Below are 115343 nucleotides of genomic sequence, written 5' to 3' on the forward strand. Positions count from 1 at the left end.
TGGAAAAACGCGGAATCGAGCGGTATAATCTGGCCCTGGCGGCGGGTGCTGTAGCGCCACCCTTCCCACTGGTCGTGCTGGTAGCGGGCGGCATCGGCGTAGGTTTCGCGCAGCTTCACCGGCAGCCGCAAGCGGCCCTCGGCGCTTTCCCAGCTGCCCTTGAATGGCGTGGCCACCCGGGCGGGCAGCCCGAGCTGCCCGGTCAGGTCGCCGGTCGGGGTTTCGCACAGCAGCGCGGGCCCGGCCGGCCGGGTAGCCGCCAGCCGCACCTCCAGCCACCGCCCCTGCCGGTCGTAGTAGTAGCCGCCCACGTAGCCCTCGCCCACCGAGTCCAGCTCCAAGCTGATGCCCTGGGTGCCCACGGTACCCCGCAGCCGCCGCGGCCCCGCGAAGACTTCGTGGTACAGGCGGCTGGGCGGATCCTGGGTTACCACGGTATCGGCCGGAGCGGTGGCCGCCAGGGTATCGGTGGCCAGCGAATCAGCGGCGGGGACGGCCAGGGTCTGGGCCCGCGCGCCGCCGCCGGTCAGCACCAGCAGCAGGGCCAGACGCCGCCAGCTCATTTAGCGACCGGCGCCGCCGAGGCCGCGCCGTACTGCCCGGCCGTGGCCGTGGCCGCTCCGGTAGCCGGCAAACGCACTTCCAGCAGGTAGCTGAACTCGTTGTCGGCCACGGCGGGCACGGGGCGGGCGGCCCCCAGGGCCTCGGCCGTTTCCAGAATCGTGTTGGAATGACCCACGACCAGCACCTTTTTGCCCGCGTACCCGCTCTTGATCTGCTCGACCAGGGCACCTTGCTGGCGGGCGTCGTACACCTGGGGCGTCAGGTGTAGGGCGGCGGCCAGGGGTGCCGCGGTAGCCCGGGTGCGGGTGGTGTTGGTGGTGAAAATGGCCGCAATGGGCTCCTTGCCCAGCTTCTCGCGCAGGGCCAGGGCGCGCTGCTCCCCGGCAGCCGTCAGGGCCGGGTCGGCCAGGCCGGGCGTGGGGTCCTTCTCGGCGTGGCGCACGATGTAGATGGTGGTGGCATTCGAAGCCGCGGGCTTGCCGGCGGCGCAGCCCAGCAGCAGGCCCAGGGCCGCCACGTTCAGCACGGTTAGCAGCAGCAGGCGCCGGGTCAGGGGCAGCAGAAAGGTCGGGGTCATGGCAGCGGGTTATTTCAAGCTCAGAATCTGTTGCAGCTCGGCCGCCGACACGGTCAGCAGCCCGACTTTGGGCAGCCGCTCGGTGAGGGTGCGCCAGTTGGGGTCCTGCCGGAAAATGGGCTTCAGCAAGGCCAGCGCGGCCGGTACCTGCTGCTTGTTGGCCAGGGTAATGGCGTGCCAGTACTTCATTTCCAGGTTGTCGGGAAACATCTTCTCGGCCGCCTGGTACTCGGCAATGGCGGTGGGCATGTCGTTCTTTTCCACGGCCAGGTCGCCGGCATTCATGTGGTCGTAGGCGCGGGTGAGGCGCAGCAGGCGGGCCAGCTCGGGCAAGGGAGCGGCATGGTCTTCCACCCGCAGGTCGATGAGCCGGTCGTCCCAGGGCGCGGCGGTGGCTTTGCCGCGCACCACCAGCAGGGCCGCCGACTGCTTGCCGCGAATGTCGCCGCCGGCGGCCTGGGCCGCTTCCAGCGCCGACAGCACCCGCTCGGCGAAGGGCAGCCGGGCGTTCTGCTCGTAGGCTTTGGCCATAGCCGGCCATACCTTATCGGTCAGCATCATGTTGGCCTGCACCGAAAACTGGTTGCCCTGCTGGTGCCCGGCCATGTCCACGCACTTCTTGCCGGTGTGGGTGGCCACGTTGCCCCGGGCATCCACGATGGCCACCTGACGCACGTCGCGGCCTTCGTCGGTGGCCAATAGCTCGTCGAGGGCCTGCTGGGCAGTTTTGCCGCTTTTCAGCAAGGCCAGTCCGCGCGTGCCAAACGACTTGTTGGTAAACGACTGCGTCGCCACCACGCCCACCCCGGCCTCGCCCCAGCTCACGGCCGTGCCCACCGAAAACCAGTGGCTCTGCACGGCCACGGCCAGGTCGCCGGTGGCCGGGTCGCGGGCCACGATGGAAAACGTGTGCGCCAGCGGGTCGGAGGCCGAATACACCTGGGCGGCGGCCGGCCGGCTCAGGCCCAGCGCCAGCAGCGCCACCGCGAGAAATCGGGATTGTAACAGCATCGGAAAAGAATAGCAGGGTGAATCAGGCGGGGAAGATAAAGCACAAACGCGGTTAGCCGCCCCAAAGCGGCTTGGTACAAGCGAACCAACAGCACCCGTAGACTGGCTGTACCAAAACCGGCCGTACCAAAATGTTTTTGGTACGGCCGGTTTTGGTACAGCGAAAATGCTGGCGTTGGCCTAACGCGCATTTAACCAGCACGCGCCCCGAAACATGGTTCCGGGGCGCGTAGCAATAGGTTGCGGACAGGACTTACTTCTTCGCGGCTTTTTTCGCGGCCGGCGCGGCTTTGGCCTTCTGGGCGGGCTGGGGCGAGGCCGGCTTTTTCGGGGCCGATTTGGCGGCGGGCTGCTCGTCCAGCGTCAGCTGCCACTGCTCGTTCATCTGGGTCACGCCGTAGAGGGCCGTCAGATCGAACTGGCAGGGCACGATGGAAATGTAGTTGTGGGCCAGGGCAAACTCGTCGGTGTCTTCGCCGTGGTCCTCATTCTCAAACTTGCCGATCAGCCAGTAGTAGGGCCGGTTGTGCGGGTCGTAGCGCAGATCAAACTCCTCGTTCCACTTGGCCCGCGCCTGCCGGCAAAGCCGGGCCCCGGCCAGCGGCTGGTCCGACTTTTTGGGAATGTTCACATTCAGGGCCGTGCCCACCGGAATGCCGTTGGCCAGCGCCTGGCGGGCAATGTGCTCAATCCACGGCTCGACGTGGGAAAAATCGGCCTGGTGACCGTAGTCACACAGCGAAAAGCCGATGGCGGGCAGCCCTTCAATAGCCGCCTCAATGGCCGCCGACATCGTGCCCGAGTACAGCACGTTCACCGAGGAGTTGGAGCCGTGGTTGATGCCCGACACCACCAGGTCGGGCCGCCGCTCTTTCAGCACCACGTTTTTGGCCAGCTTCACGCAGTCGGCGGGCGTGCCGCTGCACTCGTAGGCCTCGATGCCCTCGAAAATGGTGCTCGGGTCGAGGCGCAGGGAGGTACCGATGGTAATGGCGTGCCCCATGCCCGACTGCGGCGAGTCGGGCGCGACGACCACCACTTCGCCGATGCGCCGCATCACCCGCACCAGCACGGCAATGCCGGGGGCCGTGATGCCGTCGTCGTTGGAAATCAGAATCAGCGGTTTGCGAACTTTAGCACTCACGGGCAGCTTGGGTTTAGTGGCAGAACAGGTGGCAAAGGTACGCAAGGCGGCGGGTTGGGCCGCTGCGAAGCAGGAAAGCGGCCCCTACGCCAACGCGCGGGCGGTTACGGCCGTATTTTCCTCTACCTATGACCAACTCCCCTCTTTTCGGCGCCGCCCTGCTGCTCGTCGCGCTCAGCGCCTGCGACTCGCCCTCGGGCCGCACCCCGGCTTCTTCTCCGGGCACGCAAGCGCCTTTCGCGGGCTCCACCGCCGCCGCCACCGACCCGGCCGCCCTGGAGCCGTCCTCCGCCGCCCGCCTCCCCGACTCGCTCCACCTGATCAGTCCCAGCCAGGTGGGCCGCCTGCGCCTGAACATGAAGGAGCGCGAGCTGCTGGCCGTGGTGCCCGCCGCCCAGCTCACCAAGACCACCTATCACTATAAAGGCGCGACCTACCCGGCCTACCGCCTGCGCGACGCCCAGCAGCCCACGGCCCCCGAAACCGTGCTGGAGTTTATCGGCGGCCCCGATTCGGTGTTCACCCTGCGCCGCATCCGCGTCTACGACCCGCAGTACCGCACGGCCGAAGGCATCGGGGTGGGCTCCCCGTTCGGGGCGGCCCGGCAGGTGTACGGCCTCACCCGCATCCGCCAGGATGAAGACGACTTCGTGGCCATCTCCGGGCAGATGCGCATCGGCTGGATCCTGGACGAGAAGTCTTTACCCACCAACCACGGCGCCGACATGAGCACGGCCGACATTCCGCCGGCCACCCGCATTATCGGGGTGCGCGTGCGGTAGCCCGACCGGGGCAGTATGGTATTCCATCATAATTCTTGTACTTTGGCAACGATGGTGGTACTCCTATATACCGGTTTGCACTCCCGCCCAGCCTTCCCGACTAGCCTCTTCTTTCCCTATGGTCTTGTTTGAAAACCGCTACCGCTACCACGATTTGGGCCTTTTGCTGCTCCGCGTCGGGATTGGGGTGATGTTCACCATTCACGGCTACCCCAAGCTGATGGGCGGGCCCGCAATGTGGACGCAAGTGGGAGGCGTGATGAAAATGGTGGGCCTCGACTTTGCCCCCGCCGCCTGGGGCCTGGTCGCGGCCCTGGCCGAAGCCGTGGGTGGGCAGCTGCTGGCCCTGGGCCTGTTTTTCCGGGTGGCCTGCGCCTTTCTGCTGGGCACCATGCTGATGGCCACGCTCATGCACGTGCTCAGCGGCGACGATTTCAACGCCTACTCCCACGCCCTGGAATCGACCTTCCTGTTTCTGGGCCTGCTGTTCGTGGGCCCCGGCAAGTACAGCCTCGACCAAACCCTGTTTCCGGCCCGGCGGCGCCTCTACTAAGGGTTGGCGCGCAATGGCCGGCCTCAGCTAAAGTTTAGCAGGAACACGGCGTCCCAGGCCAGGGCCTCCGGGGTGGTGGCCAGGCAGCTTTGCAACACCAGACTGGTGCCCATCAACCCTTCCAGCAGGAAACTGCCGGGGCTCGGCGCGCTGCCAGGCGGGGCCGGGCTGGGTTCGGCCGGCGGGGCCGGCCAGCTGGTGTGTTCCAGCGTCTGCTCCAGCCAGTAGTCGCGGGCCTTGCGGAAATCGTCGTGCCGGCTTTCCAGGTAGAGCCGGTTGAAGATGTGCGCGACGCCCGCCGTGCCGTGGCAAAAACCCGCGTCACTTATTGCCGTTCTTTCCGGCGTAGTGCGCTCCGCCGCCCCCCGGGCCAGGTGGTAGGCCTGCCGCACCCAGTCAGCATTCGCCAGCGCTTTGCCGGCAAACAGCAAGGCCGTGCACACGCACAAGTCGCCGTAGCACCAGGCCAGCCGGCTGGTGCGGCGCGCGCTGCCGGCGGCCGGGATAATGGAAGGATAGATATTGCCCGGCCCCCCGGCCCCGGCCTGCCGCAGCAGGTAGTGAATGCCGCCGGTGAGCAGCCGCGTGCAGTCCTCGACCCGCACGCCGGCCCCGATGCAGCGGGCCAGAAACACGAGCTTGCTGCTCAGGCCGTGCGCCAGCCCCAGATCGACGGCCCCGGCCGCGAAATTATTCAGCCCCGACGCCTGGTCGTGCCAGCGGATTCCGGCCGCATCCCGCACGGCGGTGTCGCGCAGGCAGGAAATCAGCCCGTACAGGCAGTGGTCGGTGGCCGGGGTTCCGAGGCGGCTGAGCAGATAAAACCCGTTGCCGATGGCTCCGTGCAGAAAGTCGAGGTTGCCGGCTTGCAGCTGGGCCACCGTATAGGCCACGATCAGCTCGTCGAGGGCCAGCAGCACGTCGTCCGCCTCAGCGTCGATCAGGCCTTCCGTTGCCAGCAGCTGAAACAGCACGCCAAAGCCGACTATGCCGTCGCAGTACGTCAGCGAATCGGCGGCCGTGTGCTCCATCGTATCCAGGGCCTGCTCCAGCAACGCGAAGGCGTGGTCGTAGAGCTCCCCCGAATCCTGCATTTTGGCCATGTAGAAATAGTAGAGGATGCTCCCCCCCGGGCCGGCCATCAACGACAGGGCCTGGCCCGGGGGCGGGGGCGTCGTCGTCAGGGCCGCCTGGATTTCCTGGATTTTAGCCCGTACGCGCCGGGCCAGGCCGGTTTGCTCTATCATTGCTCGTATGCTATGCTGCTCCCGGGCAGAAAACCCGCCCGACGGGCTTGAAGGTAGGAGTTTCGGGGAATATGCCGCCCAGGCAGGCGGCGGCCCAGATAACGCGGCCCGGGTTTGGCCGCTGGCTATCTTTTAGGCAGCTTTGTGCCTCTCAGCCCTGCGGGCCACGCCGGGCCATTCTCTCAATACTGCCCGCTTGCGGGCGTTGCTGTCCATCCTACCTATTCGTTAGCATCCATGAGCTATAGCATTTCCTTTCCGGAATTTATCGTCTTACGCACGCCCCTGCTACCCTTTACCGCTACCCACGACTTATCCGAAGAAACGCTGCGCGGTCTTTTCCAGAATCCCCTGCTGACGGAAGCGCTGTTTATCGCCTCGCCCGATTTTTCGGGGGCGGTGCAGCAGTGGCTGGCCCACGAGCCCCTGGCCCCCAAGGATCGGGACAAGCTGCTGCTGAGCCTGCGCAAATACCTGCTGCGCATGGCCTACCGCTGCACGCCGTACGGGCTGTTTGCCGGCATCTCGCGGGCGGCATGGGGGCCCGCTACCACGCTGCGGCTGGAGCCCCAGCGCAACTACGTGCGCCACACCCGCGTCGATATGGACTACTTATGCTCGCTGGCCACTACGCTGGGGCAGGACGAGGGAATCCGGGGCGCACTGCTGTACTATCCCAACAACACGCTCTACCGCGTGGGCAACCAGTACCGGTACGTTGAGTACCGCTTCCTGAAAAAAACGCGCCAGCACGAGCTGGTTACGGTCGACCATTCCGAGTTTCTCGACACGGTGCTGCAACTGGCCCGGCCCGGCCAGCCAGCGGCCGTGCTGGCCCAGGCGCTGGTCGGCCCGGATATCTCGCTGGAGGAAGCGGAGGAGTTTATAGCGGAAATCATTGCGGCCCAGGTGCTGGTGAGCGAGCTGGAGCCCGCCGTGACGGGCACCGGCTACCTGCAACAGCTGCTGCGGGTGCTGCACCAGGCCGACAAGACGCACCCGGCCCTGCTTCACCTCACCCAGCTCGACCAGCAGCTCGCGGCCCTCGACCACTCGTTTCTGGGCAACACCCTGGGCCAGTACCAGGCCATCGTGCGGGGCATCGAGCAGCAGGGGCCAGAGGTTGAGGCCAACCATCTGCTGCAGGTAGACATGCTCAAGCCGACCAGTAGCCACACGCTCGGGGAAGCCGTGCAGGCGGAGCTTCGCCGCACCGTGGAGCTGCTGCACGGCCTGGGTAAGCACCACGAAAACGAGGTACTGCACAAGTTCCGCCTGGCGTTTCTGGAGCAGTACGAGCAGCAGGAAGTGCCGCTGTTGCAGGTGCTGGACATGGAAATGGGCATTGGCTACCCCGCCGACCAGCAGGCTAACACCGACCCGGCTCCCCTGCTGCACGACCTGCCCCTGGGTTCGAGCGTGCCCAGTGAAACCCTGCTCAAGTGGAATGCCTGGCAGGAGTTCCTGTTTGAAAAATACCTGCGCGTAACCAGCGGCCAGGATACGCACATCGTGCTGGAAGCCGCCGACGTGCAGCCCTTTCTGACCCCGGCCACCACGCCCCTGCCTGCCTCGCTCTACTGCATGGGCGCGGTGCTGGCCGCGTCGACGCAGGCCCTGGACGCGGGCGAGTTTCAGGTGGTGTACCAGGCGGCCGCCGGCCCGTCGGCCGCCAACCTGCTGGGCCGGTTCTGCCACCTGGACCCGGCCCTGACGGCCGACGTGCAGGCGGCCCTCCGGGCCGAGGAAGCCCAGCAGCCGGAAGCCGTTTTCGCCGAGATTGTGCACCTGAACCAATCCCGCATCGGCAACATTTCGACGCGCCCGGTGCTGCGGGCGTACGAAATTCCGATTCTGGTGCAGGCCGGCGTCGACGAGGAGCATACCATTACGCTCGACGATTTGCGGCTGTCCGTTCGGGGCGAGCAGCTGGTGCTGCGCTCGGCCCGCCTGAACCGGCAGGTGATTCCCCGGCTTAGCTCCGCGCACAATTATTCCCTGCACGCGCTGCCGGCCTATCATTTTCTGTGCGCGCTGCAGGCCCAGCACGTAACCCCGGGGCTGAGCTGGAACTGGGGGGTGCTGCAGCAGGCCAAATTCCTGCCCCGGGTCAGCTACGGCAATACCATTCTGTCGGGGGCGAAATGGCGGCTGAGCAAGGCCGAAACCGAGCCGTTCTGCCAGGCACCGGAAGCCGGACTGCTGGCCGCCGCCCACCAGCTGCGCCACAGCCGGAACCTGCCCGCCTGGATCGTGCTGACGGAAGGCGACAACAAGCTACCGATTCAGCTCGACTCCGTGCCGCACTTGCAGGTGCTGCAGGCCGTCTTGAAACAGCGCGGCGGCCTGCTGGTCGAAGAGTGCCTGTTTCAGCCCGATAACCTGCTGGTGACCGGCCCCGAGGGCGCATTTACCAACGAGTTCATCTTTCCCCTCAGCACCCAGCCCGTTGTCCCGGCGCCCCCCCGGGCCGCGCCCGCGCCACCAGCCGCCGCAGAGCATGCGCCCCGGCCGGCCCGCACTTTTTTCCTGGGCTCCGAGTGGCTGTACGTGAAGCTGTACTGTGGGCTCCAAACGGCCGACACCCTGCTCACGGAGGTTGTTCTGCCCCTGGCCGAGCAGCTGAAGGAGCAGGGAATCATCGACAACTGGTTTTTTATTCGCTACCGCGACACCCAGCATCACCTGCGGGTCCGGTTCCACGGCGCCGGTGCCTTCTATGGTCCGGTTATCGAGGCCCTGCACGCGGCCCTGCGGCCGTACGCGGAAGCCAACCTGCTGTTCAGCCTCCGTACCGACACCTACCAGCGGGAAGCCGAGCGCTACGGCGCGCACAACGTCGTGCGGAGTGAAGTGCTGTTTGGCCACGACAGCGAGGCCACGCTCCGCATCCTGGACCTGCTGGGTGGCCAGGAAAGCGACCAGATCCGCTGGCTGCTGGCCCTGCGCAGCGTCGATTCCCTGCTCACCGACTTTGGCCGCAGCCTCGAGCAAAAGCGGCAGCTGCTGCACCGGCTGCAGCACAACTTCAAGGAAGAGCTGGCCAGCACCTCGGCGGCGGCAAAAAAGGCGTTTGGCAACAAATACCGGCAGGTCCGGCCCCAAATTGAGCACGTCCTGACGCCGGACCTCGCCCCGGATGACGAACTGGCTCCGGCGCTGGCGGTTTTTGCCGAGCGCAGCCGCCAGTGGGCCCCCACCATCGAGGCTATTCTGCGCCAGGAGGCGGCCGGCACGCTGGAGGTTAAGCTGGACAGCCTGCTGGCCAGCTACGTGCACATGACCCTCAACCGCTTTTTCCGGTCGAAGCAGCGGCTGCAGGAAGCCGTCATTTACGATTTTCTGCACCAGCACTACGCCTCGCTGGCCGCGCGTACGGCGCGGCAGCTTCAGTAAGCTGGCCTGCGGACCGACCGCCGGCCAACAAAAAGGCCGAGACATTCTGGGAATGTCTCGGCCTTTTTGTTGGCCGGGCAGCTGCCTGGCGCTTAGCGCTTGCTTAGCAGCAACCGCAGGAAAGCTCAACTTTGGAAGTAGGCTTGTCGGGCAGCGATACTTCCACCAGGCCGCCTTTTACGGCGCTCATAGCCCGGGGGTCCAGCAGGCTCAGGGTTTGCTTGTTCAGGGACAATTTGCGGGTAATCTGCTTCTTTTTCATACTAGTAGGAATTGAACTTAGTGGAATTGGTAAACGTGAAAAACGGTAATGATTAAACTAGCAGCAGGTGTAGGTCCGCTGGGTTTCCTGGGGTGGATCAGTACCCGAAATATCGACCATTCCGCCCTTGATGGCATTCATGCTCTTCGGATCCAGCAGACTCAGGGTCTGCTTGTTGAGGGAAAGTTTACGCGTAATCTGCTTCTTTTTCATAGGTAGGAATTAATGTGGGTAAGAAAATCTATTCACTATTTGAGCGCGGCAAAATACCTCCCCGGATAGCTTGACCAAATATAGATCTATATTATTTACTATACCTACTCCTATTGTACAGTTTTTTATTGCTTATTTTTTGTTTGCCCGCGGGGAAATCCAGTTTGCCCGGCTTCTTCCTGTGCCATCCACGTAATTTCCGGGATTGGCTCTATATTTTGACGCTAATGGCCTGGCGGCCGCTGCCGGCGTGACAGTATCTTTCCTCCTTATATGTATACGTTCCGTTTTGCGTCCTATCTGCTGGCCCTGGGGCTGAGTTGCGCCGTCCTACCCGCGCGCGGGCAGGCGAGTGGCGCGGCACCCGCTGGGGCGGCGGCGCTGGCCCGTGCCCAGCCCGACATACCCACCCTGACGCCCCGGCAGGCCGACAACCTGGCGGCTTTGGTGCAGGTATGGGGAATGCTCAAGTATTTTCATCCGGCCGTGGCCGCCGGGCAGCGCGACTGGGATGCGGAGCTGGTGCGCCAGCTGCCTCCCCTGCTGGCCTGCCGTTCGGTAGCCGAGCGCAGCCGCCTGCTCAGCGCCTGGATTACCAGTCTGGGACCGGTGCCGGCCTGCCTAACCTGTGCCGCGCCCCCCGATAAACCGGTGCGCCTGTCCACCGACCTGGGCTGGGCCCGTAATAAGAAGCGCTTCAGCGCCCCGCTGCGCCAGCAGCTGGCTTTTATTGAAGCCAACCGCTACCAGGGACCAGCCTACTACGTGACAGCGCGCGGGTCTACGACGGTCTTTCCCCACGAGGAAGCCTACGCCGACCAGGCCTGCCCCGCCCAGGCCCTGCGCCTGCTGGCGCTGGGCCGCTATTGGAACATGCTGCAGTATTATTACCCCTATTCCTACCTGCTGGAAGCGGACTGGGCCACGGTGCTGCCCGATTTACTGCCTCGCTTCGCGGCCGCCTCAACTCCGCTGGCCTACCGGCATGCCGCGCTGGCCCTGTTTGCCCGCGTGCACGATGGCCACGCCCGCTTTTACCCGCCTGACCCGCTGCTGGAGGCCGAGCGGGGAACGTACCAGGTGGCGGCCGACCTGCAGTTTCTCGACAACGAAGCGGTGGTGGTGCGCGTGCGCCAGGATGGCCTCGTGCCCGCGTCGCCCCTGGCCCCGGGCGACATTCTGACGTCCTTCGACGGCCGGCCCGTAGCCGATATAGTGCAGCAGCGCCTGCCCGAAACCGGCGGCTCCAACCGGGCGGCCCAGCTGCACACCATTGCCCAGAACCTGCTCTATTGCGCTACGCCGCAGGTGGAGGCGCAGGTGGTGCGGGCCGGCCAGCCGTTGCGCTTGGCCGTGCCAGCCGTAAAGGTGGGCTCGGTGCCGGCGGCCCAGCCGGCACCGGCCGACAGCATGTACCGGTTTCTGACGCCCGAGGTTGGCTACATCGATATGGCCCGTATTACCCGGGCGAAGGTGCCGGCCATCATGCGGGCCTTTGCCCGTACCAAAGGCATCGTGGTGGATCAGCGCAACTACCCCGGCGAGTTTGTGGCCACGCTGCTGCCGGCGTATCTGCTGGCGCGACCCGCGGCTTATGCCCGGGCCGTCGAGCGGGATCCTACCTACCCCGGCCGCTTCCTGTGGCAGGCCCCCGACACGGTGCGCCCCGCCGGCCCGGCCCCCTACCCCGGCCGCGTGGTGGTGCTGGTCAATGAAGTAAGCCGCAGTCAGGCTGAGTTTACGGCTATGGCCCTGCAAGCCACCCCGCACTGCACCCTGCTGGGAAGCCAGACGGCCGGCGCGGATGGTAACGCCACCTTTATTACGCTACCCGGCGACCTGAAAACGCTGATGACGGGCATTGGCATTTACTATCCCGACAACCGCGAAACCCAGCGCGTGGGCCTGGTGCCCGACGTGCCGGTGCGCCCCACGGTGACGGGCCTGCGCCAGGGACGCGACGAGCTGCGCGAGCGGGCCGTGGAGCTGATTACCCAGGCGCCGGGCAGGTAGCCGGCAGTGCCTGGGGCGGGGAAATTTACGCCCGAAAGCCCCCTTCCCGTAAGGAGCGGCGGGAGAGGATGCGGACGGCCTTCCACGGGGCCAAACGCCTGGCACGCACGCCAGGGCACCCTGATTGGTCTCCCGGCTGGGGCAAGAGGAATCTGCTGCCGCGGCCGGCCCTGGTTCGGGCGGGCGGACCGGGGGCCGGAAGAAACCCGCCGTTTAGCTCTAGCTTCGCGGCTCTTTGCTACTTTCGCCCGCATGCTTGCTTTCCTGCTGACCACGCTTTTAGCCGTTTCCGGCCCCGCTGCTCCGGCGGCCGACTGGCGCACGCCCTTTGAAAAAGGCAACGGCAACACCACCACGACCCACGCCGAGTGCATTGCCTACTACCAGCGCCTCGACGCGGCCTACCCCGAAATAACCCTGCGCGAGGCCGGCACCACCGATATTGGCCAGCCGTTGCATGAAGTAGTAGTGTCGCTCGACGGGGACGCCGACCCGGTTTCGGTGCGCCGGAAAAACCGGCGGGTGGTCTTTATTCAGAACGGCATTCACCCCGGCGAGCCGGAGGGCATCGACGCGGCCATGATGCTGGCCCGCGACTACGTGCAGAAGAAAGAGCTGCGCCGGCAGCTGGCCGACGTGACGCTGGTCATCATCCCGATTTATAACGTGGATGGCGCGCTGGTGCGCAACTCCACCACCCGGGCCAACCAGAACGGGCCCGAGAGCTACGGCTTCCGCGGCAACGCCCGCAACCTGGATCTGAACCGCGACTACATCAAGCAGGACTCGCGCAACGCCCGCGCCTTTGCCCAGCTGTTTCAGCGCTGGCAGCCCGACGTGTACGTGGACACCCACACCTCCGACGGGGCCGACTACCAGTACACGATGACGCTGATTGCCACCCAGAAGGACAAGCTGCATCCGGTGCTCGGCCAGTACCTGACGGGTCGCCTGCTGCCGGCGCTGTACGGCGGCATGGACAAGCGCAAGTCGCCGATGACGCCCTACGTCGACTTCGAGGGCCGCACGCCCGACGCCCGGGGGTTGCAGGGCTTTCTGGAAACGCCGCGCTACTCGACCGGCTACACCACCCTGTTCAACACCATCGGCTTCGTGACCGAAACCCACATGCTGAAGGCCTACACGCCCCGGGTGCGGGCCCAGTACGACTTCCTGGACCTGCTGATCCGGGCGGTGCACCAGGATGCGCCGGCCCTGGCCCAGGCCCGCACCCAGGCCGCCCAGCAGCTTGCGGTCCAGACGCAGTTTCCCTTGGCCTGGCGGCTGGATACCACGGCGGTGGAGAAAATCAGCTTCCGGGGCTACGAGGGCAAAACCAAGCCCAGCGCGGTGAGCGGGCAGCCCCGCCTGTGGTACGACCGGCAGGCGCCCTACACCCGCACGATTAACTACTACAACACCTTCCGGCCCACCGTGAGCGTAACGCGGCCCCAGGCTTATCTTATTCCGCAGGCCTGGGGCGAGGTAGTGGAGCGCCTGCGCCTGAATGGCGTGCAGCTGCGCCGCCTCACCCGCGACACGACTTTGACCACGGAGGTCTACTACATTGCCGACTACAAAACCGGGCCCCGGCCCTACGAGAGTCACTACCTGCACAGCCAGGTAGAGCTGCGCGCCGAGCAGCAGCCCCTCACCTTCCGCCGCGGCGACTACGTGGCCTCCCTCGACCAGCCCGCCGCCCGCTACCTCGTCGAAACCCTGGAGCCGCAGGCCACCGACTCGTTTTTCGCCTGGGGCTTCTTCGACGGGATTCTGCAGCAAAAGGAATATTTTTCCGACTACGTGTTCGAAGACGTGGCCGCCGAGCTGCTCCAGCGCGACCCGGCCCTGCGGCAGCGCCTGGACAAGCTGCGGGCCGCCAACCCGGCCTTTGCCGCCAGCGGTGCCGCCCAGCTCGGCTTCGTCTACCGCCAGTCGCCCAACTACGAAAAGTCGCACCTGCGCTACCCGGTGGTGCGCTGGCAGGGCGGCGCTTTGCCTCTGGAGTGAGTTGTCAGTTGCTCGTTGTTAGTGGTCAGGTCGTTCTTGAGACTTTTTAACCTACGCCGAGCAACTGCCATCAGCCTGACCTGACAACTGACAACCAACACCTAACAACTACAGAATGGCTGTTCTCAAGCTCGACAATCTTTCCAAGCGCTACGGCGGCACTACCGCCCTGAAGGGCCTGAGCCTGCAGGTGGAGGAAGGCAGCGTGTACGGTTTGCTGGGACCCAATGGCAGCGGCAAAACCACCACCCTGGGCCTGGCCCTGGGCGTGCTGCGGGCCGATGCCGGCTCGGTCAGCTGGTTTGGCCAGCCTTTGTCGGGCCAGACCAAGCGCCGCGTGGGCGCGTTGCTCGAAACGCCCAACTTCTTTCCCTACCTCTCGGCCCGCCAGAACCTGCTGCTGGCCGCCGACGTGAAGCACGCCGACCCCGGCACCGTGGCCACCGCCCTGGACCTGGCCGGCCTCACCGCCCGCCAGCACGACCCATTCCGCAGCTTTTCGCTGGGCATGAAGCAGCGCCTGGCCCTGGCCTCCACCCTGCTCGGCACCCCCGACGTGCTGGTGCTCGACGAGCCCACCAACGGCCTCGACCCCCAGGGCATTGCCGAAGTCCGGGAGCTGATTCAGCGCCTGGCCGGGCAGGGCAAAACCATCCTTATTGCCAGCCACCTGCTCGACGAAATCGAGAAGGTGTGCACCCACGTGGCCGTGCTGCAGCGCGGCGAGCTGCGCGCGGCCGGCCCGGTCAGCAGCATCCTGGCTTCTTCCGACCGGGTGGTGCTGCGCGTGGAGCCCGATCTGAGCCCGGCCTCCTTGCTGCACGCCCTGAGCCAGCTGCCCTGGGTGAGCGACGTGCGCCCCGAAACCGGGGGCGGCCACAGCGCCGCCCTGGCCCCCGGCCACTCGGCCGCCGAGCTAAACCGGGCCCTGTTCGCCAGCGGCGTGGTGCTGGCCGGCCTCGAAGTGCGCCACCGCAGCCTCGAAGCCCAATTCCTGGAACTCACGAAGTGAATTAGTGACTAAGCGACTTAGTGAGTTGTCGCTTAAGCAGCTCCTCCCGAATATAAAACTCACTAAATCACTAACTCACTAACTCACACATGTTATTTCGCGCTGAACTACGTAAGATTTTGCCCTACCGCACCGTGTGGGTTATTCTGGGGCTGTACGTGCTGCTGCTGGCGGGCTTCGTATCGGTGGGCGGCAGCGTGACGGTCAACGGGCAGCAGCTGGGCAACACGCTCTACGCCTTTCCCGCGCTCTGGCCCCGCCTGACCTACATGGCCAGCTACTTCAACCTGCTGCTGGGCATCACGCTCATTATTCTGATTACCGACGAGTTTCAGTTCCGCACTTTCCGCCAGCAGGTCATTGACGGCAGCTCGGTGGCGGGCCTGGTGCAGGGCAAGCTGGCCGTGTCGGGTTTGCTGGCCCTTTTCGGCATGCTGGGCGTGCTGGGCGTGGGGCTGTTTTTTGGCCTCACCCGCTCGCCCGAAACCGTGGGCCGCGCCGCCGAAACCCTGGGCACGGTGCTGCTCTACGGCCTGCAGGCCCTGGGCTACCTGTCGGTGGCGGCGCTGGTGGGCTTTCTGCTGCGCAAGGGCGGGCCGGCCTTCCTGGGCTTTCTGCTCTACTGCTGGATTGTGGAGCCCCTGCTGCGCCTGACCACCCCCGACGAGGTGGACCGCTACTTCCCGGTCAAGATTTTCGACAGCCTCACGCCTACCCCGGGTCAGGAGCTGCTCAGCACCCTCACCGGACCTTCCAGCGCCCTGCTGCCCACCCAGGCCGCCCCGCTGGCCGTGGTCTACATCGGGCTGTGCTGGCTGCTGACCTACCTGCTGCTGCGCAGCCGGGACCTGTAGCCGCCAGGCATTTTTCCGGCACAAAAAAGAGCCTTCATGCGGCATGAAGGCTCTTTTTTTATTGGGGTTCATTAGGTGTCGGGCCTGGCGGCCCGGGCTACGGCTTGGGCTCTTTCTGCAGGGAGTTGGCGTAGTTCACGATAAAGGCCAGGTCGCGGGCTTCGGTGAAGGTGAGGCGGTTGTCTTTGGCATACTGCTCGATCTGCTTGGCATGCTGGCGGAAGGCGGCCAGCAAATCCTTCTTCGGATTGCGCAACGACAGCACGTTGCCGCTGGGCAGCCCCAGGTAAAAGGCGTCCCTGATTTCGTTGTAGTACATGGTGCGGGGCATGCCGTAGCCATAGCCGCCGTACATGGGATTGTTGTACACCGGCCGCTCAATCAGCGACTCGCGGCGCAGCAGGAGGTTGGGGCCGCCGCTGAGCTGCTCAAAAAACGCGGGCGACTTGAAGTCGCTGTAGTCGTTGTCGTGGTTCCAGCGGAAAGTGCGGAACACGCGCACCAGGCTGGTGTCGCGCCGCTCGCGGCGGGGGCGCGGGGGCATGTTGTAGTACGGGTTGCCGTAGTAGTAGCCCGAGCGGCTGTCGAAAAAGTCGTCGTAGTAGTTGCGGCGGTCATCCTGCTGGCCTTTCACGGCAAAGCTCTGCACGGCGACGGCCGAGAAGGTATTCACGGTGTTGTCCGGCATCGTGAGCAGAATCACGTCCTCGTTGCGGTGCAGCAGCAAGGGGCCCTGGAGCGTGTCGCCGGAGGTCAGCAGCACGGTGCTGCCCGCAAACTGCTGCGTGAACGTCTGGCGCTGCTGGGCTGCCGCCGGGCCGCCCAAGCCGAGCGCCAGCGCCAGGGTCAGCAGGCCCGCCCGGCAAGAGTGAAGCAATGTTTTCATAGCGGAAGAAAGATACCCTAAAATTCACGTTTTCAACCGGCCGGGCGGCTGTTTCTGCGGTTCTTTCGCCTACGCAGTAAACCATGCGCACGGCCACTTTCCTGCACAAACCGCGCCCGTCCGCCCGGGGTTCAGCCGCGGTATTATTACGCCGTAGCGGCCGGGCTGCGGCTACTCTGGTCAGGGCTTTTCCCTGGCTCCGGCGCGCTACCGGCGGGGGCCGGCGGGGGCGGCAGCAGTAGCGCCAGCGCCGCCGCTTCAGCCTCCAGGGCTTCGGCCCGCACCCGCAGCAGGTGCCACTTGGCCGCCCGGCCCGGACCAAACTGCCGGCCCCGGCCCCTTAGCCAGTTCCGGAGCGGAGTCTGGTCGTCTTCTTCGCCGAAACTCGTGGATGCAGGCAGCTCGGCCAATATGGCCGCTATGGCCGCTTGCCAGCGGCTGGCATACACGGCCCGCGCCGTGAGGGGCCGCATCTGGTAGCGCAGCTGGCCGGCCTGAAGCAGGCAGATGCGGTGGCGCTGCCGCAACGGCTCGGGGTCGGGCGCGGCGGCGGCGGCGGGCAGCGGCTCGTCCTCGGCATACGGCCCAAAAGGCTGGGGCACGTGCCGCAGCAACGGCAAGAGCCGCTGCTGCAAGCTCATACTCAGTCCGCGGCGGCCCGATTCGATATGCCCGATAATCGCCTTGCCCACGTCTAAAATCAGGGCCAGCTCTTCCTGCTTCAGGTTGAAATAGTGCCGCACGGCCCCTATGGGCGTGGTCGGCAATACGCGGCGACGAGAAGCCATACGCTGAAAAAGTAAAACGTAGAGTTATTGCTAATACTAAGAAATAAGTCTACCTAACTGTTTGTGTAGTCTTACCTATGCCCTCCGAACTGGCTACTGGTACTCCCGGCACATAAAAGCCCATCGGGCAGCGCACGACAGGCTACCTCTTTCCTCGAAGTGCACGAAACTCATCTCCCATCTGGGTTTCGTGAACGTTGCAAGGTGAACCAGTTTCTTGAACTCAGTCTGGGCCGTAGAGCCCCTTTGCCACGCCGGTAGACAGGCATGGGCGGTAGTTCAGGAAAGGGAGGGTGGCTGTTGCAGTACTCGGCGTTAACTCGGCTGACAGGCAGTCTAGAGCTTAAAGTAAGCCCACAATGCGCTGAAACGCTCCTTTTACCTCTTCACATCGCCTGACGTAAGCCCCTTTTGAGTTGTTTGCCGACTTCTGCAACAGCCACGGGGGATTACTGACGATGGTGAGCCAACTCTTCTACCAGTAGGACATAGTCGTCCAACTCCCCAGCAGTGTAGCCGGTGTCAAGAAGGGCTTGGTTCGCGAAGCGCAACAAGGCAAGCCACTGCGCCATAAAGCCGACTTGGTCTGCTTCCACTACCGGGGAGGCATTCAACGCATCTACCGGTGCGTACACACTCTCCCATAAAGCGGTGACCTGTACGCGGCCAGCTGCTACTGCCACCTGCCAGTCTACCCGAAACGAATTAGAAGGCCAGCAAATGGTAAAGCTTCCCATTGAACAAGTTCGTAGTTGCTGAACGAGGAAGATGATGTCATGAATGATGATGCCCAGGTCGAACTTGTAGGAGAGTGGCACCGATACGCCATTCCAGAGTAGAACGGCGCCATCGTTCATCTGGGGGAAACACGATTCTAACGCTTCTGCTAGGCTCGTATCATTCATGTCTTTTACTCCCGGTTGGGTCGATGGAAATAACTTCAGGTCAACCATGGACTAAGTGAAAGCGAGGATAGCACCACTCAATGAAAGAAAAGTTTGCGTTCAGCAAAACGGTGGTTTACGTTAGAAAGAGTGGGGTGTGCCACTCTATGTGCCCCACCAGCCATTATTTGAGGAGCTGCCAACAATACAAAAAAAGCGTTCCAGCCATAAGCTGAAACGCTTTAAGAAGTTGAGTAAGCCCCCGTTCATCACCGAACGGGGGCTTTTTGCTGCAATGCAATAAGCTGGCAGATTCTCCTTCGCGGGGCTATCCTACCGGCACCACCGAGTCGGGGTCGGCGTGGGGGGTGCGGTCCTTGGTCAGGATGGTGTGGCCCAGCTTGTCGCGCTTGGTGGTCAGGTACCGTTCGTTGTGGGCGTTGGCGGCAATTTCAATCGGCACCGTATCCACGATTTCGAGGCCGTAGCCGACCAGGCCGGTGCGCTTGCGGGGGTTGTTGGTGAGCAGGCGCATCTTGCTGATGCCCAGGTCGCGCAGGATCTGGGCGCCCACGCCGTAGTCGCGCTCATCCATGCCGAAGCCCAGCTCCAGGTTGGCTTCCACCGTGTCGCGGCCCTGCTCCTGCAGCTTGTAGGCGCGCAGCTTGTTGAGCAGGCCGATGCCGCGGCCCTCCTGGTTCATGTACACAATCACGCCGCGGCCTTCCTGCTCGATGCGCTCCATGGCCCGGTGCAGCTGGGGGCCGCAGTCGCAGCGGCAGGAGCCGAAGATGTCGCCGGTCACGCAGCTGCTGTGCACGCGCACCAGCACGGGCTCGTCGCCGCTGATGTCGCCTTTCACCAGGGCCAAGTGCTGGGCGTTGGTGGAGCGCTGGGTGAAGGCAATCAGCTCGAAGTCGCCGTGCTCGGTGGGCAGCTGCACCTCGATGTCGCGGGTGATGAGGCTTTCCTTCTGCAGGCGGTATTTGATCAGGTCCTGCACCGAAATCAGCTTCAGGTCCCAGCGCTTGGCTACTTCCTGCAAGTCGGGCAGGCGGGCCATTTCGCCGTCTTCCTTCAGAATCTCGACCAGCACGCCGGCCGGCTCGAAGCCCGCCAGGCGCGAGAGGTCGATGGCGGCCTCGGTGTGGCCGGCGCGGCGCAGCACGCCTTCCTTGCGGGCCTTGAGCGGGAAGATGTGGCCGGGCTTGCCCAGCTCCTCGGGCTTGGTATCGGGGTCAATCAGGGCCAGGATGGTCTTCGAGCGGTCGGAAGCCGAAATGCCGGTCGTCACGCCGTTCTTGAGCAGGTCGATGCTCACCGTGAAGGGCGTGGCGTGCAGGGCCGTGTTGCGGCCCACCATCAGCTCCAGGCCCAGCTCCTCGCAGCGCTGCTCGATGAGCGGGGCGCACACCAGGCCGCGGCCGTGGGTGGCCATAAAGTTGATGACCTCGGGCGTGGCGCAGCGGGCCGCGCAGATAAAGTCGCCCTCGTTTTCGCGGTCTTCGTCGTCCACTACAATTACCACTTTGCCGGCGCGGATATCGGCAATGGCGTCTTCAATCGAGTCAAGCATGAGATTGGGGGAGCAGGAGAGTAATGCCCCGGCAGCATAACCACCGGCGGCGGCGCGAAGTTACGAGGCTTCGGCGGGCTTTTCGGCGGCGGGGCCGGAAATGGGCCGCGCGGATCCACGTGTAGAGACGCATAGTTGCGCCTCAATCATTGCTGACATTGCAACGAGTCCTGTTCAACAACGAGACGCAAGGGTGCGTCTCGACGTCGTTGCCTCGCCCTACTCCCCAAACAGCGCCTCCAGCTTGCCGGTGGCGGCGGCCCAGTTGTAGTGGGCGCGCACAAACTCCAGGCCCCGGCCGGCCAGCGCATCGGCGGCCCCAGGCTCGGCCAGCAGCCGACTGATGCCGGCGGCCAGCTCCGGGGCCGACTCCCCCACCAGCAGATCCTGGCCGGGTACGCCGCGCAGGGCGTTGTTGGCCAGGGGCGTGGTGAGGCAGGGCAGGCGCATGGCCATAGCTTCGAGCAGCTTGTTTTGCAGGCCCGTGCCCACCCGCATGGGGGCCACGAATACCCGCGCCGAGGCGTAAGCCTCCCGAATATCGGGCAGCCAGCCGCTGATAACTACGGCCTCCGAGGCCAGGGCCAGCACCCGGGCGGCGGGCGTGGTGCCGGCAATGAGCAGGCGGGCCTGGGGGTGCGTTTGCCGCACCAGGGGCAGAATTTCCAGGGCCAGAAACTCGGCCGCGTCCACGTTGGGGTGGTAGCTCATGTTGCCGCAGAACACCAGCTCGTAGGTTTTGGCCGTGTCGGTGGGCTGGAAGAAGTCGGTGTCGATGCCGTTGAGCACCACGTGAATCTGCTGGCGCCGGGGGTGGTTGATGAGCTGCCGGTCCTGGTCGGAAATGATGGTGTGGTGCCGAAACCAGCCGAACACGTCGGCTTCGTAGCGCAGCAGGCGGCGGGCTTCCAGGCTGATGACGGGCCGCTGCCAGGCCGGCGCCTGGGTCGCGCGGCGCTGCATCCCGGCCGAAAACACGTCCATATAGTCCAGGGTCATGGCATATTTGCCGACGTGGGGGCGCAGATACTCGGCCATCCGGATCAGCTGGCAGTACACGTGCTGGGGCTGAAAGTCGCGCAGCAGCTGGTCGAGGCGGCGCTGGGCGGCCCCGTCGTAGAAGTAGCCCACCTGAAACGGCAGCCCGGTAGCCAGGGCCCGGGTCATGTTGGCCACAATACCGGGCTTGCGTAGCGGGTGCACGTGCAGGCCGCCCCGGCATAGGGGGCGCACGGCGGCGTAGGCGGCCTCGTCCACGGGCTCGTCGGTGAGGGCCAGCAGGCAGATGTCGTGGTGGCGGGCCAGGTAGCGGAGCTGGTGAAAAGCGCGGAGCTTGTCGCCTTTATCGAGCGGGTACGGAAACCGGGACAGCAGAACGAGCAGCTTCATCGTGGGGGGGGCGGGGCAAACTTACGCGCGCTGGGGCCGCTGGCTGCGGCTTTGGGCGATGCTGTACAAATCCAGGAAGCTTTCCACCACCCGGCGGTTGTCGTAGAGGCGGGCAATGGTGCGGCCGGCTTCCTGGCCGATGGCCGCGTGGTCCAGCTCGCCATGGTAGTAGCGGCGCAGCAACTCCAGCCAGGCCGAGGGCTCGTCGCCGAGCACGATGTCGAAGCCGTTGCGCACGAAAATGCCCTCCGAGCCCAGCCCGGTGCTGATGATGCACTTGCCCAGGGCCATACCCTCAATGATTTTGATGCGCATGCCGCCGCCCGAGAGCAGGGGCACGATCATCACGTCGTACTGCTGCATGAACTCGGCCGCCGACTCCACGAAGCCGTGCACGATGACGTTTTTCTTGGCCAGGCTCTGCAACCGGGCGGGCGTGTTTTTGCCGGCAATGTGCAGTTCCAGCTCCGGCAGCTGCTGGTGGGCATGGGGCCACACCTGGGTCAGAAACCAGTCGAGCCCCTCCAGATTCGGCAGCCAGTCGAGCGAGCCGATCAGGAACAGAGTCCGGGGCTTGGCCTTCAGCCGCGGGTTGATCTGGAACCGGTTCAAATCGACGCCGGCGGGCACGAACACTACCGGCTCGGGGCAGCCCATGGCCCGCAGGCGGCGCTGGTCGGGCTCGGTAATGGCCGCCACGGCATCGAAGCGGGGCAGGTAGGCTTCCTCAAACTTTTTCAGCTCCTTGGCCAGGTGCTTCAGGTAGAGCCGCTTGAGCGGATTGACGGCCCCGGCCGCCAGCATCTGCCAGATGGTGTACTCCACGTTGTGGGCGCGCAGCACCACCGGCAGCCGGGGCGCCTCGCGCTTGATTACGTCCACGTACCAGGCCACAAACGTGCCTTCCACCTGCACCACGTCGAACTGCTCGGTGCGCAGCAGCTCCACCAGCTGCGCCTCCACGGCCGCGCTGATAAAGCGCTCCACGTTGTAGGGCACCGTGCCGGTCAGCAGATTTTTCAGGGCTTTCACCGGCGAGAGGCGGGTATCGACGGGCACCGTGATGAGGCGCACGCCGGACAGGTGGCTGAGCACGGTGTCGGGCTGCTGGTGCTTGGGCGTGTTGATGGCCAGCACCGTGACGCGGTGCCCCTGCGCGGCCAGGCCGGCCGCCACGTCGTACATGGCAATGGCCCCGCCATCGTGGGGCGGAAACGGCACGCGCGGACAGAGTTGGAGAAGATGCACTGAAGAAATACGAACGGTAGAGAGCAGCGCCGGAGCGGAAGGCAAAGCTACGCAGAAGCCGCTGGATGGACACCCCACCCCAACCCCTCCCCACGGGGAGAGGGGCTTATTTTACTTTGGCAGTAGTGTTGTTCTCCTTAAGCGGTAGATAAACGGCTTGGCTATAAGGCCGGTTTATGGTGGGATTTCATAAATAGGACTAGCAAATTTTAGCGCAGCAAGACGTTGTACTAGTAAAAGAAGCCCCTTCCCCGGCGGATTCCGCGCATCAAGCGGGAAGGGGTTGGGCTGGGGTCAGACCCGAAACTGGCCCACCAGGGCGTTGATCTGCTCCTCGGTGCCCAGCACCAGCAGCACGTCGCCGGGCGAGGGGCGGGTGTCGGCGCTGGGGCTCACGGTAAACTCGCCGGTGTACTGCTTCAGGCCGATGACGGTGGCCCCGGTGCGGGAACGGATGTCCAGCTCCCGGATGCTGAGGCCCTGAAACTCGCGGCGGATTTCGCGGTAGCTCAGCTCCTCCAGGCGCAGCTTGTTGGGGCCCAGGCCGTTCATCATTTCCAGAAAGCGGATTACCTCGGGCCGCATCACCAGGTTGGCCATGTGGGAGCCCCCGATTTCGTCGGGCATCACCACCGAGTCGGCGCCGGCGCGCAGCAGCTTGCTTTCCGAAGTCTTGAGGCTGGCCCGGGCAATGATTTTCAGGTTCGGGTTCAGCTCCCGGGCCGTGAGGGCCACAAACACGTTGTCGGCGTCCTTGGGCAGGGCCGTAATCAGGGCGCGGGCCCGCTGAATGCCGGCCGCCAGCAGGGTTTCGTCGGTGGTGGCGTCGCCGATGACGGTGGGAATCGTGGCCCCGTTGTCGTCGGCCGCGTCGCGCAGCAGCTCCTGGTTTTGCTCGACTACTACCACCCGGGCCCCGCTGGCGCGCAGCTCGTGGTAGGCCTTGCTGCCGTTGCGCCCGAAGCCGCAGACGATGACGTGGTCGTGGTAGCCCCGGATTTCCTGGTCGGTTTTGAACATCTTGAAAATAGTACGCAGCTCGCCGTCAAAGATATAGGTCGTGAGCACCGACACGAGGTAGGCAATGACCAGCAGGTTAAAGAAAATGTAGCCCGACACGAACAGCCGCCCGGCCACCGACAGCGGGTGCAACTCCCCGAAGCCCACGGTGGAGATGGTAATCATCGTCATGTACACCGCGTCGAGGAAGTTGTAGTCCTCGATGGTCATGAAGCCGATGATGCCCGTGGCAAACCCCAGCACCGTGAGCAGCACGGCCCCCACAAAGCGGCTCAGGTTAGCGCGTTTCCACATGCAGGTTGGTTTGGATTAAAAGGTTCTCGTTGAACGTCATTCCGGGCGCAGCCGAGGAATCTCGCCAGCAATGGTAAGTATATGGCATTGCAACGTCAGCCCGCGAGATTCCTCGGACGCTGCTTGATGCGCAGAATGCTCGGAATGACGCTCTATTGTCAAAACCCCGACACAATCTACCCGTTGACGCGCGGAATGACGGTGCCGAGCATGTTGCCCAAATCGTCGTCCATCTTCTTGAGCAGCTTAATGGTGTGCAGGGTTTCGAGCAAAGCCAGCTCGTCCATGGGGTGGCGCAGGGCTTCGAGGCGGACGGACAGCTCCCGCTGCACGTTCACCTTGTTGAGGCGCAGAATGGCGTTGTCGCAGGCCTGCTGGAGCTGGTCTACTTCCCGGGGCACGTAGATCTGGTGGGTGCTCCAGTTGGGGCTGAGCTCGTACTTCTCGGTAGCCAAGTCACTGACCAGCAAGCGAATATCCGCGCGGCCGTGCTGGATGAAGGTGCGCACCTCGGGCCAGCGGCCCTGCTCCATTTCCTGACGGCAGAGGTGCAGCAGATCGGCGTAAATCGGGGTCTGGATGGGCGTTTCTTCCAGCTGCCCGAAGATGTACTGGGCCACGGCCATGTCCTCGGTGAGCGGCTGGGCGGCGTAGAGCAGCAGCAGGCGCACCACTTCCCGCTCGCAGGCCTGCAACACGTCGGGCACGGGCTCCACGTCGGTATCGGCCTCGGGGGTGCCGCCGCTGGCCGCCGCCAGCTCGTCGGGCGAGGCCCCGTACATGGCCATTTCGGCCTCTTCCTCGGGACTGAGGGCTTTAGTTGTTGGTTGTTGGTTGTTAGTTGTTGGGGCAGACGAATACGGGCGGTTGCCCGACTGCGAATAACTGCCACCCCCGCTCCCACCGCCGCCCTGGCTTCCGTTGCTGCTGGGCGCGGCACGCTGGGAATCCTTCTTAACCAGCTTGTTGTACTCGGTGATGAGCACCTGCTCGTCGATGCCGAAGGTGGTGCTGGTTTGCTGCAAAAACACCTGCCGCTTGATCGGGTCGGGCACTTTGGCAATGCTCTGGAGCACTTCCCGGATGGCCTCGGCCTTCTTCACCGGGTCGTGGGCCGCCTCCTGCGACACCAGGCGGGTCTTGAAGGAAATAAAGTCCTGGCTGTTCTTTTCCAGGTAGTCCTTGAAGCGCTGGTCGCCGACTTTGCGGATGTAGCTGTCCGGGTCGTCGCCGTCGGGGAAGAGCACCACGCGCACGTTCAGGGCCCCTTCGAGCAGCATGTCGATGCCGCGCAGCGAGGCCCGGATGCCGGCCGCGTCGCCATCGTAGAGCACCGTCACGTTGTCGGTGTAGCGCCCGATCAGGCGAATCTGGCTTTCGGTGAGCGAGGTACCCGACGAGGCTACCACGTTCTTAATACCGCCCTGGTGCAGGCTCAGCACGTCGAGGTAGCCTTCCACCAGGTAGCACACTTCCTCGGTCCGGATGGCCTGCCGGGCCTGAAACAGCCCGTAGAGCACGTCCGACTTGTGGTAGATGTCGGACTCGGGCGAGTTGAGGTACTTGGCCGTCTTGTCGTTGGCCTTGAGCGTGCGGGCCCCGAAGCCGATAACCCGGCCCGAAACGTTGTGAATCGGGAACATCACCCGGCCCCGGAACCGGTCGTAGCGCCGGTTCGGGTCGTCCTCGCGCACGATGGTCAGGCCGGTCTTCTCCAGGTACTTGGCCTCGAACCCCTGCTTCTGAGCGGCCTTGAGCAAATCGTCCCACTGGTCGAGCGAGTAGCCCAGCTCGAAGGTCTTGATGGTGGTCTGGTTCAGGCCGCGCTGCATCAGGTAGCTCAGCCCGATGCTCTCCCCTTCCTCGGTTTCGTGGAGCAGCTTCTGGTAGTGGTCCTTGGCCCAGTTGGAGACGATAAACTGGGAGTCCTTCTCGTTCTGGACGAGCTGCTCCTCGGGCGTCTTTTCCTCTTCCTGGATGTCAATGGCGTACTTTTTCGCCAGATACTTCAGGGCCTCCACGTAGCTGGTGCCCTCGATGTCCATGATGAACTGCACCACCCCGCCGGCCTTGCCGCAGCCAAAGCACTTGTAGAGGCCCTTGGCCGGGGCCACCGAGAAGCTCGGCGACTTCTCGTGGTGAAACGGGCAGCAGGCCCACATATTATTACCCTTGCGCTTCAGGGTCACGAAGTCACCCACCACCTCGACGATGTCGGCGTGGTGAATGATCTGGTCAACGGTTTCTTTCGGGATACGGGCCAAGGGTACTGGGGGGGCAACAGGGTTCGGAGGAAGCGGAACAGGACGACGAAGGTACGAGGTTCCCGGGCCGAAACGGCAGTGTTCATTGGCGAGTGCAACCTTCCGTCCATGGGTTTCCCCCAGCCGCGTAGCGGCAGCACGTCTATAGCTATCCAGAAAATCCCGGCCGTAAGAGCCGCGTGGCGGCACCGTAGACCTGGTGCGCCGTATGCCGCCGCTACGCGGCTCAACCCGGTGACGATTTCCGTTGCTGCTATACCCATGCCGCCGCGCCGCGGCTCTTTTCCGCGGCTTCCCCGAACTCAAGTTATTTCCTGTCGCCCCGACACCCCGACCAAAACAGGGAAAGGCGGCCCCTGCTCCATGCAGAGGCCGCCTTTCGAAGAGTTGTCAGCCGCCATTCGCCCAGCTGCGACTGACGTTTTCTGCCGGATTGCGGGCCCGTCACTCACCGGCGGGCCCCCAAAACGCGCGGGGCCGTTGCAGCGGCGCCCACAGCGTAGCAGATTGCTGGAGTTCTTACAGTTCATACCGGAAATGAGGGCCGGAAGGTTGCGCAAATTTCAAGCGAACCAGAAAATCTCAAGCTCCTCAGCCCCACCCTACTTAGCCCGCCGGATAAAGATGTCGCCCATCAGGGACTTCATCATAATCTCGGCCCCGCCGCCGTTGAGCTTGCCGTAGGTCCAGCCGTCGGCGTTGAGGCGGTAGACGCCGTTCTGCACGGTGCGCTTCACCGGCGCGGGGGCCTTTTCGGCGGTCAGGTCGAAGTCGCTGTAGACGTCGCCCTGGTCGGATTTGAGCTTGAGGGCCGCTTTGGTCGAGGCCGGCAGCGTCACGTCGACCTGGCCGTTGACGGTGGAAAACGCCATGGGCGCGCCCCCCGTTACGGTTTTGAACGTGGCCTTGATGGCGCCGTTCACGGTGTTGGCCACGGCCGAGCCGCCCACCTGCCGCAGCACCACGTCGCCGTTCACGTTGCTGACTTCCAGCTCCCCGCTCACGTTTTCGACCACGATGTCGCCGTCGTTGACGGTGCTGAGCTGCAGGGCAAAGCGCTGGGGCACCTTGATGGTCAGGTTCACGGGCTGCTGCCAGGAGCTGGATTTGACGGTCACGCGGTTGTCGTTTTCCTCGGCCGTTACGTCGAAGTTGGCGTTGCCCGACACCCGCTTCAGGCCGTTGCGGGGGCGGTCCTGGTCGTCGTCGTCGTCGTCGTCGTTGCGCCCCTTGGCCGAGGCGTCGATGAGCACGTCTTTGCCCGCGTAGCCCACCACGGTAATGGAGCCGTTCACGGTCTTGACTTTTAGCAGGCCGGGCTTGCCGGGGGCGCTGAGGGGCACCACCAGCTGCTCCTTGCTTTGGGCCGCCACTCCGAGCGTGGTCAGCAACAGGAGGAGGCTCAGGAAAGCGCGCGTCGGGCGGTATACTGGAGTTTTCATTCGGGTCGGCGTTTGATGGTCACGTCGCCGTTGAGGGTTTCGAAGCGGAAGTCGTTGCCGCCCTTGCCCAGGCGCACGGCCGTGCCCTTGGAGAGTTTGTACGTGGTGCCGGCGGTGGTGCTCGTCTTATTTTGCACCACCTGCACCGGCAGGTTTTCCACGTTGGGAAAGTCGGTGAGCAGCTCGCCGTGCATGCTTTTAAAGTGCACGTCGGCCGCCACATCGGCCGGGTACGTCACTAGGATGTCGCCGTTGATGGTGCTGTAGGAGCACTTGCCGGTGGGGCTGCTCCCATACTCCGCCACCACGTTGCCGTTGATGGTGCCGACTTCGGTGGCTCCCTTCACGTTGCGCAGCGTCACGGCCCCGTTGATGTTGCGGGCCTTGAGCGGGCCGCTCACGTCCTGCACCAGCACGGCCCCGTTGTTGATGGTCGATACGGTCAGATGCATCCGGGCGGGCACTTTCACCACGTATTCGAAGGTGAAGTGGTAGTCGATGTCGCGCCGGCTTGAGTTGCGGTTCCGGTTGAAGCCCGGCCGCGAGTCGTAGGGGCCGGCCAGGTAGGCCACCACGCTGTCGTTGCGCTGGTAGGCGCCCAGCACGGCTTCCTGCTTGCCCAGCGCCAGGTCGGCCTCGGTGTCGGCCCGGATGATGCGGGTGACTTCTAGCACGACTTTGTTGCCCGTGGTGCCCTGCACGCGCACCGGCCCGTCGATGTTGTAGATGGCCAGCGTGCTGCGGCCCGGGTCGGCCGTCAGGGTAAATTCGCGGCGGATTTCCTCCTTGAACTCGCGCTTTTGGGCCTGGGCCTGGCAGCTAGACAGCAGTACCAGCAGCGTTATCAGGCTGGGGAGAATAGTAGGTTTCATGGTAGGGTTCGGGGGTTGAAGGCGCGGCGGGCCGGCCGTTGGAGAGGGTTTTGAGGCTTGCCTCGATTTTGCTTTTCACTGCCTGGTTCAGGCCCGGCTGCCGCAGCAGGCGGCGCAGGGGCTGAACCGAGCGTTTTTCCTGGAGCTGCACCATCACGTCGGCCAGGGCCGACTGCACCAGGGGCGAATCCTGGTGCCGCAGGGCCTGCACCAGGCCCAGGCGCACGTTGGGCTCGTGGGCCAGCTGGGCCAGGGCTTCGAGGGTGGCCAGGCGCACATTCACGTTTTCGTCGTGGTTGAGCGTGCTCAGCAGGGCTTCCACCACCTTGTCGTTGGCCCCGCTCAGCTCCTTGGTGTAGCTCACGGCCCGCAGCCGCTCGGTGGCCGAGGGGTTTTCAATCAGGGAAAGCAGCATCACCTGGCGCATCTGCTCCACCTGGGTGGTCAGGGCGGCCAGCTGCTGCTGGTCGGTGGTGGCCGGCGCGGTTTTGGGGCCGCGGCCCAGCCAGTAGCCGGCGGCCAGCCCCACCACGAGCAGGCCCAGGCCGTAGGCCAGGCGCAGGGCCGGGCCCGGCACCAGCAGGGCCCGCAGTTTCGACCAGAAGCCGCCCAGGCTGAAGCGGGGCTGGGCCTCCACTTCCTCCTTATAGGCCGCCAGCATCGAGTAGAAAGCCGGCCGCAGGTTTTCGCTCGGTTCCGGCTCCGGCACGGCCCCCAGCGTCTGCCACACCCGGCGCAGGGCCCGCAGCTCTTCCTGGCAGTCGGGGCAATGGGCCAGGTGGGCGGCCACGCGGGCCTGCTCCGCCGCGGGCAGCTGGTGACTTATATACTCTGGCAGCTCTGGTTGAGCCTGTTCGCAATGCATGTCCATCCCGTCAGTTTTCAATGCGCAGGTAAATTGTTTTCAGCTCGTTCATGGCCCGGTGCACCCGCACTTTCACCGCGCCTTCGGTCGTATTCAATACCCGGGCTATTTCCTCGTATTTGAGCTCCTGAAACCGGCTCAGGATCAGCACTTCGCGGTTTTCGGCGCTCAGCCGCCCCAGGGCCCGGTGCAGGGTGGCTACTTCCTGCTCGCGCTGCAGCGCGTCGTCGGCCCGGGGCCCACCGCCTATTTTCTCGGCGAAGTCCTGCACGTCGGCGTGGTGGCTGGCGTGGCGGTTCTTCTTGACGTGGTCGGCCAGCACGTTGCGGGCCAAATGGTACATCCAGGTCCGAAACTCGCCCTCGCCGGTGTAGGTGTGGCGGTACTTGAGCATGCGGTAAAACACGTTCTGCACCAGATCCTCGCTGGTATCCGCGCGGCCCAGCATGTGGTACAGAAAGGAGAACAGCTTGCGGTGGTGGCGTTCGAAGAGCAGGCCCATTCGGTCCACGTCGCCGGCCTTCACCCGGAGCATTAGCGCATTGTCAGTAAGCGAGTCCAACCGGCGAAAGGTGGTAGGTGGTGGGGTATTTGGTTGTGGACACCGCCCCAGGAAAGGAAGGTTACAGCAAAGCAGAAATTATTTTTTGACTTGGTAGTTGTAGGGATTTCTACGGCTGTCATCCTGAGCCTGCGAAGGACCTTGTGGGATAGGAACGACTAAAGTAACAACGACTTGTTCTGGCGTGATAAGGTCCTTCGCAAGCTCAGGATGACGGGCGGAAAAGGATATAGCTGGGTTTAACACTAACTCTACCTAGCCCGGTAACTTCCGCCCGCAATTCCGGGTTATCTTTGCAGTCCGCATTCTGCATTTCTGACCTATGGCTATTACCAAAGAAGACGTCCTCCGGGCCCTGAGCTACGTGGAAGAGCCCGACCTGGGCAAAGACCTCGTGACCCTCAACATGATTGAGGACGTGCATATCGACGGCAAAACCGTCTCGTTTTCCGTCATCCTGACCACGCCCGCCTGCCCGCTCAAGGAGCTGATTCACAACGCCTGCGTGCGCGCCATTCACACGATGGTCGACAAGGACGCCGACGTGAAAGTAAATCTGACCTCGCGCGTGACTACCGCCCGGGCCGCCAACTCGGCCGTGCTCAGCGGGGTTAAAAACATCATTGCCATTGCCTCGGGCAAGGGCGGCGTGGGCAAAAGCACCGTGACGGCCAACCTGGCCATTGCCCTGGCCCGCACCGGCGCCAAGGTCGGCCTGGTCGACGCCGACATTTCCGGACCCAGCATGCCGGTCATGTTCGGGGTGGAAGATGCCCGCCCCCACGTCTTCCAGGGCCCCGACGGCCGCAACCTGATTCAGCCCATCGAGAAGTTCGGCGTTAAGCTCATCAGCATCGGCTTTCTGGCTCCGTCCGACAGCGCCATCGTGTGGCGCGGCCCGATGGCCTCCTCGGCCCTGAAGCAGTTCATTACCGAAGTGGATTGGGGCGAGCTGGACTACCTGCTGCTCGACATGCCCCCCGGAACCTCCGACATTCACCTCACGCTGGTGCAGACCGTGCCCGTAACCGGCGCCCTCATCGTGACCACGCCCCAGAAAGTGGCCCTGGCCGACGCCCAGAAGGGGTTGCAGATGTTCCGCCAGCCCCAGATCAACGTGCCGGTGCTGGGCATCGTGGAAAACATGGCCTGGTTTACGCCCGCCGAGCTGCCCGACAACCGCTACTTCATCTTCGGCGAAGGGGGAGGAAAGGCTCTGGCCGACAAGCACGAGGTGCCGCTGCTGGGCCAGCTGCCGCTGGTGCAGAGCATCCGCGAAAACGGCGACCTGGGCACGCCCGCCATTACCCAGCCCGGCACGCCGGCCGCCGCTCTGTTCGAGCATTTGGCCGAGGAATTGGCCCGGCAGGTGTCCATCCGCAACGCCGTGGCTCCCCGCACCCAGGTGGTCGAAATGAAGTCGTAAGCTGAAGCGTAACGGCCCCGGCAGCGGGGCCGGCAACTTTGCAACCGGCCCCGGTGTTATGCTTTGACCGGCCAAAAGCCCTACCTTTACCCTTATTCCGCTGCGTGCGGCGTCAGTACCAATCCGTTTTTCATGAATTCTTCCGCTGTTCTTGAGCATCCTTTGTTGTCCCGCGTCGAGCAGGCCCTGGACACGATTCGCCCCTACCTGGCGGCCGACGGCGGCAACGTGCGCGTGCTGAACATCACCGACGAGCTGGTGCTGCAGCTGGAGCTGCTGGGTGCCTGCGGCACCTGCCCCATGTCGCCGATGACGCTCAAAGCCGGCGTGGAAGAGTCGGTGAAAAAGGCCGTGCCCGAAATCGTGCGGGTGGAGGCCATCAACGGCACCGCCATGAGCGAGCAGCCCGCCGGCCAAACCGGCCACCCCGTGTCGCCGGCCCCGGTGCCCACGCCCGGGTTTTAGAGTTGTTTCTTATTTGTAAAAGGCCAGCTTTCCTTGCGGGGAGCTGGCCTTTTTTGTTTGAGGTCTGGCGCGAGTTTAGCGCAGCGTAACTCGTGTCTACCCATAATGTGGAGATTGTATCTCCACTGCCGCACAGCGGCAAACCGGTGCTGGCGCCGGCTGCTTCGTTCGTTACTGCTGTTCTAATCTAATACGAGGCACAATCTTGCCCGGAATTTGGCATTTCCTTACCATCAAAATATACAATATCCTTGACTCACATATACTTATACCTGTTTTCTAACAGCACATCATTCTCGTAAATTTCTATTTCATGCTCTGCTGTTATAGCTGGCATCAATTGAATACCGTTGTTCTTATGCTCAACTCTCAAGGCCCACTTAAATTCCTGGTGAGCACAAATACCTACAAACCTTATTGCGTTTCCAGGCATCACCTTAAACAGTAAAGCATCTGGCTCTAATTGGATTTCAATTGGTTCATCCATTTCCCAGCACACAAATTCAATAGAATTTCCCATTGCTTTAGCAGGCGTTTTAAAAATAGTCCACATTGCGACTCTGCGGCTGCAGGAAAGCCCAGCAGCCGGCAGTTACCCAAACTGCTGCCAAGGTAGCAGCTTCCCCATATTCTGCCCAACAGCCCCGCCGTTCAGCGCCCTCCCCTATCTTTGCCCATCACCCTACGCTATCCTTCTTCCGATGCCCAACCCGAACAACCCCGCCCTGCACTCCTGGATTGACATTGCCCCGACCAGCGACTTTCCGATTCAGAACCTGCCCTTCGGCATCTTCGAAACCCCGGAGCGCGGCCCGCGGGTGGGCGTGGCCATCGGCGAGTACGTGCTGGATCTGTACGCCGTCAGCCAGTTCGGCTTTTTCGAGGACCTCGATATTCCCTCCCAGCCCAAGGTGTTTCGCCGCCGCTCCCTGAACCAGTTTATTGCCCTGGGGCGGCCGGTGTGGCGGGCCGTGCGCCAGCGCGTGTCGGAGCTGCTGCGCCACGACAACGGCGAGCTGCGCGACCATGAGGAAGCCATGCGCACCTGCCTGGTGCGGCAGCGCGAGGTGCAGATGCTGCGCCCGGTGAAGCCCCACAACTACACCGATTTCTACTCCAGCATCGAGCACGCCACCAACGTGGGCATCATGTTCCGCGACCCGGCCAACGCCCTGCTGCCCAACTGGCGCCACATTCCCATCGGCTACCACGGCCGGGCCAGCAGCATCGTGGTCAGCGGCACCGACGTGCGCCGGCCCAACGGGCAGCGCAAGGCCCCCGACGCGGCGGCCCCCACGTTTGGCCCGAGTCAGCAGCTGGACTTTGAGCTGGAAGTCGCCTTCGTGTGCGGCAAGAGCACCGAGCTGGGCCATTCCATTCCGTTGCAGCACGCCGAGGAGCACATTTTCGGGCTGGTGCTGTTCAACGACTGGAGCGCGCGCGACATTCAGAGCTGGGAGTACGTGCCGCTGGGGCCGTTTCTGGGCAAGAGCTTCGGCAGCAGCGTTTCGCCCTGGGTCGTGACGCTCGACGCGCTGGAGCCCTTCCGGGTGGCCGGGCCGGTGCAGGAGCCCGAGCCCCTGCTCTACCTGCGCCAGCCCGACGCGCACAACTTCGACCTGAACCTGGCAGTAACCATTCAGCCCGCCGGCGGCCCCGAAACTACCGTGTGCCGCTCCAACTTCCGGTACATGTACTGGAGCATGGCCCAGCAGCTGACCCACCAGGCCAGCAACGGCTGCAACCTGCAAGTCGGCGACCTGTACGCCAGCGGCACCATCAGCGGCCACACCCCCGATTCGTTTGGCTCGATGCTGGAGCTGGCCTGGAAAGGCTCCAAGCCCCTGCCCCTGGCCGACGGCTCGGAGCGCAAGTTCCTGCTCGACGGCGACACGGTAACCATGCGCGGCTTCGCCGAAAAAGACGGGGTCCGCATTGGCTTTGGGGAAGTGCGCGGCACGGTGCTGCCGGCCAACCCGCTGTAGGCCCGCTGGCGGCCCTCACCACAAAAAAGCCCCTGCTGATTGTCAGCAGGGGCTTTTTTGTAGCCTTTACGAAATGCCGGGCTTGGTTTCGAAGGGCGCGGGCGGCGCGTTGGCCGGCAGGTCGTTGTCTTCGTCGAGCCGCTCCAGCTCGTAGAGGGCCGTGGCCGGGTCCAGCTGGTTGAGGGCGCCCAGCACCGATTCCACCAGGCTTTCCGGTGGATTTTCGGCGGGCAGCAGGGGTTCGTTGGGTTCAGGATTCATGCGGGTAGTGGGTAAAGCGTGGAAGGAACTCTCTATACTCTCTTTTACGCCGGCAGTTTCTGCCAATAGCTGCGCCGCCGCCGGTTCGGCTGCAACAAGCATAATCCGCGCGATTTTCCCAATAACCGCGTGCTTATACGGAAGACCAAGGCGCATAAATACGTATTTACCCCCTATTGTACTGAATTACGAAACTTTAGAAATATGAAGCAGTAACAACTACCTCACCGGCCGAAGCGCCAGTGTGGGTCTTCCCTGCTCTACTGTTTCGGTTGGCACTGAGTCCTATTCTCTCGTACCACCAACCAAGATTCCGATGTTAGCAATGGAATACCGGGGCCCGAAGCGGGTCCGGGCTGTGCAAAAGCCCATGCCCGAAATTAAGCACCCCCAGGACGCTATTGTCCGGGTGCTGCGCACCTGCATCTGCGGCTCCGACCTGCACCTCTACAACGGCAACGTGCCCGACACCCGCGTGGGCTCTACCTTCGGCCACGAGTTCGTGGGCGAAATCGTGGAAATCGGCGCCGACGTCACCAAGGTAAAAGTGGGCGACCGGGTCATCGTACCCTTCAACATTGCCTGCGGCGAGTGCCACTTCTGCCGCCAGGGCATGTTTGGCAACTGCCACGAGTCGAACACCGAGGCTACGGCCGTGGGCGCCATTTTCGGCTACTCCCACACCGCCGGCGGCTTCGACGGCGGCCAGGCCGAGTACTGCCGCGTGCCCTACGCCAACGTGGGCCCCACCATCATTCCGGCCGACATGGACCTGGATGATGCCGTGATGCTGACCGACGTGACGCCCACTGGCTACCAGGCCGCCGAAATGGCCGGTATTCAGACCGGCGACACGGTAGTCGTATTCGGGGCCGGGCCCATCGGCATCATGGCCGCCCGCTGCGCCTGGCTGTTCGGCGCCGGCCGCGTCATCATCATCGACCAGGAAGACTACCGCCTCGATTTTGCCCGCAACTATTCCTACTGCGAGGCCTACAACTTCAAGGAGATGAACGACCCGGTGGTCTTTATCAAGAAGATAACCGACTGGATGGGCGCCGACGTGGTCATTGACGCCGTGGGCGCCGAGGCCGCCGGCAACACCATGCAGACCATTACCGGCCGCAAGCTGCTGCTACAGGCCGGCTCGGCCACGGCCCTGCACTGGGCTATCAACTCGGTGAAGAAAGGCGGCGTGGTGTCCATTGTGGGCGTCTACGGGCCGACCGACAACCTGATTCCGATTGGCAACGTGCTGAACAAGGGCCTCACCATCCGGGGCAACCAGGCCTCGGTGAAACGCCTGCTGCCCCGCCTGATTGAGCACGTGCAAAACGGCGTGCTCAACCCCAAGGGCCTGATTACCCACCGCATTCCGCTGGAAGAAGTGGCCGACGGCTACCGCATGTTCTCCGCCAAGCTGGACAACTGCATCAAAACCGTAATGCTGCCCCCCACCGCCAACCAGTAACGCCGCCCGACCATGGAAAACAACGTAGTAAACACCCCCATCGACCCCAAGCAGATTCCGGGCTGGGGCATCGACGCCGACCCGAAGAACGACCCGACCTACCCCATGCGCACCCGCATGAACGTGGGCCAGGACCCCGACAGCAAGCACCGGCCGGAACACCTGCAACCCAAGGACACGGAGTTGCTGCGCTCTATTGAACGCCCCAACGTCTCGGCCGTGTTTGGCACCACCGTGCCACCCATGGGCCTGAGCGGCGCGATTCGGCGGCTGGCCTTCCACTACAGCGAAAACCGCTACCGCCACTGGCTGCCCCTGATTGTGGCCGACCGGGTGCAGGTGGTCGAAGGCATCTTGGAAGACCTGGTGCACGGCAAAGTGCCCAACATCTTCGCCGAGAAAGGCTACGCGGTAGAGTGGAAATACAACCGCACGGCTTTCGTCACGAAAATGGCGACTATTGCCGCCGTCACGGCCGGCACGATCATCTGGCTGAGCTCCGGCTCGAAGGACAAGCGCCATGACTCGCGCCGGCAGCGCCGCGAATACTAAACGATTCGGCACACAAAAAGCCCGGCTGGTAGCTACCAGCCGGGCTTTTTGCGTGTAACGGGCCGGCGGGGCCCGATGCTACCGATTCACGTAGTCGAGCAGGAACTGCCCGCGCTGGTAGCGGATTTTGGTCACCGAGCCGTAGTCCACGTTGAGCCGGAAGGCGTTGGCCAGGGGCAGGTCGAGGCAGTGGCAGAGCAGGGTCCGGATCAGGGCCGCGTGGGCAAACACCAGCACGTCGGCCGCTGTGGGCTCCGCCCCGGCCGGCTCGGCCGAGGCGGGGAGAATGTCGGTGAGGAAGGCTACGGCCCGCTGCTGCACTTCGGTGAAGGTTTCGCCCTCGGGGGCGCGCTGGGTCACGAAATCGGCTTTCCAGGGCGCCAGCTCGTGGGGCGGCAGCTCGGCCCAGGCCTGCATTTCCCAGCGGCCGAAGTGATATTCCTTCAGGCGCTCATCCAGACACACGGGCCCCGCCACCACGTCTTCGGCCAGGCGGCGGCAGCGCGACAAAGGGCTGGCGTAGGCCCGCACGGCCCCCGCGCCCAGCCCGGCGGCCAGCACCCGGCAGAGGCGGGCCTTTTCCTGCTCGTAGCGGTGGCTCAGGCCCACGTCGGTCTGCCCGTAGCAGATGCCGGCCGCCGTGGCTACGCTCGTATGTCGGATCAGGTAGATGTCCATAGTTTGTGCCCTCGTGTAGAGACGCAACCTTGTGTCTCGTCGTTGAACGATGTTATCCGACTGACTCCCAATTACCCCACAGCAAACAACGTCAGCAACGATTGAGACGCAAATATGCGTCTCTACAGTTCACGAAAAAGCCCGGCTGGCAGACCTACCAGCCGGGCTTTTAGTTAACGCGGCTTTATTTCCGGCCGTTGATAATCTCCTCCACCACGGCCGGGTCGAGCAGGGTGGTCACGTCGCCGATGTTGCCGGTTTCGCCCTCGGCCACCTTGCGCAGGATGCGGCGCATGATTTTGCCGGAGCGGGTTTTGGGCAGGCCCGAGACCAGCTGAATCTTGTCGGGCTTGGCAATCTTGCCGATTTCGGCCACCACGGTTTCGATGATGCTGGCCTCGACGTGGGGCTTGTCGGCGGCCGTGTTGCAGGCGCCCTCCCGGCAAATGACGAAGGCATAGATGCCCTGGCCCTTCACGTCGTGGGGGTAGCCCACCACGGCGCTTTCCACCACGTTGGCGTTCTGGTTGATGGCGTTTTCAATTTCGGCCGTGCCGAAGCGGTGCCCGCTCACGTTGATGACGTCATCCACCCGCCCGATGATGCGGTAGAGCCCGTTCTCGTCGCGCCGGGCCCCGTCGCCGGTGAAGTAGTAGCCCGGATACGGCCCGAAGTAGGTTTGGCGGGTCCGCTCATGGTCGCCGTAGGTGGTGCGGATGATGCCGGGCCAGGGCGCCTTGATGGCCAGGTAGCCTTCCTGGTCGTTGCCCTCGATTTCCTGGCCTTCCTGGGTGAGCAGCACCGGCTGCACGCCCGGCAGCGGCTGCCCCGCGTGGGCCGGCCGGGTGGGCGACACCCCGGCCAGGGCCGAAATCATCACGCCGCCGGTTTCGGTCTGCCACCAGGTGTCGATAACCGGGCAGCGCTCCTTGCCCACGTGGGTGTGGTACCAGTGCCAGGCTTCCTCGTTGATGGGCTCCCCCACCGAGCCCAGGATGCGCAGCGAGTCGAGGGAGTAGCTGAGCACGTTATCCAGGGGCGTGGCCATCAGGCTGCGAATGGCGGTGGGCGCGGTGTAGAACACCGTCACGCCGTGCTTGTCGATGACTTCCCAGAAGCGGCCGGCGTCGGGGTAGGTCGGCACGCCCTCGAACATGAGGGTAGTGGCCCCGTTGAGCAGCGGGCCGTAGAGCAGATACGTGTGGCCCGTGACCCAGCCCACGTCGGCGGTGCACCAGTAGATGTCGTTTTCCTCGACCTGGAACACGTTGCGGAAGGTGTAGTCGGCCCAGACCATGTAGCCGGCCGTGGTGTGGACCACGCCCTTGGGCTTGCCGGTGCTGCCCGAGGTGTAGAGAATGAAGAGCATGTCTTCGGCGTCCATTTCCTCAGCGGGGCAGGTTTTGGCCGCTTCCAGGGCTTCCTCGTGGTACCAGACGTCGCGGCCTTCCTGCATGTGCACGGGCCAGCCCAGGTGCTCGACCACAATCACGCGGCGCACCGAGGGGCAATGCTCCAGGGCCTCATCCACCACGCGCTTCACCGGAATCTGCTTGGGGCCGCGGTTCAGGCCGTCGGAAGTCAGCACTACCGAGGCCTGGGCGTCGTTGACCCGGTCGGCAATGGCAGTGCTGCTGAAGCCGGCGAAAATGACCGAGTGTACGGCCCCGATGCGGGCGCAGGCCAGCACGGCAATGGCCAGCTGCGGAATCATGGGCATGTAGAGGCAGACCCGGTCGCCCTTCTCCACGCCGTTGTTGAGCAGCACGTTGGCAAACTGGCAGACCTGCTGGTGCAGCTCCCGGTAGGTGTAGCGAATCTGCCGGGTTTTGGGGTCGTTGGGCTCCCAGATCAGGGCCAGCTTGTTGCCGCGGGCCGCCAGGTGGCGGTCCAGGCAGTTTTCGGTGATGTTGAGCTTGGCCCCACCGTACCATTCGTTATGGCCGCCGACGAGGTCGGCTTTCATAACCGAAGTCCACTTGCGGCGCCAGGTGAAGGGCTCGGCCACGTCGGCCCAGAACTGCTCGGGGTTTTCGACGCTGCGGCGGTAGGCATCCTGGTAATCTTCGAAAGTGCGGATGCGGGAGTGTTCGAGGGGCATAATTCGGGGCTTGGTCGGTGCTTGAAGGTCTGGGTGGCAGTTTACGAAAAAGTTGGGCCCCATCCCTCCCGTATTGTCGCAGTTTAGTCCTCAAAAATGGCAAAGGGAGACGGGGCGCAAGAGCGGTTTTTTGTTTGGCACCAGCTGTCTTCCTGCGCAAAGCGAAGGCCCGGGCATGTGAACCGTACTGCTGGTAGAACGTCATGCAGAGCGCAGCGAAGCATCTCGCGTGCTGACGTTGGAATAGCAATCCAACGACGCCACGCGAGATGCTTCGGCTTCGCCTCTGCATGACGTTCTATTGACTTGCTGTTCACACAGCCTAGGTGAGGAAGGTCCTTCGCGGGGCTCAGGATGACGGACGAAAACCACGACGCGCCGGCTTACTCCATAATCCGCACGTTGCGCACGTCCCTCATATACTTCATGCCCACGACGAAGCACACCAGGGCAATGAGCACCGGGTACAGCAGGCCCGAGAGGCTGCTGTGCTCCTTCCAGAACGTGCCCGCCGGCTGGGTGGAGGCCCACACCGAAATCCAGGTGGCCACCAGCGGCACGAAGCCCCCGAACACGCCGTTGCCGATGTGGTAGGGCACCGACAGGGACGTGTAGCGCACTTTGGTCGGAAACAGCTCCACCAAGTAGGCGGCAATGGGCCCGTAGACCATCGTCACGAACAACACCAGGCAGAAGGTGAGGGCAATAATAGCTGGCAAATTGGGATTCAGGGCCTTCAGTACGGCCGGCACGGCCTTGCCGGCGGCATCCACGGTGGCCGGCGTTACTTCCGTAATCGGGCCGGCAAAGGCCTGAATGCCGTGGAAAAGCGGGATGGTGAACAGCGCCCCGCAGAGCATACCAGTCATGATGATGCGCTTGCGCCCAATCCGGTCGGAGAGGCTGCCGAAGTACACGAACAGCGGCGTAGCCAGCAGCATGGCCGTGACCAGCACGATGCTGGCGTCGACGAGGTCCATTTTCAGGGTGTTCTGCATAAAGGAGTAGGCCTGAAACTGGCTGGTGTAGAAAATCACGCCCTGCCCCATCGTGACGCCAAACAAGGCAACGAGCACCAGGCGGCGGTTCACCGGGTTCAGGAAGGAGTCGCGCAGGGGGCTCTGGCTGGTCTTGCCCTCGGCCTTAGCCTTGGCAAACAGCGGCGACTCGTGCAGCTTGAGCCGGATGTAGTAGGAAGCCACCACCAGCAGGGCCGAGAGCAGGAAAGGCACCCGCCAGCCCCATTCTTTAAACGCCGCCTCGCCCGTCAGCTTGCGGGTGACGACGATGACCAGAATGCTCAGAATCAGCCCGCCGGTGGCCGTAATCTGGATAAAGCTGGTGAAATAGCCCCGGCGCTTATCGGGGGCGTGCTCGGCCACGTAGGTGGCGGCCCCGCCGTACTCCCCGCCCAGGGCCAACCCCTGCAACAGGCGCAGCACCAGCACGATGAGCGGCGCGGCCAGCCCGATTTTGTCGTAGCTCGGAATCAGGCCCGTGACGACCGTGGAGCCGCCCATGATGAGCAAGGTGAGCAGGAAGGTGTACTTGCGCCCGATCATGTCGCCGATGCGGCCGAAGAACAACGCCCCGAAGGGCCGCACCACGAAGCCGGCCCCGAACACGGCCAGCATGCCCAGCAGGGTTTCCTCGGGCTTGCCCTGGGAGCCAAACAGCACCGGCCCGATAATGGCGGCCAACGAGCCGAAGATGTAGAAGTCGTACCACTCGATGACGGTGCCCACCGAGGAGGCGGTAATGACCTGCCAGATTTTGCCGGTTTCGACCGTGTTATTGTCGTGGGCCAGGGGCGCGTCGGCGGGGTCGGGGGCCGTAAGGTCGGGGCTGGGCGTATCGAGGCCGAGTTCCATAAGCGGGAAGGAGTTGGGATGAGCGGGCCGGCACCTGGCCAGATTCCCGGAAAAGACAAGATTTTCACCCTCAGCCTGCTAGGCCGGGCTTGGCCTAAGTAAAGCGAAAAATCCGGTTCCGGGCTCCTGCTCCCTCCTGCCGGCCTAGCTTTTTTTCCCGCTCGGCCCTTCCCAGCGCATGAGCAGAAACTTGTCGCCGGCCTCGGTGACCACCGTGCCCCCGCCGGCCAGGTTTTCGGGCTGCTGAAAATAGGCTTGCAGCTCACTCAGGGTCAGCAGCTGGGACGTGGGCCGGGCCTGGGTTTGGCGCGGGGCCTGCACGGCATACTTTTTCACCCAGTTCATCACGCTCACGTGGCTCACGCCCAGCAGGCGCTCAATCTCCCGGTAGCTCACGCCCTCCAGGTACAGCTGCAAGGCCTTGACGACATAGTAGGTATTGACTTCCCTGCCTATCTTGGCCACCGTGAAGTGGTAGCCGCAGCTCTTGCAGCGGTAGCGCTGCCGCCCCGCGATAATTCCGCTTTTGGTAGCGTCCTTGTGCTGGCACTTGGGGCAGATGATCTGGTCCATGTTTGGTTTGGGCGCTGAAAACGACGAAAAGCTATAGGTAGTTAGCAGTTCTATACCTCATTTAGCATGCGCTGGTTGCCCTACTCTCGTTCCTACGCCCAGAAAATCCGTAATCCGCGCCGCCGCATCCGCCAGCTACCGGACCTGCAGCCCGCCCCGGCCCCGCTGGACCTGGCCGCCTTGCAGCAGGTCCACTACGAGTATAAGAAGCTCGGGCTGGGCGTCTGGCACTGGCCCGCCCGGCACCCGCCGCGCCTGATTCGGCAGCTGGCCGCCACGCATCTGCTCAACACTTTCTTCGCCTGGGACGCGCAGCTGCAGAACCTAGGCCAGCCGTACTACCTCAGCCTGCAGCTGGTAAGCCCCGACTTTGCCCACAGCTCCCAGGTTATTGCGGGCCTGCACGAGCGGATTGCGTTCTACCAAACGGCGCTGGGGGAGCCCGTTGCCGACGCCCCACCCCTACCGCCCGAGTACCGGGAGCTACCGGCCGTGAGGCAACTGCACTGGACGGCCCACCCGCACGAGCAGTGGCTCGACTCATTTGACTGCCCCAGCGGCTGGCCGGCCCGCTACTTGCGCCGCCCCCACCGCTTCTTCACCGCCGAAGACGGAGAAGAATATCTGGTCGTCCGGATGGGCTGGGTGTGGGTGGGCCAGCTCCCGAAGTGAGTTGCGCGGGCTCTTCTCAGACTCCGGGCATAATCCAAAAAATCAACTTCGGGCTTCGAGCCGGCTACCAGCCAAATAGTTGAGACCTTCTAGCCATCTACCCGCCACCTTGCGCGGCGCTTTTAGCCAGCAGCTGGCTTCAATAAATCCTAGTACGCCGGCCGCTCTAAATCATTTCCTCACAGGCCCAGCACTACGGCCAGCAGGGCGTCCACGCTCTGGCCCAGGCGGCGCATGTCGAGCCGGTCGAGGGTATCGGTGGGCTCGTGGTAGTGCTTGTTGCGGTAAAAGGCGGTGTCGGTGAGCAGCACGGCGGGGTAGTTGAACTGCCAGTAGTTGAGGTGGTCGGAGAAGTCGATGCCGGGCAGCCAGGCCGGGGCCTTGAAGCGCCGCACGGGCAACGCCGCCTGCGTCTTATAGCGGCGGGCAAAGAGCCGGCCGAAGCGCCCGTTGCCGAATTTCTGGGCCACCGTCACGTAGTTGCCCCGGCTGCCGTACACCAGCCTCAACGGGCCGAAGGGGTAGTCCTGGGTGCGTTTTCGGTCGTCGTAGTAGCCCAGCATTTCCAGGGCCACCATGCCTTTTACCTCCACCCCGGCATCGTGCAGCGACTTGGCGTGCACGTAGCTGCCCATGCTCTGGGTGCGGAAAAACGGCGGCTCTTCCAGCGTGTAGGCCACCAGCTCGACGCGGTAGGGCAAGCCGGGTTGCTGCCCCAGCAGGCGGGCCAGCTCCAGCAAAGCCGCCACGCCGGTGCCGTTGTCGTCGGCACCGGGCTGCTCGCCGCACACGTCGTAGTGGGCTCCGATGACGAGGCGCGGCCCGGTTTCGGGCCCGAACGAGCCGATGACGTTGCGGTACGTGTTGCCCTGCACCTGGTAGGGCTGCTCGCTGAGCCGGGCCCCAGCGGCTTGCAGCTGCCGCTGGATGTAGTCGGCGGCCTGGTTGAGGCTTCGCAGGTGCCGGTAGTTGCGGGGCTCGGGCGTGGTGGTCAGGGCCACCAAGTGCTGGCGCAGGCGCAGGGTATCGGCCGCCGATGGGGGTGCCGCCACGACCGGGCTCAGCGCGGCATGGCTGAGGAGGAAAGCCGCAAAGCAGATTTTTGGCAACATAGCAGGGTGGGCAAATAGAGGGTCGGGGCCTGGGGGCTTACGGGCTTGTGCCGGTAGTTATAAGCGCTACCCAACGTAACCAGGCATCCACAAGAACGTCATACCCCAGATGCACCGACCGCGCGGAGAAGTTGTACCAGTATTTTCCGTTTTCTAAAAATACTGGTACAACTCAGCCGACAACAGGTGTACCAGTATTTTTCATTTTCCGAAAGTACTGGTACAACTTCTTGGCGGCCACCCGGGCGGCTTCCCCTGCCCTACACCACCAGCCGGGCTTTTTCCGGAGCTATACCAATCGTGGCAATGGCGCCGGAGTTGAACTGCAGAAAGTCGGTTTCCACACCGTCGGAGAAGATTACGCCGTTGGTGGGCATAAACGACTCGATGAGCAGGGGCTGGTACTGGCCCAGGACGCCGGCGGTGAGGCCGGCCTGGGTGCGCTTGCTCTGGAAGGCCTCGCGCACCACAAACATCAGCTCATTCTCAGCCAGCGCGGGCGGCCGGGCCGGCGCTTCGTCCGGGTCCAGAAAGCGCGTCATGCCGGCCGTCATGTTGAAAATCGAGCTGAGCCAGCCCGTGGCACCCGACTTGGTGGAGACGATGACGCCCGACGAGGAGTGGTTTTCCTGCTGCTCGCCGAAGCCAATCCGGTAGCGGGCCGACACGTGGGAGGCGGCCCCGATAAACAGGTCGTTGAAGGCCAGCAGGCGCTGCCCGTCGTTCAGCCGGGCCTCGGCCAGGGCCGCTTCCCGCACCCGGTGCCGGCCGGCCAGCACGCGCTCCACGGCCCGCAGAAAATCATCGGGGGTGAAGGGCAGCAGCACCCCGTCGTAGCGGTCCGGGTCGGGGTTCACGGCAATAATCGGGATGCCGCCCACGTACTTGGCCGTGTTGGCCACCAGCCCATCCTGCCCCACCACCACCACCAGCTGCTTGGGGTTGAACAGGAACGAGGGCAGAAAGGCGCGCTCCACCAGCTTGTTTTTCACCACCGACGCGAGGCGGCGCTGCACCAGGGAAAACGAGTCCTGGAACTGGTCGTTTTCCCGCTCGTAGTCGGCAAACTCCCCGCCCAGGCTCTCGATGTAGAACCGGGCCTGGGCCTTGGTATTAAACCGCTCGATAAGCTGCTCCAGCCGGGTTTTGTTGCGCACCAGGATGGCGTAGTCGATGCCGCTGCTCATCGCCGGTTCTGCGGGCTGGGCGCGGCGGACGGCGTGGGCCGCGGCGGCTCGGGCGCGTCGTTGACCAGGGAGTCGAGCAAGTCGGGGGAGATGTTGAGGGTGCCGATTTTGGAGGCGTTTTCGGCCAGCTCGCGGAAGGCCAGGGCAATGTTGAACTTGGGGTCGGGGTTGTTGCTCAGGGCCACCAGCAGCTTCCAGTCCATGTCCTTGTAGGGCCGCAGGGTGGTTTCGAGCACGTAGCCGCGGGTGTCGGCCTCGCGGCGCTGGTTTTCGGCGTTCTGCTCAATCAGCAATTTGCGCTGCTCTTCCACGGCAATGTCGGCCTGCACCTGCATTTCGCGCAGCTTGCGGGTGCTGTTGGCCTGTTGCAGCTGCCCCTCGATTTTCTTCTCGGCAATCTGCTTGTTCTTTTCCTCCACCGCAATTTCGGTGTTCAGCTCACTTTCTTTGATCTTACGCTCCTGCTCCACGGCAAAGTTGCGGCGCTCAAACACGGCCTGGTCGGCTTCCTGCTGGAGCTTTTCGCGGGTTTCGGTTTCCAGGGCCCGGCCCATTTCGGGCGTGGCCTTCACGGCCAGAATATTCACACCCAACACCTCAATACCCAGCAGCCCAATGGCCTTGGAGGCGGCCAGCCCCTCCACGATGTTGACCTCAATGGCCTTGGCCGCCCGCATGGCGTCCTTCAGCCCCAGGCTTTGCACGAAGGTGGCCGTGGCCGTCTGGGCCTCGTTGACGATGCGCTGGTGGAGCTTTTCCAGGTCGTTTTTCTTGTACACGCCCCGGCTGTCGACGGTGAAGTCGAGCACCTCGGCCAGCTGCTTGGGATTCACGGCCTTGTAGGTTATCTGGCCCTGAATGGAGACGGTCTGGTAGTCGTGGGTGGTTTCGTTGAAGATGAAGGGCAAGTCGTTGCTGCCCATCGGAATGGCCACGATGGAGCTGTTGGGCCCGAAATAATAGAACGACAACCCCCGCCCCTCCTTGGCAATGCGGCCATTCGAATAGTGAATGGCGTAGGTCATCGAGTCGAACTTGATATGGTTTATTCCGAACATAAACAGGTGGTTGACGGGGTTGGCGCGGGGGTAAAAGTATCTATAGTTGGGAATATTGAGTGGTGGTTAGCGCAGTTTGGCGCAGTCGCTCGGCTATTGCCGAGTGACGACTACGCCGGAGCGGCTCTGCCGCGAGCGTCCCGCGCCGCGTGGTAGCCAGTCGGGCAAACGGCGCGGCCCAATTCGCAGCACAGCTGCTCAAGCGTAGTCGTCACTCGGCACAGCCGAGCGACTGCGCTTGAGCAGGACGGCCTTTTTCCAACAACATCAGCACGCGAGATGTCTCACTTTGTTCGACATGACGGTCGGAAGACAACTAATTCGGCGCAAACCCTGAACTTCGCCCCAAACCCAGCCCTCGTTCATGCCCACTTCCGCCCCTACCACCCCGTTTCGCACCATCGACCCCGCCCTGATTAAGCCCAGCGAGCTGCACCCGTTTCTGGTGGGCGCCGTAGCTCCGCGGCCGGTGGCTTTTGCCAGCACCATCTCGGCCGACGGCAGCGTGAACCTGAGCCCCTACAGCTTCTTCAACTGCTTCGGCTCCAACCCGCCGATTCTGGTGTTTTCGCCCGCCAACCGGGTGCGCGACAACTCGCAGAAGCACACCCTGCAAAACGTGCGCGAGGTGCCCGAGGTCGTCATCCACATCTGCGACTACGCCATGGTCGAGCAGATGTCGTTGGCCAGCACCGAGTATGAAAAGGGCGTCAATGAGTTCGTGAAGGCCGGTTTTACCCAGGTACCGAGCCAGCGCGTGACGCCCCCGCGCGTAGCCGAAGCCCCGGCGGCCTTCGAGTGCGTGGTCGAGCAAATCATTGAGCTGGGCCAGAACAACGGGGCCGGCAACCTGGTGATTTGCCGCGTCGTGCTGGCCCACTTCCGCGAGGACATCGTACTGCCCTCGGGCCTGGGCATCGACCCGTTCAAGCTCGATGCCATTGCCCGCCTCGGCGGCGACTGGTACTCCCGCGCCTCGGGCAGCAGCCTGTTTGAAGTGCCCAAACCCAACCGCAATATGGGCATCGGCATCGACCAGCTCCCCGAGCACCTGCGCACCTCCGACCTGCTCACCGGCAACAACCTGGGCCGCCTGGGCAACATCGAGCGCGAAGCCCTGCCCACGCCCGCGCAAGTTGAGGAGTTCCGCCAGGAGCCGCTGGTAGCCTACACACTAAACAAATACCGGGAGCAGCCCGAGGAGCGGAAGAAACAGCTCACGCTGCTGGGCCAGCAGTTTCTGAAGGAAGGCAAGCTGCTCGAAGCCTGGAAAACGCTGCTACTGGCCGAGTAGCACAGCCCACCAGAACGATGTAGAGACGCATATTTGCGTCTCAATCGTTGCTGACGTTGTTCCGGTGCGTTGCCAATTGTTCAACGACGAGACGCAAGGTTGCGTCTCTACACCAGTGGGCACTCCATTTCATACAACGACAACTCCAGCGGCTCCCAACCGGCCGCCTGCAAAAAGTCGTAGCCCGGCCCTTCCGTTACCATCGGCATCGTCAGCGGCGGGCCGGGAAAGGCGGCTGCCACGGCCTGCAATAGCCGGCGGCCCCAGCCCTGCCGCCGGTACTCGCGCCGCACGATAATGGTTTGCACCAACGTCCGCTCGGCCTCGGGCCGCAGCAGCACGAAGGCCTTATCATCGAGCGACAAGGCCCGCGTCGGAGCCGTAGCCGCCATCAGCGACTCGGCCGCAAACATCCAGGGCAGGTTTGCTTCCCCTTCCCGGGCCACCAGCCGGGCCACGTCCGCCGGGTCGACTTCGGTGAGCGGGGCCGCGTCTTCAACTGCCTGCGGCTGGCGGCGGAAGGTGAACAGCTCCCGGGTATTGCGGAACCCCAGCCGCTCGTAGAGGCGGCGCGCCCGCTCGTTGGGCACGAATACTTCCAGCAGCACGCTCCGGTCGCCGCGGGCCCGGGCCTCGTCGAGGGCCGTTTGCAGCATCTGCTTGCCGTAGCCGTGGCCCCGGGCCTCAATGACGAGGCCCATAGCCGCCACCCGGCTCGTGTAGCCCCGCCGCGCTATCAGCACCAGACCCACCAGTTCCTCGCCCCGAAACCAGAGCTTGCTGGCTACGGCATCGAGGTGCTCGGAGCGGAAGCGCCGCTCGAAGGTTTCGGGCGTAAAGACCAGCGGCACGAAATACTCCTCAAAGGAGCGGTTCATGGCCTCCGTTACCTGGGCGGAGGTGAAGTCGAGGACGGGGCGGGCGGTTAACGGCGCGGCAGTGGAAGCAGAATCCATAGAAGTAAGTTTGAGGCCGCAAAAAAGCAAAAAGCCCGCACCGGAGCACAGGCTTTCTGTTAGAAACGATGTTGCCGCCGCAATCCGTGTTATCAGCGGGCAATCGGCGGAATCAGTGCTACTAGTTCCGCACGGCTATCATCAAACCCAGTTCCTTATAGCGCATGTTGAATTTCTTGGCAATCGAGGCATTGGTCAACGAGCCTTTGTAGACGTAGACGCCCGAGCGGAAATGCTCGTTGGTAAACAGCACCTCGTTGATGCCCCCGTGCTGGCTGATTTCCTGCAGAATGGGCGTAAAGATGTTGCTCAGGGCGTTGGTGGCGGTGCGCGGCACGCGGGAGGCAATGTTGGGCACGCAGTAGTGCACCACGTCGTACTTGCGGAACACGGGCTTGCTGTGGCTGGTCATTTCCGAGGTTTCGAAGCAGCCGCCCTGGTCGATGCTCACGTCGATAATGACCGAGCCGGGCGCCATGCTGGCCACCACGCTTTCGGGCACCATAAACGGAATCCGGCCTTCCTCGGCATTCAGCGCCCCAATCACCACGTCGGCGCGGCGGATCTGCTGGTTGAGCACGAACGTGTCGAGCGTGCTGGTGTAGAGCATGGTGCCCAGGTTCTGCTTGAGGCGGCGCAGCTTGTAGAGGTGGTTGTCGAACACCTTCACCTCGGCCCCGAGGCCGGTGGCGGCGCGGGCGGCGTACTCGGCCACGGTGCCGGCCCCCAGAATCACGACCTGGGACGGGGGCACGCCGGTAATGCCGCCCAGAATCACGCCCTTGCCCTCGTTGGAGCGAGCCAGATACTCGGCCGCCACCAGCATGACGGTGGAGCCGGCAATTTCGCTCATGGCCCGCACCACCGGCTTGGCCCCCGAAGGGTCCTTAATCAGCTCGAAGCTGATGGCGTTGACTTTCTTGCGCAGAATGGCCGTGATGTAGTCCGAAGTCAGGGAGCCGAACTGCAGGGCCGAAATCAGGGTTTGGTTGGCCTTCAGGTACTCGATTTCCTCCTGGGTGGGCGGGGCCACTTTCAGGATGATGTCGGCCTCGTAGACTTCCCTGGCCGAGTAGGCAATGGTGGCCCCGGCCTCCGAGTAGTCGTGGTCGGAGTACTTGCTGGGCTCCCCGGCCCCGCTTTCCATCACCACCTCGTGGCCCTCGTTGACGAGGTGCTTCACGGCTTCGGGCGTCAGGCAGATGCGGTTTTCCTGCAGGGAGGTTTCCCGGGGCAAGCCGATAAACAGCTTGCGCTTGCGCGTTTCCACGGCCAGCATGGATTCCTGGGTGAAGTAAGCGCGGCTCGTGGCCAGCGACTCAAATCCGGGGGGTATTGCTTCGGGCATTGGGCAGGTAAAAGTTCAGCGGCTCAGTCGGTCAGGGCTTCGAGGCGCAGCAGGCGCGACTCGGGCCCGGTCACGGTGAGCGTGACGAGTAGTCTCTTCGGGGGCAACAGCGCCTCCACGCGGCTTGGCCACTCGATCAGGCAAAGATAGCCAGAATCAAAGTACTCTAGCGCGCCAATGTTTTCGGCCTCCGAGGGGTCTTCAATCCGGTAAAAATCGAAATGGTAAATCGGCCGGTTCTGCCCGTCGCGGTACTCGTTGACCAAGGCGAAGGTGGGGCTGCTCACCTCGTCCGCCACGCCCAGGGCCCGGCACAGGGCCTTGGTGAAGGTGGTTTTGCCGGCCCCCATTTCGCCTTCCAGCACCACGATGGAGTGGCCCGCCAGCAGGGGTGCCACCTGGGCCGCGGCGGCGGGCAAGGCCGCCAGAGTCGGTATGGATAGTTCAGTCACGGACATAGCAACAGGGTTTGAGGGCGCAAGTTTAGCATTCTGCGCGGCTCCGCCCTCCTTTAGGTTTCGTAGCTTGCCGGGCCCCGCTGTTCGTCCCGCCTATGAAACTGCTCCGCGCCTACCTGCCGCTGCTCGTGCTGCTGCCCGCCCTGGCCTGCTCCCGCCCGCCCCAAACGCCGGCTTCAACATCAACTGCTACGGCCACTTACTACCCCGGTCCGGGCAAGGGCTGGCAGCGCCAAAAGCCCGCGCAAGCCGGCTTCGACGCCGCCCGCCTGCAGCAGGCCGTAGCCTGGGCCCGGCAGCAGGAAACGACCCAGATGACACCGAGCTTCTCCACCCAGGCCGATATTTTCGGGACGCCCCTGGGCCCCTTGCCCGCCTCCCGGGCCGCTACCAACGGCCTGATTCTGCGCCACGGCTATATCGTGGCCGAATGGGGCGACACCGAGCAGGCCGACCCGACCTACAGCGTGGCCAAAAGCGTGCTGTCGACCCTGCTGGGCCTCACCCTGGAAAAGGGCCTGATCCGGGACATTCACGACCCGGTGGCCAACTATATCCACGACGGCGGCTACGACTCGGAGCAGAATAAGCCGGTGACCTGGGAGCACCACGTGCGCCAGAGCAGCGAGTGGGAAGGCTCGCTGTGGGGTAAAAACGCCGACTTTGTGGGCCACGAGGCCTTCGGCAAGGGCGAGCGGAAACCGCGCGCGTTGCAGGCCCCCGGCACCTACTACGAGTACAACGACGTGCGCATCAACCGCTTCGCCCTGTCGCTGCTGGAGCTCTGGCGCCGGCCCCTGCCCGAGGTATTCCGCACCGAAATCATGCAGCCCATCGGCGCCTCCAATTCCTGGCAGTGGGTGCCTTACGCCAATTCCACCGTCCAGATTGACGGCCAGCCGATGGCCTCGGTCAGCGGGGGCACGCGCTGGGGCGGCGGCCTGTGGATCAGCAGTCGCGACGAGGCCCGGTTCGGCTACCTGTTTTTGCGCCAGGGCCGCTGGCAAAACCGGCAAATCGTGCCTGCCGCCTGGGTGCGGCAGGCCACCACGCCCGGCGGCCCCGGCCCCGACTACGGCTACCTCTGGTGGCTCAACTCCCAGCGCAAGGCCTGGCCCGACGCCCCGGCCAGCAGCTACGCCGCCCTGGGCGCGGGCTCCAACACGATTTGGATTGACCCCGAGCACGACCTAGTCATCGTGTGGCGCTGGCACAACGGCAGCCCCAACGAGCTCATCAAACGGGTGCTGGGTGCCCTCACGGCCAACTAGCGTGGCTGGCCCCGACGGCCCCTTTTTCCCCGCTTTTCGGCGGGTAACGAAAAATCTTTGCATCATGAGGCAACCTTCATGATATATCATACATCTATCTACTACCGCTGGATTTCCTCCACATGCTCTCCAATGTACTCTTCTACTCGCTCGACAAGGCCATCAAGCAATACCGGCGCTTTGCCCAGGCCAACATCGACCGGGCCGGCATCGCCATTACCATCGACCAGTGGCTGGTGCTGCGCGTGATTCTGGAAAACGACGACCTCACCCAAACCGAAATCGGCGACCGGGTCTTCAAGGACCAGGCCTCCGTGGCCCGCATCATCCGTTTGCTGACCGAGCGGGGCCTGCTGGCGGCCGAAGCCCTGGCCTACGACGGGCGCCGCACCCAGCTGCGCGTAACCGAAGAAGGCCAGCGCATCCTGGACGCGGTGCAGCCCATCGTGCTCAGCAACCGGGGCATTGCCCTGCAGGGCCTCTCGGCCGCCGATACGGCCGTGCTGCAGGAGCTGCTGGAACGCATTTACCGCAACTGCACCCCGCCTGCCTAGCCCCGGGTCAAAGCAGCAGCGGGAGGCGGGACACTGAAAAAATATTCATCCGACCAGTTGAATATACGAAACTCTTCGTATGTTTGATACGAAATACTTCGTACTACTGCCCCTACTCCCGTCGGCCACGGGTAGGGGGCGGTGGGCCCGGCCGACCCACTTGGGTAGCGACGAACAGTTTCCGCTTAACGCCGACGGCTCCCCCTGGCGGGCCGGTGGCTGAATCCTCAGCGCGTTAGCCTCAACCCTGCTTTTTCCTATGAAACCACTCCTGCCCGGACGGCTCCCGCAGCCTTCCCTTCGGCTGCTGCTGCTCGGCAGTTTGCTGCTGAGCACCGGGGCCCTGGCCCAAACCCGCGCCACCGTTACCGGCCAGCTCACGGCCGCCAGCGGGGCCCCCATCGACTACGCCACCGTGACCCTGCACCGCGCCACCGACTCGACGGTGGTCAAGTCGGAGTTCAGCGACGAGAAAGGCGCTTTCCGCTTCGAGCAGACGGCGGCGGGCAGCTACCTGGTGTCGGCCGCGCAGGTGGGCTTCGTGCGCACCTGGAGCCAGGCCTTTACCGTCGGGGCCGAAACCGTGGCCTTGCCCGTGCTGACGCTGCCGGCCAGCGGGGCCACCACCCTGAAAGAAGTGACCGTGGTGGGCCAGAAGCCGCTGTTTGAGCGGGAAGCCGACCGTACCATCGTGAACGTGGAAGGCTCGACGCTGGCCGCCGGCAATACCTCCCTGGACGTGCTCAGCCGCTCGCCGGGCGTGACGGTGGACGGCAACGACAACATCGGGCTGCGGGGGCGGCAGGGCGTGCTGGTGCTCATCGACGGCAAGCGCCAGCCCATGACCGGCTCGGAACTGGCCGACTACCTGCGGGCCTTGCCGGCCGAACAGCTCAAGAGCATTGAGCTCATTACCAACCCGCCGGCCAAGTACGAGGCCCAGGGCAGCGCGGGCATCATTGCCATCAACCTGAAAAAAGACCAGCGCGTGGGCACCAACGGCAGCCTGAGCAGCAGCTACGGGCGGGGGCGCTTCGGCAAGTTCAGCTCGGGCCTGACGCTGAACCACCGCACCAAAAAAACCAACACCTTCGGCTCGTATACCTACACCAACCGGCGCAACTACGGGGCCCTGACCATTCACCGCGACTTTTACGTGCCCGCCGACCAGGGCAAGCGCTACGACGGCAGCACCGACCAGGACAACTACAGCGTGGGCCACAACCAGGCCCACAGTTGGAAAGTGGGCATCGACTACAACCTCTCGGACCGCACGGTGCTGGGCGCCACGGTGAACGGGCTGCAAACCCGCAGCTGGCAGGACGGCACCAACCTGACCACCCTGACCGACGCCGGCGGCAACCCGCTGCGGGGCTACAACTCGACCAACGACCGGAATGCTTCCTTTCCCAACGTGGCCGGCAACCTCAACTTCAAGCATACCTTCGCCGACTCGGTGGGCACCCGGGAGCTGACGGCCGACGCCGACTACGCCCGCTATACCACGCGCCGCCGGCAATTTCTGGACACCTACCGCGACCAGACGCCCGTGGAGCTGTTTATGAAGCGCTACGGCGACCAGGAAGGCCTGCTCACGATTCAGTCGGTGAAGGCCGACTACACCCACCCGCTCGGCAAGCAGACGCGCCTGGAAGCCGGGGCCAAGGCCAGCTGGGTGCACTCCGACAACGACGTGGAGTTCCGCATTCCCCCGGAGCGGCCCGACGGCACCGTGGAGTTGAACACACTGGTGCGCGACCCGAACACCTCGAACCGCTTCCGCTACGACGAAAACATCAACGCGGCCTACGTGAATGTGAACCACACCCTGCCCAGGTGGACGCTGCAGGCGGGCCTGCGGGGCGAGCAAACCAAGGCCGTGGGCCAGCAGGACGTGCTGCAGGCGGGCGTGGAGCCGGGCTTCCGCCGCAACTACTTCCAGCTGTTTCCCAGCGCGGCCGTCAAGCACACCTTCACCGACCAGCACGAGGCCTCCGTGTCCTTGAGCCGCCGCATCGACCGGCCCTCCTACAACCAGCTCAACCCCTTCCGCTCCTACATCGACGCCACTACCTACGGGGCGGGCAACAAGGACCTGCGGCCCCAGACCAGCTACAACGTGGAGCTGACCCACACCTACAAGCAGAAATACAGCCTGGGCGTGAGCTACAGCCGCACCGACAACCCCATCATCGGCACGGTGCAGCCCGACTCGGTGAACAGTCGCACCGTGGTGTCGACCAGCCAGAACCTGGGCACCCAGTACTACTACGCCCTGACGCTGACGGCCCCCGTGGAGCTGACCAAGTGGTGGAGCGTGTACAACAACGGCGTGTTCTACTACAACCGCTACGTGGGCTCAATCGTGGGCACGACGCTGGGCCGCAACAACGCCCGCCCGGCCTTTACGCTGAGCAGCAACAGCACCTTCACCTTCGGCAAGGGCTGGAGCGCCGACCTGAACGGCGAGTACCAGTCGCGGGAGCTGTCGGGCTTCTTCGACACCCGGCCGCTGGGGCAGGTGGCTTTCGGCCTGCAGAAAAGCCTGTGGGAGCGGAAAGGCAACCTGAAGCTCAACGTGACGGACGCCTTCTACACCGGCGCCATCCGGGCCACTTCGACCTACGACAACTACGTGGAGCGCTTCTACCAGCGCGGCGACTTCCGGGTGGCCACCCTGGCCTTCACCTACCGCTTCGGCAACGACAAGCTGGCGCCTTCGCGCCGCCGCAGCGGCGGGGCCGAAGACGAGAAGCGCCGGGCCGGCGGCTCGTAGCCGCCCACCGCATCCGCCGCATTTCTTTGCCGAGCTGCCCATTACCGGCCGCGCATCCTGCTTAGGGGCGCGGCCTTTTTTTGCTCCCCCGGCCCCGACCACATATATATGTTATTCTATATCAATGCACAATTGCGTATCTTCATACTTGCTCCCTGCCCGATTTGCGGCAGCTCTGCCCGCCAACTGTCCAGTTGCAGCCAGCTCTCCGGCGGCGTTGGTTTCCATTGGTTTCCATTGGTTTCCGCCGGTTTTCGCTGGCTTCCGCCCTACCCTATTGCAAAGAATGTCGGCAGCAATGGCTGCCCGTGCCGTCCCGGGCCACGCTTCTGGCCCGCAACCATCTTCTTTGCCATGGCTGATTACACCGTCTGGTTTAAGCCGTTTACCAGCCACCACGAGCGGCTGCTCAAGATTCTGGGCCCGCTGGAGCAGGCGGGCCTGGAGCTGCGGGCCCTGCACCTGGACGACACGCCCCGGGGCGCGGGCATCATCTTTCTCGACCACCAGGCCGCCCTGGAAGACATTCAGGAAACCCTGGAGGCCTTCACCCTCTACGCCGACACCAAAATCATTGCCGTGGCCGTGAGCCTGCTGCCGACTTCCACCACCTGGGCCCTGCTGCGCAGCGGCGTAGTGGAGGTGTTTTCGTGGTTTGAGGTCGAGAAGCCGGTGCAGATTGTTCTTTCGCGCCTGCAGTACTGGCAAACTCAGGAGGAAAAAGTGGCCTACCTGCAGCAGCGCATGGTGGGCACCAGCCGCTGCTGGCTCAACACCCTGCGCCAGCTGGTGGATATGGCCCTGAGCAACTGCCAGGTGCTGATTATGGGGGAAAGCGGCACGGGCAAGGAGCTCGTGGCCCAGGAGATTCACCAGCTCGACCCCCGCCCCGACAAGCGCGACTGTGTGGTGGTGGACTGCACCAACCTGATTCCGGGCCTGTCGGGCTCGGAGCTGTTTGGCCACGAGAAAGGCGCGTTTACCAACGCCATCAGCACCCGCGACGGAGCTCTGGCCCTGGCCCACGAGGGCACGCTGTTTCTGGACGAGCTGGGCGAGCTGCCCCTGCCCCTGCAGGCCGAGCTGCTGCGGGCCCTGCAGGAAGGCACCTACAAGCGGGTGGGCAGCAACACCTGGCGCAAAGCCAGCTTCCGGCTGGTCAGCGCCACCAACCGCGACCTGCTGGCCGAGGTGCACAAGGGCACGTTCCGCCAGGATCTGTACTACCGCGTGTCGGGCTGGACGTGCCAGCTGCCGCCCCTACGCGAGCGAAAGGAGGACATCGTGGTGCTGGCCGAGCACTTTTTTCGCCACCAGCACCACATCTACCAGCCCGTCGACCGGCAGGTGTACGACTTCCTGCTCCTGCGCGACTACCCCGGCAACGTGCGCGAGCTGCAGCAACTCATCAACCGCATTGCCAACAAGCACCTGGGCGAGGGGCCCATTACCATCGGCGACATTCCGCGCTCCGACTGGCCCGACTTTGCCCGCCTGGGCCCCGGCCTGCCGGGCAACGACCTAGAAGCCGGCGTGAAAAGCCTGCTCTACCAGGGTCTGGGCCTGAAGGAAATCAAGGACCAGGTGACGGAAATAGCCAAGAAAGTAGCCATTACCCACGAAAACGGCAACCTGAAGCTGGCCGCCCACCGCCTGGGCTGCAGTGAGCGAATCCTGCAGATGCATAGGCGCGGCGAGCCGGAAGTGGCGGGGTAGCAGGAGTAACAGGGTCGTATTCGCGCTTAAGAGCGTGTTTGGGAATTGTCATGCTGAGCTTGCCGAAGCATCTCTACCGCGCTGTTAGAAGCTTTTTTTCGGAGCGGTAGAGATGCTTCGGCTTCGCTCAGCATGACGTTCTGTTAGGGCCACTTCCTTCTTAGCTCAACCCAAACCGCGCCAGCAACGCCTCCTTGTGCTGCTTGCCGATGGGCAGCTTCTCGCGCAGGTCGTAGAGCTCGGCTTCGTTGCCGCTGATGGCCCGGATGGCGTCCATGCGCACGATGTAGGACTTCTGGATGCGGGTGAAGCGCGAGGCCGGCAGCTGGTCTTCGACGCGGCTCATGCGCAGGTAGGTGACGATAATCCGGTCTTTGAGGATGATTTTGATGTAGTCCTTCATGCCCTCGATGTAGTAGATTTCGTCGAAGAGCACGCGCTGCAACGAGTGGCCTTCCTTCACGAACAGGAACTGCGGCTCGGGCGGGGCCGGGGCGGCGGGGCGGCTCTCGATGATCTGGCGGGCCTTGTTGACGGCCTTGAGGAAGCGCGGAAACGAAACCGGCTTCACGATGTAGTCGAGGGCGTCGAGCTCGAAGCCTTCGAGGGCGAAGTTGGGGTAGGCCGTGACGAACACCACGTAGGGCGGGTTGTGCAGGGAGCGGATAAACTCGATGCCGTTGACCTGGGGCATGTTGATGTCGGAGAAAATCAGGTCAACTTTCTGCTGCTGGAGCACCTCCAACGCCTCGAACACGTGCCCGCAGCTGGCCAGCAGGTGCAGGCCGGGAATCTGGGCGACGTAGCCTTCGAGCAGCTCCCGGGCGAAGGGCTCGTCGTCGATAATCAGGCAGTTAATCATGGGGAGTTGCTTGTTGTTGGTTGCTGGTTGTTGGTTGTTGATTGTTGGTTGCTGGTTGCTGGTCTGTCATCCTGAGCTTTTGCGAAGGACCTTCCTCCCATATCCCACTGAAGTGTATTCAATGTAACCCAGCCTTTTGTTGCTGCGGCAAAAAGGGCTGCATCACGTTGATTTGGGCTTATCACTGAGGAGAGGAAGGTCCTTCACTCCACTTCGTTTCGTTCAGGATGACAAAGGAAAGGCCGGGTGCAGGCGTAGCACCAGGGCCACGCGGTAGGTGTTATCGGGCTCGGGGCCGAGGCGAAGCTGGTAGTCCTGGGGCGCGTAGTGCAGAGCCAGGCGCTTTTGCACGTTGGCCACGCCCACGCCGCCAAACGCGCGCGGCGGGGCCCCGGGCGCGAGGCTGTTGCGCACCTCGAAGTGCAGCTCCTCGCCCCGCACGGCCAGGGTAATGTGCACCCAGCTGGCCTCAAGGCTGCTGTCGACGCCGTGCTTGAAGGCATTTTCGACAAAGGGAAAGAACAGTAGCGGCGTGAGGCCAAACCGCGCCAGCGGCCCCGACTTCTCGTAGCGGATGCTCACGTGGCGGCCGTAGCGGAGGCGTTCCAGCTCCAGGTAGTCGTCCAGAAACGCTACTTCCCGGCTCAGGGGCACCCGCGCGGCATCCGACTCATAGACGGTGTAGTGCATCAGGTCGGTGAGGTGCTGCACCATCGTGGGGGCGCGCGCGTCCTGCTTCACCACCATCGTGTAGATGTTGTTGAGCGTATTGAAGAGAAAGTGCGGGTTGACCTGGGCCTTGAGGAAGCTGACTTCCAGGTTCAGGTTTTCGCGCTGCTGGCGCAAGCTCTGGTTGCTGGTCGTGAGCAGAAACTGCCCGAAGCGCACCAGCACGGCGGGCAGCACCGTCACGGTGAAGTCGCTGAGGCCCATGCTGACGGCGCGCCAGGCGAAGATGCCGCCCCAGAGGCCGTAGTCGAGGTAGCGGTGCACGTAGTCGTGGGCGTTGGCCGACACCAGGCCCCGGGAGTCGAGCAGGGCGTAGAAGGCGTACGACAGCGCGCTCCAGCCGTAGTAAATAGCCAGCAGCCCCAGAACCGTGAGCAGCCAGCGCCGGCGCAGCAGAAACCGGGGCAGCACCACGTAGGCAAAGAAATAGTAGCCCGCCAGCGTCGCCAGCGTGTCTTTCGCCACGAAGCCCCAGGTGACGACCGGCGGTTCCTGCCAGCCGCTGAACACGAAGAACTCGTAGGCCACAAACAGGCTCCACCACAGCACCGGCACCCCGATACGGGCCAGGGCGGGCGGCAACGTGCGGGCCCGCCACCCGGCCAGGTTAGCGTACATGGGGGGTAAGCATAAGGGTGAGGTGAAGGCGCACGCGCCCGGCGTCTTCGGTCAGCTCCACGGTGTGCTGCCCGGGGTATTGCAGCTGCAAGCGGCGGCGTGCCGCCCCAATGGCGGCATCGGTGGCGTAGGGCTGCGGCCAGGGCGCGGCGCTGGCCCGCTCCAGGTGCAGCTCCACGGCCTCGGGCCGCACCAGCACGCGGCTCCGGAACGTGACGGGGCCGGCCAAAGCCGCCTCCTGGCCGGCAAACAGCCGCTCCAGAAACGGGTGCAGCAGCAGGGGCGCAATCTGCTGGCCGGCCGCCTCCCCGCTGACCTCGTGGGTGATGGTGGCCGTGGCCGGGCGGCGCAGGTGCTCCAGGGCCAGGTAGTCGTCCAGAAACTCCAGCTCCCGGCTTAGGGGCACGCGCTCCGCGTCGGTTTCGTAGAGGGTGTAGCGCATCAAATCGGCCAGGTGCAGCACCACGTCGCCGGCGCGCGGGTCGCGGGCGTGGGTCATCGTGTTGAGCGTGCCGAGCGTGTTGAACAGAAACTGCGGGTTGATCTGGGCTTTGAGGTAGCTGCGCTCCAGGTGCAGAAAGTCGCGCTCCAGGGCCAGCCGCCGCCGGTCCACGACCAGGGCGTAGGCCAGAAAGCTGACCACCAGCGGAAACAGCATCGGAGCCAGCATCCCGACGAAGGACGCCAGCATGGGCGTAAACCGGACAAGGTCGGCCGGGAAGCCGGCCACGTAGAAGCCGTGCAGGGTGCGGCGCAGCACCGGGTCGATGGGCACGTAGGCCTCGGTGAGGCGGGCGCCCAGGTACATCCAGATCCGGTAGCCGTAGATCAGCACCAGGGCCCCGGCCAGGGCCAGCCACCCCCGCCCCCGCAGCAGCCAGCGCGGAATAATGAGGTACACCAGGCCGTTGAACAGCACGACGGCAAAGCCGAGCTGCATCAGCACCAGGGGCCAGATGGGGCCGGCGAAGTGGTAGTTGGGCCGGCTGTTCCAGAGCACGTAGAAGCCCCAGAGCAGGCTCCAGAGCAGCACTTGCAGCAGGATGGCGGTGGTACGGGCGCTCAGGCGTTGCCAGCGGAAGCCGGGGCCGGCCAGGGTTTCGGGCATAAAAAAGGCAGACCACTTCCCGCTTTGGTGGTGTGGGGCGGTTACTTGGTCGAATAAAGTTCGGGCCCCTAAAGCTGCGTAATTTCTTTGGTCCAGATCTTCTTCCTCTGCCAAACCAAGACCTCATGCGCTTCTTTTCTTTTCTCCGCCCCTGCTTTTCTGCCGCCCCCACCGCCCGCCGCGTAGCCGCCGCCCTGCTCCTGAGCGCCGGGCTGGTCGGCCAGGCCCGGGCCCAGGAAACCGACACGACGTTTGTCCGCCTGCTGCGCAAAAACACCTTCGCCCTGACGGCCAACGGCACCGAGCTGGCCGGGCCCGGCTGGGCGCGCCTGCAACAGGACATTCAGAAAAGCCAGCTGGTACTTATCGGCGAAGACCACGGCATGGCCCAGATTCCCGGGTTTGCCACGGCCGTGGCCCGGGAGCTGAAGCCGGCCCTGTACGTGGCCGAAATCGACCAGTACCAGGCCCAGGATTTGAGCCGCCTGGCCGCCCAGCCGGGCCTGCCCACGGCCTACAACCAGCAGCACGCCATGAGTCTGTCGTTCTACAGCTGGGCCGAGGAGTTTGAGCTGGCCCGCGCCCTGCGCGCCCAGAACGCCACGATTATCGGCATCGACCAGGTGAGCATGATGAGCACGGGCAGCCTGTTTGGGCGCATGGCCGCGCAGGCCAAAAGCAAGCCGGTGCGCGCCGAGCTGCAACGCCGCGCCGCCGCCTACCAGGCCCAGGACCGCGCCGCGCTGGTGCGGGGCACCAATACGTTCAGCATTTACCAGCGCCCTTCGGCCCTCGACAGCCTGCGCGCCCTCACCCGGCAGGAAGGGCCGCAGGTGCAGCAGATGGTGCGCGACTTTGCCCTGAGCAGCGAAATTTATGCCCTGAACCAGACGCAGGGCGCCAAGAGCCACCAGACGCGCATCAACCTGATGAAGCGCAGCCTGCTGGCCAGCCTGCGCCCCTACGACCAGCCCGGCCAGCCCCTGCCCAAGATGCTGTTCAAGTTTGGGGCGGCCCACGTGGGGCGGGGCGCCAGCCTGATTGGCGGCGTGTACGACGTGGGCAACCTGGCCGTGAACCTGACCGACGTGCACGACCAGAAAAGCCTGCACATCTTCATCATCGGCAAGCAGGGCCTGAAAGCCGGCATGCCCAACCCCGACGATCTGAGCAAGCCCGGCATCCGGTACGCCAACGACGCGGAGCAAATGGTGCAGCCTTTCGCCGCCGCCACCTCCACGGCCGGCGCCTGGCAGGTGTTCGACCTGCGCCCCCTGCGCCGCTACCTGCTGGCCGGCCGCCTGAAAGTGAGCAACCAGACGCTGGCCACCGTGCTACAGGACTACGACTACATGGTCATCATTCCCGAAACCACCGCCAGCCGCCCGTATTAGGGTTTCTGGACCGTAAGTCCACAGGAACGTCATTCCGAACAGAGTGAGGAATCTCGCGTGCTGAGGTTGCCAGAGTAATCTGATTACCATTGCCCGCGAGCTGCTTCGTCCCTGGCTTGATGCGCCACATGCTCTGCATGACGGCTGGGATAGGAGCAGACAGCCCGCAGGGGGGCGCAGGCGGGGGTGGCAAACATCCTTGTACCTTATTTTTCTTTTTCGCCGGAATAAGGTACACCCGCTGTACCTTATTTTTCTTTTCCGTCAGAATAGGGTACACCCGCTGTACCTTATTTTTCTTTTTTCCTGGAATAAGGTACAGCACTTCTACAGGAGCGGCAGCCGGGCCCGGCTGCCGCTCAGGGGCGCACCAGCCACGGGTCGCGCCACTCCTGGGCCAGCTCGGCGGCGGGCACGGCCACGCGGCGCAGCACGGCGGCCGGCGGCGCGGGCCGCACCTGGGCCAGCAGCCCCAGCAGGTTCTGGGCCACTACCTGCCGGGTTTCGGCCGGGCTCAGGTGCAGGGCCCTGATTTTGGCCAGCTCCACGCCGGGGTGCAGCCAGGGCCCATCCGAGCCAAACAGAAACTTGTGGGCCCCGGCCCGGTCCACGGCCCGCCGCAGAATGTCGAAGCGCCGCACCCCGCTGGTATCGGTGTAGATGTTGGGAAAGCGCACCAGGTGGTCGATAAGGCCGGCCTGGGCCCGCCAGTCGTCGGAAAAGGAGCCCAGGTGCGGGATGATGAAGTTCACGTCGGGGTACTGCTCACCCAGCAGCTCCACCACCGCAATTTCGCCCACCACGTCGTAGAGCACCGGCAGGCGAAAGGCCCGGGCCACGTCGCAGATTTCGCGGCTGATGCGCGCGTCGAAGCGGTGGCACTTGATGCCGCAGAAGCCGTACTGCTGCACCGCTTCCGTGACCAGCTGCCGGATGCGGCCCCGGTCGCGCTGGGCGTGCACGAAGGCAAACCCGTAGAACCGCTCGGGCTGCCGGCGCACCAGCCGGGCCACTTGGCGGTTGGCCACGGCGTAGTCGGAGTGAAAGGCGGCGAAGAGCACCGTGCGCTGAATCCCGGCCTCGTCGGCCCAGGCCAGGTAGGGCTCCAGGGGCGCGTCGGTGTCCCAGGGGCCGGTCAGGCCGTCGCCCTGGCCCGCGTGGCAGTGGCAGTCGATGATGAGCATAGCCGACAGGAAGAAGAAGTGAGCTGGCCGAGGCGGCGCAGAAAAAACAGGCTGGTCTGGATGCCGCGCCAGAAGTTGGGCAGGTGCAGAAACTCGTCGGGCCCGTGCTTGTGGTCGTCGGGCAGGCCGAAGCCCATGAGCACCGTCGGGATACCCAAATGCTGCTCCAGCAGGCTGACCACCGGAATGGTGCCGCCCGAGCGTTGGAGCACCGGCGGCCGCCCGAAGCCGTGGGCGTAGGCCTGGGCGGCGGCCCGCATCACGGGCAGCGCGGGGGCCACGGTGTAGGGCGGCGCGTGCAGCTGGGCCCGGAGCGTGGCCCGCACCTGGGGCGGCGTGCGGCGGCGCAGATAGGCCCGCAGCTGCTCTTCCACCCGGTACGGGTCCTGCCCCTCAGCCAACCGGAAGCTGAGCTTGGCCGAGGCCCGGGCCGGCACTATCGACTGCACGCCTTCGCCCTGGAAGCCGCCGCTCAGCCCCGTGATACTCAGGGAAGGCCGCAGCACGGTGCGCTCGTACAGGGTGTAGCCCGGCTCGCCCCACCCCCGCGCCACCCGGGCCTCGCGCAGCAGCTGGGCATCGGCGGGCCCGTAGCGCCGCAGGTAGGCCCGCTCGGCCGCGGCAGCGGGTTGCACGGGTTCGTAAAAGCCGGGAATGGCCACCCGCCCGTGTTCGTCGTGCAGGGCGGCCAGCAGCGTCGTCAGGGCCTGTAAGGGGTTGAGCACGGCCCCACCAAACACACCCGAATGCAGCTCGGCCGGCGGGCCGGTTACGGTCAGCTCGGCGGCCAGGGAGCCGCGCAGGCCGTAGGTCAGGGCCGGTTGCCCGGCCGACAGCAGGTTGGTATCCGAGAGCAGGGCCCAGTCGGCGCGCAGCAGGCGGCGGTGGGCCCGGATAAACGCCCCCAGGTTCGGGCTGCCGATTTCCTCCTCGCCTTCCAGCAGAATCTTCACGTTCAGCGGCAGGGTTTCTCCCTGGGCCAGCAGCAGCTCCAGGGCTTTGAGGTGGACGAAAAACTGGCCCTTGTCGTCGGAAGCGCCGCGCCCGTAGAGCCGCGGGCCGCGCACCAGCCCGCCGAAGGGCGGCACCGTCCAGGCGGCGGCCGGCTCGACGGGCTGCACGTCGTAGTGGCCGTAAATCAGCAGCGTGGGCCGGCCGGGCAGCCCCGTTTTTTCGGCGTACACGATGGGGTGGCCCGGCGTGCGAAACACCCGCACGCCCTCCAGCCCCAGGCCGCGCAGATGGCGGGCCAGCCACTCGGCGCAGGCGCGCACGGCCCCGGCCGCGCCCGGCGCGGTGCTGATGCTGGCAAACCCAACCAGCTCCCGCAGCTCCGCCAGCGTTTTGCGCGCCCAGGCCGGCGAGTAGTGTGTAAAAGGCGCCGACGCGGTTTTCATGCGCAAAAAGTTAGGTAGCAGGCCAGCTCAACAGCATGTCAGTCGCCCCGGGCCTCACCAGCCCGCCGCTTCCAGCTCGTAGCCTTTTTGCAGCCGGCGGCGCTGCCGGCCCTCGGCCTTGTTGGCGCGGGCCCCGTGCCACTCGGTGCGGTACTGGCTGTAGCTGGTGGCCGGGTCGGCGCCGGGGTACGGCGTATGCCGGTCGTAGGGCGGGGCGGTGGGCCGGTCTTTCTTCTGGGCCCGGATGGGCTGGCGGCCGTAGAAGAAATGGCCCGACACCTGGCGGCCCTGCTCATCAATGACGTGGTAGTGCGGGGCGTCGAGGGGCTGCTTGGCCCCGTGGTGGGCCACGCGGTACCGAAACCGGGCGTTTACCTTCGGGCTGGCGGCGTTGCGGCGGGCGGCTTCGGCCTCGGCAGCCCGGCGCGCCGCGTGGGCCGTGGCGTGGAGGCTGTTGCCCACCGAGGGCCCTTGCCCGTCGCCCTCCGGAATACCCGGCGAAGGCAGCGGCGGGTACGAATCTTCGCGCTGCAATCCGGCCTCGGCAAGTCGCCTATCCAGCCCCGGCCGCGCCTGGGCCCGGCAGTGCCGGCAGCCGCAGCGGCACCCCGCCGGGTGCGGATTAGTGCGAACCACCCGCAGAGTCGTGTCGAGCCGAAACCGGTTCAGGAAGCGCTGCAGCGCGCCCCGGCACAGCGGGCAGCCGCCCTGGCTGACCACCAGCAGCACGCTGCGCACCCGGGCCGGGAAGCCGGGCTCGGCGGCGGCGCGGCGCTGCAGCCAGCGCACCACTTGTAGCTCGGGGTGGCCGGCGCACCCAGCCGCCCCGGCGGGAGCCGGCCGCAGCGGTACGCGCAGGGTTTCGCCGCCCCGGGTGTACACGGTAGCCCGGTTCGGCTCGGACGACGGCGCGGACGCGGGGCGGCGGTTGGCACTGGGGGCGAGGGGCAGCAGGTGCAGGGTCATGGCAAAAGCAGGGGTTGAGAATGAAAAGCCGGCGCAAACCAGTTGGTGGTGCGCCTCAGGTGGGTGAGCTGCTCGATCAGGCGGGTCAGGTCTTCCGGCCGGTGGTCGGCGCGCAGGCAGAATGCTACCTGGGGCACCGCGGGCCGGGCCGGGTCGGCGAGCAGCAGCGGCTGAAAGCCCCGCTCCCGCAGCAGCTGGTAGAGGCCCAGACTAGCCGAGGCCCGGGGCAGCACCAGCTTCTGCACCGGAAACCAGCCGCCCCGCAGCCGGATGCCCGCCGCGCCCAGCCCCCGCCGCAACTGCCCGATGCGGCCCGCCAGCCGCCGCCGGGCCGGCTCGCCGTGCCGGGCATCGTGGCGCAGGGCCTCGGCCGCCGCCCAGGCGTGCCAGTTCGACACCGGGCTGGTATGCACCCGCACCGGGCTGCCCTGCTCGTAGCGCGCCAGCCAGGCCCGGGAGCCCGCCAGCACCGCCACCGGCACCCCCAGCCCTTTGGCCAGCGAGGTAATCGTCAGAACATTGGGGTGGCGCAGGCCCAAATACGGCAGGCAGCCGCCCCCACCCTGCCCTAGTGGCCGGCGGGCCGAGGCCCGTGCGCCCAGCACCCCAAACGCCTGGGTATCGTCGAGGAGCAGCACCGACTGCGGGTCGGGGGCCAGCAGCTGTAGGTAGCGGCTCAGGGGCGCGGGTTGCTCCGCAGCCAGCTGCCAGCCGTCGGTGAGCAGCCAGGCGGGGCGGCCCTGCTGACGGTAGGCGTGCAGCTGCCGGGCCAGCCGGGGCAGGTTGTTGGCGGCAAAGGGCACCACCGGCAGACCCCGCAGCGCGGCCCGGGCCGCGCCCCACTGCCCCACCGGGTACATGGCCTCATCAATGAAGACCACGCCCCGGCGGGGCACCAGCGTCAGCACGTCCCAGAACAGGTGCAGGGTCGAGGGCGCCAGCAAGCCCGCTTCCAGCCCCTGCCGCCGGGCCACTTCCCGGGCCGCGCGGCGGTGCCAGTCAGGCTCCTGCAGGGCCGCCGGCCGGCCCGTGCTCAGCGGCAAGCCGGCCGGCGGCGGCCCGGGGCGGTAGCCCAGGTAATGAGCCGAGGTAAAATCAACCATGGCGGGTGGGCGGCAAAGCCACGGCCGCCGCCCTGCCGCGCTGGGGCAGCAGAGCGGCGGCCGGCTTCCTTAGTCGGGCAGGGCGTTGCGGCGCGGCCCGGGCATGCCGGCCGGCCGGTTGGGAGCCAGGGCGTTGAGCCGGGAGGCCGGGGCCAGTTGCCCGCGCCGCCGCAGCTGCTGGTGCTGCAGAGCGGTTTGCCGCTCAATCAGCTGGGCGGGCTGCAGGTAGCGTTCCTCGTTGTCGGGCAGGTTCAGGCGGGCATCCACGATGTCGGAGGCTAAGTCGACGCCAGTCACGGCCTTGTAGGCGTGGATGTAGCGCTGAATTTCCTCCCGCCAGTAGTAGGCCCAGTTGGCGGCGTTGGTGGCCCCCACGCCTGGGCTGTTCCAGGAGCCGTAGCGGATGCTGAGCAGCAGCTGCTCGCCGAAGGTGCCCAGGTCGTGGAAGTGGCTGATGTTGGCCGGGTTCCAGCCCTGCAGCTGCTTCATGTTGTCGACGCGGTCCATCCAGGGCTCGGTGTAGGGCACCATGATGCGGCCCCCCAGAAACTCGCGCACCTCGGGGCGGGCCAGCAGCCACTGCTGCACCAGCATTTCGGAGCGGGCCGTCCAGGGCAGGTCGCCGTACTGGTTGTGGGCGCCCTCGGCCAGGGTCAGGTGCACTTCGCGCAGGTGGTTCAGAATGGGGAAGCCGTCGGGAATCACGGTGGTGAAGTTGGCCTGCTGGTAAAACTCGGTGGCGGCCCGCAGCAGCGAGTGGAAGCCACGCAGGAAAAACGCCCGCGACTCGGCCACCGGAATGTCCTGAATGCCGCGCCCCAGCAGCCCGAAGCCGTACTCGTAGCGGTACTCCAGGTTGCGGCGGTTCATGCTCAGCCGGAACCGCTCGTCTTCGATGTAGCCCCAGATCAGGTTGTTCAGAGGCCGCAGCGGGTCCAGGTTCAGGTTGGCCAAGGGGTCCTGGCCGGGGCCTCCCTGGCGCACGTTCTGAAAGCGCAGGCTGATGGCGTTCATGGTTTGCACCAGGCCGCCCTCCTCGTGCCAGTACGACCAGATCAGCTCCATCAGGGGCGGGGCCTGCAGCTTCGACTTGAGAATGCCGTAGCACACGTCGGTACCCATGCCGGTGAGGTCGCCCACGTCCTTGAGGGGCACTTCGGAGAGCTTTTCGCGGATGATTTTGAAGTAGGGCAGCACTTTGCCTTCCTCATTCTCCAGCTGCTCCAGGTACTCCTCGCGCAGGTCGCCGGGGCTGAACTGGAACCCGCCCAGGCGGCGCGCTTCCGTCGCGTCGCGGTAGGGCTGCAGGTTCAGGTTGCCCGAGCCGCCGGGCCGGTCCCGCTCGATGGCCATGCCCACTTCCTGCATCAGGTAGGCCTCGGTGGCGGCCTTGAGCATGGCGTAGGAGGCCAGGCGATTGAAGGGCAAAAACATGCGGTTGTTATTGGCCGCCAGCAGGCTGTCCTGCTGGTTGGGGTTGCGCACGCACAGCACGCTGTCGACGAAGGCCCGGTAGCGGTTGAAGTCGATGGTGCGGTGCCGGATCAGGGACCAGAGGGGCTGGTCGTTGGTTTCCTCGCGCTTGGCCTCGCCCAGGGTCACGCGCACGGGCCGCTCCACCTCGTCTTCCATCACCACCAGCTTCCAGGGGCCAAAGTCGCGGCTGGCGTCGTTCACGTAGCCCTTGATGTGGTAGGTGCCCACCTTGTCCCAGGCGCTCAGGGTCCAGACGATGTCGATGCTTTGCTTGTCGAGCACCGAGATGCTGTCCTTTTTCAGCCGGAGCTGGTCGAAGAGCTTATCCTTGCGGTTGTCCTCCACCTCCACCCGGGTCAGGGTCAGCACGTCGTTTTTGATGACGTAGGTGTAGTGAAATACCTGCACCGGGTCGTCGGTGCTCAGGTTGTCGATGGTCAGGTGCAGCTGCCCGGGCGTGCCCAGCACGTCCTTCAACAGGCGGCGTTCCGTGGGCTCCGTGCTCAGCTCCAGGGTGAGCAGCGAGTTGTCGCCGAGCGAAACGTGGGTAGCGTCAATGCTTAGTTCGCGGTTCATGGATTCAAGTGGTTAGAGAGTGAGAAGGGGCGGCCACGCGCCGGGGCGCCGGCGCCGGCGTCTGCCCGTAGCGGCGGGCCCGGTTCAGGGCCCAGCGCGTGAGCAGGCGGGCCAGCAGGTCGGATTCCTGGGGCGGACTCAGCTGCCCGTCGGCCCGGGCCTGCCCGATGACGGCAAACACCAGCGACGGGGCCGCCGCCTCGCGCAGCGCGGGCTGCTGCTGCCACTCGTGAAACAGGGCCTGCAGCCGGGCCGGCTGGCGCTCCTGCACGGGAAACAAGTCGGCCAGCCGCTGGTCGCGAAGGGCCTGGGAGCGGTGGTTGAGCACGAGCTGGGCAAAGCGCGGCAGCAGGTCAACGAGCTGCTGAATCAGCTTCTGCTTGCTGGCCGTCAGCCCGTCGGTGGGGTACAGGGCCTGCCACTGCCGGGTGAGGGCCGCCCACTGCGGGTGCGGGTACAGGGCCTCGCCCAGGGCCAGGCTCAGGCGCACCCGAATCCAGGGAAACGGGTGGGGCCCGTCGGTGCCGATGCGAAACACGAAGTAGCTGGGCAAGCTCACCACGCTCATCAGCCCGTAGGTGGCCCCGATGCCGAGGTGGCCCAGGGCCCAGAAGTCGGACAGGATTTCGTTGAGCCAGCGGCTGAGCAAGAGCCACCCGATTTGCTCGGACCCGCCCTTGGCCGCCTCGGCATCCAGCTCCAGCCGGATGGTTTTGGTCAGATCCAGCAGTTCGGAGCCCTGGTGGCCCACTTCGTGAATCAACGACGAGGCAATGCCGCTGCCCACCATTCGCTCGCGCGGAATCTGAATGACGCCCACCGGGTTGTCGTCGCCGCCGGGCAGGCGGGTGCGGGCCCTCCGGATGGCGGCCCCGTGCCCGCGCTCGGCAAAGCAGATCAGCGGGGGCGGGTCGAAGTAGTTGCCGGGCAAGCACAGCGCGTCTTCGGCCAGCACGTCGAGGCCGGCCAGCCAGGTGCCCGTGCCGTGCTCCCCGCGCTGGCTGAGCACGTCGGCGAAGATGTCGACCTGGTCGAGCAGGTTGTTGAAGCGCAGCTTGAGCAGCACGAATTTGGCCTGGGCCTCGGCCGTGCTCAGGGCCTGGCTTTCGGGCCCCTGCATCCAGCGCACGAACTCCTGCAACCGCCGCCGCAAATCGAAGGCAATGCGGGCCAGGTGGTCGTTGATGGCCGCCTGGGCCGGGGCCGAAACGGCCGCCGCCAGCACCATGGGCGTGTTGAGCGTGAAGGAGCGCACCGTCTGGAGGCGGCTGAACAAGGCCAGGGCCTCGTTGACCAGAAACTGCGTGTCGGCGGCGCGGCGCATGGCCTAGAGCTGAATAACGAGCGTGCGGCCCCGGCGCTGCCACGTGCCCCGCGCGGCCCGGCCGATGGGCGCGGGCGCGTAGTCGGGCTCCTGGCCATCCGGCCCGTAGCCGCCGTCGTCGTAGCCGTCATCACCTTGCCCGTCCGGGTCTTGGCCGTAGCCGTTGTTGATATTCAGGTTGCCCCCGCCGGTGCCGGCGTAGCCGTAGCGGCCCGCGGCCCGGCGGCCGTAGCCACCCGTGCGGCCCGAGCCCCGGCGGCCCGAGGCGTTGCCGCTGCGCAGCAGCCCCGGCGCGTACTGCCGGGCGGCCTGGCCCAGGGCGGTGCGGGCCAGGGTGGGCGCCGCCACGCCGGGCCGCTGCCGTTGCAGACTGGCCCCGCGGCGCACGGCCGCGTTGGCGAAGCGCACGTAGGCGCGGGCCGTTTCAAACTCGCGGTCTTCGGGGCTGAGGCCTTCCAGCTCCAGCTCAAACAGGTTGGTGGCCATCGAGCCCAGCTTGCCCCCGATCATGCCGCCCACGGGGCCACCCACGAAGGTGCCCAGGGCCTTGCCGGCAATGGGCAGCGCCGTTTTGGCTACCGACTTAAGGGCGCCGCCGATGGCGCGGCCCACCGAGGAGTTGGCGAAGTTGCCCACGGCCCGGCCCGCGCTTCTGATCAGCTTGCCCAGAAACTGGTTTAGCTCCTGCTCGTTGCTGACTTCCAGCAGCTCGTGGGCCAGCTCCATTTCCTGGGTTTCGTGCAGCTCCCCGGTCATTTCATAGGATTCGCCGTTCATCTCGCCCATAAATTCGGGGTTGAACTCAAACGTCTCCTGCGAGCCGCCAAACTCCTGCTCCTGGCCGAGGGCTTGCTCAAATTCCTGCGAAAACTCGTTGTTGTACATGGCGAAAGGTGAATGAGTGAAGTGGTGAATGAGTGAAGTGGTGAATGAGTGAATGAGTGAATGGGTGAATGAGTGAGGTTGAGGGTCAATCCGCGCCGGCGGCGCAGAACCGCGCCAGCCGAACAGCCAATTCACTCATTCACTCATTCACTCATTCACTCATTCACCGCTGCTTAGGCGTCGTAGAGGACTAGGGTGCTGCCGCGCCGGACCCAGGTGCCGCTGCTGGCCTGGCGGCCAGGGGCCCCGCCGGCCGCCAGGCCGTCGGCCAGGCCGGGGGCCAGCTGGGGCACCGACACGCCCAGCACCTGCCGCCCCAGCTGGGCCGGGCTCAGGCGCGGATTCAGGCGCGACAGGCGGGCGGCGCGGCGGCTGACGTCGGAGGCAAAGCGCACGTAGGCGCGGGCAATTTCCAGCTCCTGGCTTTCGGGGTTGAGGCCTTCAAATTCGAGGTTGAAGATGCGCTGGGCATTATTGGCCAGCCAGTTGCCGGCCTGGGTGCCGGCCCAGCCGCCCACGGCCCCACCGGCGGCCTTGCCGGCCTGGTTGCCCAGGAAGCCGCCGGCCTTGGCCCCGAGCGGGCCGAGCCGGCCGCCCAGGGCGGCGCCGGCGCGGGAGCCCAGCGCCCCACCGGCCTGCCCGCCATACTGGGCCCCGAGCTGGGGCAGGGTGTTGCGGCCCACGTCCACGAGGTACTTGCCCACGCTCTGGCCCGTGGGCGAGGCCACGAAGCTGGTGGCCGCGCCCTTCACGGCGCTGGCGGCCTTGCTCAGCAAGTCGCCCAGGAACAGGTTCAGCTCCTGCTCGTTGCTGATTTCGAGCAGCTGGTAGGCCATTTCCAGCTCCTGGCTTTCCTGCTGGCTGACTTCGCCGCTGTACTCGTGCCCGAACTCCTGCTCCATTTCCTGGCCGTACTCGCCCGCGGAAGACTCAAACTCAAAGCTATTCTCGTACTCGCCGGTGGTGGCGCTTGACTCCAGCTCCTGGAGGGTCCGATCAATATTGTGCATGACTGACAAGCGGTTAGGGTGAAGGATACGTGCTGTCCTCCTTTTTCCAAACCCAGTGCCAGCCTGCCCAACCCCGTTTCCAGCCCACTACGGCAGCCTCTGCCGAAATCTGTTTCGCCCGGCTCGAAAACGGGCTGCTTCCGCGAAATGCATTTCCGCGCCGGTTCCGAACCGGCAAGTCGCGGTTCGGAACCGCGACCTTGCGGTGCTACACCGCGACTTCCCGGTTCGGAACCGCGACTCTGCGGTCTGGAACCGGGAAGTCGCGGTCCGGAACCGCGACCTTGCGATGCTACACCACGACCTTGCGGTTCCGGAACCGCGACCTTGCGGTGCTACACCGCGACCTTGCGGTTCCGGACCGCAAGGTCGCGGTGTAGAACCGGTCATGCGCTGTCCGGAGCCGCGAAGTCGCGGTGCTGCACCGCGCATGACCGGGGTAGAGACGCATCGTTGCGTCTCAATCGTTGAACGACAATCAGCCAAACGGCGCGGACGAGGAGACGCAACGATGCGTCTCTACCTTGTGCTGGGCTTAGGCCCCTACCCGCCGCAGGGCCGGAATATCCAGCAGGTGGCTCACGGTGTGGGTAGGGTGCAGGGCCCGGCACTGGTCGGCCTCGCCGAAGCCGAAGGTGACCCAGCAGGAATCAATCCGGCTGTTGCGGGCAAACTGCAAATCGGCGGGGGTGTCGCCCACCATCAGGATACGGTCGGTGGGCACTTCGGGGAAGCGGGGCCGCACTACTTCGTGGAAGGCCATGGGGTCGGGCTTCTTGGCCAGCTGCTTTTCGGGCATGGTGCCGTCGCCGATAACCAGGGCCACGAAGGGCAGCAGGCCGAGCTGGGCCAGGGACGCTTCGAGCACCGCCGCGCCCTTGTTGCTGAGCACGCCGATGAGCACGCCCCGCGCCGCGAGCTGGGCAAACAGCGCCAGCGCCCCGGGAAACGGCGTTACCAGCGGCTCAGCCTCGCGGGCGTAGATGCCGCGGTAGGTCACGACCCACTCCGCCACTTCCTCGGCCGATAGCGCCGGGTACAGCTCCCGGATCATGTCGTTCAGCACCAGGCCCCGGCCAATCATGGCGTGTACTACCTCGGCCGCGGGCCGCGGCACCTGGTACTCATCGAAGGTGCGCTCGAAGCTGTAGACGATGGCCTGGCGGGTGTCGCAGAGCGTGCCGTCGTAATCGAAGAGAAACAGGGCGTAAGGCATGCAGGCAGGGTGCGGGTCAAAAGCTTCGTAAGCTACGACGGGCGGGCGGAATGAGCACGCAGTAGCGCGAACCATGTAGTTCGCGTAACTCGCGCCGTTAGGTTCGTTCTGGTACGCGAACTACAAAGTTCGCGCTACGGAGCCGATTCCCAATTATCTTGCGAGTAAGCTGTTCCACACTACTGGTCCAGCGGGTTCGATTCCCTTATGCAATACAGCACCACTTATCACGAGTTGCATGCGCTACTCATACGGTTCTAATAACAATGTTTCAATCTATTGACCTGCAACTTAAGCTCGAAGCGTTGGAAACGGCCAGCGGTGGCAGCATCTGGGGGAATATCTGGTTGGAAACGGGTGATTATGCCTTCCCCAGCCAGCAGTGGAACGACTGTGCCGAAGGCATCCTGGAAATGTGGCTTGTTGCTCTAACAGATATCTATACCTCGAAAAACAAGTGGTACGAAAAGGATTTTGTGTTCATGGATGGCCCTTACGAAGCCACTCTACGCAACGGCAGCCCCGTGACCATTCGCTTCAAGCAAGCTGGTGAGACAGTCAATATCTTCCCTGTTTCCCTGACTAGGTTTGCCCGCCAAGTTGTTGCCCAAAAGCGGCTCCTGCTTGCGCACCGTCAGAAAGACTTGCTTCTAGCCAAATACTCCTCCCAGACCACCCAGTGTGACTGGCTGGAAATCTTGATCGACCAATCCGAAGAGCAACAAAAAAGGCCGGTGTAGAAACCGGCCCTTTTTGTTAAACTCTACTCCCGCTTACGCCTTCGACGTGAGCGTGATGAACGGGATAATCACCTCTTCGAGGGAGATGCCGCCGTGCTGGAACGTGTCCTTGTAGTAGTTCACGTAGTAGTTGTAGTTGTTGGGGTAGGCGAAGAAATAGTCACCCAGGGTGAAGACGTAGGCGGTGCTCACGTTTTCGCGGGGCAGGAAGATGCGCTCCGGCTTGCGCACCACGTACACGTCCTTGTCGGTGAAGCCCAGGTTCTTGCCGTGCTTGTAGCGCAGGTTGGTGTTCGTGTTCCGGTCGCCCACAATCTTGAAGGGGCGCTTTACCCGAATCGTGCCGTGGTCGGTGGTGATGATGAGCTTGCCCTTTTTCTCGGCAATGGTTTGCAGCATCTCGTACAAAGGCGAGTGCAGGAACCACGAGCGGGTGATGCTGCGGTACGCCGACTCATCGGCGGCCAGCTCCCGAATCATGGCCATGTCGGTGCGGGCGTGGCTGAGCATGTCCACGAAGTTGTAGACGATGACGTTGCACTTATAATTATTGTGCAGGTTGCTCATCTTGCCCAGCAGGTCTTTGCCGGCTTGCAGGTTGGTGACCTTGTTGTAGCTGAACTTGTACTTCTGGTTGGCCTTCTGGAACATGATTTCCATGAACTCGGCCTCGTTCAGGTTCTTGCCCTCGTCGTCGTCGTCGTTGACCCACAGGTTGGGGTACTTCTTCTGAATCTCGCCGGGCATCATGCCCGAGAAAATGGCGTTGCGGGCGTAGGCCGTGGTGGTGGGCAGAATACTGTAGTACATTTCCTCCTGGTCCACCGTGAACAGCTCGGCAATGATGGGCTCCAGTACTTTCCACTGGTCGTAGCGCAGGTTGTCGATGAGCAGGAAGTACACGGGCGTGTCGCCGGTTTCCTTCAGCAGCGGGAACACGCGCTTCTGGAACAGCTCGTGCGACATCAGCGGGGCATCGTCCACCTCCTTGTTGACCCACTCCTCGTAGTTGTCCATGATGAACTTACAGAAGTAGTTGTTGGCCTCGTCCTTCTGCATGTTGAAGACCTCGGCCATGCTCTTGCCCTCGGTTTCATCAATTTCCAGCTCCCAGTACACCAGCTTCTTGTATACGTCGGCCCACTCGCTCGGGCTGAGCCGGTCGCCGAGCTGCATGCCCAGCTGGCGGAAGTCGCGCTGGTAGCTGCTGTTGGTCTTTTCCGAAATCAGGCGCTTGTTGTCCAGCACCTTTTTCACGCTCAGCAGAATCTGGTTGGGGTTGACGGGCTTGATGAGGTAGTCGGCAATCTTGGAGCCGATGGCGTCCTCCATGATGTGCTCCTCCTCGCTCTTGGTAATCATGATGACGGGCAAGGTGGGCTTGGCCGCCTTGATTTCCGTCAGGGTTTCCAGGCCGGTGAGGCCGGGCATGTTCTCGTCCAGGAACACGATATCGAAATTCTGTTCCTGCACCTGCTCAATGGCGTCGGCCCCGGAGTTAACGCCGGTTACGTCGTAGCCTTTTTCGGTCAGGAAGAGAATGTGGGGTTTGAGCAGGTCGATTTCGTCGTCGGCCCAGAGGATAGAGTACCGTTGCATGTTGGAGTCTTGGGAATCTTGAAAAAGTCGCGCCCGGCTAGCTAGCCCGGCGTTTCGGAAAGGCGGCATCCTGGCAGGGCTGCCGCACGCTATTCGGGTGCCCTCAAAGAGGCCGGATGGCGCAGACAGGTTGCAAATGACGTTTCGTAAGTAGCTTTACTCCCAATACCCGGTTTTTGGTTCTGAAAAATTACGGTCCGCCGATATTCGGCCGCCGAACTCCGCCGTAAAGAAGCCAAAAATTGTTGAGTTGGGCTTTGCAGCCCGGCGCGGCCGTGCCCCTGCCGGGCGTTGAGCCGTAGGGTGTTTAGCCTATTCCGTTCCTTTCCACGCGCTTTTGCCGGCGCGCTACCGCCTCTTTCCTTTGAACAAAAAGAAAATCTTCAACGACCCGGTCTACGGCTTCGTCACGGTGCCCACCGAGTTGCTGTTCGACCTGATTGAGCACCCCTACTTTCAGCGCCTGCGCCGGATTCAGCAGCTGGGCCTCACCGGCTTCGTGTACCCGGGTGCCCTGCACACGCGCTTCCACCACGCCCTGGGCGCCATGCACCTGATGTCGCTGGCCCTGCGCACGCTCAAGGACAAGGGCGTCAAGATTTCCGCTGCCGAGGGCGAGGCCGCCCAGGCCGCCATCCTGCTGCACGACATCGGCCACGGGCCCCTCTCCCACGCCCTGGAGCACGCCATTTTCCACGAAGTGCCCCACGAGCAGCTCAGCCTGTTCTTGATGCAGAAGCTCAACAAGGAGCACCACGGGGCCCTGGATCTGGCCATCCGCATCTTCCAGGGCACCTACGAGCGGCCGTTTTTCCACCAGCTCGTCAGCAGCCAGCTCGACATGGACCGGCTCGACTACCTCAACCGGGACTCGTTCTACACCGGCGTGCAGGAAGGCCGCCCCGGCGCCGACCGCCTCATCAAGATGCTCACGGTGGTGGACGAAAAGCTGGTGCTGGAGGAAAAGGCCGTGTACAGCATCGAGAACTTCCTGGTGAGCCGCCGCCTGATGTACTGGCAGGTGTACCTGCACAAAACCGTCACCTCGGCCGAGCAGATGATTATCCGCATCATTCAGCGGGCCCGGGACCTGGTGCGCTCCGGCCACGAGGTGCCCGCCTCCCCCGACCTGCACTTTTTCCTGTCCAAGCCGGTCAGCATCCTCAACTTTTCCCAGGACGACACCATTCTGCAGCGCTTCGTGCAGCTCGACGACACCGACGTGTGGAGCGCCGTGAAGATGTGGGCCCAGCACCCCGACAAAGTACTCAGCTACATGTCGCGCAGCATGCTGGACCGCAAGCTGTTCAAGATCATCCTGCAAACCGAGCCCTTCGACGACGACCTGGGCCTGGGCGTCATCGAGCTTATTGCCGAGAAGTTCGACCTCTCGCCCCAGGACGCCAGCCAGCTGATGCTCGCCGGCCGCATCAGCAACAACGCCTACGACGCCGACGGCAAAGACACCATCGACGTGCTGACCAAAAGCGGCCGGGTGATTAACGTGGCCGAAGCTTCGGATTTGCCCAACATCCGGGCCCTGGGCCAGCGCGTGGAGAAGCACTACATCTGCTACCCCAAGGAAATTGCGCAGTAGCGCATTACCAGAGGATAACAGAACGTCATTCCGAGCGTAGCGAAGCGAAGTCGAGGAATCTCGCGTGTTTAGCTGGGTTAGTAATCAACCGATGCCACGCGAGATTCCTCGGCTGCGCCCGGAAAGACGTTCTGCGTTCGACAGGACGTTCTGTTTTTAATTACTTCGCTGCTTTGCCATTAGGCTGCATTCCTCTCCTGCCAAAAGCCAAGCACCAACTTTTCTCTACTTTTGCGCAATGGAATTTACGGTAGGCCAGATTGCGGAAGTGCTCCACGGCGTCGTCGAAGGCGACGCCTCCCAGCGCATTGACCGGTTGGCAAAAATCGAAGAAGCACAGGCCGGGGCCCTCTCCTTCCTGTCGAACCTGAAGTATGAGCCCCACCTGTATACCACGGGCGCTTCGGCCGTCATCGTGAGTAAGACGCTGGCGCTGAAACACCCCGTGGGCCCGGCCCTGATTCGCGTCGACGACCCGTATACCAGCTTCACCACCCTGCTCGAGTTTTACCAGCAGGCCACCCGCACCGGCCGGCGCGGCGTGGAAGAGCCCGCCTTTATCGGCGCGGGCTCCACCATCGGCGACAACCACTACCGCGGGGCCTTTTCCTACATCGGCCAGGACTGCCGCATCGGCCGCGACGTGGTGATTTTCCCCCAGGCCTACATCGGCGACCGGTGCGTGATTGGGGACGGCACCATTATCTACGCCGGGGCCAAGATCTACGCCGAAACCGTCATCGGCAACCGCTGCACGGTGCACGCCGGCGCGGTTATCGGCTCCGACGGCTTCGGCTTCGCGCCCCAGCCCGACGGCTCCTACAAGACCATTCCGCAGATCGGCAACGTGGTGCTGGAAGACAACGTCAGCATCGGGGCCAACGCCACCATCGACTGCGCCACGATGGGCTCGACCATCATCCGGGAAGGTGCCAAAATCGACAACCTGGTGCAGATTGCCCACAACGTGGAAATCGGCCGCCACACCGTCGTGGCCGCGCAGAGCGGCATTTCGGGCTCCACCAAAATCGGCGACTTCTGCGTGCTGGCCGGCCAGACCGGTATTGCCGGCCACCTCTCGCTGGCCAACCGCACCACCGTCACGGCCCAGTCAGGCGTGGGCAAGTCCATCAAAACCGAAGGGGTGCTGCTGCAGGGCTCCCCGGCCTTTAACCTGCGCGACTCGCTGCGGGCCAACGCCATTTTCCGCCACCTGCCCGAGGTAGAGCGCCGCCTCAGCGACCTGGAGCGTAACTCATCCATGCCGGAAAAGTCCTAGCTTTGCAGCCTATTTAGTTGTCAGTTGCTCGTTGCCAGTTGTCAGGTCAGTTCTGTTTAGGATAGTCCGGTAACTGACAACAGACAACTAACAACCGACAACTCGACTAATGAACGACAAGCAACATACCATTAAGGCGCCCGTGACCGTGAGCGGCATTGGCCTGCATACCGGCGTTTCGGCCAACATGACGTTTTGCCCAGCCCCGGTCAACCACGGCTACAAGTTTCAGCGCGTCGACATGCCCGGCCAGCCCATCGTGGATGCCGACGTGGACAACGTGGTAGACCTCTCCCGGGGCACCACCATCGAGCAGAACGGGGCCCGCATCAACACGGTAGAACACACGCTGGCCGCCCTGGTAGGCTTGCAGATTGATAACGTGCTGATTCAGCTCGACGGTCCCGAGCCCCCCATCATGGACGGCTCCAGCTACGAGTTTATCAAGTCCTTGATGGAAGTGGGCCTGCAGGAGCAGAACGCGCTGCGCAACTACTTCGAGATTCCCGAGGAAATCCGGTTCGTGGACAACGCCCGGGCCGTGGAAATTGCCGCCCTGCCCCTGAACGATTACCGCCTGACGGTAATGGTGGACTACAACTCGCCCGTGCTGGGCTCCCAGCACGCCTCCCTGACCGATATTACCCAGTTCACGGCCGAGATTTCGTCGTCCCGCACCTTCTGCTTTTTGCACGAGCTGGAGGCGCTCTACAAGTCCAACCTCATCAAGGGCGGCGATTTGAGCAATGCCATTGTGGTCGTGGACCGCGTGGTGAGCGACGAGGAGCTGACCGAGCTGGCGACCATGCTGGGCAAGCCCAAGGTGGCCGTCAAGAAGGAAGGCATTCTGAACAACGTCGACCTGCGCTACAAAAACGAGCCCGCCCGCCACAAGCTGCTCGACATGGTCGGCGACCTGGCCCTGGTGGGCCGCCCGCTGAAAGGTCAGATCCTGGCGGCCCGGCCCGGCCACGCGGCCAACGTGGCCTTCGCCAAGAAGATCAAGAAGAAGATGATGGAGGCCAACACCTCCGCCGTGCCCACCTACGACCCGGGCCGGGAGCCGGTGATGGACATCAACCAGATTATGCAGGTGCTGCCCCACCGCTACCCGTTCCTGCTCATCGACAAGGTGATTCACCTGGACGCCAACACCGTGGCCAGCATCAAGAACGTGACGGTGAATGAGCCGTTTTTCACCGGCCACTACCCCGGCAACCCGGTTTTCCCGGGTGTTTTGCAGGTCGAGGCCATGGCCCAGACCGGCGGCATTCTGGTGCTGAACACCGTGCCCGACCCGGAAAACTACACGCCCTACTTCCTGGGCATCGAAAACTGCCGCTTCCGCAAAATGGTGAAGCCCGGCGACACCATCATTTTCCGCTGCCAGCTGTTATCCCCCATCAAGCGGGGCATTGCCAAGATGAAAGGCCAGGCCTTTGTGAATGGCAAAGTGGTGATGGAGGCTGAAATGAGCGCCGCCATCGTCAAAAAGGAAGCCTAAATTTCAATTAGTAATTAATAATTAAGAATGAATAATTCTCTGACGAAAAACGGCTGCTGCCGCGTTGAGACAATTCTTAATTATTAATTCTTAATTACTAATTACTCAACGAATGAACCAGCCGCTCGCCTATATTCACCCCGAAGCCAAAATCGCCCAAAATGTGGTAGTGGAGCCCTTTACCACCATCGACAAGGATGTGGAAATCGGGGAAGGCACCTGGATTGGCCCCAACGTAACGATTATGTCGGGGGCCCGCATTGGCAAAAACTGCAAGATTTTCCCCGGTGCCGTGATTGCCGCCATGCCCCAGGACCTCAAGTTTGCCGGCGAGAAAACCACCGTTACCATTGGCGACAACACCGTTATCCGGGAGTGCGTGACGGTGAACCGCGGCACCGTAGACCGGCTCAAGACGGTAGTGGGCAGCAACTGCCTGCTGATGGCCTACGTGCACGTGGCCCACGACTGCATCATTGGCAACAACTGCGTGCTGGCCAATGGCGTGCAGCTGGCCGGCCACGTCGAAATCGGCGACCATGCCATTATCGGCGGCACTTCGGCCGTGCACCAGTTCGTGAAAGTAGGCCCCCACGCCATGATTTCGGGCGGTTCGCTGGTGCGCAAAGACGTGCCGCCCTTCGTGAAGGCCGGCCGGGAGCCGCTCACCTACAGCGGCATCAACTCCATCGGCCTGCGCCGCCGGGGCTTCTCCGACCAGAAGATCAGCGAGATTCAGCAGCTCTACCGCCTGCTGTTCCTCAGCGGCTTGAACAACAACGACGCCCTCGACAAGATTGAGCTGGAGCTGCTGCCCTCGCCCGAGCGCGACGAGGTGGTCAACTTCGTGCGCAACTCGGGTCGGGGCGTTATCAAGGGCTATTCGCGCAACGGCAACGGTGCAGATTGAGGCCCACGGGCTGGGAAAACGCTTCGCGCGCGACTGGATTTTCCGGGGCCTGAACCACGTCTTCCGGCCCGGCACCGCCACGGCCGTGCTGGGGCCCAACGGCTCGGGAAAAAGTACCCTGCTCAACACGCTTTCCGGCCAGATTCTGCCCACCGAGGGCACCTTAGCTTACTCGCTGCGGGGCCAGCCCGTCGCCGTGGAGGACGTACCGCGCCAGCTGGCCTACTGCGCGCCCTACCTGGAGCTGATTGAGGAGCTGACCCTGACCGAGCTGCTGCACTTTCACACCCGCTTCAAGCCCCTGCGCCCCGGCACCACGCCGGCCCGGCTGATTGAGCTGATGTACCTGGAGAAGTCGCGCCACAAGATGGTGCGCGACTTCTCCAGCGGCATGAAGCAGCGCCTCAAGCTGGCCCTGGCCCTCTACGCTGACTCGCCCCTGCTGCTGCTCGACGAGCCCACCACCAACCTCGACCGCACCGGCGTGACCTGGTACCTGGAGCACGTGGCGGCCACCGTCGCGGGCCGGCTGGTCATCGTCAGCTCCAACGTGCCCGAGGAGTACAGCTTCTGCCAGCACCAGCTCAGCGTCACCGATTTCGGGGCCCAGGCCGCCCGGTAAGATGCCACTTTTCTGCGGCGTTTGTCGGGGCCGATGCGTATTTTTGGCTAAACGCCACGCCGATGTCAGCCCAGCCCAAACCCTACTACACGCCCGCCGAATACCTTGCCTTCGAGCGGGAGTCTGAAACGAAAAACGAATATTTCCAAGGCGAAATCTTCGCCATGTCGGGAGCCAGCCGGGCGCATAACCTGCTGGTGAAAAATATGCTGGTTGGTCTTGACAATCGTATCGGCGACTCGTGCAGCGTATTTCCCAGTGATATGCGCGTACACGTGGCCGCCAATGGTCTGTATACCTATCCCGATGTGTCGGTGGTGTGCGGCCCGGAGCAGTACCTCGACGATGCCCACCTCGATACGCTGCTCAACCCCGGGGTGCTGGTGGAAGTGCTGTCGAAAACGACGGCGAAGGATGACCGTAACAGTAAATTCTTGCTGTACAAGAGCATTCCGAGCTTACAACATTATGTGCTGGTCGACAGCCTACGCGTAACTGTGGCGCTGTATTCGCGGGGCACGGGCAGCAGTTGGCTGTTTCAGGAGTATCAGGGGCTTACCGCCGTTTTGCCGCTGCCAGCGGTGGGGGTAGAACTGCCCCTGGCCGAAATCTACCGCCGCCTGGACTTGCCGGCCTGAGTGGATTTCCAGCGCTGGAAGCAACTTATTTTGCCCTCCAACACTTAACCCAACGCGGCTTCCCCCGTATCTTCGCAGCCGGCCCCGCCTGGTACGCTACTTCATCTTTTCTCACTTTACTGCCCCTCACAAGGCCATGAAACAATACGACGACCTCGACGACGACTTCCTCGACGATGACGATGAGCTGGATACCTTCGCCAAAACCGGGGGCAGCAAAACCCGCGGCAGTGACGAAGACCGCCTCGGCGCCAAGTACGCCGACTACCTGATGTGGCGCGACACGGGCTCTTCCCACGACGAGGCCCTGGACCTGGCCAACATGACCGAGGAAGAGTACACCACTGCCGAAGCCGCCGAAGATCCGGACGGCAGCGGCGGGTTCTCCAGCCTCGATGATGACGACGACTTCGCCGACGATGACGACGAGGATTCGTTCGGCAGCAGCCGCAGCAGCCGCGGCTCGCGCTACTCCGATGACGACGACTATTAAGTGGTAATTGCTGGTTGTTAGTTGTCCGTTGTCAGTAACAGACGTCAGCTACCCGTTCACACGCAAAAAAGCCCGCCTGAAATGCTTCAGGCGGGCTTTTTCGTTTGTAAAACCTAACAACGGACAGCCAGCAACGAGCAACTGGTCCTTACCCCTGCTTGCCGCCGAATACGCGGCGCAGCAGCTCGGTGGTGCGGGCCACGGGGTTTTCCCGGATGTTGGCTTCCTCCTGGGCAATGAGGGTGAACAGGCCGCCAATGGCTTTGTCGGTAGCGTACTGGTTGAGGTCGGTCTGCACGGGCTTCACCAGCGGAATCATGTTGTAGCGCGTAGTCAGGTCGGTGTAGTAGCGCGTGGCATTCACTTTATCCAACGACTGCTGAATGATGGGCTTGAAAGCGGTGGTCAGCTGGGCGGTGGTGGTGCGCTTGAGGTAGTTGGTGGCCGCATCCTTCTCCCCGGTCAGGATGCCCCACACATCCTTGAAGGTGAGGCTCTTGATGGCCGACAGGAAAATGGGCTTGGCGCTGCGGGCCGCATCCTCGGCCCCCCGGTTCAACGACAGCTCAAACTTATCGACCTGGGCCCCCAGCCCAATTGCCCGCAGCGACGTAGCCACGCGCTGGGCATCGGGCGGAAACGGAATCCGGATCAGCTTGTTGAGGTAGAAGCCATCCTGCCTGGAGGCCTGGTCGGCGCCTTTGGAAATACCCTGCGTCAGGGCTTCTTTCAGGCCCATGGCGGCTTCGTTCTGGCTGACCGTGCCCTGGCCCGTGGTGCCGGTCTTCGTGGTAGGGGTACCGACTTTCTTGGTCAGGATCTGGCCGATTTTGGACAGGTCGAAGCCCTGGGCGGAGGCCGTCAGGTTCAGGCCGGCAACGGCCAGCAGCAAAAGGAAAGATTTTTTCTTGTTCATGGGGCGCAGGAGCGAAACGCCCGGCCAATCTGGCCGGCTGGTCCAGTAAAACACAAACCAGACCAATTTTGTGCAATGCTGGTTTTTCGGAACGAGCACGAAAAAGCCCACCTGGTTTGATTAACCAAATGGGCTTTTCAATTCTTGCCGGGCGGGCTTATTTGCCGAATACCCGCTTCAGCACGTCGGAGCCGCGGGCGGCGGCGTTCAGCCGGATGCGGCCCTCTTCGGCGGCCATCAGCGTGAAAATACCGTCCGAGGTTTTCTGGGTGGCGTAGGCCGTCAGGTCGGCATTCACCGGCGTGACCAGCGGAATCTTGTTGTAGCGGGCTACCATTTCGGCATAAAGCTTGGTGGCGCCGGTTTGCTCCAAAGACTGCTGCACGATGGGCTTCAGGGCCGCCACCAGCTGGGGCTCGGTGTTCTGGTGCAGGTAGAGCGTGGCCGCGTCGGGCTCCCGCGTCGTGACCAGGGCCATGGCGTCGGCGAAGCTCAGGTTTTGGATGGCGCCCAGGAAAATGGGCTTGGCCTGGGCAGCGGCGGCTTCGGCGCTGCGGTTGAGCACCACCTCGAACTTATCGACCAGCGCGCCCATGCGCAGGCCCCGCAGCGTGGTCGACACCAGCTCGGCCTCGGGCGGGAAGGGAATCCGGATGTCGGCGTTGGCATTGAAGCCCTCGGCCGAGCCGGCTATGTCCACGGCCCGGGTAATGCTCTGGGTCAGGGCTTCCTTCAGGCCGGTGGTGGCCTCGGGCAGCGTCAGGGGCGTCACGACGGGCACCGTTACTTTGGTCGTGGTCTTGGTGGTCGTGGTTTTGGCCGGCGCTTTGGCCGTCGTCTTTTTGGCCGTGGTGGTCTTTTTGGTGGTCGTGGTTTTGGCTTTGGTTTGGGCCTGCGCGCCCTGAGTGGCGGCCACGGTTACTGCCAGCGCAGCAACGAAAATGCGAAAAGGAGGCATACAGAAGAAAAAAAGCGAAAAACCCGAGGCCCTTAGTGAGCGTCTTATGCGCGTTGGCCCCAAATTGCACCAAATTCCCTCTCCTTCCTAACTCCCAACCATGCCCCACGTTCCAGACGCAGAAATCATCACCATTGGCGACGAGCTCCTCTACGGACAGGTTATCGACACCAATTCCGCTTTCATGGGTCAGGAGCTTGGCAAGCTCGGCATTCGGGTGCGCCAGATTACCAGCGTTTCCGACCGGGCCGACGAGATTGTGCAGGCCCTCGACGCGGCCCGCACCCGCGCCCAGGTGGTGCTGATTACCGGCGGCCTGGGCCCCACCAAGGACGACCTGACCAAGAACATCCTGACCGACTACTTCCACACCGAGCTGGTGCTCAACGAGGCTTCCCTGCGCGACGTGGAGGCCATCTTTGCCCGCTTCAACCGGCCCATGCTGGAAGTAAACCGGCAGCAGGCCTACTTGCCCGCCTCCTGCACGCCGGTGCGCAACGTGGTGGGCACCGCGCCCGGCATGTGGTTCGAGGAGCAGGGCGTGGTGTTCGTGAGCATGCCGGGCGTGCCCTTCGAAATGAAGCGCATGATGACCGACACGGTGCTGCCCCGCCTCAAGCGCCACTTCCGCACCCCGCCCATCGAGCACATCGTGGTGCAGACCGTGGGCCTGGGCGAGTCGTTTCTGGCCTCAACAATTGCCGCCTGGGAAGATGCCTTGCCCGCCAATATGAAGCTGGCCTACCTGCCCTACCTGGGCGGCGTGCGCCTGCGCCTCACCGGCTCCGACGACGGGCAGCCCGACCTGCGCGGCCGGATGCAGGCCCGCATGCCCGAGCTGCGCGCCCTGCTCGGCGACTATATTTTTGCCGAAGGCGAAGTGCCACTCGAAGCGGCCGTGGGCCAACTGCTGCTAGAGCGGGGCCTCACGCTGGGCACCGCCGAAAGCTGCACCGGCGGCTACATTGCTCACAAGCTAACCAGCGTACCCGGCAGCTCCCGCTACTTTTTAGGCAGCATTATTTCGTATCATAACGATATAAAAATCAAAGAATTAAATGTATCACCCGAAAGCCTGGCTACACATGGCGCGGTGAGCGAAGAAGTGGTGCGCCAGATGGCTGAGGGCGCCCGTCAGCGCCTGGGCGTGGACGTGGCCCTTGCCACCAGCGGCATAGCCGGCCCCGACGGTGGCACCGAGGAAAAACCCGTGGGCACCTTCTGGCTCGCCTACGCCGACGAGCACCAGACCGTGGCCCGCAAAATCAGCTTCAACCGGGGCCGGCAGCTCAACATTGAGTACGCCACCACCAGCATACTGAACCTGCTGCGCCAGAGCCTGCCCCAGCGCTAACCCAGACTTTCTTTCCGGGCCGCCGCCGGCCTTTCATCGTGGGAGCGGGCAGCTTGCGGCTTTCTGCTACCTTTGAGGCCTCAATCTCCCACCCAACAACCCCCAACAACCCAACAACCGCATGGCACGAGTGGAAATGGTGATGCCCAAAATGGGCGAAAGCATTATGGAAGGCACCGTCCTGAAATGGCTCAAGCAAGTCGGCGACGCCATCGAGCAGGACGAATCGGTGCTGGAAGTGGCAACGGATAAAGTAGATACCGAAGTGCCCGCCATCCACGCCGGCGTATTGCAGGAAATTCTGGTGCAGGAAGGCCAGGTAGTGGCCGTCGGTGCCCCGATTGCCGTTATCGAAACCGATGTTGCCAACGTCGGCGCCGCAGCCCCCGCAGCCGCTCCGGCCGCGCCCCAGGCTGCCCCGGCCCCTTCCCTGAACGGCGCGGAAACCAGCGTGCCGTACCTGCCCGAGGCCAACGACCCGCAGGCCAGCCAGCGCCTGGCTGTGGCCCAGCCCGGCCGCTTCTACTCGCCTCTGGTGCTGAGCATTGCCCGCCAGGAAGGCATTTCGATGGCCGATCTGGAATACCTGCCCGGCACCGGCAAGGAAGGCCGCGTCACGAAGCAGGACATTCTGGCCTACGTGGAAGGCGGCAAAAAGCCTGTTGCCGCTGCGTCGGCCGCTACCGCGGCACCCGCTGCGGCCCCGGCCCCAGTGGCGCAGCCCCAGGCCGCGCCGGCACCAGTGGCTGCCCCCGCCCCGCCGGCGGCCCCGGTAGCCGTGGCCAGCAAGCCCGCGCCGTCGGTGAGCGGCAACAATGAGCTGATCGAAATGGACCGCATGCGCAAGATGATTGCCCAGCGCATGGTCGACTCGAAGCGCATTTCGCCCCACGTTACGTCTTTCGTCGAAGCCGACGTAACCGAAATCGTGAACTGGCGCAACAAGCACAAGGACGCCTACAAGAAGCGCGAGGGCGAGAACCTGACCTTCACGCCCATCTTTATCCAGGCCGTGGCCCGCGCTATCCAGGACTTCCCGATGATTAATGTCTCGATTGATGGCGACTACATCATCAAGAAGCGCGACATCAACATCGGGGTGGCCGTGGCGCTGCCCTCGGGCAACCTGATTGTGCCCGTGATTCACAACGCCGACCAGCTCAACCTGAACGGCCTGAGCAAGAAGGTGAACGACCTGGCCTCGCGGGCCCGGGCCAATAAGCTCAAACCCGAAGACCTGGAAGGCGGCACTTACACGCTGAGCAACGTGGGCTCCTTCGGCAACGTGATGGGCACGCCCATCATCATGCAGCCCCAGGTGGCCATCATGGCCGTGGGCGCTATCAAGAAGAAGCCCGCCGTTATCGAAACGCCCCAGGGTGATTTGATCGGCGTGCGCCACTTCATGTTCCTGAGCCACAGCTACGACCACCGCGTGGTCGACGGCTCGCTGGGCGGCATGTTCGTGCGCAAAGTAGCCGATTACCTGGAGCAGTTCGACCCGAACACGGCCATCTAAGGCAGTCGGGCTCCCCTTTTCCCTTACCAGAACAAGCCCATCAAGTTGATGGGCTTTTCTTTTTGATTTTCACAAGCTTATGAAGAACACATTTTTCCTGGCCGCCTTGATTCTGTCCTTGGGCTGCATCCTGTTTCTGTACCAGAAGCTGACCCGCACGGAAGAAGCCCTGCACCAGGCCGAGCAGAAATTTGCCGACTGCCAGCAGGTCACGTTTCAACTCCAGATGAAAGCCAACGGCACGCCGGCGCACCCCCCACTGCCGGCCAAAGCGCCGAAATAACCCAACCCCCAGAAACGAGAAGGGCCCGGTGACGCTTGTCACCGGGCCCTTCTCGTTTCTGGGGGTTACATACTACCGCTTGTAGCAGAAGTAGATATAGTCGCCGCCAGCGCCTTCGTTCAGGTCCTGGTTGTCGCGGATCCAGCCGCTTGGGGGCCAGATGTTGGAGCTGTTGCCCGCTACTACGCCCACTTCCTTCAGGTAGCCGTAGCGGCCATCGACGCGCGACTTGTAGGGCCGGATGTAGCGGCCACCCGCGCCGTCGTTGAGGTCGGTTTTCCAGTATTTCAGGTTATACGGGCCAGTGATGTTGGAAACAAACTGGAAGGCATCGTAGAAACCCGAGGGGGGCGACGTGCCAATGGTGGTCGTGCGGTAGCCCCGGGCCGTGATGTTGTTCAGCGGCATCAGCTCCTGGCTGTAAGGATACATCGAGCCGGGCTGATGCACGAACTTCATGTAGAACGGATAGACATCCTGGTTAAACTCGCTGAACTCGGCCTGGGTGCGGGAGAACGTCAGGTAGATATACCGGCCGCCGGCGCCGCGGTTCAGGTCGAGGTTCAGCTTGTGGAAGCCTTGCTTGGCCGACACGCTCGACGAGCCGCCCTTGGCAATCTGAATGTCGTAGATGTAGTTCGGGTACGTGCCGAAGCCAACCTGCATGGTCGAGGGCTGCGTCTGGGTAACCATGCCCACGTTCTCCGAGCTAACGAAGGTGTAGGTCGTGGGCCGGGCGGCATCGGCCAGGAAGCTGTTCTCGAACGAGCTCATGTAGGCATAGTTCATCGACGTGAAGCCAGCCTCGGGCTCTTCCGGCTTCACTTCCTGAATTTCCTTGCCGGAGGCCTCGAAGCGCTTGCGCTCCGGCCGCTCCGAGCTGTCGGCCGGCGTTTCAATCTGAATCTTCTTGCCCACGTACTGATCGGGCGAGAAGGGGTAGTCGAATGCGTCCTCGCCACTGCTGAGCACGGCGGCATTGGCTTGATGCGAGGCCAGGGACTGGTCGGTGGGGGCTTGCAGGTTCTTGTCGCTGCAGGCACTCAGGCTAAGGCCTACCAGAAAGAGATACGCGGGAACTGATTTGTTCATAAAGGGTAAGCGCTAGTGAGTAAGAGAGATGAAACGACACGGCAGACAGGCAACCAAACGGGGCACGGCAGCAGCTCAGCAGAGGCGAAATTGCTTCGGGACTACCCTACTCCTGCTTGGTTGAACCAAAACTATCCGGCCGCCCCGGGCTCCGAAAGAATAGTACACCAACGGGCGGATTAGCAGTACTACCGCCGCATTGGTCCCGACCACCCCCGTGGGCATGCCCCCCTACTACCCCGCCCCGGCCCTCTTGCGCGCCGCTCTTTAACGCGGCAAGGCCCGGTCTTGGGAAAGACCGGGCCTTGCGCCTACTTATGCTGGGCAGCCGGGCTTAGGGCCGGCCGCCGCTGGGGCCCTGGGCGGGCGTCGCGCCGGCGCCGTTGCCCCCGTCGCTGCCGCCGCCGTCCTTGAGGTCGTCGTTGCTCACCGACTTCTTGCGGCGCGCCGGGGCCATGCTCATCTTGCCGATGCGGTAGCTCAGGTTCACGCGCAGGCCAGTGCGGTGAAACACGTTCAGGCTGTTCTGGTCGAGGGTGGCCGAGGAAATTTGGCTGCGCACCTTGTTGCTGGGCGTGAAGAAGTTGTCGGCTCCGAAGCCGATGCTGCCTTTCTTCTCGTTGAAGTCCTTTTTCACGCCCAGGCTGTACACCCCGAAGCCGCCCTGGGAGCCTTGCAGCTGCACCTGTCGGCCGCGGTAGAAACTAAAGGCTTGCAGGCCCCAGCCCTTGCTGAAGTTGTAGCTCCCCATCAGGCGGCCACTGGCCACCCAGCCCTGGTTGCTGGCCGCGTACAGCGGGTCCGACACGTTGTTGTCGAGCGTGGCGTAGTACACGTCGGCGCCGCCGCCCAGGGTCAGCTTGTTGTTGAGGTTCACGTTGGCAAACAGGCTGCCGCCGTAGGCGTTTTCGGTGCCGATGTTGGCGTAGCTGGTTTGAATGATACCGCCTTCCAGGGGCGTGCGCACGGGCTGAATCGAGCCGGTGGTGTTGCGCACGAAAGTGGAGAAGTTCAGCGAAGTCTGCTTGACGAAGGTGTTGTAGCTCAGCTCGTAGTTGTTGGTGTATTCGGGCTCGAGCGTAGGGTTGCCCACGATGATGTTGAGCGGGTTGGCCGACTGCGTGTTGGGGTTCAGAAACTGCAGCGAGGGGCGCTGAATCCGGCGGTTGTAGGCTGCTTTCAGCGTGTTGCCGCTGGCCAGCTTGCGCGAGAGGTTCACGCTGGGCACCAGCACCCCGTAGGACGGAATTGAGGGGGCCTTGTCGGTCCGGAAGTCGGCGTCGATGGTGGTGTACTCGTAGCGGGCTCCGGCTTTAAGGGTGTAGCTTTTCAGAAAGCCCAGCGTGTAGGACGCGTAGCCGGCGGCCACGTTTTGGCGGTAGGTAAAGACGTTGCTCAGGTTGAGGCCCGCCGCGGGCTGCCCGTTGAGCAGGGTCGTGTAGTCGCTGTTGACGCGGCGCATGATGTCCTTGCCGCCCAGCTCCACCAGCTGGTTTTTCCCGACCGGCGTCTGGTAGTCGGCCTGCACGGTTACTTCCTCGTTGTAGCTGTCGTTCTGGTTGTTGCGGGTGCTGCCGGCGCCTTCACCGGTGAGAATGTAGTTGCTAAAGTCGTTATTGCGGGTATTGCGGCTGTACTGGGTCAGCAGGCTAAACTCGCGCTGGGGCGTCGCGAAGGTGTGGGTGTAGTTGAGCGTGGCGTCGAGCGTGTTGGAGTTGTCGAGCACCTTCACATCGCGCAGGGAGCGGGTAGCGGGCGTGGTACCGTCGAAAAACTCGGTGGTAGTGGCCAGCCCATCCTGGTAGCTGGTGCCGTTGCGCAAACCCAGCTGCACCGAGGCCGAGAGGAAATTGTACTTGTTGATGTCGTAGTCCCAGCCCAGGGAGTAGCGCCCAAACAGGTTGTTGGTGCGCGTGTCGGCCGTTTGCAGGGTACGGCTGCGCAGGCTGCGGGAACTCAGGTCGGAGCCTAGCAGGCGGTAGGTGGTTTGCTCGTTGGTGAAGCTGCCGGGGGTGTTGTACATGGCCCGGCCGCCGCCGCCCAGCGAAAAGCCCATTTTGCCCACCCGGTAGGTGGCGTTCAGGCCCAGGTCGGAGCCGCGCAGGCCGGCGCTGCTGCGCAAGTCCAGGGTGAAGCCCTGCAGGTTGTTTTGCTTGGTGACGATGTTGATGATGCCGCCCGAGCCTTCGGCGTCGTACTTGGCCGAGGGCGAGGTAATGACTTCCACGCTCTTGATCTGGTCGGCCGGAATCTGCTTCAGGGCGTCGGCAATGCTGCTGGCCGAAATCGTGCTGGGCCGGTTGTTGATCAGCACCTTGATGTTGGAGGAGCCCCGCAGACTCACGTTGCCGTCGAGGTCAACCGAGAGCATGGGCACGCGCTTGAGCACGTCGGTGGCGTCGCCGCCGCGGGTGGTTTCGTCCTTTTCGGCGTTGTACACGGTCCGGTCTACCTTCTCCTCTATCAGGCTGCGCTGGCCTTCCACCACTACTTCGGCCAGCTTCTGCACCGACGATTCCAGTGTAACCGTGCCCAGGGCCACCGTGTTGCCATCCTCGGTAATCACGACGCCGGGCTTTTCCAGGTTTTTGTAGCCGATAAAGCTGATCTGCACGGTGTAGGTACCGGCCGGCACCCGCGGAATCGAGAACTTACCCTTGTCGTCGGCCGAGGTGCCGTCCACGGCCTTGCCGGTGGCCGGGTTCAGCAGCACCACCGTGGCGTAGGATACGGGCTCTTTCGACGCGGCGTCGGTGATGGTACCGGTAACGCGGCCGGTGCCGGCCGGGGCCTGCGGGGCACCCTGAGGGCCTTGTCCGGGTGCTCCGCCGGGGCGGGCCATGCTGCCGGCGGGGCGGGTAGCGCCGGCGGGCCGCTCACCCTGCGGCATTTGGGCCCAGGCCAGGCGGCCGGCGGTGGTTAAAATCAGAACGAGGACAATCTTTTTCATGAACGTTAATCGAGGGCAACCCGGTGCGGGGCTGAGAGAGTAGGCGGTTGGTAGCACGAACTTACCGCGGGCGGGAAAGGCCCCCAAGTCAAATCGACGGACCGGCCGGTTCTCCCCCCGCAGACCGGTAAAGCATCTGCTGGTTGCGCCCGAGAGGCACAGACACGGTTTTGCCCGCGGGGTGGCACACCAGGGAGAAAATAGTCGGCGAAGAGCTACCCAAGCCGAAAAAAGCCAGGTGCTCCCAAGGCTCACGCCGCCGCAACGACCAACAAAAAGGCCAGCTGCGGAACAGCTGGCCTTTTTGTTGGTCGAAACTATACTGGCTTACAGCGCCGCCAGGCTTTGCTCCAGGGCGGCAATTTTCGACTCGGCGTCGGCCTGCTTCTGCCGCTCGCGCTCCAGCACGTCGGGCTTGGCGTTCTGCACGAATTTCTCGTTGCTGAGCTTTTTAAGCACCGTGTCGCGGAAGCCGCGGGTGTACTCCAACTCTTTTTCCAGCCGGGCCTTTTCGGCGCCCAGGTCAATCTGGCCTTCCAGGGGCACGAAGAACTCGGCTCCACCCGAGACGAAGCCCACCGAAGCCGTCGGCGCTTCCGGCACCAGGCTCACCTCCGTCAGGGCGGCCAGCTTGCGGATGATGCCGTCGTAGTCGTGCAGGAGTTGGGCGTCGTCGGTTTTGGCAGCCAGAGTCAGGGGCTTGTTGGGACCCAGGCCTTTCTGGTTGCGGATGTTGCGCACCCCGGCCACGATGTCCAGGGCCTTGTCCATGCGGCTGAGCAGTTCGGCGCTGCCGGCCACGGGGGCCAGCTTGGGCCAGGGCGCTACACAGAGGTACTCCTTGGGGCCCCGCTCCTTCAGCTCGTGCCAGATTTCCTCGGTAATGAAGGGCATGAAGGGGTGCAGCAGCTTGAGCAGGGTTTCGAGGTAGCCCACGGTGTGCTTCAGCGTTTCGGCGTCAATTGGGGCCTGGTAAGCGGGCTTCACCATTTCCAGGTACACCGAGCAGAAGTCGTCCCACACCAGCTTGTACACCGTCATCAGCGCGTCGCTCATCCGGAACTTGGCGAAGTGCTCGTCCAGCTCGGCCACGGTGGTTTGCAGCTTGGCCCCGAACCACTCCACCGCTTTAGCCGAAGCGAAGGGCAGCTCGGCGTTTACTTCCCAGCCCTGAGTCAGGCGGAAGGCGTTCCAGAGCTTGTTGGTGAAGTTGCGGCCCTGCTCCACGAGCTTGATGTCGAAGAGCAAATCGTTGCCGGCCGGCGACGAGAACAGCATGCCGGTCCGCACACCGTCGGCGCCGTAGTCGGCAATGAGGTCCAGCGGGTCGGGCGAGTTGCCCAGGCTCTTGCTCATCTTGCGGCCCTGGGCGTCGCGCACGATGCCGGTGAGGTACACGTTGCGGAAGGGCACTTCCTTGCGGTACTCGAGGCCGGCCATAATCATGCGGGCCACCCAGAAAAACAGGATTTCGGGGGCCGTTACCAGGTCGTCGGTGGGGTAGAAGTAGTTGATGTCGGCGTTGTCGGGGTCCTTGAACCCGTCGAACACCGAAATCGGCCACAGCCACGACGAAAACCAGGTATCCAGCACGTCCTCGTCCTGGCGCAAATCCGCGAGCTGCAAATCCGCGTTGCCACTCTGCTCCCGGGCCTGCTCCAGGGCCTGCTCCTCGTTCAGGGCTACTACAAACGAGCCGTCAGGCAGGTAGTAGGCCGGAATCCGCTGACCCCACCACAGCTGCCGCGAGATGCACCAGTCGCGCACGTTCTCCATCCACACCCGGTACATGTTCTTGAACTTGGGCGGGTGCAGCTTGATTTCGTCGTTTTCAACTACTTCCAGGGCCTTTTTGGCCATGTGGTCCATCTTGCAGAACCATTGCAGGCTGAGCTTGGGCTCGATGACGGCCCCGGTCCGCTCCGAGGTTTGGAGTACGCTGTTGTAGTCCTCAATCTTGTCGAGCAAGCCAGCTTCCTGCAAGTCCTTGGCAATCTGCTTGCGCACGGCAAACCGGTCCTGCCCCACGTAGAGCTGGGCTTTCTCGTTGAGCGTGCCGTCGTCGTTCAGAATGTCGATAACGGGCAGGTTGTGCTTGACGCCCAGCTCGTAGTCGTTCAAATCGTGGGCGGGCGTCACCTTCAGGCCGCCGGTGCCGAAGTCCATAGCCACGTACTCGTCCAGGATAACCGGAATTTCGCGGCCCAGCAGCGGGATGCGCACTTTCTGCCCGTGCAAATGCTGGTACCGCTCGTCGTTGGGGTTCACGGCCACGGCCACGTCGGCCATAATCGTCTCGGGCCGCGAGGTGGCCACGGTGATAAACTGGCCCTCCTGCCCTACCACCGCATATTTGAGGTAGTACATCTTGGCCACGGTGTCCTTGGCAATAACTTCCTCGTCGCTGATAGCCGTGCGGCCCTGCGGGTCCCAGTTCACCATCCGGATGCCGCGGTAGATCTGGCCTTTCTGGTAGAGGTCCACGAACACGCGCAGCACGGCCTCGGTCAGCTCGGGCTCCATCGTGAAGCGCGTCCGGTCCCAGTCGCAGCTGGCGCCCAGCTTCTTGAGCTGCTCCAGAATGATGCCGCCGTACTTTTCCTTCCAGTCCCAGGCGTGGGTCAGGAATTCTTCCCGGCTCAGGTCGCGCTTCTCGATGCCTTTTTCCTTGAGCAGGGCCACTACCTTAGCTTCGGTGGCAATGGAGGCGTGGTCGGTGCCGGGCACCCAGCAGGCTTCCTTGCCCTGCATCCGGGCCCGGCGCACCAGCACGTCCTGAATGGTATTGTTGAGCATGTGGCCCATGTGCAGCACGCCCGTCACGTTGGGCGGCGGAATCACGACCGAGTAAGCGGGCTTGCGCGGGTTGGGTTTGGCTTTGAAAAAGCCCTGCTCCTGCCAGCGCTGGTACCATTTGGCTTCAACGTCGGCGGGGGTATAGGTTTTGGCGATGGACATCGACAAGGGGAATAGCGGTTCGGAATACGGGCAAAAGTAGGCAATTCGGCGCGGGGCCGGAAATCAGCCCGCTGCTCGGGTTCCGCGGCCCGGCTTACCCCGGCATTAACGCATTTTTAATATTCTATATAGGAGAATCCAGGTACCTTTGAGGCTGACTAAAAATCTCCGCAAGGGTTTAACCGGATTTTGGTACCTTCTGGGAATTTTTCTCCGCTGCTTTTGTGCCCCTATGGCTTCGCTGTTCTCTTTTCGTAAAAAATCGAAGCCGGAAGCCCCCTCGGCTTCCGCTCCGGCGCCCACGGCGGCCCCGGCCACTACGACCATTCGCTTCGGGCTGGGCCAGCTGCTGGTGGAAGGCGGCGAGCCCGGGCGCAACCTGGAGCGGGCCGCCCAGATGATAGCCGAAGCCGCCCGCCAGGGCTGCGACCTGGTGCTGCTGCCCGAAACCCTGGACTTTGCCTGGACCCACCCCAGCGCCTTGCAGGAAGCCCAGCCCATTCCCGGCGCGTTCAGCGACCTGCTCTGCCAGGAGGCCCTGCGCCACAACATCATGGTGTGCGCCGGCCTGACCGAGCGGCTGCACGGCCGCAACTACAACGCGGCCATCCTGATCAGCGCCCAGGGCGAAATCCTGACCAAATACCACAAAATCAACCTCCTGACCGTCGAGCAGCCGTTTTACGCGGTGGGCCAGACGCTGAACGTGGTGGATACGCCGCTGGGCAAAATCGGTGTCAACGTGTGCGCCGACAATTACCTCGACGGCCTCTCCATCGGCCATACCCTGGCCCGCATGGGCGCCGAGTTTATCCTGGCCCCGGCATCCTGGACCGTGGATTTCTCCATTACGGAGGAAAATGACCCCTACCGGGAAAAGTGGGTGAAGCCCTTTTCCATTCTGGCCCGGCTCTACAACGTAGCGGTGCTCAGCACTACCTCGGTGGGCTACATCGTGGGCGGCCCCTACGAAGGGAAAAAGAGCATCGGCTGCTCGTTGGCCGTCGATGCCTCGGGCGTGCGAGCCCAGGGCGCCTTCAACGAATTCGCGGGCCAGCTGGTGGTGGCCGACATTCCCCGGCCCGTCCGGGCCGAGCAGGGCACGGCCATCGGCGAGATGCTGCGCCGCAAAGGCTACCGCTTCGACGAATTACCCGTCTAAATCAAAACTATTCCGCGCTTGGCTGGTACTCTGTTTTCTTCCGCTCCTATTGCCCGACCTTTCCCTGTTGCTATGACGCCTGGCTACCAGTGCTGCACGCGCTGTATCATGGACACGACGGTGCCCGGTATCCAGTTTGGGGCGCAGGGCGAATGCAACTTCTGCGCCCTGCACGACACGATGGACCAGGCCTTCCCGCTGGGCGAGGACGGCCGGCGGAAAGTGCAGGAGCTGGCCGCCGACATCAAGCGCCGGGGCCGGGGCCGCAAGTACGACTGCGTGCTGGGCGTAAGCGGGGGGCGCGACAGTTCGTTTACGCTCTGGTACTGCGTCACGCAGCTGGGGCTGCGCCCGTTGGCGGTGCACTTCAACGACGGTTTCGGCAACCCCGTGGCGGGGGAAAACATGCTCAAGGCCTGCCGCACGCTGGGCGTGGAGCTGCGCACCATCACCTCCGACTGGCGCGAATCCAAAGACCTGAAAATTGCCTTTCTGAAAGCCTCCGTGCCCGACATGGAGGAAGGCACCGACGTGGGCATTGCCACGGCCCTCTACGGAGTGGCGGCCAAGGAAGGTATTCAGCGCATCATCATCGGGCAGTCGTTTCGCACCGAGGGCATTGCGCCGCTGTCGTGGAACTATCTGGATGGCAAGTACCTGAAGGCCGTGCACCAGCAATTTGGCTCGGTACCGCTGCGGCCCTGGACGCCCAACGACCCGGGCTTTAATCTGGGCCTGAAGGAAATGTTTTACTACGCCTTCGTGCGCCGCATCAAGACCGTGACCCTGCTCTACCACGTCGACTACGTGCGCAGCGAGGTGGATGAGCTGCTGGCCCGGGAGCTGGCCTGGCAAAACCCCGGCGCGCACTACTTCGACGACTTGTACCAGAGCGTGATTTACTACCTGAACCGCACCAAGTTCAACATCGACCGGCGCCTGTTCAACTACTCCGCCCTGATCCGCTCGGGGCAGATGAGCCGGGAAGTGGCTTTGCACCGCACCAGCCAGATCAACTCCATCGAAGACGCGCGCGTGATTGAGCTGTGCATCAAGCGCCTGGGCCTCACCCGCCAGGAGTTCGACCAAATTGTGGCCGCCCCGCCCCGCACCTTCCACGACTACCCCAACAACTACCGCCTCATCCGCCGCCTGCGCTGGCCCATCCAGGTCCTCAGCCGCCTGAACCTGATTCCGGAGTCGGCCTACGACAAGTACTTCAACTGCGGCACGTAACGGTGATTTGGTGAAGTGGTGAGATGGTGAGTTGTCGTTCTACTCTGGCCAGGAAGCACGACGAAGAACTCCAACGACAGAGAAACTTATCCATCTGCACAGCACACCCCGACTTTATACCAAAAAGCCCTTTCCCGTTGGTACGAGAAAGGGCTTTTTAGCGGAGAAATCAGGGTGAGTTGGAGACCATGAGCTAACGAATAAGCTTATCAGGGCGACAACTCACCATTTCACAACTTCACCATCTCACCGCTACGCGTGCAGCCACTCTTTCTTGCTGATGAGCTTCTCCTGGCTTTCGCGGTAGTCGGGGTCGTCCACGCAGCAGTCGACGGGGCAGACGGCGGCGCACTGGGGCTCCTCGTGGAAGCCCACGCACTCGGTGCACTTGTCGGACACGATGTAGTAGTACTCGTCGGAGACGGGGGTCTGGGGGGCCGTGCCGGACACGACCGCGCCGCCGTCGACCTGCACTTCCTTCAGGGTGGTGCCATCGGCCCAGCGCCACTGGGCGCCCCCTTCGTAAATAGCAGTGTTAGGGCATTCGGGTTCGCAGGCACCACAGTTGATGCACTCGTCGGTTATCATGATGGCCATAGCCGGGGTCCTCGGGGTTGAGTGGATGCTAAAAAACGTACCTGCTATACGCAAAAAAGACGCGGGCAGTACTTCGTTGGGGCACGCAAAAGTAGAAACTAACCCGTACTCTTGCGAGTTTTTTAGCTATTCCGCTCCGCGGCCCCGGCGGCCGTATCTTTACGCGGGCTCTTGCCCCGTCTTTTTCCCTGCTTCTCCCCTATGAATCATTCCGAACGTCTGGCCGCTTTTGTCGCCCTGGGCCTGCGCCTGCACCACCTTTCCGCCGATGAGCTGGCTGCCCTGGTCGGGCGCGCCCGCAACGCCAACAACTGGTTTGACGAACCCAACGTGCATGCCGCCCTGCTGGGCGTGGCTCATCTGCTGGAAGAAGACACGCTGCGCACCTGGGCCGGCCGCTACCCCGCCGAGCCGCCGCACCCGCGCCGCGTGGGCGTGGTCATGGCCGGCAACATTCCGCTGGTGGGCTTTCACGATTTGCTGTGCGTGCTCATTAGCGGGCATTATTTGCTGGCCAAGCCCAGCAGCGAAGACAAGATTCTGATGAACTGGGTGGCCCAGGAGCTGATAACCATCGAGCCGCGCTTTGCCGAGCGGATTTCCTTCGTGGAGCGCCTCAACGAGGCCGACGCCTTTATTGCCACCGGCTCCAACAACACGGCCCGCTACTTCGAGTACTACTTCAGCAAGAAGCCCAACCTGATCCGGCGCAACCGCACCAGCCTGGCCATTCTCACGGGCGAGGAGTCGGCCGAAACGCTGGCGGCCCTGGGGCGCGACATTTTCCAGTACTACGGCCTGGGCTGCCGCAACGTGAGCAAGCTCTACGTGCCCGAGGGCTACTCCTTCACACCCCTGCTCGACGCCCTGCAACCCTGGGAAACCGTGCTGCGCCACAACCGCTACCAAAACAACTACGACTACAACAAGAGCATTCTGCTGGTGAATAACGTGCCGCACTACGACAACGGCTTTCTGCTGCTGAACGAGGCCGGCCCGCTGGTGTCGCCCATTTCGGTGCTGCACTACGGCACCTACGGCAGCGAAGTCGATTTGGTGGATCAGCTCACCGACGTGGCCGAGCAGATCCAGTGCATCGTCTCGGACGGGGCGCGCTACGCGGGCAGCTTCGCCTTCGGCCAAGCCCAGTCGCCGAAGGTCACGGACTACGCCGACGGCATCGACACTATGGCTTTCCTGGCGGAAATCGGCTAGCCGCCCGCACCAGCCAGCGGCGCACTGCCATTGAATTACTCACAGTTTTTCTGCAAATTACCAGGGTAGTTACCAACAACTTACCTCGTTATGCAGACGCTGACACAGGTGCCGGAGATGGTGGAAAAAGAAGCCCTGGGCACATTGCGGTTTCCCAGCCACGACGTGCTGACGCTACCGGTGCAGCAGCAATGGCGGCGCTACGAAGCCGAGCGCGCCACCACCCTCGGCAACGGCTACCACGGCAAGGTCGACATCTATTTCCAGACGGCGGACGGTGCCACCAAACGGCTCTACACCACCGTCTGGGCCTGCGACGCGGAATACCTGACCCTGAAATCGGGCGCTTCCCTGCCCCTGCGCGCCGTCGTCGGCTTCGACTTTTACTAAGCCGTGCCGAGTACCCGTAACAACGAAAATCCCCGACCTGTCCAAGTCGGGGATTTTTGTTGGTCGGACTGCCGGGCCGGAATGCGCCGACAACCTAGGTTACCGCCTGTTACACCCGGTCCAGGGTTTTGAGGATCAGGTCGTTGACGGTGGCTTCGGCGTTGGTGGCAAACTCGCCGGTGGCGCGGTTGGCCACAATGGCGTTCAACGACACCACCTCGTGGCCCAGCATGCGGCCCAGGGCGTAGTAGCCGGCCGTTTCCATCTCGAAGTTGGTCAGGCGGAACTCGCCCTCGGCGCTCTGGTAGCGGTAGTTCTGGAAGCGGCTGATCAGGTCGGCCTGGCGCAGGTCGAGGCGCAGCACGCGGCCCTGGGGCCCGTAGAAGCCGGGGCAGGTGAGCGTGTTGCCCACCACCATGCCGGCCCCCAGCTGCTCGCGCAGCAAGTCGGAGCCGCGCACGCAGTACGGGCGGTAGCTCAAATCCAGGCTCTGCTGAATGCCGGTGGCCACTTCCACTTCCAGGCCGGTTTCCACCAGCGGATAGAATTGCATCAGCGAGTCGAGGCCCACGGCGTGCTCGGTCACGAGGTGGGAGCCAATCGGAATATCGGCCTGCAGGGCGCCGCTGGTGCCCACGCGCACGATGCGCAGGGCGATGCGCTCTTCCAGCGGCCGGGCCTCACGGGTCACGAAGTCGATGTTGACCAGGGCATCCAGCTCATTGATGAGAATGTCGATGTTGTCGGTGCCCATGCCCGTGGAAATAACCGTCAGGCGCTTGCCCTTGTAGTAGCCCACGTGGGTCACGAATTCCCGCTTGTGAATCTGGGTTTCGATGGAATCGAAATGCTGGCTCACCAGCGGCACCCGCTCGGGGTCGCCCACGGTGATGATGGTATCGGAAATGTGGTCGGGCAGCAGGTTCAGGTGGTAGATGCTGCCGTCGCGGTTGATGATCAGCTCCGATTCGGGAATAGGCATGGTGGGAATGTTGGATGGTGAATGTTGAGAGTTGAGTGAGCGGGGCGGCCGGACATATTTGACCGCCGCATCAAAAACGACTGTCATCCTGAGCCTGCGAAGGACCTTACCACGGCAGAACTGGCCGTTGACACGCTACATCAAACGTGATAAGGTCCTTCGCAGGCTCAGGATGACAGCCAGGAAAAGTAATACGGCTTTCTACGCGCCCGGCGGCCGGTAGGATAGCAGGCCCTGCTCGGGATTATAGTTGTTGCTGAGCTTGGGGTAGGTACCGGTACCGTCGTAGGGGCGCTTGTCGGGGTGCTCCTGGCAGGCCGGGGAGCAGGCGCCGTCGAGCTGCTGGCCGCAGGTTTCGCACAAAGCCACGTGGGCGTTGCAGTGCGGGTTGGCGCAGTTAATCATCCGGTCGGAAGGCGTGGCGCAGTGGTGGCACTGGGCAATAACGGTGGGATTTACGCGGTTCACGTCCACCGTCACGCGGTTGTCGAACACGTAGCACTTGCCGTCGAAGTCCTCGCCGCCGGCTTCGATGCCGTACTTGATGATGCCGCCGTGGAGCTGATACACGTTTTCGAAACCCTGCTCCAGCAAATAGGCACTGGCTTTTTCGCACTTCACGCCGCCGGTGCAGTAGGTCAGGATTTTCTTGTCCTTGAACTCCTTGAGCCGCTCGACCCGGTCGGGAAAGTCGCGGAAGTTCTCGATGTCGAGCGTTACGGCATTCTTGAAGCGGCCCACGTTGTACTCGTAGTCGGAGCGCACATCCACAATCACCACGTCGTCGCGGTCCTTCAACTCCTTGAACTCCTGGGGCGAAAGGTGCTGGCCGGTTTTCTCGTGGGGCCGCACGTGGTGCAGGCTGCTGTGCACGATTTCGGGCTTCACGCGCACATGCAGCTTCTGAAACGCGTGTTCGGCGGCCTCATCCACCTTAAACTCCAGGGCTGCGAAGCGCGGGTCGGCCTTCACCAGGCGCATGTACTCCTGGCAGTCGGCCGCCAGGCCCGAGACGGTACCGTTCAGGCCCTCGTGCGCCACGATGATGCGGCCCAACAGGTTCAGGCGCAGACATATGCGGTGATGCTCGTCGCGAAACGCCACCGGGTCGTCGATGGGCGCGTAGCAGTAGTAGAGTAAAACGCGGTAATCCATTTTTTTAATTCTGAATGATGAATTCTGAATTATGAATTGCTGGCCAGGAATCGTAAAACGGCCCAGCGGGCCCGAATAATTCAGCATTCATAATTCAAAATTCAGAATTATACCTTCTGAGCGGGGTTGCCAAAGACGGTTTGGTTGGCGGGCACATCGGCCACCACCACCGAGCCGGCCCCTACGCGGGCCTTGGCGCCAATCTTGACGCCGGCCACCACGATGGCGCCCGAGCCGATAAACGCCTGCTCCTCAATTTTGGCTCCCGGGTTGATGATGGCCCCGGCCCCGATCTGGACGTAGTCGGCCAGTTCGGCTCCTACTTCCACCACGGCGTTGGCCCCGATCAGGCAGCCGTTGCCGAGCTTGGCGTTGCTGGCTACCACCGCCCCGGCGCTGATCAGGTTGCCGTGGCCCAGCCAGGCGTGCTCGGCCACGCTGGCGCGGGCGTGAATGGCGTTGACGGGCACCACTTCGTACTCGTCGCGCAGCATGTTGGTCAGGCTGCGGCGGCTGGCGGTGTCTTCGGTAGCCACGAATACTTCGCACTTCTTGCCCAGGAGCTTGAGCAACTCCTTGTCGTCGGTGTTGCCCATCACGGCCACGTTGTTCAGCTCCGAGTTCTGGAGTTTGGCATCGTCGTCGAGCAGGCAGTAGACCACTACATCATTGCTGGTAAAGGCATCGAGGGCCGTGGTGCCGAGGCTTTGCGCCCCCAGAATAATGACAGGATTTTCCATGCAGACAAATGAAAGCCGACGGGCGGCTGTGCTTTTAAACCAAACCGCAAAGATACAACGGCTCGGGGCCTGCAACAAGCCCCCACGAAAAGCCGTGCCCGCCGGCGCTAGAGGCCGATGCGCCGCAGCCAGCGGGCGGCCACGTCGTGTTGCAGGGCCAGCAGCAGCAAATAGGGCAGCAAGGCCGAGCGGTAGCGGCTCAGCGTGCCGAGGTTGGGCGTGCTCAGGCCCAGCAGGGCGGCCAGGGCCAGGCAGTAGAAGCCCAGGGCCAGCACCAGGGCAAACGGCAGCTGCCCTGGCTGCCGCCGCCACAGGGCCACGCCCAACGCGCCCAGAACGGCCAGCAGCAAGAGGTTTTCCAGGCCCGCGCCCACGTACAGCGGCGCGGCGTCTTCCCAGGGCATGGGCCGCAGCAGGGCACTACCAATGGCCTGGGGCGCGTTGCGGAGCATGCTTTCCACGGTGGGTGCCAGGTGCTCGTACTCGATGTGCGGCCGGGCCTGGGCGCCGGCCAGCAGGTCGGAGTTGATGCGAATCAGCTGGTTGGTAAACTTATTCAGGCGAAATACCGGGCTGATTTCACTGGCCCCCCAGCCGCCCACGCTGAGCGTAGCGGCAAATAAGGCCGCCTGCACCCAGCGCCGCCGGGCCCCGCCCAGGTGCTGAGTTAGCCGGATAACCGCCAGCCCGGCCAGCGCGGCAAACAGCAGGGCGGCAAAGAAAAACCGCATCTTAAACTGCAACACCGCCAGCGCCACGGCCCCGGCGAGGGTAGCCGGCCGGGGCGCTTCGGCACCGTAGAGCCAGCGCACGACCAGGGCCAGCAGCCACGCCCCACTGCCCAGCAGCAGGCATTCTTTGGTCAGCCCGGCCGTCCAGTAAACCACCGTGGGCCAGAGCAAAAAAGCCACCAGCGGGGCCCCGCGCGGGGTAGCCGGAAGGGCGCGGGCCACGGCGGCAGTCAGCTCCCAGCTCCCGACAAAGCAGAACACGGATAAGTAAAGCCCGTTCAGCAGCAGGCTACCCCGGGAAGCCAGATTCAGCCCGGAGAGCAGCTTGATCAGGAAAAAGGAGTTGGAGTAGCCGTGAAACGTCAGGCTTGCTCCCCCGTGCCAGAAATAGTCGCCGGCCAGGGTTTGCAGCCACTTGCCGGGCCGCTCCCACAGCTGCTCGGTCAGGGCCAGGCCCCAGCGCTGGTAGTAGGCCCCGTCTTCCGACAGCAGGTAGCAGGCCGCCGCGCCGGCCACCAGTTTCAGGGCCAGCAACGGCAGCAGCCACCGCCCCAGTCCCGGCACCTGGTACTGCCGCCGACCCCAGAGCACGAGGCCGCCCAGCAGCAGGCCGTTCAGCACAAGCGCAACCAGCAGCCTCACCCGACCACCACGTTTTGGCGCAGAATGTGGCTCCCGATGGCGCAGCGCAAGCACTGCCGGGGCTGGCAGTAGGCCCGGCTCAACGAGAGCAGGCCCTGCGAATCGGCGGCGGAGCGGTGCTCGAAGCCCACGGTGGCGTAGAGCTCCGTGAGGTGGTTGTGTTCGGCGGGCAGGTGTTCGAGCAGGGCCACGGCAGATTCGATGAGTTCGGGCTGCCCCACGGAGCGGGCGTAGGCCACGCGCAGGGGCACGGCCACGTTGGCCACGAGCAAATGTACGCTGCTGCGGCCAAGCGCGGGCACTTTGCCGGCCCGTCCCGGCTGGTAGTGCCCGCGCCAATACTCGGGCACCGGCGCGCGGAAGAACTGCTCCAGCGCCCGAACGTCGGGGGCCGCGAGCAGGGCGCTGAACAGCACGGGCCGGGCATGCAGCAGGGCTACCAACTGGGCCAGGCGCACGGTGGGAAAGTTGGCGGGCCGCAGCCGCAGGAAATTCCAGTCGTGCGCGGCCAGTGCCGCGTCGGCCAGCTGATATTTGTGGCGCAGAAACTCGTACTCGCGCCGCAGCGCCTGGATATACTCGTCGTCGGCCGTAACCTCGGCCTCGGCCAGAAAGCCCGCCTGCCCAAACACCAGGGCTTCCAACTGCCGTACTTCATGGCGGTGGCGGCGCACCACGGCCAGCGGCAGGGCTTTGGCCAGCCGCGCCAGGGGCTCGGTGTTTTTCTTGAACCCAAAGCCCGCCGCCAGCGCGTGGTAGGCCGTAGCTTCCCAGTCTTGGCCCAGCTGCTCGTGCAAGGTGGCCACGGCGTCGGCTTTCTGCTCTACCCGCTCCAGCAGGGCCCGCTCCACCATCATCGTACGAGTAATAACCGGCACCTGGGGCAGCAGCGGAGCGCAGGGCAGCTGCGGCGTGGCCGCCTGCTCCACCAGGTTGACGTAAGCGTGGATCAGCCCCAAATCGAGGCGGGGTGCCAGGGCCAGGGCCGGAATCCGGGAGCCGTTGGTACGCTGAATATCCTGGTCGGCGGTATAGACGACGTGCAGCACTACCTGGTCGTACTTTTTATCGGTCTGGTGCTGATGGCGCAGCCAGTCGGAGGCGCGCAGATGGATTTCCACGGCCCCGTTCCACTCCACCTCGCCGATCTGCAGGCGGGCATCCAGAAAGTCGGGGCCGGCATCGGCGTTGCGGTGGCCGGGGCGCAGCACGGTTATAGCCTCTCCTTCTTCGGTTTGCAGGTCGGCTTTATCAAAATACTGGTGCTGCCAGACGTAGTGGAGGAAATCTTCTTTCATAAAAACCCGATAGAATACGCTAGAATAAAATTTCGTCAGGGAAAGTACTCATTCCCCAAAGACTCCGGTAGGCTTGCCAGAAAATCGGGGGGATAATTTATCCAAACGCAAACCGGCCCGCCCCTGCGCGAGGCAGAAGCGGGCCGGACATTTCGGCAGACTGACGAGCTTAGCGCAGGTCGATGACCTTGACGCCTTTGTACTTCGTCTTGTCGAAGTTGAAGGTGGTGGCGTCCAGCGGGGGGTTGGGCTGGAACTTGCGGATGGTGTAGGTGTAGCGGTTGCCGTTCTTCTTGAACATCTTCCAGCTTTTCACCGACTTATCCACCTTGCTCACCGTCAGGCGCACTTTGAAGACGGGGTTGTCCTTGTTTTCGGGCGACAATTCGATGACGTCGCAGGCCTCGCCGGCTTCCTTGGTTTCCTGGACGTAGCTGTATTTGTAGCCTTTTTTGTAGAGCGTGAAGATCTGCGTGGGCGACACTTCCTGCTCCTCGGGGTCGAAATCGGAGATATTCACCTCGTTTTCGGCCTTCATGTAGGTCCACATGGTCTGGCCGTTGTTGATGACTTCCTGACCGTTGAGCTTGAGGCGAAACTTCTGACCGCTGACGGTGATGTCGCCGGTCAGGTTTTCTTTCACTTTGGCCGCGTCGTTTTCCAGGGTCTGGGTGAAGTTGGCCTTGAACCCTTTCAGCGCCTGATACTTGGCGCTCATCTGATCCAGAATCTTGCCGGCTTTGGGGTCCTGCTGGGCGCTGGCCGCGTGGGACAGCGTAACCGAAAGGGCGAGCAGGGCGAGTACTTTTTTCATTAGGGAAGGATGGTGTCTTGAGGGGCGTTAGATAGTGGCGGGGCAAGCAGGTTTAAGCGGGTCGTCAAGAGTATAACCCGGAAAGAACCGCTTTTGTCGCACTGGTAGCTAACTTTTGGGCAGGGTATTCAACAACTGTTCCAAACTGTATTCGTCCGGAATTAATACCTCCCGGGCCTTGCTGCCCTCGAAGGGCCCCACGATACCGGCGTGCTCGAGCTGGTCGATCAGGCGGCCGGCGCGGTTGTAGCCCAGCTTCAGGCGGCGCTGCAACAAAGAGGTGCTGCCCTGCTGGTGGGTAACGATGACGCGGGCGGCTTCCTCGAACATACTGTCGCGGGAGGCGGCGTCGAAGTCTTCGTCGCCGCCGTTGCCCCCGCCGCTTTCCCCGGCCACTTCGGGCAGCAGGTAAGCGTCGGGGTAGCCCTGCTGCTCGCCGATAAAGTCGCAGAGGCGGTCCACCTCGGGCGTATCAATAAAGGCGCACTGCACGCGGATAATGTCGGAACCCTGGGAAATAAGCATGTCGCCCTGGCCCACGAGCTGGTCGGCGCCGCCGGCGTCGAGGATGGTACGGGAATCAATCTTGGAGGTTACCTTGAAGGAAATCCGGCAGGGAAAGTTGGCCTTGATGATGCCGGTAATAACGTTCACCGATGGGCGCTGGGTGGCCACAATCAGGTGAATGCCGATGGCCCGGGCCAGCTGGGCCAGGCGGGCAATGGGCGTCTCGACTTCCTTGCCGGCCGTCATCATCAGGTCGGCCAGCTCGTCGATAACCAGCACGATGAAGGGCATGAAGCGGTGGCCCTTCTTGGGGTTGAGCCGCCGCTCGATGAACTTGCGGTTGTACTCCTTCAGGTTGCGGCAGCCCGCGTCCTTGAGCAGGTCGTAACGCTTGTCCATCTCCATGCACAGCGAGTTGAGCGTGTTCACCACCTTCTTGGTGTCGGTGATGATGGCCTCCTCGGTGTCGGGCAGCTTGGCCAGGAAGTGACGCTCAATCTTGTTGAAGATGCTCAATTCCACCTTTTTGGGGTCGACGAGCACGAACTTGAGCTGGGCGGGGTGACGCTTGTAGAGCAGCGAGGCCAGAATAACGTTCAAACCCACCGACTTACCCTGACCCGTGGCGCCGGCCATGAGCAGGTGAGGCATTTTGGCCAAATCGACCACGAAGACCTCGTTGGTAATGGTGCGGCCGAAGGAAATCGGCAAGTCCATTTCGGTGTTGATGAACTTGTCGGTGGCGAATACCGAGCGGATGCTCACCATCTCCTTCTTCGTGTTCGGCACCTCAATACCGATGGTGCCCTTGCCCGGAATGGGCGCGATGATACGGATGCCCAACGCGGCCAGGCTCAAAGCAATATCGTCTTCCAGGCTCTTGATCTTGCTGATGCGCACCCCGGCGTCGGGCACGATTTCGTAGAGCGTGACCGTGGGCCCGATGGTGGCCTTGATGCTGGCGATGTTGATGCCGTAGTGCCCCAGGGTTTCGACGATGCGGTCCTTGTTGGCTTCCAGCTCCTCTTTGCTCACCTGGGCTTTGGCCACGCCGTAGTCGTTGAGCAGCTCCAGGGTGGGGTACTGGTAGCGCGAGAGGTCCAGCGTGGGGTCGTAGTTGACGGCGGGCATGGTGTCCATGTCCTCGTCGTCGTCGGCAATGGCGGCCATGTCGGCGCCGGCGGCGGGGTCCAGCTCGCCGGGCTTGCTCTCGATTTGCAGGGCCGGACCGGCCGTTTCGCGCGGAGCCGGCAGCGGCAGCGAGGCCGGCAGGGGCGCGTCGTCGTCGCCGGCCAGGTCAGCCATCGACAAGGGCGTGGGAATGCTCGACGGGGCCACGCTCAGCGGCTCGGGGTCGGTGGGCGTTTCAAAGGAGAAGCTCGGGCCTTTGGGGGCGGCACTCAGAGCCGCGCCGGCTGCCGCCACGGTAGCCGAGGCGCTGGCCAGGCTGGCCGCCACCACCGGCGCTACGGTCAGTGGGACAGCGGCGGCGCTGGCGGCCAGGGCCGGAGCCGGATCGGGAGCGGCAATGCTGAAGGCCGGGCCGGATGCCGTGACCGGGCCGGTGCTGAAGGGCGCTTCCTCTTCGTCCTCGTCGGCAAACCCGGGCTCGTCTTCCGGCTCCGGGGCCAGGGTAACTGCGCGGGCCGCCGCCGCCGCCACGGCGGGCGAAGCCACGGGCCCCACGTGACGCAGGGTCATTTCCGGGGCGGGCTCCTCTTCTTCCTCGTCTTCGAAGGCCGCGGCGGGGGCGGCGGAAGCAGCCGCTGTTCTGAACGGCTGGTTGCCGCTTGCGGGGGCTACGGCCGGCTCGTCCTCATCGTCGGCCTCGCTGCGGCGCAGGTTCAGGCTGGTCACGTTGAAGAAGTACACCACGAAGGAAATCAGCAGGAAGGCCAGCAGCAGCACGGTGCCCCAACCGATGAGGCTGTCGAGCCACAGGGCCGCTTCGTAGCCGATGCCGCCGCTCAGAAAGTCGAGGCTATGGGCCAGGCCGGAGTCGGCGTCGGGGGCTTCCAAGGACAAAACCACGTAGCCCAGCAGCATGCTCAGCCAGATCATCGAGAACAGACACAAGGCCAGCACGTAGCTCAGCGACACATCGGCGCGCCGAAACACGATTTTGTAGCCCAGGAAAAACACGATGGGAATTACGGCGAAGGCCGCCACGCCGAAGCCCTTGTAAATCAGCAATTGGGCCAGCATGGCGCCCACCAGCCCCAGCCAGTTGCCCGATTCCTGCCCGGCCTCCTTCACCGGCGTGCTGCTCAGGCCCTCCACCACGCTCTGGTCGGCGTGCCCGGTAAACAGGAACGAGACGAAGGCAATGGTCAGGTAAATCGAGCTGAGCAGGAAGAAAAAGCCCAGAAACAGCTGGAAGCGCCGGTCGCGCAGGAAGGCAAACGGGTTGCCCAGCTTCATGGAAGGCAGCTTTACGCCGCGGGGAGACGCTTTGGGCGCGGCTTTGGGCGCGCTGGGGCGCGGCTCCCGGGCCGGCTCGGCGGCGGGCCGGGCCTGGTTGCGCGCCGGCCGGGGCTCATTGCCCCGGCCAGGGGCCGCCGGAGGGTTCTGCTTGTACGTATTTTTTGCCATCTATGACGCACTAAAAGGCCAAATCTAGGGAATTTTGACGGTTTTTGCGGCCCCGCCGGGGCCCGGGCCGCCGGGGGTTGCTTGCGGCTGCACTTCGTAAAGATACAGGTGCCAGTACGCGTTCCTAGCCGAAAAATCGTGGCGCAGAACCAAACCGCTGCGGGCCGGCTGCGCTAACCGGGCGGCAGCCAGCACGTAACGGCCGCCGAGGTGCCGGAAGGCGGCGGCGTTAAAGGCGAAATCCTGCACTACCCGCCCGGGAAACGCGCCCACGCGAAAATTCTTGCCCAGCTCGGCCGAAAACAGGTAGCACCGGTTGCCCCAGGCGTCGAAGTAGGCCCGCAGCGGGGGGCTCTTGGCCAGCTCGCCGGCAATGAGGGGCCGGAAGGCGTGCTTGTAGGGCAGCGGGTAGTTGTTCTGGTAGCTGTCGAGGGTGTAGAAGCCGTTGAGCTGGGCCACGGCCGGGGGCAAACCCAGGCAGGCCACCCGGTAGCGGGCCGGCACCAGCCCGGTTTGCCGCTCAATGACTTGCCGCACCTGGGCGAAGAGGCCCGGGGCTACGTAGGCGTGGTAGCTGGGCTCGGTGGCCGGCAGGCGGCCCGCCAGCTGGCGCAGGTTGTTGACCCACTCCGTGTTCATGGCCAGGCCCACCATTAGCTGCATGACAACCAGGGCCATAACCAGCTTAGGCTGCGGTAAGGCTTGCAGGCTCCAGGCCAGCAGCACAAACCACAGCAGCGGAGTCAGGAAGTGAAAGCGGCTTAGGTTGAAGGTGCGCAGGGCGGGCACGGCTTCCTGCACCTGCCCTACCAGCTGGGGGTAGAAACCGCAGAACAAGGCCACCGCCACCAGCACGCCCAGCAGCCCGAGCAGGGTGCCCCGATACGCCCGCCCCGAGCCGCCCGGCCAGCAGCAGGCTGCCGCAATGGCGAGCAAGATGACCCCGTGGAAGAAACGGCTGGCGTGGTACTGACCCATGAAGAAGTACTGCGCCGTAGCCTTCAGCCCCACCCCTACCCCCTGCGGACTTAGCTGGCTTAAGTCAAATTCCAGGCGGTGGGGCACAAACTGCCGGGCCAGCAGCAGCGAGTAGAACAGCGGGTACTCCACGACCAGGTACATGGCCACCAGCAGCCCCAGTCCGCCCACCACCGGCCACGACCAGCGCCGGCCGCGCACGACGTCGGCTAACAGCAGCGCCCCGATGCCGGCCACCACGAACGGCCCCACGAACACGAACATCGACCACAGCGGGAAGGCGGCAATCAGCAGCCAGTCGGGCCAGCGGGCGGAGCCGCGGCGCAGGTTCAGGAAAGCATGGAGCAGCCAGGGCTGGCCCAGCACCGTGAGGCCGTACATGGAGTAGAAGGGCAGCACGGCCCAGGCCAGACTCAGGGCTGCCGCCAGCGGGCGGCGCGCCGGCAGCAGGTGGCGGCGCAGCAGCACGTACATGCCCAGCAGGGCCAGCACCCGCACCAGGGCCTGCTGCACGAGGTAGGCCGGCAGCGGCTCGAGCAGGCCAAACAGCAGCACCGTCAGGCTCAGGCCCGGGCGCAGGGCGTTGCGCGGCAGCCCGTTCATAATGGCCGGCACCACAGCCTCGGGGCGGTAATCGAGGGCGACGTGGTGGCGGGTGAGCAGGTAGGGAATCGACAGCTCGGCGTCGAGGTTGTCGTCGATGGTCACGTAGCTCTGCTCCCGCAGCAGCAGAAACGGCAGCAGAAACAGCAGCAGGGCCAGCAAAGCCCAGCCCAGGGGGGGAAGAAGACGATGAGGTGCGCGCATACAGGCAGAAAGGGCCGGCAAACATACGGCTTGCCCCGGCCTTTTCGCGCCGGGAGCTTCGCGCCCGCCCCCCCCGCTCCCCCTACCCGGCTGTTCGCCCGCAACTAAGGAGGCCAGCCGCACCCAAACGGTCTGCTCGGCACCCGAAACGAACGGAGAAGCGCCCAGACGAACGTAGAAGCAACCCAGACGAACGGAGAAGCGCCCAGACGAACGTAGAAGCAACCCAGACGAACGTAGAAGCGCCCGAAACGAACGTAGAAGCACCCGGAACGAACGTAGAAGCGCCCGAAACGAACATAGAAGCAACCCAGGCGAACGGAGAAGCACCCGAAACGGACGCAGAAGCACCCAGACGAACGGAGAGGCACCTGGGACGAACAAAGAAGCGGCTGACTCCAACGCAGAAGCAGTTCCGCGGCCGGGAAGCCGGGCCGCTAGCTGCGGGGGTGAAACTCGGTGATGATCTGGCGCAGGTAGTCCCGGTCGAGGTGGGTGTAGATTTCGGTGGTGGTGATGCTCTCGTGGCCCAGCATTTCCTGCACGGCCCGCAGGTCGGCCCCGCCCTCGATGAGGTGGGTGGCAAAGCTGTGGCGGAACGTGTGCGGGCTGACGACCTTGCCAATGCCGGCCTTATCGACCACGTCCTTGATAATGTTGAAAATCATGACCCGGGAAAGCTTGGTGCCGCGCCGGTTCAGAAACACGAAATCCTCGTGGCCGGGCTCAATCTCGAGGTGGCAGCGCACCCCGCTGATATAGAAGCCGATGTGCTTCAGCGCGTCGCGGCCGATGGGCACCAGCCGCTCCTTGTTGCCCTTGCCCGTGACGCGCACGAAGCCCTGGTCGGCGTAGAGGTTGGACAGGCGCAGCTCGGTCAGCTCCGACACGCGCAGGCCCGAGGCGTACAGGGTTTCCAGAATGGCCCGGTTGCGGGTGCCCTCGTTGGTGCTCATATCCACGGCCTCCAGCACCCGCGTGATTTCCTCGTAGCTGAGCGTGTCGGGCAGCTTGCGGCCGGTTTTGGGTGCTTCCAGCGTGTCGGTGGGGTCCAGGGTGAGCAAGTCCTCCATGATCATAAAGCTGTAGAAGGCCTTGATGCCCGACAGGGTGCGGGCCTGGGAGGTGGCGCTCATGCCCAGTTCGCCGAGCCAGGCCAGGAAGTCGCGCAGGATGCGGGTGGTAACCTGGGCCGGCGAGGCCGGCAGCTTCGAGATTTCCAGGTACTGGCGCAGCTTGCCGATGTCGCGCACGTAGGCTTCCACCGAATTGGCGGAAAGCGACTTTTCCAGCTGGAGGTAGCCTTCGAACTGTTTGATGCTGATGGACCAGGTGGACATGCGGGCGGGAATGGAGGGTGTTGGATGCGCAGACAAAGGTAGTACGTCTGTCCTCCTTCATCTGGCGTACGCCGAGCGAAGGACCTTATGGGATGAGAACGGCCGGCGTAACAACGACTCGTTTTTAACGTGATAAGGTCCTTCGCTCGGCTCAGAATGACAGTTCCATATCTTTGAGTCCCACGTTACCAGAACCCCAATTCATGCAAATCCTCATCATCAACGGCCCCAACCTGAACCTGCTGGGCCGCCGCGAGCCGGGCATCTACGGCTCCCGCTCCTTCGACGACTACCTGCCCGAACTGCGCGCCGCCTTCCCCGACTTCACCCTGGAGTACTTCCAGAGCAACCACGAGGGCGAGCTGATCGACAAGATTCATGAGGTGGGCTTCTCCTACCACGGCATCGTGCTCAACGCCGGGGCCTACACCCACACCAGCCTGGCCCTGGCCGACGCGCTGGCCGCCATCAACGTGCCCGTAGTGGAAGTGCACCTCTCCAACGTGGCCGCCCGCGAGGAAATCCGCCACAAAAGCCTGATCGGCAAAAACTGCCTCGGCAGCATCAGCGGCTTCAAGCTGGAGAGCTACCGCCTGGCCCTGCACTACTTCGACAACATGCGCCCCAAGCGCGTGGGCTTTAAAGTTTAATGTGCTAATGATTAATGTGCTGAAGTGCTAATTCTTAATGTGGAGAATGTGCGAAATGGGCGGAATGTGTCATGGCGAGGCTGCAAGCCATTCCGCGCCTCAAGCGGCGGCAATCCGTGCGCTGCGCAGGTAGTCACCGCCTTTCCCCAGAAAGCCCTAACGTCTGCTCAGGCGTTGGGGCTTTTCACTGAAGAGAGCTTTCTACCTTGCAGAGGACGGATTCGCTACGCTGTCCTTCGGGTGCTTCGCGTTGCCCGCCATGACATATTCCGCCCATTTCTCACATTCCGCACATTTCCCACATTTCCCACATTCCCCATTAGCACATTCCCCCACATTCGCACATCAGCACATTATAAAAATTACCTTTGCGGCTCTTCCCTTAGCCTTTTCCACCTATGTATACATTCAACCCCGGCCCGTCGCAGGTGTATCCTGAGCTGCGCGGCTACTTGCAGGATGCTTTCGACGAGGGCTGGCTCTCGGCCCCGCACCGCGGCGAGCGGTTCACGGGCCTGATGCGCCAGACCGTGGCCGACCTGAAAACCAAGCTCAACATTCCGCAGGACTACACCGTGTTTTTCCTGAGCTCGGCCACCGAGTGCTGGGAGGTGCTGGCCCAGGACCTGACGCCTACCAAGAGCTTCCACCTCTACAGCGGGGCCTTCGGCGAAAAGTGGTTTGAGTACGCCAAGGCCCTGCGCCCCCACAGCGTCGGCCAGCAGTTCGGCATCGACGAAGTGCCCGAAGTCTATACCCTGCCCCTGCCCGACGACTCGGTCGACCTGGTCTGCATCACCCAGAACGAAACCAGCAACGCCACCCAGCTGCGCGACGGGTTCGTGCTGAACCTCTACAACCGCCTCGGCAACGCCCTGCTGGCCGTGGACGCCACGTCCTCCCTGGGCGGCATCCAGCTCAAGTACATCAAGGCCGACATCTGGTTTGGCTCGGTGCAGAAGTGCTTTGGCTTGCCCGCCGGCCTGGGCATCATGGTGTTGTCGCCCAGGGCCGTGGCGCGCTTCCGCCAGATCAACGAGCGGAGCCACTACAACAGCCTGGTGAGCCAGTACGAGAAGATGCTCAACTTCCAGACCACCCACACGCCCAACGTGCTCGGCATCTACCTGCTGAGCCGGGTGCTCACCGACCGGGAGCCCATCAAGGCCGTGCACCAGCACCTGATTGACCGCGCCACCAAGCTCTACGACTACTTCGACCAGGCCACCCAGCTCACCCCGCTGGTTACGAACCCCGAAACCCGCTCCACCACCGTCATCGGCTTGCAGGGCCCGCCCGCCCTCATCGACGAGGTGAAGCGCCGCGCCCTGGCGCAGGGCCTGCAGCTGGGCAACGGCTACGGCACCTGGAAATCGGGCTCGTTGCGCATCGCCAACTTCCCCGCCATTCCCGACGCGGCCTACGAGCAGCTGGTCCAGTTCTTCGCCCGCGAATTCGCCTGATCAATTAGTGAATTAGTGATTTAGCGACTCAGTGAGTTGTCGTTCAAATCGCGCCATTTGCGCAAAATGCGCCAACAGCACGATAAAACTCACTAAGTCGCTAAATCACCATCTCACCATGTTTAGTCTCAAGGAAATCTTCTCGGTTACGCTCACGCTGTTTGCGGTGATTGACATTCTGGGCTCCATCCCGATTATCATTCAGATCCGGCAGCGCGAGGGCAAGATTCACTCCGAGAAGGCCACGCTGGTGGCGGGCGTGCTGATGGTGGTGTTCCTGTTTCTGGGCCAGAGCATCTTGTCCCTGTTTGGGGTCGACTACCAGTCGTTTGCCCTGGCCGGGGCCATCATCATCTTCCTCATTGGCATGGAGATGATCCTGGGCATCGAGCTGTTCAAGAACGACCCCACGACGCGCACCGGCTCCATCGTGCCCCTGGCGTTTCCCATCATCGTGGGCGCCGGCACCATGACGACGCTACTGAGCTTGCGGGCGGCCTACTCCCTGCCCAACGTGCTGGTGGGCATCGGCCTGAACCTGGTCTTCGTCTTCCTCGTGCTCAAAAGCTCGGCCTGGATTGAGCGCAAGCTCGGCAAAGCCGGCGAAGACATCCTGCGCCGCGTGTTCGGCGTCATCCTGCTGGCCATTGCCATCAAGCTGTTTAAATCGAACTTCTAATTCAATGTGCTAATGTGGTGGAATGTGCTGAGGTGCTAATGCAGAACGACCATTAGCACCTCAGCACATTCCACCACATTAGCACATTACCCAACATGATTCAACTCTTCACCGACGGCTCGTCGCGCGGGAACCCCGGGCCGGGCGGCTACGGAACCATTCTGCGCTACGGGCCCCACGAAAAGGAAATTACCCAGGGCTTCCGCCTCACCACCAACAACCGCATGGAGCTGCTGGCCGTCATCGTGGGCCTGGAGGCCGTGACGCGCCCCGAAATCCCGATTACCGTCACCACCGACTCGAAGTACGTGGTAGATGCCGTGGAGAAAAAGTGGGTGTTTGGCTGGGCCGCCAAGGCTGATTTTGGCAAAAAGGCCAACGAGGACCTGTGGCGGCGCTTTCTGAAGATCTACAAGCAGCGCAAGGTGCAGTTCCGCTGGGTGCGGGGCCACAACGGCCACCCCGAAAACGAGCGGTGCGACGCCTTGGCCGTGCGCAGCGCCGTGCACGGCCCCCTGCTCATCGACGCGGGCTACGAAGCCGCCGCCCAGCTGCCGTAATGAAGCCGGCCTCCTACTTCCCCGCCCTGACGGGGCTGCGGGCAGTGGCGGCCTTCTGCGTCTTTTTCTTTCACTTCCCGCCCGTAGCGGCGGGCGGCCCGGCGCTGCAACGAGTGCTGCACGCGGTGTGCCGCGAAGGACACCTGGGCGTATCCCTGTTCTTCACGCTCAGCGGCTTCCTGATTTGCCGGCGCTACTACCGGGTACAGTTCGGGGGCCGGGAACTGGCCGGCTACGCGCTGCGGCGCTGGGCGCGCATCTACCCGGTGTTTTTCCTGGTCACGACGCTCACTTTTGTGGGTACAAGGCTGTTTCTGGCCGACAACGGGCTCCAGCTCTACCTGGTCAACATCACGCTGCTCAAGGGCTTCGCGGCCGACTGGGCCTTCACCGGCGTGGCCCAAACCTGGTCGTTGACGGTGGAGGAGTGCTTTTACCTGCTGGCGCCGCTGCTGTTCTGGCTGGGGCGGCGCTTTTCGCCGGGGGTCTGGCCGGGCGTGATACTGGCGCTGCTGGGGCTGGGCGGCTGGCTGTACGCCACCCCGAACTTTACCTTCGCCAACGCCCATTTCATGCTGGTAGCTACCCTCTTCGGGCGCAGCACCGAGTTTCTGCTGGGCGCGGCCTTTGCCTTGCTGCCCCCGTCGCGGGTGGGCCGGCGGGCCACGTGGCTGGGCAGCATCGGGCTGATAGTGTTGGTAGCCGCGCTGACGGCCATTCAGCTGCACACCGGCAACGTCAGCATCGATACGGCCCCGGGCGTGGCCGTCAACCATCTGCTGCTGCCCGCCGCTACCGGCCTGCTACTCTACGGCCTGGCCACGGAAATCACCGCGCTGCAAGGCCTGCTGAGCAGCACCCCGCTACAGGTGGCGGGCAGGGCCTCCTACTGTTTCTACCTGCTGCACATGGGCCTGTGGCACGATTGGCTGGTGCGGTGGCTGCCCGCCGGGGGCCCGGCCGCAGTACAGGTTGCGCTGGTGTTCGTGCTGACCCTGGCGGCGGCCATCCTGCTGTATTACCTGGTCGAAAAGCCCCTGCACGGCCTGCTGCTGCGCCGCCTGGCACCCGGTCCGCAGGCCCCGTCGGCGGTTCCTTTCTAAATATTCCGCCGGCCATTGCGGGCCGGCTTAGCGTACAACCGAAGTACTATGAAGCCTCTGCTTACCTCCGCCCTCTTCGCCGTGCTGGGTGTCTCGGCCTGCCAGCAACAGATGGAAAGCTCGACGCCGGCCCGGGCCCAGAGCGTGCCCATCCGGGCGGCGGTGCAGTGCGGCTGCCCCAGCGAGGTGCCCATGGCGTCGGCGGCGCCCGATACGCTGTTTGCCTTTGCCAATGGGCCGGTGCTGTCGGTGTGCGGCTACAAGGAAACGCGCAAGCGCCAGGAGTTTTACTCCGAGTTTGCCGTGTCGACCTGCCAGCCCCGCAAAATCCTGAAGTACTGGGACGTGCGCGAGCGGTGCCGCCTGGTGTTCCGCAACGACACGCTGACGGTGGAATCGTTGAAAAACCTGCCGGCCGGCAAGAACTTCACCTACGAGTTCGTGCGCTTCCGCCTCGACCGGTTCTACGTGCGGAAAGGCCAGGTGCAGCACGAGTCCGTGCTCAACAAGGACATGCGCCCCTACACGCCCGAGGAAATAGCCCGGGTCAGGCAGGAGTATGAGTCGGCCACGGCGCTGAAGGCCGACAAGCGCATCGAGTTGGCCAACCGCCTGCTGCTCAGCGCCCTCAGCGGCGACGTGCAGGCCGCCGTGTACTTCCGGCAGTTCCCAACCAAGTTTCCGCTGGAAGGGGCCTACGAGGAAGAATACGCCGACTTGCAGCGCCTGCTGCGCGACTGGAACCGGCAGGCCTCGGCCCAGCGCTAAGCTCTTTTAATCCGTTTTCCCTGTCTGCCAACTCCGTGGCCAATACCTATTTCCGTTTCAAGCACTTTACCATCGAGCAGGACCAGTGCGCCATGAAGGTGTGCACCGATGCCTGCGTGCTGGGGGCCGCCGCCGAGCTGACTACCGCCACCCGCATCCTG

Annotated in this window: 100 protein-coding genes (2 of these 100 running past the window's edge); 41 read left to right on the plus strand and 59 right to left on the minus strand. The window is 63.7% G+C overall.

The window, feature by feature from the left end:
• From E5K00_RS04865 to surE, 4 genes are all read right to left on the minus strand, one after another.
• Positions 1–563, minus strand: the beginning of a protein-coding gene (locus tag E5K00_RS04865; protein WP_135462132.1) for a hypothetical protein. The gene continues 628 nt to the left of window position 1, outside the view; only the first 563 of its 1191 coding nucleotides appear in the window; the start codon lies at positions 561–563; its stop codon lies beyond the left edge, outside the window.
• Positions 560–1141: a histidine phosphatase family protein gene (locus tag E5K00_RS04870; RefSeq protein ID WP_135462133.1), complete on the minus strand. Its 582-nt coding sequence runs from the start codon at positions 1139–1141 to the stop codon at positions 560–562. The genes E5K00_RS04865 and E5K00_RS04870 overlap by 4 nt, the downstream gene beginning before the upstream one ends.
• A 9-nt stretch (positions 1142–1150) precedes the next feature.
• Positions 1151–2152 (minus strand): DUF1028 domain-containing protein, encoded by a 1002-nt coding sequence (locus E5K00_RS04875; RefSeq protein WP_135462134.1) that lies wholly within the window; start codon positions 2150–2152, stop codon positions 1151–1153.
• A 253-nt stretch (positions 2153–2405) separates the two neighbouring features.
• Positions 2406–3296, minus strand: coding sequence for a 5'/3'-nucleotidase SurE (gene surE, locus E5K00_RS04880; protein WP_135462135.1), 891 nt, complete (start codon positions 3294–3296; stop codon positions 2406–2408).
• 128 nt (positions 3297–3424) lie between these two features.
• On the opposite strand from surE, the gene E5K00_RS04885 reads away from it, so the two are divergent.
• Together E5K00_RS04885 and E5K00_RS04890 are read left to right on the plus strand one after the other, a co-directional pair.
• Entirely contained in the window at positions 3425–4078 is a 654-nt protein-coding gene (locus E5K00_RS04885; RefSeq protein WP_135462136.1) for a hypothetical protein, read from the plus strand.
• A gap of 118 nt (positions 4079–4196) precedes the next feature.
• Positions 4197–4631, plus strand: coding sequence for a DoxX family protein (locus tag E5K00_RS04890; protein WP_135462137.1), 435 nt, complete (start codon positions 4197–4199; stop codon positions 4629–4631).
• Positions 4632–4654: 23 nt separating this feature from the next.
• On the opposite strand, the gene E5K00_RS04895 is transcribed toward E5K00_RS04890, so the two are convergent.
• Positions 4655–5878, minus strand: a complete 1224-nt coding sequence (locus tag E5K00_RS04895) for a lanthionine synthetase LanC family protein (RefSeq protein WP_135462138.1) — start codon at positions 5876–5878, stop codon at positions 4655–4657.
• Positions 5879–6115: 237 nt separating this feature from the next.
• On the opposite strand from E5K00_RS04895, the gene E5K00_RS04900 reads away from it, so the two are divergent.
• On the plus strand, positions 6116–9274 hold the full coding sequence (locus tag E5K00_RS04900) for a lantibiotic dehydratase (RefSeq protein WP_135462139.1): 3159 nt from the start codon (positions 6116–6118) through the stop codon (positions 9272–9274).
• A gap of 103 nt (positions 9275–9377) precedes the next feature.
• Here E5K00_RS04900 and E5K00_RS22770 read toward each other — a convergent pair whose 3' ends face one another.
• Both E5K00_RS22770 and E5K00_RS22775 read right to left on the minus strand, forming a co-directional pair.
• Complete coding sequence (locus tag E5K00_RS22770) at positions 9378–9536, minus strand: class I lanthipeptide (protein WP_167856751.1); 159 nt, start codon at positions 9534–9536, stop codon at positions 9378–9380.
• A 57-nt stretch (positions 9537–9593) separates the two neighbouring features.
• The gene (locus tag E5K00_RS22775; protein ID WP_167856752.1) at positions 9594–9749 is read right to left on the minus strand and encodes a class I lanthipeptide; all 156 of its coding nucleotides are present in this window, start codon (positions 9747–9749) and stop codon (positions 9594–9596) included.
• Between the two features lie 273 nt (positions 9750–10022).
• On the opposite strand from E5K00_RS22775, the gene E5K00_RS04905 reads away from it, so the two are divergent.
• The 4 genes from E5K00_RS04905 (at position 10023) to E5K00_RS04920 (ending at position 15638) form a co-directional block, all read left to right on the plus strand.
• Positions 10023–11762: a S41 family peptidase gene (locus tag E5K00_RS04905; RefSeq protein ID WP_135462140.1), complete on the plus strand. Its 1740-nt coding sequence runs from the start codon at positions 10023–10025 to the stop codon at positions 11760–11762.
• Between the two features lie 252 nt (positions 11763–12014).
• On the plus strand, positions 12015–13772 hold the full coding sequence (locus E5K00_RS04910; protein WP_135462141.1) for a M14 family zinc carboxypeptidase: 1758 nt from the start codon (positions 12015–12017) through the stop codon (positions 13770–13772).
• Positions 13773–13887: 115 nt separating this feature from the next.
• Entirely contained in the window at positions 13888–14784 is an 897-nt protein-coding gene (locus E5K00_RS04915) for an ABC transporter ATP-binding protein (protein ID WP_135462142.1), read from the plus strand.
• 119 nt (positions 14785–14903) lie between these two features.
• Positions 14904–15638 carry an ABC transporter permease gene (locus E5K00_RS04920; protein ID WP_135462143.1) on the plus strand — a complete coding sequence of 245 codons (735 nt, stop codon included), beginning with the start codon at positions 14904–14906 and terminating at the stop codon, positions 15636–15638.
• A 97-nt stretch (positions 15639–15735) separates the two neighbouring features.
• Here E5K00_RS04920 and E5K00_RS04925 read toward each other — a convergent pair whose 3' ends face one another.
• The 12 genes from E5K00_RS04925 to E5K00_RS04980 all read right to left on the minus strand — a co-directional run bounded on the left by E5K00_RS04925 (position 15736) and on the right by E5K00_RS04980 (position 29701).
• Positions 15736–16524, minus strand: coding sequence for a hypothetical protein (locus E5K00_RS04925; protein WP_135462144.1), 789 nt, complete (start codon positions 16522–16524; stop codon positions 15736–15738).
• Positions 16525–16670: 146 nt separating this feature from the next.
• Positions 16671–17312, minus strand: a complete 642-nt coding sequence (locus E5K00_RS04930) for a helix-turn-helix domain-containing protein (protein WP_135462145.1) — start codon at positions 17310–17312, stop codon at positions 16671–16673.
• Between the two features lie 449 nt (positions 17313–17761).
• Positions 17762–18265: a hypothetical protein gene (locus E5K00_RS04935; protein WP_135462146.1), complete on the minus strand. Its 504-nt coding sequence runs from the start codon at positions 18263–18265 to the stop codon at positions 17762–17764.
• Between the two features lie 259 nt (positions 18266–18524).
• Entirely contained in the window at positions 18525–19772 is a 1248-nt protein-coding gene (locus E5K00_RS04940; protein WP_135462147.1) for a bifunctional 3,4-dihydroxy-2-butanone-4-phosphate synthase/GTP cyclohydrolase II, read from the minus strand.
• Positions 19773–19991: 219 nt separating this feature from the next.
• Positions 19992–21161, minus strand: a complete 1170-nt coding sequence (locus tag E5K00_RS04945; RefSeq protein WP_135462148.1) for a glycosyltransferase — start codon at positions 21159–21161, stop codon at positions 19992–19994.
• A gap of 21 nt (positions 21162–21182) precedes the next feature.
• Entirely contained in the window at positions 21183–22409 is a 1227-nt protein-coding gene (locus E5K00_RS04950; protein WP_167856753.1) for a glycosyltransferase family 4 protein, read from the minus strand.
• Between the two features lie 294 nt (positions 22410–22703).
• A complete protein-coding gene (locus tag E5K00_RS04955; protein WP_135462150.1) occupies positions 22704–23723 on the minus strand; it encodes a potassium channel family protein in 1020 nt (339 codons plus the stop codon).
• Positions 23724–23899: 176 nt separating this feature from the next.
• The gene (gene dnaG, locus E5K00_RS04960) at positions 23900–25987 is read right to left on the minus strand and encodes a DNA primase (RefSeq protein ID WP_135462151.1); all 2088 of its coding nucleotides are present in this window, start codon (positions 25985–25987) and stop codon (positions 23900–23902) included.
• A gap of 602 nt (positions 25988–26589) precedes the next feature.
• Complete coding sequence (locus E5K00_RS04965; RefSeq protein WP_135462152.1) at positions 26590–27429, minus strand: DUF4097 family beta strand repeat-containing protein; 840 nt, start codon at positions 27427–27429, stop codon at positions 26590–26592.
• Complete coding sequence (locus E5K00_RS04970) at positions 27426–28301, minus strand: DUF4097 family beta strand repeat-containing protein (RefSeq protein WP_135462153.1); 876 nt, start codon at positions 28299–28301, stop codon at positions 27426–27428. The genes E5K00_RS04965 and E5K00_RS04970 overlap by 4 nt, the downstream gene beginning before the upstream one ends.
• Positions 28249–29187 carry a HEAT repeat domain-containing protein gene (locus E5K00_RS04975; protein WP_245328210.1) on the minus strand — a complete coding sequence of 313 codons (939 nt, stop codon included), beginning with the start codon at positions 29185–29187 and terminating at the stop codon, positions 28249–28251. Before E5K00_RS04975 ends, E5K00_RS04970 begins: the two co-directional genes overlap by 53 nt.
• A complete protein-coding gene (locus E5K00_RS04980; protein WP_135463669.1) occupies positions 29177–29701 on the minus strand; it encodes an RNA polymerase sigma factor in 525 nt (174 codons plus the stop codon). Before E5K00_RS04980 ends, E5K00_RS04975 begins: the two co-directional genes overlap by 11 nt.
• Before the next feature lie 349 nt (positions 29702–30050).
• On the opposite strand from E5K00_RS04980, the gene E5K00_RS04985 reads away from it, so the two are divergent.
• Both E5K00_RS04985 and E5K00_RS04990 read left to right on the plus strand, forming a co-directional pair.
• Entirely contained in the window at positions 30051–31154 is a 1104-nt protein-coding gene (locus tag E5K00_RS04985; RefSeq protein ID WP_135462154.1) for an Mrp/NBP35 family ATP-binding protein, read from the plus strand.
• Between the two features lie 132 nt (positions 31155–31286).
• Positions 31287–31619 carry a NifU family protein gene (locus E5K00_RS04990; protein ID WP_135462155.1) on the plus strand — a complete coding sequence of 111 codons (333 nt, stop codon included), beginning with the start codon at positions 31287–31289 and terminating at the stop codon, positions 31617–31619.
• 256 nt (positions 31620–31875) lie between these two features.
• Here the strand turns inward: E5K00_RS04990 and E5K00_RS04995 are convergent, their stop codons facing one another.
• Complete coding sequence (locus tag E5K00_RS04995) at positions 31876–32172, minus strand: hypothetical protein (RefSeq protein ID WP_135462156.1); 297 nt, start codon at positions 32170–32172, stop codon at positions 31876–31878.
• 148 nt (positions 32173–32320) lie between these two features.
• Between E5K00_RS04995 and fahA the strand changes: the two genes are divergently transcribed.
• Positions 32321–33604, plus strand: a complete 1284-nt coding sequence (gene fahA / locus E5K00_RS05000; RefSeq protein WP_210114276.1) for a fumarylacetoacetase — start codon at positions 32321–32323, stop codon at positions 33602–33604.
• A 66-nt stretch (positions 33605–33670) separates the two neighbouring features.
• Here fahA and E5K00_RS05005 read toward each other — a convergent pair whose 3' ends face one another.
• A complete protein-coding gene (locus tag E5K00_RS05005) occupies positions 33671–33865 on the minus strand; it encodes a hypothetical protein (RefSeq protein ID WP_135462157.1) in 195 nt (64 codons plus the stop codon).
• A 316-nt stretch (positions 33866–34181) separates the two neighbouring features.
• On the opposite strand from E5K00_RS05005, the gene E5K00_RS05010 reads away from it, so the two are divergent.
• On the plus strand, positions 34182–35336 hold the full coding sequence (locus E5K00_RS05010) for a zinc-dependent alcohol dehydrogenase (protein WP_135462158.1): 1155 nt from the start codon (positions 34182–34184) through the stop codon (positions 35334–35336).
• Between the two features lie 12 nt (positions 35337–35348).
• Positions 35349–35888 carry a hypothetical protein gene (locus E5K00_RS05015; RefSeq protein WP_135462159.1) on the plus strand — a complete coding sequence of 180 codons (540 nt, stop codon included), beginning with the start codon at positions 35349–35351 and terminating at the stop codon, positions 35886–35888.
• A 78-nt stretch (positions 35889–35966) separates the two neighbouring features.
• Here E5K00_RS05015 and cobC read toward each other — a convergent pair whose 3' ends face one another.
• From cobC to E5K00_RS05035, 4 genes are all read right to left on the minus strand, one after another.
• A complete protein-coding gene (cobC, locus tag E5K00_RS05020) occupies positions 35967–36566 on the minus strand; it encodes an alpha-ribazole phosphatase family protein (RefSeq protein ID WP_135462160.1) in 600 nt (199 codons plus the stop codon).
• A 184-nt stretch (positions 36567–36750) separates the two neighbouring features.
• Positions 36751–38667, minus strand: a complete 1917-nt coding sequence (gene acs, locus E5K00_RS05025; protein ID WP_135462161.1) for an acetate--CoA ligase — start codon at positions 38665–38667, stop codon at positions 36751–36753.
• Positions 38668–39050: 383 nt separating this feature from the next.
• Positions 39051–40538, minus strand: a complete 1488-nt coding sequence (locus E5K00_RS05030) for an MFS transporter (protein WP_135462162.1) — start codon at positions 40536–40538, stop codon at positions 39051–39053.
• A gap of 144 nt (positions 40539–40682) precedes the next feature.
• The gene (locus E5K00_RS05035; RefSeq protein WP_135462163.1) at positions 40683–41111 is read right to left on the minus strand and encodes an IS1/IS1595 family N-terminal zinc-binding domain-containing protein; all 429 of its coding nucleotides are present in this window, start codon (positions 41109–41111) and stop codon (positions 40683–40685) included.
• A 66-nt stretch (positions 41112–41177) separates the two neighbouring features.
• On the opposite strand from E5K00_RS05035, the gene E5K00_RS05040 reads away from it, so the two are divergent.
• On the plus strand, positions 41178–41783 hold the full coding sequence (locus tag E5K00_RS05040) for a hypothetical protein (protein WP_135462164.1): 606 nt from the start codon (positions 41178–41180) through the stop codon (positions 41781–41783).
• Positions 41784–41962: 179 nt separating this feature from the next.
• Here E5K00_RS05040 and E5K00_RS05045 read toward each other — a convergent pair whose 3' ends face one another.
• From E5K00_RS05045 to E5K00_RS05055, 3 genes are all read right to left on the minus strand, one after another.
• Positions 41963–42895 (minus strand): M28 family peptidase, encoded by a 933-nt coding sequence (locus E5K00_RS05045; RefSeq protein WP_135462165.1) that lies wholly within the window; start codon positions 42893–42895, stop codon positions 41963–41965.
• Positions 42896–43155: 260 nt separating this feature from the next.
• Positions 43156–44082, minus strand: a complete 927-nt coding sequence (locus E5K00_RS05050) for an NAD(+)/NADH kinase (RefSeq protein WP_135462166.1) — start codon at positions 44080–44082, stop codon at positions 43156–43158.
• Positions 44079–45140 carry an SPFH domain-containing protein gene (locus E5K00_RS05055; protein WP_135462167.1) on the minus strand — a complete coding sequence of 354 codons (1062 nt, stop codon included), beginning with the start codon at positions 45138–45140 and terminating at the stop codon, positions 44079–44081. Before E5K00_RS05055 ends, E5K00_RS05050 begins: the two co-directional genes overlap by 4 nt.
• A gap of 364 nt (positions 45141–45504) precedes the next feature.
• On the opposite strand from E5K00_RS05055, the gene E5K00_RS05060 reads away from it, so the two are divergent.
• Positions 45505–46434: a flavin reductase family protein gene (locus E5K00_RS05060; protein WP_135462168.1), complete on the plus strand. Its 930-nt coding sequence runs from the start codon at positions 45505–45507 to the stop codon at positions 46432–46434.
• Positions 46435–46541: 107 nt separating this feature from the next.
• Here E5K00_RS05060 and E5K00_RS05065 read toward each other — a convergent pair whose 3' ends face one another.
• The 3 genes from E5K00_RS05065 to tsaE form a co-directional block, all read right to left on the minus strand.
• Complete coding sequence (locus E5K00_RS05065) at positions 46542–47390, minus strand: GNAT family N-acetyltransferase (RefSeq protein ID WP_135462169.1); 849 nt, start codon at positions 47388–47390, stop codon at positions 46542–46544.
• 121 nt (positions 47391–47511) lie between these two features.
• Positions 47512–48738, minus strand: coding sequence for an alanine dehydrogenase (locus tag E5K00_RS05070; RefSeq protein WP_135462170.1), 1227 nt, complete (start codon positions 48736–48738; stop codon positions 47512–47514).
• Between the two features lie 23 nt (positions 48739–48761).
• Complete coding sequence (tsaE, locus tag E5K00_RS05075; RefSeq protein WP_167856754.1) at positions 48762–49196, minus strand: tRNA (adenosine(37)-N6)-threonylcarbamoyltransferase complex ATPase subunit type 1 TsaE; 435 nt, start codon at positions 49194–49196, stop codon at positions 48762–48764.
• Positions 49197–49291: 95 nt separating this feature from the next.
• Here tsaE and E5K00_RS05080 point away from each other — a divergent pair, with 95 nt between their 5' ends.
• From E5K00_RS05080 to E5K00_RS05095, 4 genes are all read left to right on the plus strand, one after another.
• The gene (locus E5K00_RS05080; RefSeq protein ID WP_135462171.1) at positions 49292–50467 is read left to right on the plus strand and encodes a serine hydrolase domain-containing protein; all 1176 of its coding nucleotides are present in this window, start codon (positions 49292–49294) and stop codon (positions 50465–50467) included.
• 122 nt (positions 50468–50589) lie between these two features.
• Positions 50590–51021 carry a MarR family winged helix-turn-helix transcriptional regulator gene (locus E5K00_RS05085; protein ID WP_135462172.1) on the plus strand — a complete coding sequence of 144 codons (432 nt, stop codon included), beginning with the start codon at positions 50590–50592 and terminating at the stop codon, positions 51019–51021.
• A 259-nt stretch (positions 51022–51280) separates the two neighbouring features.
• Complete coding sequence (locus tag E5K00_RS05090; protein WP_135462173.1) at positions 51281–53797, plus strand: TonB-dependent receptor; 2517 nt, start codon at positions 51281–51283, stop codon at positions 53795–53797.
• Between the two features lie 354 nt (positions 53798–54151).
• Positions 54152–55513, plus strand: a complete 1362-nt coding sequence (locus E5K00_RS05095) for a sigma 54-interacting transcriptional regulator (protein ID WP_167856755.1) — start codon at positions 54152–54154, stop codon at positions 55511–55513.
• Positions 55514–55673: 160 nt separating this feature from the next.
• On the opposite strand, the gene E5K00_RS05100 is transcribed toward E5K00_RS05095, so the two are convergent.
• The 3 genes from E5K00_RS05100 to E5K00_RS05110 all read right to left on the minus strand — a co-directional run bounded on the left by E5K00_RS05100 (position 55674) and on the right by E5K00_RS05110 (position 58830).
• Entirely contained in the window at positions 55674–56375 is a 702-nt protein-coding gene (locus tag E5K00_RS05100; protein ID WP_135462175.1) for a LytR/AlgR family response regulator transcription factor, read from the minus strand.
• Between the two features lie 222 nt (positions 56376–56597).
• Positions 56598–57722 carry a sensor histidine kinase gene (locus tag E5K00_RS05105; RefSeq protein WP_135462176.1) on the minus strand — a complete coding sequence of 375 codons (1125 nt, stop codon included), beginning with the start codon at positions 57720–57722 and terminating at the stop codon, positions 56598–56600.
• On the minus strand, positions 57712–58830 hold the full coding sequence (locus E5K00_RS05110) for a sensor histidine kinase (RefSeq protein WP_135462177.1): 1119 nt from the start codon (positions 58828–58830) through the stop codon (positions 57712–57714). The genes E5K00_RS05105 and E5K00_RS05110 overlap by 11 nt, the downstream gene beginning before the upstream one ends.
• Before the next feature lie 125 nt (positions 58831–58955).
• Here E5K00_RS05110 and E5K00_RS05115 point away from each other — a divergent pair, with 125 nt between their 5' ends.
• Positions 58956–60224, plus strand: a complete 1269-nt coding sequence (locus E5K00_RS05115; RefSeq protein WP_135462178.1) for a hypothetical protein — start codon at positions 58956–58958, stop codon at positions 60222–60224.
• Positions 60225–60583: 359 nt separating this feature from the next.
• Here E5K00_RS05115 and E5K00_RS05120 read toward each other — a convergent pair whose 3' ends face one another.
• The 9 genes from E5K00_RS05120 to E5K00_RS05160 all read right to left on the minus strand — a co-directional run bounded on the left by E5K00_RS05120 (position 60584) and on the right by E5K00_RS05160 (position 71361).
• Entirely contained in the window at positions 60584–61408 is an 825-nt protein-coding gene (locus E5K00_RS05120) for an amidohydrolase family protein (protein WP_135462179.1), read from the minus strand.
• Positions 61360–62805, minus strand: coding sequence for a dipeptidase (locus E5K00_RS05125; protein ID WP_135462180.1), 1446 nt, complete (start codon positions 62803–62805; stop codon positions 61360–61362). The genes E5K00_RS05120 and E5K00_RS05125 overlap by 49 nt, the downstream gene beginning before the upstream one ends.
• A gap of 54 nt (positions 62806–62859) precedes the next feature.
• Complete coding sequence (locus E5K00_RS05130; RefSeq protein WP_135462181.1) at positions 62860–63771, minus strand: hypothetical protein; 912 nt, start codon at positions 63769–63771, stop codon at positions 62860–62862.
• A complete protein-coding gene (locus E5K00_RS05135) occupies positions 63768–64874 on the minus strand; it encodes a PLP-dependent aminotransferase family protein (RefSeq protein WP_135462182.1) in 1107 nt (368 codons plus the stop codon). Before E5K00_RS05135 ends, E5K00_RS05130 begins: the two co-directional genes overlap by 4 nt.
• A gap of 69 nt (positions 64875–64943) precedes the next feature.
• Positions 64944–66926: a hypothetical protein gene (locus tag E5K00_RS05140; RefSeq protein ID WP_135462183.1), complete on the minus strand. Its 1983-nt coding sequence runs from the start codon at positions 66924–66926 to the stop codon at positions 64944–64946.
• A 4-nt stretch (positions 66927–66930) separates the two neighbouring features.
• Positions 66931–68250: a hypothetical protein gene (locus E5K00_RS05145; protein WP_210114277.1), complete on the minus strand. Its 1320-nt coding sequence runs from the start codon at positions 68248–68250 to the stop codon at positions 66931–66933.
• A 3-nt stretch (positions 68251–68253) separates the two neighbouring features.
• Positions 68254–69135, minus strand: a complete 882-nt coding sequence (locus E5K00_RS05150; RefSeq protein WP_135462184.1) for a hypothetical protein — start codon at positions 69133–69135, stop codon at positions 68254–68256.
• Between the two features lie 173 nt (positions 69136–69308).
• Complete coding sequence (locus E5K00_RS05155; protein ID WP_135462185.1) at positions 69309–70145, minus strand: hypothetical protein; 837 nt, start codon at positions 70143–70145, stop codon at positions 69309–69311.
• Between the two features lie 535 nt (positions 70146–70680).
• Complete coding sequence (locus tag E5K00_RS05160) at positions 70681–71361, minus strand: HAD family hydrolase (RefSeq protein ID WP_167856756.1); 681 nt, start codon at positions 71359–71361, stop codon at positions 70681–70683.
• A gap of 266 nt (positions 71362–71627) precedes the next feature.
• Here E5K00_RS05160 and E5K00_RS05165 point away from each other — a divergent pair, with 266 nt between their 5' ends.
• Entirely contained in the window at positions 71628–72101 is a 474-nt protein-coding gene (locus E5K00_RS05165) for a hypothetical protein (RefSeq protein ID WP_135462187.1), read from the plus strand.
• 33 nt (positions 72102–72134) lie between these two features.
• On the opposite strand, the gene porX is transcribed toward E5K00_RS05165, so the two are convergent.
• On the minus strand, positions 72135–73700 hold the full coding sequence (gene porX / locus E5K00_RS05170; RefSeq protein WP_135462188.1) for a T9SS response regulator signal transducer PorX: 1566 nt from the start codon (positions 73698–73700) through the stop codon (positions 72135–72137).
• 364 nt (positions 73701–74064) lie between these two features.
• On the opposite strand from porX, the gene E5K00_RS05175 reads away from it, so the two are divergent.
• The 7 genes from E5K00_RS05175 (at position 74065) to E5K00_RS05205 (ending at position 80743) form a co-directional block, all read left to right on the plus strand.
• A complete protein-coding gene (locus E5K00_RS05175; protein ID WP_135462189.1) occupies positions 74065–75297 on the plus strand; it encodes an HD domain-containing protein in 1233 nt (410 codons plus the stop codon).
• A 238-nt stretch (positions 75298–75535) separates the two neighbouring features.
• Entirely contained in the window at positions 75536–76576 is a 1041-nt protein-coding gene (gene lpxD / locus E5K00_RS05180) for a UDP-3-O-(3-hydroxymyristoyl)glucosamine N-acyltransferase (protein WP_135462190.1), read from the plus strand.
• A gap of 109 nt (positions 76577–76685) precedes the next feature.
• Positions 76686–78080: a bifunctional UDP-3-O-[3-hydroxymyristoyl] N-acetylglucosamine deacetylase/3-hydroxyacyl-ACP dehydratase gene (locus E5K00_RS05185; RefSeq protein WP_135462191.1), complete on the plus strand. Its 1395-nt coding sequence runs from the start codon at positions 76686–76688 to the stop codon at positions 78078–78080.
• 112 nt (positions 78081–78192) lie between these two features.
• Entirely contained in the window at positions 78193–78990 is a 798-nt protein-coding gene (gene lpxA, locus E5K00_RS05190; RefSeq protein ID WP_135462192.1) for an acyl-ACP--UDP-N-acetylglucosamine O-acyltransferase, read from the plus strand.
• Positions 78980–79612: an ABC transporter ATP-binding protein gene (locus tag E5K00_RS05195; protein WP_135462193.1), complete on the plus strand. Its 633-nt coding sequence runs from the start codon at positions 78980–78982 to the stop codon at positions 79610–79612. The genes lpxA and E5K00_RS05195 overlap by 11 nt, the downstream gene beginning before the upstream one ends.
• A gap of 62 nt (positions 79613–79674) precedes the next feature.
• The gene (locus E5K00_RS05200) at positions 79675–80250 is read left to right on the plus strand and encodes a Uma2 family endonuclease (protein WP_135462194.1); all 576 of its coding nucleotides are present in this window, start codon (positions 79675–79677) and stop codon (positions 80248–80250) included.
• Between the two features lie 136 nt (positions 80251–80386).
• Positions 80387–80743 carry a hypothetical protein gene (locus tag E5K00_RS05205; RefSeq protein ID WP_135462195.1) on the plus strand — a complete coding sequence of 119 codons (357 nt, stop codon included), beginning with the start codon at positions 80387–80389 and terminating at the stop codon, positions 80741–80743.
• A gap of 148 nt (positions 80744–80891) precedes the next feature.
• On the opposite strand, the gene E5K00_RS05210 is transcribed toward E5K00_RS05205, so the two are convergent.
• Together E5K00_RS05210 and E5K00_RS05215 are read right to left on the minus strand one after the other, a co-directional pair.
• Positions 80892–81659 (minus strand): DUF4197 domain-containing protein, encoded by a 768-nt coding sequence (locus tag E5K00_RS05210; protein ID WP_135462196.1) that lies wholly within the window; start codon positions 81657–81659, stop codon positions 80892–80894.
• A gap of 157 nt (positions 81660–81816) precedes the next feature.
• On the minus strand, positions 81817–82617 hold the full coding sequence (locus E5K00_RS05215; protein ID WP_135462197.1) for a DUF4197 domain-containing protein: 801 nt from the start codon (positions 82615–82617) through the stop codon (positions 81817–81819).
• A gap of 100 nt (positions 82618–82717) precedes the next feature.
• Between E5K00_RS05215 and E5K00_RS05220 the strand changes: the two genes are divergently transcribed.
• From E5K00_RS05220 to E5K00_RS05230, 3 genes are all read left to right on the plus strand, one after another.
• Positions 82718–83971, plus strand: a complete 1254-nt coding sequence (locus E5K00_RS05220; RefSeq protein ID WP_135462198.1) for a competence/damage-inducible protein A — start codon at positions 82718–82720, stop codon at positions 83969–83971.
• A 121-nt stretch (positions 83972–84092) separates the two neighbouring features.
• Positions 84093–85490, plus strand: coding sequence for a dihydrolipoamide acetyltransferase family protein (locus E5K00_RS05225; RefSeq protein ID WP_135462199.1), 1398 nt, complete (start codon positions 84093–84095; stop codon positions 85488–85490).
• A 79-nt stretch (positions 85491–85569) separates the two neighbouring features.
• Entirely contained in the window at positions 85570–85773 is a 204-nt protein-coding gene (locus E5K00_RS05230) for a hypothetical protein (RefSeq protein ID WP_135462200.1), read from the plus strand.
• Positions 85774–85845: 72 nt separating this feature from the next.
• On the opposite strand, the gene E5K00_RS05235 is transcribed toward E5K00_RS05230, so the two are convergent.
• From E5K00_RS05235 to E5K00_RS05245, 3 genes are all read right to left on the minus strand, one after another.
• The gene (locus E5K00_RS05235; protein ID WP_135462201.1) at positions 85846–86865 is read right to left on the minus strand and encodes a hypothetical protein; all 1020 of its coding nucleotides are present in this window, start codon (positions 86863–86865) and stop codon (positions 85846–85848) included.
• A 334-nt stretch (positions 86866–87199) separates the two neighbouring features.
• The gene (locus E5K00_RS05240) at positions 87200–89815 is read right to left on the minus strand and encodes a TonB-dependent receptor domain-containing protein (protein ID WP_135462202.1); all 2616 of its coding nucleotides are present in this window, start codon (positions 89813–89815) and stop codon (positions 87200–87202) included.
• Between the two features lie 327 nt (positions 89816–90142).
• Positions 90143–92773 (minus strand): valine--tRNA ligase, encoded by a 2631-nt coding sequence (locus E5K00_RS05245; RefSeq protein ID WP_135462203.1) that lies wholly within the window; start codon positions 92771–92773, stop codon positions 90143–90145.
• Between the two features lie 232 nt (positions 92774–93005).
• Here E5K00_RS05245 and E5K00_RS05250 point away from each other — a divergent pair, with 232 nt between their 5' ends.
• Both E5K00_RS05250 and E5K00_RS05255 read left to right on the plus strand, forming a co-directional pair.
• Positions 93006–93935 carry a carbon-nitrogen hydrolase family protein gene (locus E5K00_RS05250; RefSeq protein ID WP_135462204.1) on the plus strand — a complete coding sequence of 310 codons (930 nt, stop codon included), beginning with the start codon at positions 93006–93008 and terminating at the stop codon, positions 93933–93935.
• Positions 93936–94007: 72 nt separating this feature from the next.
• The gene (locus E5K00_RS05255) at positions 94008–95171 is read left to right on the plus strand and encodes an N-acetyl sugar amidotransferase (protein ID WP_135462205.1); all 1164 of its coding nucleotides are present in this window, start codon (positions 94008–94010) and stop codon (positions 95169–95171) included.
• 252 nt (positions 95172–95423) lie between these two features.
• Here E5K00_RS05255 and E5K00_RS05260 read toward each other — a convergent pair whose 3' ends face one another.
• Positions 95424–95768, minus strand: a complete 345-nt coding sequence (locus tag E5K00_RS05260; RefSeq protein WP_135462206.1) for a 4Fe-4S dicluster domain-containing protein — start codon at positions 95766–95768, stop codon at positions 95424–95426.
• A gap of 201 nt (positions 95769–95969) precedes the next feature.
• On the opposite strand from E5K00_RS05260, the gene E5K00_RS05265 reads away from it, so the two are divergent.
• Positions 95970–96983: an acyl-CoA reductase gene (locus tag E5K00_RS05265; protein ID WP_135462207.1), complete on the plus strand. Its 1014-nt coding sequence runs from the start codon at positions 95970–95972 to the stop codon at positions 96981–96983.
• 90 nt (positions 96984–97073) lie between these two features.
• The gene (locus E5K00_RS05270) at positions 97074–97373 is read left to right on the plus strand and encodes a hypothetical protein (protein WP_135462208.1); all 300 of its coding nucleotides are present in this window, start codon (positions 97074–97076) and stop codon (positions 97371–97373) included.
• A gap of 109 nt (positions 97374–97482) precedes the next feature.
• On the opposite strand, the gene E5K00_RS05275 is transcribed toward E5K00_RS05270, so the two are convergent.
• From E5K00_RS05275 to xerD, 9 genes are all read right to left on the minus strand, one after another.
• On the minus strand, positions 97483–98355 hold the full coding sequence (locus E5K00_RS05275; RefSeq protein ID WP_135462209.1) for a nucleoside phosphorylase: 873 nt from the start codon (positions 98353–98355) through the stop codon (positions 97483–97485).
• A 201-nt stretch (positions 98356–98556) separates the two neighbouring features.
• Complete coding sequence (trhO, locus tag E5K00_RS05280) at positions 98557–99510, minus strand: oxygen-dependent tRNA uridine(34) hydroxylase TrhO (protein ID WP_135462210.1); 954 nt, start codon at positions 99508–99510, stop codon at positions 98557–98559.
• A gap of 107 nt (positions 99511–99617) precedes the next feature.
• Positions 99618–100250: a NeuD/PglB/VioB family sugar acetyltransferase gene (locus E5K00_RS05285; RefSeq protein WP_135462211.1), complete on the minus strand. Its 633-nt coding sequence runs from the start codon at positions 100248–100250 to the stop codon at positions 99618–99620.
• Positions 100251–100357: 107 nt separating this feature from the next.
• Entirely contained in the window at positions 100358–101602 is a 1245-nt protein-coding gene (locus E5K00_RS05290; protein ID WP_135462212.1) for a hypothetical protein, read from the minus strand.
• A 17-nt stretch (positions 101603–101619) separates the two neighbouring features.
• Positions 101620–102921 (minus strand): DUF2851 family protein, encoded by a 1302-nt coding sequence (locus tag E5K00_RS05295; protein ID WP_135462213.1) that lies wholly within the window; start codon positions 102919–102921, stop codon positions 101620–101622.
• Between the two features lie 169 nt (positions 102922–103090).
• A complete protein-coding gene (locus tag E5K00_RS05300; RefSeq protein ID WP_135462214.1) occupies positions 103091–103735 on the minus strand; it encodes a LolA family protein in 645 nt (214 codons plus the stop codon).
• 108 nt (positions 103736–103843) lie between these two features.
• On the minus strand, positions 103844–106834 hold the full coding sequence (locus tag E5K00_RS05305) for an FtsK/SpoIIIE family DNA translocase (protein ID WP_135462215.1): 2991 nt from the start codon (positions 106832–106834) through the stop codon (positions 103844–103846).
• A gap of 24 nt (positions 106835–106858) precedes the next feature.
• Positions 106859–108619 carry a DUF6044 family protein gene (locus E5K00_RS05310; RefSeq protein ID WP_135462216.1) on the minus strand — a complete coding sequence of 587 codons (1761 nt, stop codon included), beginning with the start codon at positions 108617–108619 and terminating at the stop codon, positions 106859–106861.
• A gap of 437 nt (positions 108620–109056) precedes the next feature.
• A complete protein-coding gene (xerD, locus tag E5K00_RS05315; protein ID WP_135462217.1) occupies positions 109057–109959 on the minus strand; it encodes a site-specific tyrosine recombinase XerD in 903 nt (300 codons plus the stop codon).
• A 203-nt stretch (positions 109960–110162) separates the two neighbouring features.
• Between xerD and aroQ the strand changes: the two genes are divergently transcribed.
• The 7 genes from aroQ to E5K00_RS05350 form a co-directional block, all read left to right on the plus strand.
• On the plus strand, positions 110163–110609 hold the full coding sequence (aroQ, locus tag E5K00_RS05320; protein WP_135462218.1) for a type II 3-dehydroquinate dehydratase: 447 nt from the start codon (positions 110163–110165) through the stop codon (positions 110607–110609).
• Between the two features lie 398 nt (positions 110610–111007).
• Complete coding sequence (locus E5K00_RS05325) at positions 111008–112072, plus strand: aminotransferase class V-fold PLP-dependent enzyme (RefSeq protein WP_135462219.1); 1065 nt, start codon at positions 111008–111010, stop codon at positions 112070–112072.
• A 118-nt stretch (positions 112073–112190) separates the two neighbouring features.
• On the plus strand, positions 112191–112751 hold the full coding sequence (locus E5K00_RS05330) for a MarC family protein (protein ID WP_135462220.1): 561 nt from the start codon (positions 112191–112193) through the stop codon (positions 112749–112751).
• Between the two features lie 95 nt (positions 112752–112846).
• Positions 112847–113311: a ribonuclease HI gene (gene rnhA, locus E5K00_RS05335; protein ID WP_135462221.1), complete on the plus strand. Its 465-nt coding sequence runs from the start codon at positions 112847–112849 to the stop codon at positions 113309–113311.
• Entirely contained in the window at positions 113311–114414 is a 1104-nt protein-coding gene (locus E5K00_RS05340; RefSeq protein ID WP_135462222.1) for an acyltransferase family protein, read from the plus strand. The genes rnhA and E5K00_RS05340 overlap by 1 nt, the downstream gene beginning before the upstream one ends.
• A 48-nt stretch (positions 114415–114462) precedes the next feature.
• The gene (locus E5K00_RS05345; RefSeq protein WP_135462223.1) at positions 114463–115182 is read left to right on the plus strand and encodes a hypothetical protein; all 720 of its coding nucleotides are present in this window, start codon (positions 114463–114465) and stop codon (positions 115180–115182) included.
• Positions 115183–115217: 35 nt separating this feature from the next.
• Positions 115218–115343 carry the beginning of a tRNA1(Val) (adenine(37)-N6)-methyltransferase gene (locus tag E5K00_RS05350; protein WP_245328211.1) on the plus strand. 597 nt of this gene lie beyond the right edge of the window, so only the first 126 of its 723 coding nucleotides appear in the window; the start codon lies at positions 115218–115220; its stop codon lies beyond the right edge, outside the window.

The organism is Hymenobacter aquaticus, assembly GCF_004765605.1.
Taxonomy (GTDB): domain Bacteria; phylum Bacteroidota; class Bacteroidia; order Cytophagales; family Hymenobacteraceae; genus Hymenobacter; species Hymenobacter aquaticus.

Coding starts and splice junctions, on each gene's coding strand:
- E5K00_RS05295 (WP_135462213.1), bottom strand. CDS start 102,921: ATGAAAGAAGATTTCCTCCACTACGTCTGGCAGCACCAGTATTTTGAT.
- E5K00_RS05150 (WP_135462184.1), bottom strand. CDS start 69,135: ATGTACAACAACGAGTTTTCGCAGGAATTTGAGCAAGCCCTCGGCCAG.
- E5K00_RS04890 (WP_135462137.1), top strand. CDS start 4,197: ATGGTCTTGTTTGAAAACCGCTACCGCTACCACGATTTGGGCCTTTTG.
- E5K00_RS05220 (WP_135462198.1), top strand. CDS start 82,718: ATGCCCCACGTTCCAGACGCAGAAATCATCACCATTGGCGACGAGCTC.
- E5K00_RS05055 (WP_135462167.1), bottom strand. CDS start 45,140: ATGTTCGGAATAAACCATATCAAGTTCGACTCGATGACCTACGCCATT.
- E5K00_RS05070 (WP_135462170.1), bottom strand. CDS start 48,738: ATGCCCGAAGCAATACCCCCCGGATTTGAGTCGCTGGCCACGAGCCGC.
- E5K00_RS05125 (WP_135462180.1), bottom strand. CDS start 62,805: ATGAAAACCGCGTCGGCGCCTTTTACACACTACTCGCCGGCCTGGGCG.
- E5K00_RS05035 (WP_135462163.1), bottom strand. CDS start 41,111: ATGGACCAGATCATCTGCCCCAAGTGCCAGCACAAGGACGCTACCAAA.
- E5K00_RS05285 (WP_135462211.1), bottom strand. CDS start 100,250: ATGGAAAATCCTGTCATTATTCTGGGGGCGCAAAGCCTCGGCACCACG.
- E5K00_RS05040 (WP_135462164.1), top strand. CDS start 41,178: ATGCGCTGGTTGCCCTACTCTCGTTCCTACGCCCAGAAAATCCGTAAT.
- acs (WP_135462161.1), bottom strand. CDS start 38,667: ATGCCCCTCGAACACTCCCGCATCCGCACTTTCGAAGATTACCAGGAT.
- E5K00_RS04930 (WP_135462145.1), bottom strand. CDS start 17,312: ATGGCTTCTCGTCGCCGCGTATTGCCGACCACGCCCATAGGGGCCGTG.
- E5K00_RS05275 (WP_135462209.1), bottom strand. CDS start 98,355: ATGCCTATTCCCGAATCGGAGCTGATCATCAACCGCGACGGCAGCATC.
- E5K00_RS05045 (WP_135462165.1), bottom strand. CDS start 42,895: ATGTTGCCAAAAATCTGCTTTGCGGCTTTCCTCCTCAGCCATGCCGCG.
- E5K00_RS04875 (WP_135462134.1), bottom strand. CDS start 2,152: ATGCTGTTACAATCCCGATTTCTCGCGGTGGCGCTGCTGGCGCTGGGC.
- E5K00_RS05260 (WP_135462206.1), bottom strand. CDS start 95,768: ATGGCCATCATGATAACCGACGAGTGCATCAACTGTGGTGCCTGCGAA.
- E5K00_RS05225 (WP_135462199.1), top strand. CDS start 84,093: ATGGCACGAGTGGAAATGGTGATGCCCAAAATGGGCGAAAGCATTATG.
- tsaE (WP_167856754.1), bottom strand. CDS start 49,196: ATGTCCGTGACTGAACTATCCATACCGACTCTGGCGGCCTTGCCCGCC.
- E5K00_RS05305 (WP_135462215.1), bottom strand. CDS start 106,834: ATGGCAAAAAATACGTACAAGCAGAACCCTCCGGCGGCCCCTGGCCGG.
- E5K00_RS04990 (WP_135462155.1), top strand. CDS start 31,287: ATGAATTCTTCCGCTGTTCTTGAGCATCCTTTGTTGTCCCGCGTCGAG.
- E5K00_RS05255 (WP_135462205.1), top strand. CDS start 94,008: ATGACGCCTGGCTACCAGTGCTGCACGCGCTGTATCATGGACACGACG.
- E5K00_RS04945 (WP_135462148.1), bottom strand. CDS start 21,161: ATGAAGCTGCTCGTTCTGCTGTCCCGGTTTCCGTACCCGCTCGATAAA.
- E5K00_RS04870 (WP_135462133.1), bottom strand. CDS start 1,141: ATGACCCCGACCTTTCTGCTGCCCCTGACCCGGCGCCTGCTGCTGCTA.
- E5K00_RS05135 (WP_135462182.1), bottom strand. CDS start 64,874: ATGGTTGATTTTACCTCGGCTCATTACCTGGGCTACCGCCCCGGGCCG.
- E5K00_RS05030 (WP_135462162.1), bottom strand. CDS start 40,538: ATGGAACTCGGCCTCGATACGCCCAGCCCCGACCTTACGGCCCCCGAC.
- E5K00_RS22770 (WP_167856751.1), bottom strand. CDS start 9,536: ATGAAAAAGAAGCAGATTACCCGCAAATTGTCCCTGAACAAGCAAACC.
- E5K00_RS05015 (WP_135462159.1), top strand. CDS start 35,349: ATGGAAAACAACGTAGTAAACACCCCCATCGACCCCAAGCAGATTCCG.
- E5K00_RS05200 (WP_135462194.1), top strand. CDS start 79,675: ATGTCAGCCCAGCCCAAACCCTACTACACGCCCGCCGAATACCTTGCC.
- rnhA (WP_135462221.1), top strand. CDS start 112,847: ATGATTCAACTCTTCACCGACGGCTCGTCGCGCGGGAACCCCGGGCCG.
- E5K00_RS05210 (WP_135462196.1), bottom strand. CDS start 81,659: ATGAACAAGAAAAAATCTTTCCTTTTGCTGCTGGCCGTTGCCGGCCTG.
- E5K00_RS22775 (WP_167856752.1), bottom strand. CDS start 9,749: ATGAAAAAGAAGCAGATTACGCGTAAACTTTCCCTCAACAAGCAGACC.
- E5K00_RS05165 (WP_135462187.1), top strand. CDS start 71,628: ATGTTTCAATCTATTGACCTGCAACTTAAGCTCGAAGCGTTGGAAACG.
- E5K00_RS05065 (WP_135462169.1), bottom strand. CDS start 47,390: ATGGATTCTGCTTCCACTGCCGCGCCGTTAACCGCCCGCCCCGTCCTC.
- E5K00_RS05005 (WP_135462157.1), bottom strand. CDS start 33,865: ATGAATCCTGAACCCAACGAACCCCTGCTGCCCGCCGAAAATCCACCG.
- E5K00_RS05245 (WP_135462203.1), bottom strand. CDS start 92,773: ATGTCCATCGCCAAAACCTATACCCCCGCCGACGTTGAAGCCAAATGG.
- E5K00_RS05080 (WP_135462171.1), top strand. CDS start 49,292: ATGAAACTGCTCCGCGCCTACCTGCCGCTGCTCGTGCTGCTGCCCGCC.
- E5K00_RS05235 (WP_135462201.1), bottom strand. CDS start 86,865: ATGAACAAATCAGTTCCCGCGTATCTCTTTCTGGTAGGCCTTAGCCTG.
- E5K00_RS04980 (WP_135463669.1), bottom strand. CDS start 29,701: ATGCTCCGGGTGAAGGCCGGCGACGTGGACCGAATGGGCCTGCTCTTC.
- E5K00_RS05265 (WP_135462207.1), top strand. CDS start 95,970: ATGAATCATTCCGAACGTCTGGCCGCTTTTGTCGCCCTGGGCCTGCGC.
- lpxA (WP_135462192.1), top strand. CDS start 78,193: ATGAACCAGCCGCTCGCCTATATTCACCCCGAAGCCAAAATCGCCCAA.
- E5K00_RS05230 (WP_135462200.1), top strand. CDS start 85,570: ATGAAGAACACATTTTTCCTGGCCGCCTTGATTCTGTCCTTGGGCTGC.
- xerD (WP_135462217.1), bottom strand. CDS start 109,959: ATGTCCACCTGGTCCATCAGCATCAAACAGTTCGAAGGCTACCTCCAG.
- E5K00_RS05340 (WP_135462222.1), top strand. CDS start 113,311: ATGAAGCCGGCCTCCTACTTCCCCGCCCTGACGGGGCTGCGGGCAGTG.
- E5K00_RS04940 (WP_135462147.1), bottom strand. CDS start 19,772: ATGCTTGACTCGATTGAAGACGCCATTGCCGATATCCGCGCCGGCAAA.
- cobC (WP_135462160.1), bottom strand. CDS start 36,566: ATGGACATCTACCTGATCCGACATACGAGCGTAGCCACGGCGGCCGGC.
- E5K00_RS05345 (WP_135462223.1), top strand. CDS start 114,463: ATGAAGCCTCTGCTTACCTCCGCCCTCTTCGCCGTGCTGGGTGTCTCG.
- E5K00_RS05105 (WP_135462176.1), bottom strand. CDS start 57,722: ATGTACGCTAACCTGGCCGGGTGGCGGGCCCGCACGTTGCCGCCCGCC.
- porX (WP_135462188.1), bottom strand. CDS start 73,700: ATGCAACGGTACTCTATCCTCTGGGCCGACGACGAAATCGACCTGCTC.
- E5K00_RS05050 (WP_135462166.1), bottom strand. CDS start 44,082: ATGAGCAGCGGCATCGACTACGCCATCCTGGTGCGCAACAAAACCCGG.
- E5K00_RS05155 (WP_135462185.1), bottom strand. CDS start 70,145: ATGCACAATATTGATCGGACCCTCCAGGAGCTGGAGTCAAGCGCCACC.
- E5K00_RS04925 (WP_135462144.1), bottom strand. CDS start 16,524: ATGAAAACATTGCTTCACTCTTGCCGGGCGGGCCTGCTGACCCTGGCG.
- E5K00_RS05240 (WP_135462202.1), bottom strand. CDS start 89,815: ATGAAAAAGATTGTCCTCGTTCTGATTTTAACCACCGCCGGCCGCCTG.
- E5K00_RS05090 (WP_135462173.1), top strand. CDS start 51,281: ATGAAACCACTCCTGCCCGGACGGCTCCCGCAGCCTTCCCTTCGGCTG.
- E5K00_RS05140 (WP_135462183.1), bottom strand. CDS start 66,926: ATGAACCGCGAACTAAGCATTGACGCTACCCACGTTTCGCTCGGCGAC.
- E5K00_RS04900 (WP_135462139.1), top strand. CDS start 6,116: ATGAGCTATAGCATTTCCTTTCCGGAATTTATCGTCTTACGCACGCCC.
- E5K00_RS05115 (WP_135462178.1), top strand. CDS start 58,956: ATGCGCTTCTTTTCTTTTCTCCGCCCCTGCTTTTCTGCCGCCCCCACC.
- E5K00_RS04965 (WP_135462152.1), bottom strand. CDS start 27,429: ATGAAAACTCCAGTATACCGCCCGACGCGCGCTTTCCTGAGCCTCCTC.
- E5K00_RS04895 (WP_135462138.1), bottom strand. CDS start 5,878: ATGATAGAGCAAACCGGCCTGGCCCGGCGCGTACGGGCTAAAATCCAG.
- E5K00_RS05185 (WP_135462191.1), top strand. CDS start 76,686: ATGAACGACAAGCAACATACCATTAAGGCGCCCGTGACCGTGAGCGGC.
- aroQ (WP_135462218.1), top strand. CDS start 110,163: ATGCAAATCCTCATCATCAACGGCCCCAACCTGAACCTGCTGGGCCGC.
- E5K00_RS04970 (WP_135462153.1), bottom strand. CDS start 28,301: ATGAAACCTACTATTCTCCCCAGCCTGATAACGCTGCTGGTACTGCTG.
- E5K00_RS05310 (WP_135462216.1), bottom strand. CDS start 108,619: ATGCGCGCACCTCATCGTCTTCTTCCCCCCCTGGGCTGGGCTTTGCTG.
- E5K00_RS05215 (WP_135462197.1), bottom strand. CDS start 82,617: ATGCCTCCTTTTCGCATTTTCGTTGCTGCGCTGGCAGTAACCGTGGCC.
- E5K00_RS05330 (WP_135462220.1), top strand. CDS start 112,191: ATGTTTAGTCTCAAGGAAATCTTCTCGGTTACGCTCACGCTGTTTGCG.
- E5K00_RS04985 (WP_135462154.1), top strand. CDS start 30,051: ATGGCTATTACCAAAGAAGACGTCCTCCGGGCCCTGAGCTACGTGGAA.
- E5K00_RS05270 (WP_135462208.1), top strand. CDS start 97,074: ATGCAGACGCTGACACAGGTGCCGGAGATGGTGGAAAAAGAAGCCCTG.
- E5K00_RS05160 (WP_167856756.1), bottom strand. CDS start 71,361: ATGCCTTACGCCCTGTTTCTCTTCGATTACGACGGCACGCTCTGCGAC.
- E5K00_RS04910 (WP_135462141.1), top strand. CDS start 12,015: ATGCTTGCTTTCCTGCTGACCACGCTTTTAGCCGTTTCCGGCCCCGCT.
- E5K00_RS05060 (WP_135462168.1), top strand. CDS start 45,505: ATGCCCACTTCCGCCCCTACCACCCCGTTTCGCACCATCGACCCCGCC.
- E5K00_RS04885 (WP_135462136.1), top strand. CDS start 3,425: ATGACCAACTCCCCTCTTTTCGGCGCCGCCCTGCTGCTCGTCGCGCTC.
- E5K00_RS05110 (WP_135462177.1), bottom strand. CDS start 58,830: ATGCCCGAAACCCTGGCCGGCCCCGGCTTCCGCTGGCAACGCCTGAGC.
- E5K00_RS05130 (WP_135462181.1), bottom strand. CDS start 63,771: ATGACCCTGCACCTGCTGCCCCTCGCCCCCAGTGCCAACCGCCGCCCC.
- E5K00_RS05205 (WP_135462195.1), top strand. CDS start 80,387: ATGAAACAATACGACGACCTCGACGACGACTTCCTCGACGATGACGAT.
- E5K00_RS05250 (WP_135462204.1), top strand. CDS start 93,006: ATGGCTTCGCTGTTCTCTTTTCGTAAAAAATCGAAGCCGGAAGCCCCC.
- lpxD (WP_135462190.1), top strand. CDS start 75,536: ATGGAATTTACGGTAGGCCAGATTGCGGAAGTGCTCCACGGCGTCGTC.
- E5K00_RS05325 (WP_135462219.1), top strand. CDS start 111,008: ATGTATACATTCAACCCCGGCCCGTCGCAGGTGTATCCTGAGCTGCGC.
- E5K00_RS05120 (WP_135462179.1), bottom strand. CDS start 61,408: ATGCTCATCATCGACTGCCACTGCCACGCGGGCCAGGGCGACGGCCTG.
- E5K00_RS04905 (WP_135462140.1), top strand. CDS start 10,023: ATGTATACGTTCCGTTTTGCGTCCTATCTGCTGGCCCTGGGGCTGAGT.
- E5K00_RS04995 (WP_135462156.1), bottom strand. CDS start 32,172: ATGTGGACTATTTTTAAAACGCCTGCTAAAGCAATGGGAAATTCTATT.
- E5K00_RS05010 (WP_135462158.1), top strand. CDS start 34,182: ATGTTAGCAATGGAATACCGGGGCCCGAAGCGGGTCCGGGCTGTGCAA.
- E5K00_RS05100 (WP_135462175.1), bottom strand. CDS start 56,375: ATGATTAACTGCCTGATTATCGACGACGAGCCCTTCGCCCGGGAGCTG.
- E5K00_RS04935 (WP_135462146.1), bottom strand. CDS start 18,265: ATGGTTGACCTGAAGTTATTTCCATCGACCCAACCGGGAGTAAAAGAC.
- E5K00_RS05085 (WP_135462172.1), top strand. CDS start 50,590: ATGCTCTCCAATGTACTCTTCTACTCGCTCGACAAGGCCATCAAGCAA.
- E5K00_RS05300 (WP_135462214.1), bottom strand. CDS start 103,735: ATGAAAAAAGTACTCGCCCTGCTCGCCCTTTCGGTTACGCTGTCCCAC.
- trhO (WP_135462210.1), bottom strand. CDS start 99,510: ATGGATTACCGCGTTTTACTCTACTACTGCTACGCGCCCATCGACGAC.
- E5K00_RS04955 (WP_135462150.1), bottom strand. CDS start 23,723: ATGTGGAAACGCGCTAACCTGAGCCGCTTTGTGGGGGCCGTGCTGCTC.
- E5K00_RS05145 (WP_210114277.1), bottom strand. CDS start 68,250: ATGCGCCGCGCCGCCGACACGCAGTTTCTGGTCAACGAGGCCCTGGCC.
- E5K00_RS04915 (WP_135462142.1), top strand. CDS start 13,888: ATGGCTGTTCTCAAGCTCGACAATCTTTCCAAGCGCTACGGCGGCACT.
- fahA (WP_210114276.1), top strand. CDS start 32,321: ATGCCCAACCCGAACAACCCCGCCCTGCACTCCTGGATTGACATTGCC.
- E5K00_RS05095 (WP_167856755.1), top strand. CDS start 54,152: ATGGCTGATTACACCGTCTGGTTTAAGCCGTTTACCAGCCACCACGAG.